The 115,343-nt window shown below is 39.9% G+C and carries 77 protein-coding genes, 4 tRNA genes, 42 pseudogenes and 1 other annotated feature (1 of these 124 running past the window's edge); of the genes and pseudogenes, 50 read left to right on the forward strand and 73 right to left on the reverse strand.

The annotated features are described in order from the left end of the window. Nucleotides 1–572 (reverse strand): annotated as a pseudogene (locus E3U36_RS01180) (phosphoenolpyruvate carboxylase) (its annotated part extends 368 nt beyond the left edge of the window); the annotation flags it as partial. Between the two features lie 406 nt (nucleotides 573–978). Further along, a pseudogene (locus E3U36_RS01185) lies at nucleotides 979–3,420 on the reverse strand (bifunctional aspartate kinase/homoserine dehydrogenase II). Nucleotides 3,421–3,836: 416 nt separating this feature from the next. On the opposite strand from E3U36_RS01185, the gene metJ reads away from it, so the two are divergent. Further along, on the forward strand, nucleotides 3,837–4,154 hold the full coding sequence (metJ, locus tag E3U36_RS01190) for a met regulon transcriptional regulator MetJ (RefSeq protein ID WP_180816830.1): 318 nt from the start codon (nucleotides 3,837–3,839) through the stop codon (nucleotides 4,152–4,154). Nucleotides 4,155–4,336: 182 nt separating this feature from the next. On the opposite strand, the gene rpmE is transcribed toward metJ, so the two are convergent. Beyond that, nucleotides 4,337–4,552: a 50S ribosomal protein L31 gene (gene rpmE, locus E3U36_RS01195; RefSeq protein ID WP_032116035.1), complete on the reverse strand. Its 216-nt coding sequence runs from the start codon at nucleotides 4,550–4,552 to the stop codon at nucleotides 4,337–4,339. Between the two features lie 219 nt (nucleotides 4,553–4,771). On the opposite strand from rpmE, the gene priA reads away from it, so the two are divergent. Then, on the forward strand, nucleotides 4,772–6,961 hold the full coding sequence (gene priA / locus E3U36_RS01200) for a primosomal protein N' (RefSeq protein ID WP_180816831.1): 2,190 nt from the start codon (nucleotides 4,772–4,774) through the stop codon (nucleotides 6,959–6,961). A gap of 17 nt (nucleotides 6,962–6,978) precedes the next feature. On the opposite strand, the gene E3U36_RS01205 is transcribed toward priA, so the two are convergent. Next, nucleotides 6,979–7,116, reverse strand: a complete 138-nt coding sequence (locus tag E3U36_RS01205) for a hypothetical protein (RefSeq protein ID WP_180816832.1) — start codon at nucleotides 7,114–7,116, stop codon at nucleotides 6,979–6,981. On the opposite strand from E3U36_RS01205, the gene E3U36_RS01210 reads away from it, so the two are divergent. The 8 genes and pseudogenes from E3U36_RS01210 to rraA all read left to right on the forward strand — a co-directional run bounded on the left by E3U36_RS01210 (nucleotide 7,110) and on the right by rraA (nucleotide 14,726). Next, nucleotides 7,110–8,033, forward strand: coding sequence for an IS5 family transposase (locus E3U36_RS01210; RefSeq protein WP_180816833.1), 924 nt, complete (start codon nucleotides 7,110–7,112; stop codon nucleotides 8,031–8,033). The two genes, E3U36_RS01205 and E3U36_RS01210, sit on opposite strands and share 7 nt — an antisense overlap. 186 nt (nucleotides 8,034–8,219) lie before the next feature. Continuing rightward, nucleotides 8,220–9,231 (forward strand): annotated as a pseudogene (gene cytR / locus E3U36_RS01215) (DNA-binding transcriptional regulator CytR). 70 nt (nucleotides 9,232–9,301) lie between these two features. Beyond that, a complete protein-coding gene (locus E3U36_RS01220) occupies nucleotides 9,302–10,048 on the forward strand; it encodes an SPOR domain-containing protein (RefSeq protein ID WP_180816834.1) in 747 nt (248 codons plus the stop codon). 119 nt (nucleotides 10,049–10,167) lie between these two features. Continuing rightward, nucleotides 10,168–10,684: pseudogene (gene hslV / locus E3U36_RS01225) on the forward strand (ATP-dependent protease subunit HslV). Nucleotides 10,685–10,694: 10 nt separating this feature from the next. Continuing rightward, nucleotides 10,695–12,026 (forward strand): ATP-dependent protease ATPase subunit HslU, encoded by a 1,332-nt coding sequence (gene hslU / locus E3U36_RS01230; RefSeq protein ID WP_180816835.1) that lies wholly within the window; start codon nucleotides 10,695–10,697, stop codon nucleotides 12,024–12,026. Between the two features lie 90 nt (nucleotides 12,027–12,116). Further along, entirely contained in the window at nucleotides 12,117–13,013 is an 897-nt protein-coding gene (locus E3U36_RS01235) for a 1,4-dihydroxy-2-naphthoate polyprenyltransferase (protein WP_180816836.1), read from the forward strand. A 47-nt stretch (nucleotides 13,014–13,060) separates the two neighbouring features. Further along, nucleotides 13,061–13,984 (forward strand): annotated as a pseudogene (locus E3U36_RS01240) (IS5 family transposase). Between the two features lie 223 nt (nucleotides 13,985–14,207). Next, nucleotides 14,208–14,726, forward strand: a pseudogene (rraA, locus tag E3U36_RS01245) (ribonuclease E activity regulator RraA). A gap of 122 nt (nucleotides 14,727–14,848) precedes the next feature. On the opposite strand, the gene zapB reads toward rraA, so the two are convergent. Beyond that, nucleotides 14,849–15,091 (reverse strand): cell division protein ZapB, encoded by a 243-nt coding sequence (gene zapB, locus E3U36_RS01250; RefSeq protein WP_032116028.1) that lies wholly within the window; start codon nucleotides 15,089–15,091, stop codon nucleotides 14,849–14,851. A 326-nt stretch (nucleotides 15,092–15,417) separates the two neighbouring features. Between zapB and E3U36_RS01255 the strand changes: the two are divergent. Further along, nucleotides 15,418–16,230: pseudogene (locus tag E3U36_RS01255) on the forward strand (MIP/aquaporin family protein). A 121-nt stretch (nucleotides 16,231–16,351) separates the two neighbouring features. Next, nucleotides 16,352–17,805, forward strand: a pseudogene (glpK, locus tag E3U36_RS01260) (glycerol kinase GlpK). Between the two features lie 243 nt (nucleotides 17,806–18,048). Here glpK and E3U36_RS01265 read toward each other — a convergent pair. From E3U36_RS01265 to E3U36_RS01290, 6 genes and pseudogenes are all read right to left on the reverse strand, one after another. Continuing rightward, nucleotides 18,049–19,053: a glycosyltransferase family 8 protein gene (locus E3U36_RS01265; protein WP_180817487.1), complete on the reverse strand. Its 1,005-nt coding sequence runs from the start codon at nucleotides 19,051–19,053 to the stop codon at nucleotides 18,049–18,051. Next, on the reverse strand, nucleotides 19,050–20,093 hold the full coding sequence (locus tag E3U36_RS01270) for a glycosyltransferase (protein WP_180816837.1): 1,044 nt from the start codon (nucleotides 20,091–20,093) through the stop codon (nucleotides 19,050–19,052). Before E3U36_RS01270 ends, E3U36_RS01265 begins: the two co-directional genes overlap by 4 nt. A 48-nt stretch (nucleotides 20,094–20,141) precedes the next feature. Further along, the gene (rfaP, locus tag E3U36_RS01275; RefSeq protein WP_180816838.1) at nucleotides 20,142–20,939 is read right to left on the reverse strand and encodes a lipopolysaccharide core heptose(I) kinase RfaP; all 798 of its coding nucleotides are present in this window, start codon (nucleotides 20,937–20,939) and stop codon (nucleotides 20,142–20,144) included. Continuing rightward, entirely contained in the window at nucleotides 20,932–22,056 is a 1,125-nt protein-coding gene (locus tag E3U36_RS01280) for a glycosyltransferase family 4 protein (RefSeq protein WP_180816839.1), read from the reverse strand. Before E3U36_RS01280 ends, rfaP begins: the two co-directional genes overlap by 8 nt. Nucleotides 22,057–22,060: 4 nt before the next feature. After that, nucleotides 22,061–23,131, reverse strand: a pseudogene (rfaQ, locus tag E3U36_RS01285) (lipopolysaccharide core heptosyltransferase RfaQ). A 129-nt stretch (nucleotides 23,132–23,260) separates the two neighbouring features. Continuing rightward, nucleotides 23,261–24,184, reverse strand: coding sequence for an IS5 family transposase (locus E3U36_RS01290; RefSeq protein WP_180816840.1), 924 nt, complete (start codon nucleotides 24,182–24,184; stop codon nucleotides 23,261–23,263). Here E3U36_RS01290 and E3U36_RS01295 point away from each other — a divergent pair. From E3U36_RS01295 to polA, 5 genes and pseudogenes are all read left to right on the forward strand, one after another. After that, nucleotides 24,178–24,327 (forward strand): hypothetical protein, encoded by a 150-nt coding sequence (locus E3U36_RS01295; RefSeq protein WP_180816841.1) that lies wholly within the window; start codon nucleotides 24,178–24,180, stop codon nucleotides 24,325–24,327. The genes E3U36_RS01290 and E3U36_RS01295 overlap by 7 nt on opposite strands. A 156-nt stretch (nucleotides 24,328–24,483) precedes the next feature. Then, nucleotides 24,484–24,730 (forward strand): annotated as a pseudogene (locus tag E3U36_RS01300) (DUF1040 family protein). Between the two features lie 18 nt (nucleotides 24,731–24,748). Beyond that, nucleotides 24,749–25,738 (forward strand): annotated as a pseudogene (locus E3U36_RS01305) (serine/threonine protein kinase). Between the two features lie 32 nt (nucleotides 25,739–25,770). Then, complete coding sequence (gene dsbA / locus E3U36_RS01310) at nucleotides 25,771–26,391, forward strand: thiol:disulfide interchange protein DsbA (protein WP_180817488.1); 621 nt, start codon at nucleotides 25,771–25,773, stop codon at nucleotides 26,389–26,391. 383 nt (nucleotides 26,392–26,774) lie between these two features. Then, nucleotides 26,775–29,567, forward strand: a complete 2,793-nt coding sequence (gene polA / locus E3U36_RS01315; RefSeq protein ID WP_180816842.1) for a DNA polymerase I — start codon at nucleotides 26,775–26,777, stop codon at nucleotides 29,565–29,567. 77 nt (nucleotides 29,568–29,644) lie between these two features. Here polA and E3U36_RS01320 read toward each other — a convergent pair whose 3' ends face one another. Next, nucleotides 29,645–30,499: an IS5 family transposase gene (locus E3U36_RS01320; RefSeq protein ID WP_180816843.1), complete on the reverse strand. Its 855-nt coding sequence runs from the start codon at nucleotides 30,497–30,499 to the stop codon at nucleotides 29,645–29,647. A gap of 532 nt (nucleotides 30,500–31,031) precedes the next feature. After that, nucleotides 31,032–31,655 (reverse strand): ribosome biogenesis GTP-binding protein YihA/YsxC, encoded by a 624-nt coding sequence (yihA, locus tag E3U36_RS01325; protein WP_180816844.1) that lies wholly within the window; start codon nucleotides 31,653–31,655, stop codon nucleotides 31,032–31,034. Nucleotides 31,656–31,980: 325 nt separating this feature from the next. On the opposite strand from yihA, the gene E3U36_RS01330 reads away from it, so the two are divergent. The 5 genes and pseudogenes from E3U36_RS01330 to E3U36_RS01350 all read left to right on the forward strand — a co-directional run bounded on the left by E3U36_RS01330 (nucleotide 31,981) and on the right by E3U36_RS01350 (nucleotide 35,489). Beyond that, on the forward strand, nucleotides 31,981–32,904 hold the full coding sequence (locus tag E3U36_RS01330; RefSeq protein WP_180816845.1) for an IS5 family transposase: 924 nt from the start codon (nucleotides 31,981–31,983) through the stop codon (nucleotides 32,902–32,904). 57 nt (nucleotides 32,905–32,961) lie between these two features. After that, a pseudogene (gene mutY / locus E3U36_RS01335) lies at nucleotides 32,962–33,798 on the forward strand (A/G-specific adenine glycosylase); the annotation flags it as partial. 25 nt (nucleotides 33,799–33,823) lie between these two features. After that, nucleotides 33,824–34,096 carry an oxidative damage protection protein gene (locus E3U36_RS01340; RefSeq protein ID WP_180816846.1) on the forward strand — a complete coding sequence of 91 codons (273 nt, stop codon included), beginning with the start codon at nucleotides 33,824–33,826 and terminating at the stop codon, nucleotides 34,094–34,096. A 63-nt stretch (nucleotides 34,097–34,159) separates the two neighbouring features. Further along, on the forward strand, nucleotides 34,160–35,230 hold the full coding sequence (mltC, locus tag E3U36_RS01345; RefSeq protein WP_180816847.1) for a membrane-bound lytic murein transglycosylase MltC: 1,071 nt from the start codon (nucleotides 34,160–34,162) through the stop codon (nucleotides 35,228–35,230). Nucleotides 35,231–35,413: 183 nt separating this feature from the next. Next, a tRNA-Phe gene (locus tag E3U36_RS01350) sits at nucleotides 35,414–35,489 on the forward strand. Between the two features lie 602 nt (nucleotides 35,490–36,091). Here E3U36_RS01350 and E3U36_RS01355 read toward each other — a convergent pair. From E3U36_RS01355 to E3U36_RS01375, 6 genes and pseudogenes are all read right to left on the reverse strand, one after another. Beyond that, nucleotides 36,092–37,882, reverse strand: coding sequence for a pentapeptide repeat-containing protein (locus E3U36_RS01355; RefSeq protein ID WP_255479096.1), 1,791 nt, complete (start codon nucleotides 37,880–37,882; stop codon nucleotides 36,092–36,094). 6 nt (nucleotides 37,883–37,888) lie between these two features. Continuing rightward, nucleotides 37,889–38,107, reverse strand: coding sequence for a pentapeptide repeat-containing protein (locus E3U36_RS01360; RefSeq protein WP_238337484.1), 219 nt, complete (start codon nucleotides 38,105–38,107; stop codon nucleotides 37,889–37,891). Beyond that, nucleotides 38,108–38,173 (reverse strand): annotated as a pseudogene (locus tag E3U36_RS13125) (hypothetical protein); the annotation flags it as partial. After that, nucleotides 38,149–38,694: a hypothetical protein gene (locus E3U36_RS01365; RefSeq protein ID WP_180816849.1), complete on the reverse strand. Its 546-nt coding sequence runs from the start codon at nucleotides 38,692–38,694 to the stop codon at nucleotides 38,149–38,151. The pseudogene E3U36_RS13125 and the gene E3U36_RS01365, both read right to left, overlap by 25 nt. A 39-nt stretch (nucleotides 38,695–38,733) precedes the next feature. Beyond that, nucleotides 38,734–39,042 carry a hypothetical protein gene (locus tag E3U36_RS01370; RefSeq protein ID WP_180816850.1) on the reverse strand — a complete coding sequence of 103 codons (309 nt, stop codon included), beginning with the start codon at nucleotides 39,040–39,042 and terminating at the stop codon, nucleotides 38,734–38,736. A 208-nt stretch (nucleotides 39,043–39,250) separates the two neighbouring features. Next, nucleotides 39,251–40,174, reverse strand: coding sequence for an IS5 family transposase (locus E3U36_RS01375; protein ID WP_180815966.1), 924 nt, complete (start codon nucleotides 40,172–40,174; stop codon nucleotides 39,251–39,253). Between E3U36_RS01375 and E3U36_RS01380 the strand changes: the two genes are divergently transcribed. After that, the gene (locus E3U36_RS01380; protein ID WP_180816851.1) at nucleotides 40,168–40,308 is read left to right on the forward strand and encodes a hypothetical protein; all 141 of its coding nucleotides are present in this window, start codon (nucleotides 40,168–40,170) and stop codon (nucleotides 40,306–40,308) included. The genes E3U36_RS01375 and E3U36_RS01380 overlap by 7 nt on opposite strands. A 315-nt stretch (nucleotides 40,309–40,623) precedes the next feature. On the opposite strand, the pseudogene rnd reads toward E3U36_RS01380, so the two are convergent. The 5 genes and pseudogenes from rnd to yoaA all read right to left on the reverse strand — a co-directional run bounded on the left by rnd (nucleotide 40,624) and on the right by yoaA (nucleotide 47,301). Then, nucleotides 40,624–41,749, reverse strand: a pseudogene (gene rnd, locus E3U36_RS01385) (ribonuclease D). A 69-nt stretch (nucleotides 41,750–41,818) separates the two neighbouring features. Further along, nucleotides 41,819–43,543 carry a long-chain-fatty-acid--CoA ligase FadD gene (gene fadD, locus E3U36_RS01390; RefSeq protein ID WP_180816852.1) on the reverse strand — a complete coding sequence of 575 codons (1,725 nt, stop codon included), beginning with the start codon at nucleotides 43,541–43,543 and terminating at the stop codon, nucleotides 41,819–41,821. Between the two features lie 545 nt (nucleotides 43,544–44,088). Further along, a pseudogene (locus E3U36_RS01395) lies at nucleotides 44,089–44,613 on the reverse strand (Slp family lipoprotein). Further along, a complete protein-coding gene (gene tsaB / locus E3U36_RS01400) occupies nucleotides 44,579–45,274 on the reverse strand; it encodes a tRNA (adenosine(37)-N6)-threonylcarbamoyltransferase complex dimerization subunit type 1 TsaB (RefSeq protein WP_180816853.1) in 696 nt (231 codons plus the stop codon). The pseudogene E3U36_RS01395 and the gene tsaB overlap by 35 nt, the downstream one beginning before the upstream one ends. 113 nt (nucleotides 45,275–45,387) lie before the next feature. Beyond that, nucleotides 45,388–47,301, reverse strand: a pseudogene (yoaA, locus tag E3U36_RS01405) (DNA repair helicase YoaA). A 95-nt stretch (nucleotides 47,302–47,396) separates the two neighbouring features. Between yoaA and E3U36_RS01410 the strand changes: the two are divergent. Continuing rightward, nucleotides 47,397–48,320 (forward strand): IS5 family transposase, encoded by a 924-nt coding sequence (locus tag E3U36_RS01410; RefSeq protein WP_180816854.1) that lies wholly within the window; start codon nucleotides 47,397–47,399, stop codon nucleotides 48,318–48,320. Nucleotides 48,321–48,396: 76 nt separating this feature from the next. Here the strand turns inward: E3U36_RS01410 and mdtI are convergent, their stop codons facing one another. From mdtI to zwf, 3 genes are all read right to left on the reverse strand, one after another. Then, entirely contained in the window at nucleotides 48,397–48,729 is a 333-nt protein-coding gene (mdtI, locus tag E3U36_RS01415; protein WP_180816855.1) for a multidrug/spermidine efflux SMR transporter subunit MdtI, read from the reverse strand. A gap of 1 nt (nucleotide 48,730) precedes the next feature. After that, nucleotides 48,731–49,141 carry a multidrug/spermidine efflux SMR transporter subunit MdtJ gene (gene mdtJ / locus E3U36_RS01420; protein WP_180816856.1) on the reverse strand — a complete coding sequence of 137 codons (411 nt, stop codon included), beginning with the start codon at nucleotides 49,139–49,141 and terminating at the stop codon, nucleotides 48,731–48,733. Between the two features lie 425 nt (nucleotides 49,142–49,566). Next, the gene (gene zwf / locus E3U36_RS01425) at nucleotides 49,567–51,042 is read right to left on the reverse strand and encodes a glucose-6-phosphate dehydrogenase (protein ID WP_180816857.1); all 1,476 of its coding nucleotides are present in this window, start codon (nucleotides 51,040–51,042) and stop codon (nucleotides 49,567–49,569) included. A 341-nt stretch (nucleotides 51,043–51,383) separates the two neighbouring features. On the opposite strand from zwf, the gene E3U36_RS01430 reads away from it, so the two are divergent. Continuing rightward, nucleotides 51,384–51,803: a MurR/RpiR family transcriptional regulator gene (locus tag E3U36_RS01430; protein WP_180816858.1), complete on the forward strand. Its 420-nt coding sequence runs from the start codon at nucleotides 51,384–51,386 to the stop codon at nucleotides 51,801–51,803. Here E3U36_RS01430 and E3U36_RS01435 read toward each other — a convergent pair. Continuing rightward, complete coding sequence (locus tag E3U36_RS01435; RefSeq protein WP_180816859.1) at nucleotides 51,790–52,713, reverse strand: IS5 family transposase; 924 nt, start codon at nucleotides 52,711–52,713, stop codon at nucleotides 51,790–51,792. The genes E3U36_RS01430 and E3U36_RS01435 overlap by 14 nt on opposite strands. 103 nt (nucleotides 52,714–52,816) lie before the next feature. On the opposite strand from E3U36_RS01435, the gene E3U36_RS01440 reads away from it, so the two are divergent. The 4 genes and pseudogenes from E3U36_RS01440 to E3U36_RS01455 all read left to right on the forward strand — a co-directional run bounded on the left by E3U36_RS01440 (nucleotide 52,817) and on the right by E3U36_RS01455 (nucleotide 56,658). After that, nucleotides 52,817–53,272, forward strand: coding sequence for an SIS domain-containing protein (locus E3U36_RS01440; RefSeq protein ID WP_304488606.1), 456 nt, complete (start codon nucleotides 52,817–52,819; stop codon nucleotides 53,270–53,272). A 215-nt stretch (nucleotides 53,273–53,487) separates the two neighbouring features. Further along, nucleotides 53,488–54,580, forward strand: a pseudogene (gene pyk, locus E3U36_RS01445) (pyruvate kinase); the annotation flags it as partial. 162 nt (nucleotides 54,581–54,742) lie between these two features. Further along, nucleotides 54,743–55,666, forward strand: a pseudogene (locus tag E3U36_RS01450) (IS5 family transposase). A gap of 173 nt (nucleotides 55,667–55,839) precedes the next feature. After that, nucleotides 55,840–56,658 (forward strand): pyridoxal phosphatase, encoded by an 819-nt coding sequence (locus tag E3U36_RS01455; RefSeq protein ID WP_180816860.1) that lies wholly within the window; start codon nucleotides 55,840–55,842, stop codon nucleotides 56,656–56,658. 67 nt (nucleotides 56,659–56,725) lie between these two features. Here E3U36_RS01455 and modC read toward each other — a convergent pair whose 3' ends face one another. The 4 genes and pseudogenes from modC to E3U36_RS01475 all read right to left on the reverse strand — a co-directional run bounded on the left by modC (nucleotide 56,726) and on the right by E3U36_RS01475 (nucleotide 59,412). Next, nucleotides 56,726–57,790: a molybdenum ABC transporter ATP-binding protein ModC gene (gene modC / locus E3U36_RS01460; protein WP_180816861.1), complete on the reverse strand. Its 1,065-nt coding sequence runs from the start codon at nucleotides 57,788–57,790 to the stop codon at nucleotides 56,726–56,728. Continuing rightward, nucleotides 57,784–58,474 (reverse strand): annotated as a pseudogene (gene modB / locus E3U36_RS01465) (molybdate ABC transporter permease subunit). The gene modC and the pseudogene modB overlap by 7 nt, the downstream one beginning before the upstream one ends. A gap of 17 nt (nucleotides 58,475–58,491) precedes the next feature. Continuing rightward, a pseudogene (gene modA, locus E3U36_RS01470) lies at nucleotides 58,492–59,279 on the reverse strand (molybdate ABC transporter substrate-binding protein). Next, complete coding sequence (locus E3U36_RS01475) at nucleotides 59,197–59,412, reverse strand: hypothetical protein (RefSeq protein WP_180816862.1); 216 nt, start codon at nucleotides 59,410–59,412, stop codon at nucleotides 59,197–59,199. The pseudogene modA and the gene E3U36_RS01475 overlap by 83 nt, the downstream one beginning before the upstream one ends. Here E3U36_RS01475 and E3U36_RS01480 point away from each other — a divergent pair. Continuing rightward, nucleotides 59,406–60,329 (forward strand): annotated as a pseudogene (locus E3U36_RS01480) (IS5 family transposase). The gene E3U36_RS01475 and the pseudogene E3U36_RS01480 sit on opposite strands and share 7 nt — an antisense overlap. Nucleotides 60,330–61,120: 791 nt before the next feature. Here the strand turns inward: E3U36_RS01480 and E3U36_RS01485 are convergent. The 8 genes and pseudogenes from E3U36_RS01485 to E3U36_RS13345 form a co-directional block, all read right to left on the reverse strand. Then, nucleotides 61,121–61,453, reverse strand: a complete 333-nt coding sequence (locus E3U36_RS01485; protein ID WP_180817663.1) for a phage tail fiber protein — start codon at nucleotides 61,451–61,453, stop codon at nucleotides 61,121–61,123. After that, the gene (locus E3U36_RS12425) at nucleotides 61,438–61,866 is read right to left on the reverse strand and encodes a hypothetical protein (protein ID WP_238337485.1); all 429 of its coding nucleotides are present in this window, start codon (nucleotides 61,864–61,866) and stop codon (nucleotides 61,438–61,440) included. The genes E3U36_RS01485 and E3U36_RS12425 overlap by 16 nt, the downstream gene beginning before the upstream one ends. A 266-nt stretch (nucleotides 61,867–62,132) precedes the next feature. Then, nucleotides 62,133–62,219: transfer RNA gene (locus tag E3U36_RS01500), tRNA-Leu, on the reverse strand. Between the two features lie 7 nt (nucleotides 62,220–62,226). Beyond that, nucleotides 62,227–62,300, reverse strand: a tRNA-Cys gene (locus tag E3U36_RS01505). A gap of 46 nt (nucleotides 62,301–62,346) precedes the next feature. Further along, nucleotides 62,347–62,422, reverse strand: a tRNA-Gly gene (locus E3U36_RS01510). 127 nt (nucleotides 62,423–62,549) lie between these two features. Further along, nucleotides 62,550–63,098: a CDP-diacylglycerol--glycerol-3-phosphate 3-phosphatidyltransferase gene (gene pgsA, locus E3U36_RS01515; RefSeq protein WP_180817492.1), complete on the reverse strand. Its 549-nt coding sequence runs from the start codon at nucleotides 63,096–63,098 to the stop codon at nucleotides 62,550–62,552. 53 nt (nucleotides 63,099–63,151) lie between these two features. Next, the gene (gene uvrC, locus E3U36_RS01520; RefSeq protein ID WP_180816863.1) at nucleotides 63,152–64,984 is read right to left on the reverse strand and encodes an excinuclease ABC subunit UvrC; all 1,833 of its coding nucleotides are present in this window, start codon (nucleotides 64,982–64,984) and stop codon (nucleotides 63,152–63,154) included. Next, nucleotides 64,977–65,171 (reverse strand): annotated as a pseudogene (locus E3U36_RS13345) (LuxR C-terminal-related transcriptional regulator); the annotation flags it as partial. The pseudogene E3U36_RS13345 and the gene uvrC, both read right to left, overlap by 8 nt. Before the next feature lie 16 nt (nucleotides 65,172–65,187). On the opposite strand from E3U36_RS13345, the gene E3U36_RS01530 reads away from it, so the two are divergent. Next, on the forward strand, nucleotides 65,188–66,111 hold the full coding sequence (locus E3U36_RS01530) for an IS5 family transposase (RefSeq protein WP_180816864.1): 924 nt from the start codon (nucleotides 65,188–65,190) through the stop codon (nucleotides 66,109–66,111). Between the two features lie 45 nt (nucleotides 66,112–66,156). Here E3U36_RS01530 and E3U36_RS01535 read toward each other — a convergent pair whose 3' ends face one another. From E3U36_RS01535 to E3U36_RS01550, 4 genes and pseudogenes are all read right to left on the reverse strand, one after another. Next, nucleotides 66,157–66,465, reverse strand: a complete 309-nt coding sequence (locus tag E3U36_RS01535; RefSeq protein WP_180816865.1) for a hypothetical protein — start codon at nucleotides 66,463–66,465, stop codon at nucleotides 66,157–66,159. Nucleotides 66,466–66,657: 192 nt separating this feature from the next. Further along, nucleotides 66,658–67,128 (reverse strand): annotated as a pseudogene (locus E3U36_RS01540) (Fe-Mn family superoxide dismutase); the annotation flags it as partial. A 57-nt stretch (nucleotides 67,129–67,185) separates the two neighbouring features. Continuing rightward, nucleotides 67,186–68,109 carry an IS5 family transposase gene (locus E3U36_RS01545; protein WP_180816866.1) on the reverse strand — a complete coding sequence of 308 codons (924 nt, stop codon included), beginning with the start codon at nucleotides 68,107–68,109 and terminating at the stop codon, nucleotides 67,186–67,188. 50 nt (nucleotides 68,110–68,159) lie between these two features. Next, nucleotides 68,160–68,303: pseudogene (locus E3U36_RS01550) on the reverse strand (superoxide dismutase [Fe]); the annotation flags it as partial. A 243-nt stretch (nucleotides 68,304–68,546) separates the two neighbouring features. On the opposite strand from E3U36_RS01550, the gene E3U36_RS01555 reads away from it, so the two are divergent. Next, nucleotides 68,547–68,894, forward strand: coding sequence for a Grx4 family monothiol glutaredoxin (locus E3U36_RS01555; RefSeq protein ID WP_180816868.1), 348 nt, complete (start codon nucleotides 68,547–68,549; stop codon nucleotides 68,892–68,894). Between the two features lie 71 nt (nucleotides 68,895–68,965). Here E3U36_RS01555 and rnt read toward each other — a convergent pair whose 3' ends face one another. Then, complete coding sequence (gene rnt, locus E3U36_RS01560; protein WP_032114934.1) at nucleotides 68,966–69,607, reverse strand: ribonuclease T; 642 nt, start codon at nucleotides 69,605–69,607, stop codon at nucleotides 68,966–68,968. Nucleotides 69,608–69,725: 118 nt separating this feature from the next. Then, nucleotides 69,726–70,133 (reverse strand): lactoylglutathione lyase, encoded by a 408-nt coding sequence (gene gloA / locus E3U36_RS01565; protein ID WP_180816869.1) that lies wholly within the window; start codon nucleotides 70,131–70,133, stop codon nucleotides 69,726–69,728. Nucleotides 70,134–70,347: 214 nt separating this feature from the next. On the opposite strand from gloA, the gene E3U36_RS01570 reads away from it, so the two are divergent. Continuing rightward, nucleotides 70,348–71,271 (forward strand): IS5 family transposase, encoded by a 924-nt coding sequence (locus E3U36_RS01570; RefSeq protein WP_180816870.1) that lies wholly within the window; start codon nucleotides 70,348–70,350, stop codon nucleotides 71,269–71,271. Nucleotides 71,272–72,057: 786 nt separating this feature from the next. Here the strand turns inward: E3U36_RS01570 and E3U36_RS01575 are convergent. After that, complete coding sequence (locus E3U36_RS01575) at nucleotides 72,058–72,981, reverse strand: IS5 family transposase (protein ID WP_180815912.1); 924 nt, start codon at nucleotides 72,979–72,981, stop codon at nucleotides 72,058–72,060. A 243-nt stretch (nucleotides 72,982–73,224) separates the two neighbouring features. Between E3U36_RS01575 and anmK the strand changes: the two are divergent. The 4 genes and pseudogenes from anmK to pdxY all read left to right on the forward strand — a co-directional run bounded on the left by anmK (nucleotide 73,225) and on the right by pdxY (nucleotide 77,443). Then, nucleotides 73,225–74,337: pseudogene (anmK, locus tag E3U36_RS01580) on the forward strand (anhydro-N-acetylmuramic acid kinase). A 35-nt stretch (nucleotides 74,338–74,372) separates the two neighbouring features. Next, nucleotides 74,373–75,025, forward strand: a pseudogene (pdxH, locus tag E3U36_RS01585) (pyridoxamine 5'-phosphate oxidase). 116 nt (nucleotides 75,026–75,141) lie between these two features. Further along, nucleotides 75,142–76,416, forward strand: coding sequence for a tyrosine--tRNA ligase (gene tyrS, locus E3U36_RS01590; protein ID WP_180816871.1), 1,275 nt, complete (start codon nucleotides 75,142–75,144; stop codon nucleotides 76,414–76,416). Nucleotides 76,417–76,579: 163 nt separating this feature from the next. Further along, nucleotides 76,580–77,443, forward strand: coding sequence for a pyridoxal kinase PdxY (gene pdxY / locus E3U36_RS01595; protein WP_180816872.1), 864 nt, complete (start codon nucleotides 76,580–76,582; stop codon nucleotides 77,441–77,443). A gap of 67 nt (nucleotides 77,444–77,510) precedes the next feature. Here pdxY and gstA read toward each other — a convergent pair. The 4 genes and pseudogenes from gstA to dnaK all read right to left on the reverse strand — a co-directional run bounded on the left by gstA (nucleotide 77,511) and on the right by dnaK (nucleotide 82,241). Then, a pseudogene (gene gstA, locus E3U36_RS01600) lies at nucleotides 77,511–78,125 on the reverse strand (glutathione transferase GstA). A gap of 165 nt (nucleotides 78,126–78,290) precedes the next feature. Continuing rightward, complete coding sequence (locus tag E3U36_RS01605; protein WP_032114942.1) at nucleotides 78,291–78,485, reverse strand: YegP family protein; 195 nt, start codon at nucleotides 78,483–78,485, stop codon at nucleotides 78,291–78,293. A 583-nt stretch (nucleotides 78,486–79,068) separates the two neighbouring features. Then, nucleotides 79,069–80,205, reverse strand: coding sequence for a molecular chaperone DnaJ (gene dnaJ, locus E3U36_RS01610; RefSeq protein ID WP_180816873.1), 1,137 nt, complete (start codon nucleotides 80,203–80,205; stop codon nucleotides 79,069–79,071). A 116-nt stretch (nucleotides 80,206–80,321) separates the two neighbouring features. Continuing rightward, nucleotides 80,322–82,241, reverse strand: a complete 1,920-nt coding sequence (gene dnaK, locus E3U36_RS01615) for a molecular chaperone DnaK (protein WP_180816874.1) — start codon at nucleotides 82,239–82,241, stop codon at nucleotides 80,322–80,324. Nucleotides 82,242–82,593: 352 nt separating this feature from the next. On the opposite strand from dnaK, the gene satP reads away from it, so the two are divergent. Beyond that, the gene (gene satP, locus E3U36_RS01620) at nucleotides 82,594–83,160 is read left to right on the forward strand and encodes an acetate uptake transporter (protein WP_180816875.1); all 567 of its coding nucleotides are present in this window, start codon (nucleotides 82,594–82,596) and stop codon (nucleotides 83,158–83,160) included. 191 nt (nucleotides 83,161–83,351) lie between these two features. Here satP and mog read toward each other — a convergent pair whose 3' ends face one another. Both mog and tal read right to left on the reverse strand, forming a co-directional pair. After that, nucleotides 83,352–83,927, reverse strand: a complete 576-nt coding sequence (gene mog / locus E3U36_RS01625; protein WP_180816876.1) for a molybdopterin adenylyltransferase — start codon at nucleotides 83,925–83,927, stop codon at nucleotides 83,352–83,354. A 185-nt stretch (nucleotides 83,928–84,112) separates the two neighbouring features. Next, nucleotides 84,113–85,066, reverse strand: coding sequence for a transaldolase (gene tal, locus E3U36_RS01630; RefSeq protein WP_180816877.1), 954 nt, complete (start codon nucleotides 85,064–85,066; stop codon nucleotides 84,113–84,115). A gap of 259 nt (nucleotides 85,067–85,325) precedes the next feature. Here tal and yaaA point away from each other — a divergent pair, with 259 nt between their 5' ends. Together yaaA and E3U36_RS01640 are read left to right on the forward strand one after the other, a co-directional pair. Continuing rightward, nucleotides 85,326–86,102: a peroxide stress protein YaaA gene (gene yaaA, locus E3U36_RS01635; RefSeq protein WP_180816878.1), complete on the forward strand. Its 777-nt coding sequence runs from the start codon at nucleotides 85,326–85,328 to the stop codon at nucleotides 86,100–86,102. A gap of 84 nt (nucleotides 86,103–86,186) precedes the next feature. Then, nucleotides 86,187–87,110, forward strand: coding sequence for an IS5 family transposase (locus E3U36_RS01640; RefSeq protein WP_180816879.1), 924 nt, complete (start codon nucleotides 86,187–86,189; stop codon nucleotides 87,108–87,110). A 93-nt stretch (nucleotides 87,111–87,203) separates the two neighbouring features. On the opposite strand, the pseudogene thrC reads toward E3U36_RS01640, so the two are convergent. From thrC to thrA, 3 genes and pseudogenes are all read right to left on the reverse strand, one after another. Continuing rightward, a pseudogene (gene thrC / locus E3U36_RS01645) lies at nucleotides 87,204–88,495 on the reverse strand (threonine synthase). 2 nt (nucleotides 88,496–88,497) lie between these two features. Then, on the reverse strand, nucleotides 88,498–89,427 hold the full coding sequence (gene thrB / locus E3U36_RS01650) for a homoserine kinase (RefSeq protein WP_180816880.1): 930 nt from the start codon (nucleotides 89,425–89,427) through the stop codon (nucleotides 88,498–88,500). A 31-nt stretch (nucleotides 89,428–89,458) separates the two neighbouring features. After that, nucleotides 89,459–91,895 (reverse strand): annotated as a pseudogene (thrA, locus tag E3U36_RS01655) (bifunctional aspartate kinase/homoserine dehydrogenase I). A gap of 24 nt (nucleotides 91,896–91,919) precedes the next feature. Beyond that, nucleotides 91,920–92,047, reverse strand: a sequence feature (Thr leader region). Between thrA and E3U36_RS13350 the strand changes: the two are divergent. Further along, a complete protein-coding gene (locus tag E3U36_RS13350) occupies nucleotides 91,959–92,087 on the forward strand; it encodes a hypothetical protein (RefSeq protein WP_255424661.1) in 129 nt (42 codons plus the stop codon). Its footprint overlaps the feature before it by 89 nt. 586 nt (nucleotides 92,088–92,673) lie before the next feature. Here the strand turns inward: E3U36_RS13350 and creA are convergent. Then, nucleotides 92,674–93,147 carry a protein CreA gene (gene creA / locus E3U36_RS01665; RefSeq protein WP_180816881.1) on the reverse strand — a complete coding sequence of 158 codons (474 nt, stop codon included), beginning with the start codon at nucleotides 93,145–93,147 and terminating at the stop codon, nucleotides 92,674–92,676. Nucleotides 93,148–93,314: 167 nt separating this feature from the next. Between creA and robA the strand changes: the two genes are divergently transcribed. Further along, the gene (gene robA / locus E3U36_RS01670) at nucleotides 93,315–94,151 is read left to right on the forward strand and encodes an MDR efflux pump AcrAB transcriptional activator RobA (RefSeq protein ID WP_180816882.1); all 837 of its coding nucleotides are present in this window, start codon (nucleotides 93,315–93,317) and stop codon (nucleotides 94,149–94,151) included. A 45-nt stretch (nucleotides 94,152–94,196) separates the two neighbouring features. Here the strand turns inward: robA and E3U36_RS01675 are convergent. After that, nucleotides 94,197–95,120, reverse strand: a pseudogene (locus E3U36_RS01675) (IS5 family transposase). On the opposite strand from E3U36_RS01675, the gene E3U36_RS01680 reads away from it, so the two are divergent. Further along, nucleotides 95,114–95,284, forward strand: coding sequence for a hypothetical protein (locus E3U36_RS01680; RefSeq protein WP_180816883.1), 171 nt, complete (start codon nucleotides 95,114–95,116; stop codon nucleotides 95,282–95,284). The pseudogene E3U36_RS01675 and the gene E3U36_RS01680 sit on opposite strands and share 7 nt — an antisense overlap. A 93-nt stretch (nucleotides 95,285–95,377) precedes the next feature. Here the strand turns inward: E3U36_RS01680 and gpmB are convergent, their stop codons facing one another. Further along, on the reverse strand, nucleotides 95,378–96,025 hold the full coding sequence (gene gpmB / locus E3U36_RS01685; RefSeq protein ID WP_180816884.1) for a 2,3-diphosphoglycerate-dependent phosphoglycerate mutase GpmB: 648 nt from the start codon (nucleotides 96,023–96,025) through the stop codon (nucleotides 95,378–95,380). Between the two features lie 51 nt (nucleotides 96,026–96,076). Between gpmB and yjjX the strand changes: the two are divergent. Then, nucleotides 96,077–96,598 (forward strand): annotated as a pseudogene (gene yjjX, locus E3U36_RS01690) (inosine/xanthosine triphosphatase). A gap of 71 nt (nucleotides 96,599–96,669) precedes the next feature. Here yjjX and trpR read toward each other — a convergent pair. The 10 genes and pseudogenes from trpR to gpt form a co-directional block, all read right to left on the reverse strand. Next, nucleotides 96,670–96,990 carry a trp operon repressor gene (trpR, locus tag E3U36_RS01695; RefSeq protein WP_409013907.1) on the reverse strand — a complete coding sequence of 107 codons (321 nt, stop codon included), beginning with the start codon at nucleotides 96,988–96,990 and terminating at the stop codon, nucleotides 96,670–96,672. A 73-nt stretch (nucleotides 96,991–97,063) separates the two neighbouring features. Continuing rightward, a pseudogene (gene sltY / locus E3U36_RS13355) lies at nucleotides 97,064–98,919 on the reverse strand (murein transglycosylase); the annotation flags it as partial. A gap of 40 nt (nucleotides 98,920–98,959) precedes the next feature. Next, a pseudogene (locus E3U36_RS01710) lies at nucleotides 98,960–99,887 on the reverse strand (IS5 family transposase). Between the two features lie 75 nt (nucleotides 99,888–99,962). After that, nucleotides 99,963–100,302: pseudogene (locus tag E3U36_RS01715) on the reverse strand (1-acyl-sn-glycerol-3-phosphate acyltransferase); the annotation flags it as partial. Between the two features lie 82 nt (nucleotides 100,303–100,384). Continuing rightward, nucleotides 100,385–100,906, reverse strand: coding sequence for a shikimate kinase AroL (aroL, locus tag E3U36_RS01720; protein ID WP_180816886.1), 522 nt, complete (start codon nucleotides 100,904–100,906; stop codon nucleotides 100,385–100,387). Between the two features lie 159 nt (nucleotides 100,907–101,065). Next, nucleotides 101,066–102,319, reverse strand: a pseudogene (gene proA, locus E3U36_RS01725) (glutamate-5-semialdehyde dehydrogenase). Next, nucleotides 102,319–103,424: pseudogene (proB, locus tag E3U36_RS01730) on the reverse strand (glutamate 5-kinase). Before proB ends, proA begins: the two co-directional pseudogenes overlap by 1 nt. Nucleotides 103,425–103,558: 134 nt before the next feature. Beyond that, nucleotides 103,559–103,948: pseudogene (crl, locus tag E3U36_RS01735) on the reverse strand (sigma factor-binding protein Crl). Nucleotides 103,949–104,066: 118 nt separating this feature from the next. After that, nucleotides 104,067–105,313 (reverse strand): annotated as a pseudogene (gene frsA / locus E3U36_RS01740) (esterase FrsA). A 108-nt stretch (nucleotides 105,314–105,421) separates the two neighbouring features. Beyond that, on the reverse strand, nucleotides 105,422–105,883 hold the full coding sequence (gene gpt, locus E3U36_RS01745) for a xanthine phosphoribosyltransferase (protein WP_180816887.1): 462 nt from the start codon (nucleotides 105,881–105,883) through the stop codon (nucleotides 105,422–105,424). A 240-nt stretch (nucleotides 105,884–106,123) separates the two neighbouring features. On the opposite strand from gpt, the gene E3U36_RS01750 reads away from it, so the two are divergent. Then, complete coding sequence (locus E3U36_RS01750; RefSeq protein ID WP_180816888.1) at nucleotides 106,124–107,584, forward strand: aminoacyl-histidine dipeptidase; 1,461 nt, start codon at nucleotides 106,124–106,126, stop codon at nucleotides 107,582–107,584. A 30-nt stretch (nucleotides 107,585–107,614) separates the two neighbouring features. Here E3U36_RS01750 and E3U36_RS01755 read toward each other — a convergent pair. Then, a pseudogene (locus E3U36_RS01755) lies at nucleotides 107,615–108,044 on the reverse strand (DinB/UmuC family translesion DNA polymerase); the annotation flags it as partial. 75 nt (nucleotides 108,045–108,119) lie between these two features. On the opposite strand from E3U36_RS01755, the gene E3U36_RS01760 reads away from it, so the two are divergent. After that, nucleotides 108,120–109,043, forward strand: a complete 924-nt coding sequence (locus tag E3U36_RS01760; RefSeq protein ID WP_180816890.1) for an IS5 family transposase — start codon at nucleotides 108,120–108,122, stop codon at nucleotides 109,041–109,043. Nucleotides 109,044–109,147: 104 nt separating this feature from the next. Here E3U36_RS01760 and flgB read toward each other — a convergent pair. Next, nucleotides 109,148–109,330, reverse strand: a pseudogene (gene flgB, locus E3U36_RS01765) (flagellar basal body rod protein FlgB); the annotation flags it as partial. 327 nt (nucleotides 109,331–109,657) lie between these two features. Here flgB and flgA point away from each other — a divergent pair. The 3 genes from flgA to E3U36_RS01780 all read left to right on the forward strand — a co-directional run bounded on the left by flgA (nucleotide 109,658) and on the right by E3U36_RS01780 (nucleotide 111,039). Next, nucleotides 109,658–110,197, forward strand: coding sequence for a flagellar basal body P-ring formation chaperone FlgA (flgA, locus tag E3U36_RS01770; RefSeq protein ID WP_255479084.1), 540 nt, complete (start codon nucleotides 109,658–109,660; stop codon nucleotides 110,195–110,197). Between the two features lie 100 nt (nucleotides 110,198–110,297). Then, on the forward strand, nucleotides 110,298–110,591 hold the full coding sequence (gene flgM, locus E3U36_RS01775; RefSeq protein ID WP_180816893.1) for a flagellar biosynthesis anti-sigma factor FlgM: 294 nt from the start codon (nucleotides 110,298–110,300) through the stop codon (nucleotides 110,589–110,591). A 4-nt stretch (nucleotides 110,592–110,595) separates the two neighbouring features. After that, on the forward strand, nucleotides 110,596–111,039 hold the full coding sequence (locus E3U36_RS01780) for a flagella synthesis protein FlgN (protein WP_180816894.1): 444 nt from the start codon (nucleotides 110,596–110,598) through the stop codon (nucleotides 111,037–111,039). A 199-nt stretch (nucleotides 111,040–111,238) separates the two neighbouring features. On the opposite strand, the pseudogene flhA reads toward E3U36_RS01780, so the two are convergent. Together flhA and flhB are read right to left on the reverse strand one after the other, a co-directional pair. After that, nucleotides 111,239–113,320, reverse strand: a pseudogene (gene flhA, locus E3U36_RS01785) (flagellar biosynthesis protein FlhA). Then, nucleotides 113,313–114,464, reverse strand: a pseudogene (gene flhB / locus E3U36_RS01790) (flagellar biosynthesis protein FlhB). Before flhB ends, flhA begins: the two co-directional pseudogenes overlap by 8 nt. Before the next feature lie 434 nt (nucleotides 114,465–114,898). Between flhB and E3U36_RS01795 the strand changes: the two are divergent. Then, on the forward strand, nucleotides 114,899–115,153 hold the full coding sequence (locus tag E3U36_RS01795) for a DUF5339 domain-containing protein (protein ID WP_238337488.1): 255 nt from the start codon (nucleotides 114,899–114,901) through the stop codon (nucleotides 115,151–115,153). Nucleotides 115,154–115,343 lie beyond the last annotated feature (190 nt).

Raw genomic sequence — 115,343 nt, forward strand, 5'->3', positions numbered from 1 at the left:
TACGGATTTCATCGGTATGCCAGCACTGTGCAATTAATTGACGTAAACGTCGCATAATATTATTACGTTCATAATCCACTAAATCATCATGATCTAACTGTGCCAGACAGGTATTCACTTCAATCAATTTGTGAATTAAAGTGCGGCGCGCAATTTCTGTTGGATGGGCAGTTAATACTAATTCAATTGATAATTCATCGATCGCTTTTGTTATCACCTTATTAGTAAATTTTTTCCTTTAAGCGAGTAAAAAGCTTGGCTAATACCTCAGGATTACTAGATGCCTCACCATGAGGAGAAATGCTATAGTATTGCTCTGCGACATTGGCTAGATTAAGAAATTGATTAAATGCCCTGGCAACAGGAAGAAGTTCATCATTAGAGAGATTTTGTAATGTTTTCAATAAAGCTTGACTTTGTGCTTTATTTCCTGCCCTAGAAGATTTTGATAATTTACGGATAGATTCTACTTTATTTAAAATATCCTCACCCAAAGCATTTTTAATTGTATCACCTAATAATTTACCTAACATGCTGACATTACTGCGCATCGCGGAATATTGTTGATCCATTAAGACTCCCTAACTTTCACTGGCTAAAAGCTTACTTATGCATTATTGAAGTTGAGACTATTTTATCAGTCGATAATTACCTTTTCTCATTCTCACGCTAAAAATAGAATCGCCAAATAATAACACTATCTGATCATATAACGGATATCTGCTTTATCATCAAATCTAAATCTAGATCAAAAAGTATGGCATCTTTATAAAATTTTATAATTGACTGATTGCCACTATAAAGATTATTTCAGTGCAAGGTAGGGTGCAATTTCAGGAAATTGTTGAATGAATGACTAGCTAGCCAATATTGTTAACCATCGAAAAGACTTCACCAACAAACAGAGGAATAACTCCTCTGCTTTTGTTGACTATGAATTAATGTAGAAGCAAAGATATTATGCTGTTATTATGGCGATCAAATCAATTGTGATAAGCGATTAAGATCAGACTGAATTGCGCCCGCCGTCACATCACGTCCAGCACCAGGCCCCCTAATTATTAACGGATTATCACGATACCAACGACTTTTTAGGGCAAAAACATTATCACCGGGTAATAAGGCGGCCAATGGATGATCAGGCAGAACAGCTTCAACACCGACTTTGGCGCGTTTCTTAGTGGCATCAAAGCGAGCAACATAACGCAACACCATGCCCATTTCCTGAGCAGCCTGGAAACGTTGTGCCATTTGTTCATTAATGACAATACTATTTTCAAAAAACGCATCCAGATCACCGGCTGCAGCTTCGGCGGGAACTAATGACTGAACTCGTACCTGTTCAGGTTCAATTTCATAGCCCGCTTCACGTGCCAAAATGATCAATTTATGCATCACATCTTGCCCAGAAAGATCAATTCGTGGATCTGGCTCGGTTAAGCCTTGCTGCCAAGCTTGCTCAACCAATTGAGTAAACGGTACCGTGCCATCGAATTGTAAAAATAACCAAGATAAGGTACCAGAAAAAACACCACTAATATAAAAGATATTATCACCACTCTCTTTTAAATCACGGACAGTATAATTTATTGGTAATCCCGCCCCGACTGTCGCGTTATACAGCCAGTATCGACCTGTTTTTGCAAAAGCATCACGGATCTGACGGTAGTCATCGCTCGCTAGAGCGCCGGTTATCTTATTAGCACTGATTAGATGAAAACCGTAACTCGCAAAATCAAGATAACTTTTGGCTAATAAGTCACTGGCTGTTATATCCAATATAACCAGATCATCAAACGGATGATCTCGCATCCAAAGAAAAAGCGCTTCATCTTGATGGATTGTGGCTTCATGATCAAAAAAAGCTAATACTCTACTTGGATCGATGCCCTCATAATTTAACAAGCTACGGCAACTATCGACTACACCTGCCAGAATAAATTCAAAATCACTACGAGCGGAAATCGTTTTTTGCTCGGTAGCAAATAATTCCAGCAAGCGAGAACCAATATTACCTTTACCAAACAGAACCAAGCCAATACGTTTTTCCGCCCGAAATAAGCTATGGTGTAATCCCTGAACCAAATGTGATGTTTGAGTTGCGCGCAAAACAGCAACCAGGCTTATTTCTTCTTCAGAATGCTAAATAAATTCAACCGGTTGATCTTTTAATTGTTGATAGAAACGATGACTATGCAGGGGATTTTTACCAACGCCCGCCCCGACAATTGCCACTAAAGAAAAATGATCACGTAATGATAATTTTTCTACTACCACCATCTCCTTTAATAGCGCTAGAGCACTAGCAGCAACTTCAGAGTTATAACATAACTGGATCAATTTTCGATCTGGATGTAAACCAATCGCTAATGGCCACAATTGATTTCGCTTTAGTAATAAATCGATATCTTTATAGATTTGGCTAAAATTTTGCTGAGTTGCCACGATTAATTCGACCAGACAAACATCATCATGGCTGGTAACAATTTTGACACCCGTACCTGATGCCAAAACACGCTCTATTTTTGTCGAACCCTGCTCAGGCTGATAACTACATCTAAGTTGTAAATCAATATTAGTGACTGAAATTGGCTGTAAAGTGCGAGTATGAAGCACTGGTGCCGCTAAACGCGCTAATTCACTAGCTTCATCAAGGCGTAAGAGTGGCAGTAAACAAGCATCTTTGACTTTGCGTGGATCAGCACTGTATACACCCGCAACATCACTCCAGATAGTTACTTTATTAACCTCCGCTAACGCCCCCACTTGGGTTGCTAAATAATCACTACCATTACGCCCTAGTAATACCGTTTTACCTTGTTTACTTTGGGCAATAAAACCCGTTACTACCAACCGTTTATTGGCATGTTGTTGCAAAAGCTGTTGTAATAATGGGCGTGATAGGGTTTCATCTACTTGAGGTTGAGCTGCAAACTCTGCACGCAAGAAAAGCCGTGCATCTAACCAATGACTAGCCAAACCGAATTCTTCTAATACCGCTGACATCAAACGCGCAGACCAAATTTCTCCATGGCCAACAATTTCTGCATAAACATCAGCATGACTTGGTTTATCTACTAACGTGCTTAAACGATCAAGCTCAGCTAAAAAAGCCGACTTTACTATCTGTGCTTTTTTGTCAGGTAATAGCCCAATTATAAGATCTTGTTGATAACGGCGAATTGCCTGCTGTACCTGATTGGCTAAAACACTATCTGTTTGACTTAATTTCAGCCAATCAATTAACTAATTGGTTGTTGTTCCTGCCGCAGATACCACCATTAACTCACCTGGCTGGCTATAATTTGCCATGATATTAGCGACTCGCTGATAACATTTCACATCAGCCAAACTACTACCACCAAATTTATGTAATTGACGATGGTGATATTTTACTGCTCCCGCTGTCACTGCATTCATGATAAAAAGTTACCTCTTCGCTACTAGCTGAAACGCATTACCTAAATCTTCAATAGCTACTGAAAAACTTAATAAATTTTTATTGGTAGTTGCTAGCTTACATCAAATAATACCCTGCTAATATATCACTTAACCAATGACATATGGTTAACATTATTGGTTCAACTAACATAATATCTATTCACTAAAAAAATTAAAAAGATAATCAAATATAACCAAATGGACATGAAGATGTTAATACATCTGGAAATCCAAAATACTTTACGTTTAAATCAAGTAATGGGATAATTATCAATATTACACCGGACAATAAACGATAGAATATTAGAAACTTATTAAACAAATTTTTACCAATTAAGGCTATATTTATACAGCAACTAAATTCTTCTATTGATTGACTTAACTTAAGGTATCCCATGGCTGAGTGGAATGGTGATTATGTTAGCCCTTATGCTGAACATGGTAAAAAAAGCGAGCAAGTAAAAAAGATCACAGTATCTATCCCATTAAAAGTACTTAAAATTTTGACAGACGAGCGCACTCGTAGACAAATTAATAATTTACGCCATGCAACAAACAGTGAATTGCTATGTGAAGCGTTTTTACACGCCTTCACTGGGCAACCGTTGCCAAATGACGATGATTTACGTAAAGAACGTGATGATGAGATTCCAGAAGCAGCAAAAATCGTTATGCGCCAAAAAGGTATTGATCCAGATACATGGGAATATTGAATATTAATTATTTGTCTTATTCTTTAAAGATCAAATAACTAAAGTTTTTTGTAAAAATATTCTTAGTTTAATTGTTTTTAATTCAACAAATTTGGTTTTATATAACAGTAACACCCCGATATTAAGCGAAGTGTTACTCCTATATTATAAGCATGATTTTGGCTTGTATCATTGAGCCATTATTATTTTTTCATGCCTGGAATATTGAATCGCTGCTTGAAGCGATCAACACGGCCGCCGGCAGCCACATCACGCTGTTTACCTGTATAGAATGGATGACATTTACCACAAACATCCAAATTCAGATCATGATTAACAGTTGATTTAATTTTCATTACATTACCGCAAGAACAAGTCGCAGTAACTTCTTCATATTTAGGGTGAATATCTTTTTTCATAGAAAACCTCTACTTAGGCCGCATCGCTATCTAACCCTAACGCTAGACACCATACGTCAAATCGATTAAGAATAGTGTTTAATCAAAATTACTAACAAAGGTGGCGGATAATACAGAAAATCTGTTTATAGCGCAATGAAATCTATTCAAATAATGTGATACTCTATCTTTATGTGTCTTATAAATAAGCTGTATGACAATGATTAGGAACATTTAATAATGGCTATTGTTCAAGTGGCGCTCCCTGTTCCGCTAATGCGCGTTTTTGATTACCAATCCAATCTTCCTTTACCAGCTAAAGGTTGCCGGGTATTGGTGCCATTTGGCAAGCGTACTACCTTAGGTATTGTATTATCGCATAATCAAAATAGTGAGCTCAGTAGTGAACAATTAAAAACCATTGAACAAGTGTTAGATCAAGAATCGTTATTTTCTGACAGTTTATGGTCATTGCTACTTTGGGCATCTCAGTATTACCATCACCCGATTGGTGAAGTACTATTTCATGCACTACCAGTGTTACTGCGGCAAGGAAAAGCGGCAACATTTTCTCCGCTATGGCAATGGCAAATCACCCAGCAAGGTAAAATTTTTGCCCCAAACCAGCTTAAAAGAGCGCCAAAACAACAACAGGCGCTCGCATTACTACAGCAACAGCCCCTTTATAGTCATCAAATAACAGAATACGAATTGAGTGAAAGTGCACTACAAGCATTAAAAAAGAGCGCCTTGATTCAACTATTACCCATCCAACCAAAAATGGAAAACTGGCATACTGATTTTCATCTTTGTGGTGAAAAACCACAACTTAACCTAGAACAGTCAACAGCAGTAGCGGCAATAAGTTCTCTGTCAACATTTATGCCTTGGTTATTAGTGGGGATCACGGGTTCTGGTAAAACAGAAGTCTATCTCAGTGTGATTGAAAATGTTTTAGCACAAGGTAAACAAGCATTAGTCCTGGTACCTGAAATTAGTCTTACTCCCCAAACTATCCAACGATTTAGTGAGCGATTTAATGCGCCTGTTGATGTGCTGCATTCCGCATTAAATGATAGTGAACGACTGACGGTCTGGTTGCGGGCACAAAAGGGACACAGTGCTATTGTAATTGGCACGCGCTCCGCATTATTCACTGCCTTTGCCAATCTTGGCTTGATCATTATTGATGAAGAACACGACAACTCTTACAAACAACAAGATGGATGGCGTTATCATGCCCGTCATCTGGCTGTTTTTCGTGCCAAAAAAGATAACATTCCAATTATTATGGGTACTGCAACACCTTCGTTAGAAAGTCTTTATAATATTGAACAAGGAAAATATCACCGTCTAGATCTAACCCAACGAGCTGGAAATGCCAAACCGGCAAGTCAACATTTACGTGATTTAAAAGGCCAGCCATTAAAATATGGTATGTCAAGAACATTAATACAGCGTATTGAAGATCATCTGGCAGCAAATAATCAAGTGATGCTATTTTTAAATCGCCGCGGTTACTCACCAACATTAATTTGCCATGATTGTGGTTGGATTGCCGAGTGTTCACGTTGTGATCATTATTACACACTACACCATCATCAACGTCAGCTAAGTTGCCACCACTGTGATAGTCAACTGCCAATCCCAATACAATGCTCACACTGCGGCTCAACGCATCTGCTCCCTGTCGGTTTAGGAACTGAACAGTTAGAAGAAGCTATTAACCAGCTTTTTCCTAATATACCGGTTACCCGCGTTGACAGAGATACCACTCGGCGGAAAGGCGCATTAGAAAAACAGCTAGCAACTGTCTATACAGGTGGTGCTCGAATTTTGATCGGCACCCAAATGCTAGCGAAAGGACACCATTTTCCTGATGTTACTCTGGTCGCCCTACTGAATGTAGATGGCGCACTTTTTTCCAGTGATTATCGGGCAACCGAAAGATTTGCTCAGCTTTATATCCAAGTATCTGGACGGGCTGGGCGGGCCGGTAAACATGGTGAAGTGATCCTACAAACCTACCACCCTGAACATCCATTATTAGCGACATTATTAGAAAAAGGATATAACGCGTTCGCGACAGAAACACTAGCGGAACGACGTGATGTTTTTTTGCCACCACATAGCAGTCATATCATGATCCGTTCAGAAGATCATCATAATCAATCGGCACCTGATTTTTTAAACAAGTTCCGCCAATATATAGAACAACATACCATGCGCGACTCACAACTTTGGTTAATGGGTCCTACACCGGCGATCCAAGCTAAGCGGGCAGGCCGTTTCCGTTGGCAATTACTACTCCAGCATCCTTCGCGCTCCTATTTACAACAATTCCTTTCGCATATTTTACCTGAAATTATGGCATACCCTGAAAGTCGAAAAGTAAAATGGAATATCGATGTTGATCCAACTGAAAATTAGTCGCTGCTATTAATCATCTACTTACACCTATTGAAGCAAATAAAATTAGTTTTGTGCGAAGCTATTATATAAAGGCTTTGTTGAATAAATCGAACTTTTAGGTGATTGGCAGAGCTGATCGCTAAATTCGTTTCAACATCAGGTCCCCATGGCAAAGCAAAAGTTTAAAATTACCAACTGGCCCGCGTACAACAAGGCACTCAGACAACGCGGTTCCCTGACGGTCTGGCTTGATGAGTCGGCCATCGCTGGATGGACTGACAGTTCTTCGCCTGAAGGTCGTGGCCGGCCGCTTTACTACAGCGATATGGCTGTTACCACTGTCCTGATGATGAAGCGTGTGTTTAACCTGTCGCTACGGGCATTACAGGGCTTCGTTGATTCGATTTTTAAACTCATGTCTTTGCCGCTGTGCTGTCCGGACTACTCGCTGGTCAGCAGACGAGCAAAGAGCGTCAACATCAGCATAAAAACGCCAACGCGTGGTGAAATCTCGCATCTGGTCATCGACAGTACCGGTCTGAAGGTCTTTGGCGAAGGTGAATGGAAAGTCAGGCAGCATGGGGCTGACAGACGAAGAGTGTGGCGCAAGCTTCATCTGGCAGCAGACAGTGTGAATCATGAGATTATCTGTGCCGACTTATCGCTCAGCGGAACGACAGATGCGCAGGCACTGCCGGGCCTGATTAACCAAACCCACCGGAAAATCAGGGAAGTGTCAGCAGACGGTGCTTATGACGCCTGTTACTGCCACGACGCGTTGCTAAGAAAGAAAATCAGGCCCCTTATCCCGCCGCGAAGCGGAGCGAAATACTGGCCGGACAAGTACCATGAACGTAACCATGCGGTGGCGAATCAGCGTCTGAGCAGGAGTAATGATATGTGGAAAAAGAAAGTGGGTTATCACCGGCGTTCAGTGGCAGAAACAGCAATGTTCCGCATAAAAACTTTGCTGGGTGGCCATCTGAGGCTGCGTGACTATGAGGCTCAGGTAGGTGAAGCAATGGCGATGGTCAAAGCGCTGAACCATATGACGTTGTTGGGTATGCCACACAGCGTCAGGATCGGATAACAGCTGTAGCAGAGGGAGCCATCCTGTCGGCTAATTCTGATTTATTCAACAAAGCCTTATATAAATAAATCTAATTGAACGATTCAGACAAATTTATTTACAAATTTTGCTGGCAAAGTGATTAAGATAAGTAAATGCATTGATTAAATAGACTTAATTAGTCATTGAAGTATGCAAGGTGGAGATATGGAACAAAAGATAAATCACCACAACGCAACGATGAAGGATGTTGCTAACGCAGCAGGCGTGTCTACTGCAACCGTTTCACGAGCACTCACTAGGCCAGACGCGCCAGAAGGTTGAACAAGCTACGTTGAAAACGGGTTATGATACCTATTGTCTGACAAAAAATACCAAATCAAGCAAAGCTAAAACTATTTTTGTTGCTATACCCGATATTACCAGTCCTATTTGTCCTGATATTATTAGTGGTATTGAACAAGTAGCTGCTGAACAAGGATATATGGTACTGATTGGTGATTGTAAACATTATAAAAAACAACAACACACTCTTATTGATATATTTATTAGCCAACAAATTGATGGCATTGTGTTACTCAATTCTGATATTCCGTTTTCACTCGCCAATAGAAAACTAAAAAATTTACCGCCAATAGTTGTTGCAAATGAATTTGTACTTGAATTCAATTTTGCTACTATAAATATTGATAATCTAACCTACTCTTTTAATGCAATTAACTATTTACAAAAACTGGGTCATAAATATATTGCTTGCATAACAGGCCCAGAAACCATTCTATCTTGCCAATATCGTTTGCAAGGTTACACTCAAGCGATACAGCGGGCTGGTAATAAGGTGCAACAGGAATATATTATTAATAGTGATTTTAGTTACCAAGGTGGAGCTGAAGGCATAAAAAAACTTTTTGCATTAACTAAGCCACCTAGCGCAATTTTTTGCCATAATGATATTATGGTTATTGGTGCTATATGACAGGCCAAACGTATGTGGCTAACATTACCAAGAGATTGATCTATTATTGGATGTGGCAATCTCAATTTTGCACAATATAGTGAACCCGCTCTCACCACAATCGAGCAACCTCGCTTTGAAATTGGTCGCCAGGCAATGTTACTACTTTTAGCGAAAATCGAAGGCCACGGAATAGATAAAAATGCAAAACTGCTAGACTGCCATTTAATTATCCGTGATAGTGTGTGTCCACCTAAAAACTAGTCAAAAGTGATTAGGTTAAGTAACATATAACGAATTAATGTAACTTTTTTATTAATTAGCGAATTGAAAAGTGGCACAAAAAGATTACGTAAGACGAGGGCGCACAACGCCCCGTCAAAATAAGCATGCAGGCAAAAAAAAGTCAAATCAAGGATTGCCGAAAACAACCCTTGCTGTCGCTATTTCCATCGTAATTGTCTTTATTGGTGGCTTATATTACATTACGCAAAATAAACGCGTTCCTGTGCTTAACAAAACAACCTCACCTAACAGCAATCAGCCAGTCAACAGTCTACCTCCTAAACCAGAAGAACGGTGGCGTTACATAAAAGAGCTGGAAAAGCGGGGCTCTGATCTACCAAACTTTAACCACTCAACTAAATCAAATATTAATAACACCACCGAGTTAACCAATGAACAGCATCAATTTCTTGAGCAGATTGATGCGGATAGACGCAATCCCACCACAAATCTATCCGAGGTGCCTAATAATGATAATGTTCCCCGCTCACACGTGATCATTAATGGCCCACCAATAGAATCACCTCTGCGATTAAAACCCGCACCACAGCCCCAACAACCAACAAATAACCAACAAAAAATAGTGGTACAATGCGGCTCATTTAAGAACCTGGAGCAAGCAGAATCAGTTAAAGCTAACCTGGCCTTTTCAGGTTTAGAGAGTAGGATTAGCTCGACTGAAGGTTGGCATCGCGTAGTTCTTGGGCCTTACAATCCAGAAGCAGCAGAAAAAATACGTGACCGAGCTAAATCTGTCGGCGTATCCGGCTGTATTCTTCGTACAAGTAAGGGTTGAAAAATAATTCTTATCCCCCATTTACATTCCTAATAGCGTAAATACTGACTTTTTACGTCATAAAAAACCTAAAAAGTATGTTTACATACTCCCCTAATAAAATAACCAAGGGCTGACTCATGACTAAAATCGTAAGTGTTCGCCGTAATGGCCAAGTTGTAATTGGTGGTGATGGGTAATACCGTCATGAAAGGCAACGTCCGTAAAGTGCGCCGCCTTTATAATGATAAAGTTATTGCGGGCTTCGCAGGCGGTACTGCTGATGTATTTACCCTGTTTGACCTTTTTGAACGAAAACTAGAACTTCACCAAGGACACCTAACGAAAGCCGCTGTTGGATTGTCTAAAGATTGGCTTACTGATCGTATGCTGAGAAAACTCGAAGCGCTTTTAGCTGTTGCAGATGAAAACAGCTCATTGATCATTACAGGTAATGGCGATGTTATTCAACCAGAAAATGATTTGAGCGCTATTGGTTCTGGTGGTGCCTATGCACAAGCCGCTGAGCGTGCATTGTTAGAAAATATAACAATGAGCGCACGTGATATTACAGAAAAAGCGTTAAATATAGCGAGTGATATCTGTATTTATACCAACCATAATTTTAACTTTGAAGAGCTCTCTTCAAAACCTTAAGGATTTAAACATGTCTGAAATGACGCCTCGTGAAATTGTCAGTGAATTGGACAATCATATTATTGGTCAAGACAAAGCAAAACGTTCTGTCGCTATTGCGCTACGTAATCGTTGGCGTCGTATGCAACTTGATGAAGCACTACGTCAGGAAGTAACACCGAAAAATATTTTGATGATTGGCCCAACTGGTGTGGGTAAAACTGAAATTGCCCGTCGTTTGGCAAAACTGGCTAATGCTCCCTTTATCAAGGTAGAAGCAACAAAGTTTACTGAAGTCGGTTATGTGGGTAAAGAGGTCGATTCTATTATTCGTGATTTGACTGACGCTGCTGTAAAAATGGTACGCCTGCAATCTATAGAAAAAAACCGTTACCGAGCAGAAAAACTGGCAGAAGAACGTATTCTTGATGTTTTATTACCTCCGGCTAAAAATAATTGGGGACAACCTTATCCTAATGTAGAACCTTCTACCGCACGTCAATCTTTCCGTAAAAAACTAAGAGAAGGTAAGCTGGACGATAAAGAAATTGAAATTGAGGTTGCTACTATACCGGTAGGCGTTGAAATTATGGCTCCTCCTGGTATGGAAGAAATGACCAGTCAATTGCAATCTATGTTTCAAAATCTGGCAGGGCAAAAACATAAACTCCGTAAGATGCAGATCAAAGAAGCCTTCAAAATATTGATCGAAGAAGAAGCAGCAAAACTGGTCAATCCAGAAGAACTAAAACAGCAAGCCATTGATGCAGTTGAACAACACGGCATTGTTTTTATCGATGAAATCGATAAAATTTGTAAACGTGGTGAAACGTCTGGCCCTGATGTCTCTCGAGAAGGTGTACAACGTGATTTGATACCTTTAGTTGAAGGCTGCACCGTTTCTACTAAACATGGGATGGTAAAAACTGATCATATTCTGTTTATCGCTTCTGGTGCATTCCAGGTTGCCAGCCCATCGGATTTGATCCCGGAGCTACAAGGCCGATTACCCATCAGAGTCGAACTACAAGCGCTAACGGCAGAAGACTTTAACCGTATTTTAACTGAACCAAATGCCTCTTTAACTATACAATATAAAGCATTGATGGCAACCGAAGGTTTAAACATTGAATTTACGCCAGAAGGTATTAATAAAATTGCTCAAGCAGCATCGCAAGTAAATGAAAAAACAGAAAATATTGGTGCTCGTCGATTACATACCGTTCTTGAGCGATTGATGGAAGACATCTCTTTCGATGCTAGTGAACGCAATGGTCAAGACATTATAATTGACGCTGATTACGTAGCTAAGCATCTAGATGAACTAGTTGCTGATGAAGATCTGAGTCGATTTATTTTATAATCTGGCGTCGTTAACTTTGCTGATTATAATCTTGGATGGGGGGCTAAGCCTCCCATTATTTTTATAACAACAAACTTGTGTATTAATTACATGAATTTAATCACATCAAGAAAGCCTATACAAATACAGGCGTGGCTAGAAAGTTTACGCCCCAAAACACTTCCGTTGGGTATTGCGCCAATTATAATGGGTTCTGCATTAGCTTATTGGTCTGGCACTTTTACCCTCTCTATTGCATTATTAGCTTTACTCACTGCTGCTGCACTACAAATTCTATCCAATCTGGCGAATGATTATGGCGATGCGATTAAGGGCAGTGATAACGAGCAACGATTGGGGCCATTACGAGGTATAAAAAAAGGAATTATTAGCCTGGCAGAAATGAAAGTTGCCCTAAAAATCACTATCTTTATTTGTTGTTTATGTGGCTTAACTCTGATCATAGTCGCTTGTCGAATGCCAAAGGATATTATTGGCTTTCTGATACTCGGCGTTATCGCTATAATAACAGCCATCACCTACACCGTGGGGAAAAAACCCTATGGATATCCGGGGCTTGGCGACATCTCAGTGTTGATCTTTTTTGGTTGGTTAAGTGTGATCGGAACTTACTATCTGCATACTAACCACTTTAATTTGATGATATTATTACCAGCAACCGCTTGTGGATTGCTGTCAGTAGCAGTACTAAACGTTAACAATATGCGTGATATAGAAAATGATATTAAAGCCGGTAAAAATACCTTGGCTGTTAGATTAGGCACTAAAGGCGCTCGAAAGTATCATGCGGCACTCATCTTAATTGCCATTTTTTGTTTAATTCTGTTTAGCTTGTTATATCTTCATCACTGGACGGGTTGGTTATTTTTGCTCGCTATACCGATGTTACTAAACCACATAAAGAGAGTTATCCATGATACCACCGCGCTGGGTATGAAACCTTTATTGGAAAATATGGTGGCTTTGTTGAATAAATCGAACTTTTAGGTGATTGGCGGAGCTGATCGCTAAATTCGTTTCAACATCAGGTCCCCATGGCAAAGCAAAAGTTTAAAATTACCAACTGGCCCGCGTACAACAAGGCACTCAGACAACGTGGTTCTCTGACGGTCTGGCTTGATGAGTCGGCCATCGCTGGATGGACTGACAGTTCTTCGCCTGAAGTTCGTGGCCGGCCGCTTTACTACAGCGATATGGCTGTTACCACTGTCCTGATGATGAAGCGTGTGTTTAACCTGTCGCTCCGGGCATTACAGGGCTTCGTTGATTCGATTTTTAAACTCATGTCTTAGCCGCTGTGCTGTCCGGACTACTCGCTGGTCAGCAGACGAGCAAAGAGCGTCAACATCAGCATAAAAACGCCAACGCGTGGTGAAATCTCGCATCTGGTCATCGACAGTACCGGTCTGAAGGTCTTTGGCGAAGGTGAATGGAAAGTCAGGCAGCATGGGGCTGACAGACGAAGAGTGTGGCGCAAGCTTCATCTGGCAGCAGACAGTGTGAATCATGAGATTATCTGTGCCGACTTATCGCTCAGCGGAACGACAGATGCGCAGGCACTGCCGGGCCTGATTAACCAAACCCACCGGAAAATCAGGGAAGTGTTAGCAGACGGTGCTTATGACGCCTGTGACTGCCACGACGCGTTGCTAAGAAAGAAAATCAGGCCCCTTATCCCGCCGCGAAGCGGAGCGAAATACTGGCCGGATAAGTACCATGAACGTAACCATGCGGTGGCGAATCAGCGTCTGAGCAGGAGTAATGATATGTGGAAAAAGAAAGTGGGTTATCACCGGCGTTCAGTGGCAGAAACAGCGATGTTCCGCATAAAAACTTTGCTGGGTGGCCATCTGAGGCTGCATGACTATGAGGCTCAGGTAGGTGAAGCAATGGCGATGGTCAAAGCGCTGAACCGTATGACGTTGTTGGGTATGCCACACAGCGTCAGGATCGGATAACAGCTGTAGCAGAGGGAGCCATCCTGTCGGCTAATTCTGATTTATTCAACAAAGCCAAATATGGTAAAAGCGGCATTGCTGACTAATATTCTATTTTCTGTTGGACTTATTTTAAATTAATTATTGTAATTTTGATTTTTCTCAGTATTTTTATCAGCTATGTTTTTGCAAAAAATAACCAGATAAGGATATACTGAACTTCCCTTAAATAGACCGAAATCCTATGAAATATGATACTGCCGAGCTTTGTGATATCTACCAAGAAGAGGTGAATGTGGTAGAACCTTTATTCTCTAACTTTGACGGGCGTACTTCATTTAGTGGTCAAATCGTAACAGTGAAATGTTTTGAAGACAACGGCATCATCTACGATTTACTGGAAGAACAGGGGGAGTGCCGGATCCTATTAGTTGATGGTGGCGGCTCTGTACGTAAGGCGCTAATTGATGCTGAATTGGCAAAATTTGCCATGAAAAACCAATGGTAAGGCATTGTTATTTACGGTGCAGTACGTCAGGTTGATGAATTGGCAGAATTAGATATCGGTATTCAAGCAATCGCTGCCATTCCGGTAGGTTGTACCAGTGAGGGTATCGGAGAAAGTGATGTGCGAGTCAATTTTGGTGGCGTCACATTCTTTACAGAAGATTATTTGTACGCAGATAATACCGGTATTATCCTTTCCGAGCATCCATTACTTTTAGATGGTGAGTCAAACAACGATCAAGATATTAAAGACTAATACTCTTTCAGCTAAAAACAAACATTGTTGTATTATTCAATATCTATCGATTAAGTAGCAATAAGGGCAACAAATTTTGCCCTTATTGCTATTTTTTTCTAATGTAATGAAATATCGGACAATTACTGAACATCTTCCATTCGACCTAATAGACCGCGTAAACGCTCTTGCCAAGCATGCTGTTCTTGTTTTAAATTCTCATTTTCATGAGCCAGCGTTCCATGTTTCTCTTTAGCACTCGCTACTTCTTGATACAAAATATTATTTTTCTCTTTAAGTTCATTAACTTCCATCTGCAAAAGCTCAATTGTTTCAATAGCTTGTTGAACTTTAGTTTCTAACTTTTCAAAAACTTCAAATGACATTCTTTCGTCCCCTTTTTTAGCAATGCTACGATTGTAAGTAGCCTTCTTACGCCTGTCTAGTTGTGAAAGCTCTCGATAAATGTCGATTTAACTTTAATTATTTCTATTTATCCAACTAATTGCAAAAAAATACATCAACTAGAATGTCAGTTCGATCACTTTATCAGAGCGATTTCGCTCATTTTTTTGAAGTGATCCAACATATTTGATCCCATTATTTCAGTTTACGTTCATTTAACGATAAATTCCTTCAGAGTTTCCTTAGGAAATAACAAATAAAAAACCAATTTTATTGCTTAGTATGCATACTTTTGTAGGATAAACATATGAGTCAAATTACTTCACCAACGCTAACAGGTCAATGTATCTCTGAATTTTTAGGTACTGCCTTACTGGTCTTCTTTGGCCTGGGCTGTGTTGCTGCTACGCGTATTGCAGGCGCACAACTAGGTTTATGGGAAATCAGTATGATTTGGGGATTTTTCGTGGCTCTAGCCGTTTACCTTACGGCAGGTATTTCAGGAGCGCACTTAAATCCGGCGATTACCGTTACTTTTTGGTTATTTGCCCATTTTGATAGAAAAAAAGTACTGCCTTATATTATTGCACAAATGCTGGGAGGCTTCGTCGCTGCCGCTCTCGTTTATGGGTTGTACTTCGAACTATTTCTAGATTATGAAAAATTACACCATATAGTACGTGGTTCACCAGCAAGCTTATTTACTGCCGGCGTTTTTTCTACTTATCCAGCAGGCCAAATTAGCGTCCTACAGGCATTTCTGGTTGAAGTTGTTATTGCTATTATCTTTGTTTGTATGATATTAAGTTTAACAGATGATAACAATGGCATACCCCGTGGCCCACTAGCACCACTACTTATTGTTATTCTGATTGCAGTTATTGGTGGTTCATTTGGCCCACTTACCGGTTTCGCATTAAATCCTGCTAGCGATTTCGGCCCCAAACTAATAACTGATCTGGCTGGTTGAGGTGATATTGCCTTAACCGGTGGACGAGATTTCCCTGATTGCATAATTCCCCTAACTGCAACTTTTGTTGGCGCTATTCTCGGTGCTTTTGCTTATCGCAAACTGATTGGCTACCATTTACCTACTATGGCAAATCAAAACAAAAAATAAACGCAAAAATAATTCAAAAAAATAATATGAAGTAAATTGGACAATTATTATTACAACTGAAACACCAACAACAAAAAAATATATTATCGCACTTGATCAAGGTACCACTAGTTAACTAACCATTATTTTTTATCATGATGCTAATATTATTAATATTTCTCAACGTGAATTTCCTCAAATTGACCCAAAGTCAGGTTGGGTAGAACATGATGCAATAAAAATTTGGGCAACCCAAAGTGCTACTTTAGCTGAAGCATTAGCCATTTCTGATATTCTCAGTGATCAAATTGCTGGAATTGGTATAACCAATCAACGCGAAACTACTATAGTTTGGGAAAAGAAAACCGGTAAACCCATTTATAATGCGATTGTTTGGCAATGTTGTCGTACTGCTGATTTCTGTCCCGAACTAAAGCGTAATAACTCAGAACTGGAGAAATATATCCGTGAAAATACCTGTTTAGTAGTTGACCCTTATTTCTACGGTACAAAACTTAAATGGATCCTGGAAAATGTTGACGAAGCCTATGAACGAGCAAAAAATGGCGAGTTACTCTTTGAGACTATTGATACTTGGCTAGTATGGAAAATGACACAAGGGCGTATCCATGTTACTGACTATACTAACGCATCTCGTACTATGCTGTTTAATATTCATGAGCTGGAGTGGGATCAAACAATCCTCGATGCCTTTAATATTACACGCGCCATATTACTAACAGTACGTCCATCATCAGAAATTTATGGGACAACCAATATTGGTGGTAAAGGTGGAACACGCATACCAATAGCCGGAATGGCCTGCGATCAACAAGCTGCCTTTTTGGTCAGTTATGTGTCCAACCCGGAATGGATAAAAACACCTATGGAACCGGCTGTTTCCTATTAATGAATACAGGCAAAAAAGCCAAAATTTCCGATCATGGCTTACTAACTACTATTGCCTGTGGCCCACAAGGTTAATTGAATTATGCCCTAGAAGGTGCCGTTTTCATGGCAGGTGCTTCTATACAATGGCTGCGTGATGAACTGAAATTAATTGATGATGCTAACGATTCTAAATATTTCGCTAATAAAGTCAAAAATAATAACGGTGTCTATGTCGTTCCAGCTCTAACATGTTTAGGCGCTCCTTATTGGGATCCTTACGCCCGCTGTGCGATTTTTGGCTTAACACGCGGCGCCAATCGTAACCATATTCTTCGTGCAACATTAGAATCTATTGCCTACCAAACGCGTGATGTTCTGGAAGCGATGCAAAAAGATGCAGATATGCGCCTGAGTTCATTGCGTGTTGATGGCGGTGCTGTCGCCAATAATTTCTTGATGCAATTCCAATCTGAAATCCTAGGAGCCTACGTAGAGCGTCCTATTATTCGTGAAAGTACCGCATTAGGTGCAGCTTTACTTGCTGGGCTAGCTATTGGTTTCTGGCAAGATTTGGATGAAATTAAAGAAAAAATGCGTATTGAAAAAAAATTCCCTCCTAGAATTGAAACCACTGAACGTAACTATAAATATAACGGGTGGAAAAAAGCCGTTTCCCGCGCCAGAGATTGGGAAGAACACACTTAATCTCAATTAAAATCGATAAATAATAAAATAGCAGTAAATAATTACTGCTATTTTTATATAAAAAGTATAATTAATTCAATACAAATAATTAATAAAAAATAAAAATATATAACTCCTCACTAAGGTTAGCAAAAACGAATTAGTTTAATTGTCATTTTTATGCCTATAATGGCTTTGTTGAATAGCGATAAAAAATTGATTAATTAGCTAAGAGAAAGCACCTATCTGTAAGGTGCTTTAAAATTATTTTTTTAGTAATTTATATTTAATTAAACATAACAAACCATGCACATATTTATGTTGTAAAAATAGATGCTTATATTTTTCTTGTAGTTCCGTTCTCTTTTCTGCGATTTTTAATGGCTGATCTTTCCACGGTGAGTGAATATATGAGTTGAAAAAAAATTGACTGGCCGGATAATTAATACCCCAAGTATGCCAGGGTTTTGTGACGCCAGTATAGTGGATAAGAATGGTGCTATCAGTTATGGTATTTTTGTATTTGGATAAATCGTGGTAAGCCAATTCATTTTTCAACGTATATATACAGTTATAATCACGAGATAAATAGATGTTTTGCGTCTGAAATAATATATTTAGTGCATCTTGATCAAGGTATTTTAATTTACCAAAATTCGTTGTTCCGCGTACCAGTTCTAATGATTTTTTGGATAAATCATTTTCAATCCATTTCTTTAAATTCACATAGATTACGCCGGCATTAAAATATTTGCCATTTAAATCGGTTAACTTTAGTCGAGTCGCACTTGATTGCTGCATGTTGTTGACATCGAGTACCACGGCGGCAAAAGAATTCGCTAAGTTTAGCTGAAATAGTTCTTTTAGATTGCCTTTGCAAATAACATCAGCATCTAGATATAAAATAGAGTTTATGTTTGTACTTAAATATTCAAAAGCGATTAATCTAAAATAGGTGGCATAAGACCAGAAATCTGAGGTTGATAATTGTTTTAATTCTTCAGCATCTAACAGATAGATAATTATATTAGAATTATACTTTGTTATCATTTTTTGGAAACGTTGTATATATTCGTCATCAATATAATCAGTAAATAGGTGAAAATTGAAATCTGTATCAATATTATTTATTAATACGGAATTTATTGATATCGCTGCACCAAGTAGGAAATTTTTATCAACGCCATAAGCAATGTTAAAATTTTTATTCTTTTCAAGAAGATTTTTTTTCCCCGCAATATTAAAACTTGGTTTTATAAAATGCTTCATGATAAACATAGCCCTTTAACTCTTTTAAAGAGAATTTTAAATTTTGCTAAATAATAGTGAGTATAATTCTTTAAACCTTCGTGGTATTTTCTTTGTTTAAATTTATGTTTAGCGCAATACCTTAAAAGGTGTACGCTTTCTGCTTTTAATAGCGGTTTATTTTGCCAGGGGGAAGCATTTTTTGCTTTTATGAATGGTTGGGAAAAAGGTGATATTGCCCACTCATGCCATGGCTTGGTCGGGCCAATATAGTGAATAAAAATAGTATCAATAGCAAACGCAGCATGTTTAACGCTTTTCAGACCATAATTTATACTATATTGAGTATTATATTTTTTGGTTAGATAGATTATTTTATTTGCTAGCAGAATATTTAAAACATCTTGGTCTAAAAAAGAGAATTTATTTTTTAACGCATTATTTTTAAGTAATCTCATTGCCTGCGTTGAAATATCCTCTTCTGCCCAGCGATTAAGATTAATGAATAAAAATCCAGCATTAAAATATCCTTGCGAGATATTTTCTACTTCTAATTCGAATGCTCTTTTTTGCCACCATTTTTCATTTTTTTCTGTCACAACTGCAGCAATTTCATTATTATTGAAGTGAATGTTTTGTAATCTATCTAAACTATTATTACATATGATATCTGCATCTAAGTATAAAATTTTATCTAATTTATTTGAAAAATAGTCAGCAATGATGAATCTAAAGTAGGTGGCATAGGACCAGTTTTTAGTACTAGGTAATGATTTTAAGCTCTGATCGTCAACCAAATAAATATTTATTTCAATTTTATATTGTTGCGCAAGAGTATCGAACAAGGTTTCTTGCTCATGATCAAAATAATCGGTAAATATATGGAAACAATGATTATTATTAATATTATGCAGTGCAATTGATGTTATCGAAATTCCGCAACCATATAAAAATTTTTTGTCTACCCCATAGGCAATATGGAATTTAGGGTGGCAATCAGCATGCAAATTTGGCGTTAAGCAGAGTTTTTGCGTAATAACTTTATGCTTGTCAAAATACATGTACTATACCTATTTCCTGAAATTTTTTATAAAACAAAACGGTTAGAGTTATAATCCTCTCCTAACTGTTCTTTCTTTTATTATTTCTGCTTTAATATTAGCGCTCGATATCAATTTTTGTTCATTGTTGAGAATATTTTTTAAATTATCAGAAAAATAAATCTGAATAAAACGAAAAATATCTCGTTGGGTTAAACCAATATTCAGTGATGAAAAATATAATCCAATCAAATCCTTATCTTTCCAACGTTTTGGTACATACTGACGTATTTGGGCACGATGCAAGTCAATGATTGAAATCTTTAATTTTTTGTCATCGCCGTCAAAGGGCAAATGTAATAAAAAATGGCAAATATAGCAATCACGATGATTGACACCACATGCATGCATTTTACGTACTATTTCAGCCATTCGACAAATTAATATTTTTTTAGTACTAAATTGGGGAGCTGAATTTTTCCAATTTGCGCAGTACTCTTCTAAGCTAATGGTTGGAATCAGCGCTTTGGTAATAATAAATGACTTACGGCGTAAAGCATTAATTCCTTTTTGACCGAAAGCTTTACCATGCATAGTGTCAATGCCTGCCTCAGTTAGACGATGGATTGCTTTCCATTCTCTATCCGCACCTAATACTGGTAAGCGTAAAGAAAATAGATTTTTTAGTACTTCTTTTAACGTAGTACCATAATGAATTTTGAGAAAATAACTTTTTTCATTGAGCATAAAGCATAATGTTTTGCGTGTCTCTAATTGACGAAAAATTTTACCATCTAATTTTTCTATTTCTATAAAGGGATCTTTGCCTTGCCATAAGTTTTTAAAAGGTTGTTTAAGTTCAAGCATGCTGGCATCCAAAAATAATATCTGCAGCTTTTTCAGGCAAACTGTATAAATCTTGAGTATCAGCAAAGTGGCGTGCAGATTCCGACCAGTGTTTTAATAGAGATTTATTAGTTAAACTTGTTGTTAAAGCATTATTAAGATTTTTTTGCTTATAAGGCTCATCTATTACTATGCCACAATATGCATGTTTGATATAGAACGCATAGCCACATATATCTGTTGTAATTACTGGTAAACCCGCTGCAATGGCTTCGATTAATACTATGCCAGCAGCTTCTTGATAGGCAGGATGGATTAACATATCAGCAGCAGCCATCAATTCTGCTATATCATGACGCCCCTGAAAAAATAAAACTTGTTTATCTATCCCCAAATTTTTTGCTAGCCGTTGATAACTGGTAGGTGAGTCTTGTCCTACTACCATTAACATAGTCTTATTTTTTATTTTGTCAGGCAGGGCAGCTATTGATTTGAGTGTTCTGTCTACGCCTTTACGTTTAAAATCTGAACCGACTTGTAATAAAAGAAATTGGTCTTCAGAGATAGCATTTTTTTTACGATAAATTGGTTTTGCGTCAATAATTTGTTGGTCATATTTTCTACTAAGGTCAATGCCCGGTGGTAACAGATAAAAACGTGCGTCAGGTGTTTTGTAATGTTTTTTAAAATCATTAATTTGATGTTGGGTAAGCATTAATAATTTGGTGTGACTGTCTGCATCAAAAACCGCTTTTTCATAAGCAATATAATGTTTGTATCGTTTGGTCAGTTTATAAAAAAAACCTTTTTCTTTTTCAACTTTTTCTGCATAACAAACATCTGCTGCATAATAAATATCTAATCCTGGCATCTTATTAAAACCGACAATAATATCAGCCGGATGCTGGGTTAAATGTGTTTTGACCTGATGATAAAATGCTTCATTACGCCCATTATTTGTATGTGCTTTAACTGGGATTATGATAACGTTAATATCAGCAGGAATTTCACCATCCCATACCATTGTGTAAACACGTATTTGATGCCCTCGTTTTTTGCAAGCAGAGAGAATCTGAATGAAATCTCTTTGTAATCCACCAAAAGGGAAATATTTGTATAAACAAAATGCAATTTCCATCGGATTATATCTCTATCTCAGATTTTATGGTTTGTATATCCATTGGTAACATTTTTTTTGTAGCGGTAATAACATCTTTAACTGGAATTATTGATAAATACTTTTTATTACGATCACGTTCGTGTCGTTCTGGCATTTTTTCATAATTACCAGCCCAAATTTGAATAACGTTTTTACTCCATGGTTTCCAATATTGATGATCTGTCGCACCGAACAAGCAAATAATAGGGGTTTCTAATGCGGCTGCAATATGCATTGGTGCTGAATCTACACCGATGAAGAAGGCGGCATGGCTAATTAGAGCACCTAATTCTGGAAATGTTGTTTTTCCTGCAAATTCGGTAATGGGTGATTGACGACATTGTTGTGCAATATTAGCCACACAGCTGAGATCATCTGTACTGGGACCTGATGTTAGTATCACCTGGTATCCTCTAGATTGTAGATTATCAATCACCTCAGCAAATTTTTCATCATCCCAGCACTTAAATTTTTGTCTAGCTTTTGGTTGGATAACAACATAACTACTATGTACCCCTAGAGATATTAATCGGTGATTAATTTTTTCCTAATCGTTTGGTTGATAAGTCATTGTTGTACTGGAATACCAAGTATTAAGTTGAAGTGGTTTTAATATAGAGAGATTTTGTTCAACAACATATTTTCCCGTTGGTTTAACCATATGTGTAAAACTTTCAGACCAATAGTTTGTATTTCTATAGTTGAATTGGTGAGAAATTTTTATCTTGGCAGGGATACATCTTACCAAAAAAGGTACAATCCATTGATCAGCTAAATTTATAATTAAATCATAATGATTTTTGCGTCATTTATTGATTAATAAAATAAAGTTAACTAATTTGGCTATTGTGTTATTTTTTTTGTTTTTAATGCCATAAAGTGCATGAATTTCTCTATTTTCAGACAAAATTGGTATTGTATCTTGATAGAGAAGAATATCAATTTTAGCGGCTGGATAATTTTTTTTGAGCGTGCTAATAACAGGTGTTGTCAGCAACATATCTCCATGAAATCGCATTTTAATGATCAGAATTTTTTTAAATTGTTTATCCACTTGCTGCAGTCACTCTTGAATTGTTTGTTTATAAGCTTATCTGATTTTTGACCAATGTTATCATTATAAATTCGGCTTTGTTGAATAAATCAGAATTAGCCGCCAGGATGGCTCCCTCTGCTACAGCTGTTATCCGATCCTGACGCTGTGTGGCATACCCAACAACGTCATACGGTTCAGCGCTTTGACCATCGCCATTGCTTCACCTACCTGAGCCTCATAGTCACGCAGCCTCAGATGGCCACCCAGCAAAGTTTTTATGCGGAACATCGCTGTTTCTGCCACTGAACGCCGGTGATAACCCACTTTCTTTTTCCACATATCATTACTCCTGCTCAGACGCTGATTCGCCACCGCATGGTTACGTTCATGGTACTTGTCCGGCCAGTATTTCGCTCCGCTTCGCGGCGGGATAAGGGGCCTGATTTTCTTTCTTAGCAACGCATCGTGGCAGTAACAGGCGTCATAAGCACCGTCTGCTGACACTTCCGTGATTTTCCGGTGGGTTTGGTTAATCAGGCCCGGCAGTGCCTGCGCATCTGTCGTTCCGCTGAGCGATAAGTCGGCACAGATAATCTCATGATTCACACTGTCTGCTGCCAGATGAAGTTTGCGCCACACTCTTCGTCTGTCAGCCCCATGCTGCCTGACTTTCCATTCACCTTCGCCAAAGACCTTCAGACCGGTACTGTCGATGACCAGATGCGAGATTTCACCACGCGTTGGCGTTTTTATGCTGATGTTGACGCTCTTTGCTCGTCTGCTGACCAGCGAGTAGTCCGGACAGCACAGCGGCAAAGACATGAGTTTAAAAATCGAATCAACGAAGCCCTGTAATGCCCGGAGCGACAGGTTAAACACACGCTTCATCATCAGGACAGTGGTAACAGCCATATCGCTGTAGTAAAGCGGCCGGCCACGACCTTCAGGCGAAGAACTGTCAGTCCATCCAGCGATGGCCGACTCATCAAGCCAGACCGTCAGGGAACCGCGTTGTCTGAGTGCCTTGTTGTACGCGGGCCAGTTGGTAATTTTAAACTTTTGCTTTGACATGGGGACCTGATGTTGAAACGAATTTAGCGATCAGCTCCGCCAATCACCTAAAAGTTCGATTTATTCAACAAAGCCGCGATATGATCAAAATTAAATTTGTTAAGTTGATTTATTATAAATATGTTTATCTATTAGATAGTTGATATTTTAACTCAATACATAATAGTAACTAATAAAAAAATAATTTTTATGTTAACTGACAAAGTAACGCTTTCTCTAGCAGATAATCCTTGGTAATTTGTATAAATAATTTGTTAGTAAGGTATTGAAAAAGGAAATATCATCGGTTAAACGAAGTTATTGAACTGCTGCAACCCTTATGGCAGGAATATCCAGAATTAAATTTGGCGCAATTATTGCGAAAATTAGCTGATGAAGCTGGTTTTAAAGGGGATTTATGCGATTTGACTGACGATACTTTGATTTATCATTTAAAAATGCGTAACTCTCCAACGGAAGCCGCGATACCTGGTTTGCAAAAAGATCGATCACCAAGACGATTTCAAAACAGCGCTTTTACGCGCTCAGGGCATCATTAAAGAGTAACCTGATAGAGATAATAAAGTGACACAGCACAGTGCTTTTCATTTCAAAACGATTACCCTCGATTTAATTCATGATGCGTTAATAGAAGTTGGATTATACCCTGATTCAGGGATAATCGAGTTGAATAGTTATGAAAATCGAGTTTACCAGTTTCTAGATGAACAGCATAAACGTTACGTTGTGAAATTTTATCGACCAACGCGTTGGAATCGGACTCAGATCCAAGAAGAACACGATTTTATGTTGTCTTTGTATGAAGCTGGTTTATCGGTTATTGCTCCTCTATTTTTCGCCGGGCAAACTGTATTGGAGTATCTAGGTTTTTTATACGCAGTTTTTCCGAGTGTTGGGGGACGGCAATATGAGCCTGATAACTTGTTACAGTTGGAAGAGGTAGGTCGATTAATTGGGCGCATTCATCAAATAGGATATCAGCACCATTTTTCTACCAGGCCAACTATTGGAATTGATGAATATTTAATTACTCCTCGTAACATTCTAGCGAATACTCCTTTACTACCCGGTAAATTAAAACAAAATTTTCTCTTTGTCCTTGATGAGCTTATTGTTGAAGTAAAAAAGCGTTGGTCGCAACCGCATAGTTATCTTCGCTTACAGGGTGATTGTCATCCTGGTAATATTTTGTGGCGAGATGGCCCTTTTATTGTCGACTTTGATGATGCTCGTAATGGCCCAGCAGTACAAGATTTATGGATGCTTTTAAACGGCGAACGTCGGGAACAACGAATTCAACTTGAAATATTATTAGAAGCTTATACTGAGTATACGCATTTTGATAATGAACAGTTGACACTGATTGAGCCTTGACGAGCCATGCGAATGATTCATTATTTATCATAGATTGTTCGGCGTTGGGAAGATCCGGCTTTTCCGCGAGTTTTTCCTTGGATGATTGAGTATGATTTTTAGCGTAAACAGCAGTTACTTTTTTCTGAACAGATCAATGCGCTAAATGAGCCGCCTTTGCAACCCGGTTTAATATATTAATAAATGGAAAATATTTTTGGAGAATGAGTAATATGAATAAATTTTGGTTAGCTTTAATAGGGTTAGTACTGTCTTATGGTGTTTCTGCCGCAAATTACGCGGAGGGTACTGAATTTATCAAAATAGAAAAAGCAGTACAAAATGCACCTCGCGTCGTAGAGTTTTTTTCTTTTTACTGTCCACACTGTTATCAATTTGAATCCATCTATCATGTATCCCAAACCGTAGCAAAAAATTTACCTAAAGACATTAAAATGGAACGCTACCATGTTGATTTTTTGGGGCCATTAGGCGCTGAATTAACAAAAGCTTGGACGGTAGCAATGGTGTTGAAGTTTGAAGATAAAGTGTCACCATTGTTGTTTGAAGGGATCCAAAAGACAGAATCGATAAATACCCCTGCTGATATTCAAGCTGTGTTCATTAAAGCTGGCGTCAAAAGTGAGGAATATGATGCAGCGCTAAATAGTTTTGTCGTTAAATCGTTGGTTGTAAAACAACAGCAAGCAGTGGAAGAGTTTCAATTACGTGGTGTGCCGGCTATTTTTGTTAATGGTAAATATATGATACGTAACAATGGCATCACGATTGAAGATGTCAATAATTATGCTAAAGCTTATTCTGATGTTGTTCACTTTTTAATTAGTAAATAAGTAAGCCTTTTTTCCACCTTTTTTAATAGCGCCATGTTGTACCAACGGTTTAACATATTGGTACAACAGCGGATTTTTCCTATTTTTTGGCATATTATTCTGTAATATCCACAAAAAAATGTTAACCGGCAAAAATAGCAGCGCGATATTATTTTTATCCGTAACGTCTTGATTATCATTTAATATTGTTTTCTAAGTTAAATCTGTTTAACTATTGAATATAGTATAATAAGAAGATTTACACACAAGTTTATCCACAGGATGTTCTAGTGCTATAAGCGGTGGAAAAGTGACAAATTGAAAATAAATTCAGGCAAAATTCGTCTCTCTCGCATGAGTGGGGCATTCTATCACTATTAATTATTTTGATGATGAAAAAGACTATGGCTCAAATTGCAGAAAACCCATTTATCCTAGTTGATGGCTCCTCTTACCTTTACCGTGCATATCATGCTTTTCCCCCATTAACCAACAGTGCAGGGGAGCCAACCGGTGCTATGTATGGTGTTCTTAACATGTTGCGTAGTTTAATTATGCAATATCAGCCGAGTCATATTGCGGTAGTATTTGATGCTAAAGGAAAAACTTTTCGGGATGAATTATTTGAGCAATATAAATCTCAACGACCACCAATGCCCGATGATTTGCGTGCACAGATAGCGCCGCTACATGAAATGGTTGCTGCCATGGGGCTTCCTTTATTGGTTGTTGCTGGTGTTGAAGCTGATGATGTAATAGGGACATTAGCTTTACAGGCGAGTAAGAAAGGATTGCCTGTACTAATCAGTACAGGAGATAAAGACATGGCTCAATTAGTGACATCTGATATAACACTCATTAATACCATGACAAACACTATCTTAGGGCCAACAGAGGTTATTGATAAATATGGTGTGCCACCTGAGTTGATGCTTGATTTTCTCGCGTTGATGGGAGATTCATCCGATAATATTCCTGGTGTACCAGGTGTAGGAGAAAAAACGGCATTAGCTTTATTGCAAGGAATTGGCGATCTGGCAACGATTTATAATGATTTGTCTGCAATTGCTCCGTTAGGGTTTCGTGGTTCGAAAACATTAGCAGAAAAAATGGCACAACATAAAGACATTGCTTTGTTATCTTATAAATTAGCCACAATTAAGACTAATGTTGATTTAACTACAGATTATGATGGACTGGTTATGCAGGCGCCTGATATTGAAAAATTACATGCGCTTTTTAGTCATTACGAATTTAAGCGTTGGTTAGCTGATTTACAAAATGGTAGTTGGCTAACGAAAAAAACAGCTAAATCTGCAACCACTATTTCTGATAACAATAGCGATATTTCTTTAGCTAAAGAGCCTTCAGCCGTACTATCAACAGAGCATTATCAAACGATATTGACCAAAGATGATTTGATGCAATGGGTTGAAAAATTGCAATCGGCAAAGCGTTTTGCCTTTGATACTGAAACTGACGGCCTTGATACACTATCGATAAATTTGGTTGGGCTCTGTTTTGCCATTGAAGAAGGTAAAGCTGCTTATCTTCCGCTGGGGCATGATTATCTTGATGCGCCACAACAATTACCTTTAGATGAGGTGTTAGCGGCGATAAAACCGGTATTAATTGACCAAAATATTCAAAAGATTGGTCAGAATTTAAAATTCGATTACAGCGTGATGGCCAATTATGATATTGAATTAAAGAATATGGCCTTTGATACAATGCTGGAATCTTATATATTAAATAGTGTTGCCGGACTTGGTCGTCATGATATGGATAGTTTGGCGCAACGGCATCTCAATCATAAAACTATAACTTTTGAAGAGATTGCCGGCAAAGGAAAAAATCAGTTAACATTCAATCAAATCCCACTTGAGCAAGCGTCAACTTATGCAGCCGAAGATGTCGACGTCACATTATTATTACACCAAACGCTTTCGCCTCAACTTGAGGCAGAACCTAAATTAAAAGAAGTTTTTCAACAGATAGAAATGCCGTTAGTACCGGTATTAGCCCGTATGGAGCGGGTTGGGGTGCTTATCGATGCAAATAAGCTGGCTAAGCAATCTCAGGAGATAGCAAGCCGATTAATGGAAATTGAAAAAGAAGCTTATGCTATCGCTGAACAAGAATTTAATTTGGCATCACCTAAACAATTACAAGCTATTTTGTTTGAAAAACTTCAACTGCCAGTGGTGAAGAAAACCCCTAGTGGTGCACCCTCCACTAATGAGGAAGTTCTAGAAGAGCTGGCCTTTAGTCATGAGCTGCCAAAAATTATTCTGCAACACCGTAGCTTATCAAAATTGAAATCGACTTATACCGATAAACTACCCATGATGATCCATCCAAAAACGAAACGGGTACATACTTCCTATCATCAGGCAGTAGCAGCGACTGGTAGACTCTCTTCCCGTGATCCTAATTTACAAAATATTCCAGTTAGGACTGAGGAAGGGCGAAGGATCCGTCAAGCGTTTATCGCTTGTGAAGGTTATAAAATTGTAGCCGCAGATTATTCACAAATTGAATTGCGTATTATGGCCCATCTTTCGCAGGATAAAGGATTGCTTGATGCTTTTGCCGAAGGACAAGATATTCATAGAGCAACAGCGGCAGAGGTTTGTGGGGTATTGTTGACCTATGTGACTAGTGAGCAGCGCCGTAGCGCAAAAGCAATTAATTTTGGTTTAATTTATGGTATGAGCGCTTTTGGACTGTCCCGTCAGTTAGGAATTACTCGTGGCCAGGCACAGCATTATATGGATCGTTATTTTGAGCGCTATCCTGGTGTTTTAAGTTATATGGAACGTACCCGCAAACAAGCTGCGGAGCAAGGTTATGTCGAAACGCTGGCAGGACGCCGACTCTATTTGCCCGATATTAATTCCCGCAATGCAATTCGACGTAAAGCATCTGAACGTGAAGCCATTAATGCACCAATGCAAGGAACGGCAGCAGATATTATAAAAAAAGCGATGATCACATTAGATACATGGATTGAAACGGTAAAGCCTGATCTCTATATGTTGATGCAAGTACACGATGAATTAGTTTTTGAAGTAAAAGAGTCTGCTGTTGAGCGGTCACAACAAAAAATCCGTCAGTTAATGGAACACAGTATGCAATTAACCGTTCCACTAAAAGTTGATATTGGTATTGGTGATAATTGGGATGAAGCACATTAAAAAGAAAAAGCGGCATTTATGGGCTTTGTTGAATAAATCAGAATTAGCCGACAGGATGGCTCCCTCTGCTACACCTGTTATCCGATCCTGACGCTGTGTGGCATACCCAACAACGTCATACGGTTCAGCGCTTTGACCATCGCCATTGCTTCACCTACCTGAGCCTCATAGTCACGCAGCCTCAGATGGCCACCCAGCAAAGTTTTTATGCGGAACATCGCTGTTTCTACCACTGAACGCCGGTGATAACCCACTTTCTTTTTCCACATATCATTACTCCTGCTCAGACGCTGATTCGCCACCGCATGGTTACGTTCATGGTACTTGTCCGGCCAGTATTTCGCTCCGCTTCGCGGCGGGATAAAGGGCCTGATTTTCCGGTGGGTTTGGTTAATCAGGCCCGGCAGTGCCTGCGCATCTGTCGTTCCGCTGAGCGATAAGTCGGCACAGATAATCTCATGAGTCACACTGTCTGCTGCCAGATGAAGCTTGCGCCACACTCTTCGTCTGTCAGCCCCATGCTGCCTGACTTTCCATTCACCTTCGCCAAAGACCTTCAGACCGGTACTGTCGATGACCAGATGCGAGATTTCACCACGCGTTGGCGTTTTTATGCTGATGTTGACGCTCTTTGCTCGTCTGCTGACCAGCGAGTAGTCCGGACAGCACAGCGGCAAAGACATGAGTTTAAAAATCGAATCAACGAAGCCCTGTAATGCCCGGAGCGACAGGTTAAACACACGCTTCATCATCAGGACAGTGGTAACAGCCATATCGCTGTAGTAAAGCGGCCGGCCACGACCTTCAGGCGAAGAACTGTCAGTCCATCCAGCGATGGCCGACTCATCAAGCCAGACCGTCAGGGAACCGCGTTGTCTGAGTGCCTTGTTGTACGCGGGCCAGTTGGTAATTTTAAACTTTTGCTTTGCCATGGGGACCTGATGTTGAAACGAATTTAGCGATCAGCTCCGCCAATCACCTAAAAGTTCGATTTATTCAACAAAGCCGCATTTATGCTAATTGTCGATAAGAATTTTAAGTAAACTAACTTATTTTATTCGAGACAAAATAACGTAGTAGGTAATAACTTACTTTTGTTAGGATGATCGACCAAAATGTTTTAGTAAACTAGGCAGTTTTTATCACTAAAAATATATAGTTTTTGCTAATTATGTGCCAAAGTTATCAAGTAATTAGTTTTTATTACATAAAGTTATTTTATGACTTAAATTCAATCGAAAAAAATAACAAAAAACTTTTTTTATTCGCGAAATAAAGTAAAGTAATTGACGTAGGGTACAGAGGTAAGATGTTCTATTTTTAAAATCTATTATTTTATGTAATAAGATAAGCTAATTATTAAGCTGCTCTAGTCAAATAATTGACTGGAGCATTTTTTTATTTGTTTTTAAGAAAATGTGACAGTAGTGATAGATAAAGCCCTCTAATTATCCATCATGTAGACTAATTATGCTCAGCATGTTGCTCATTGAACCATTCATCTAATTTAAGTTGTAATTTATCGATACCTATTTTTTTCAATGAAGAAAAGGTTTCAACTTGTATATTACCCGCCACTGTTTTTAATCTATTACGTACTGCTATGATTTGAGCTTTTTGTTTATTGGGTACTAGTTTGTCTGCTTTGGTTAGCAATACTAATATCGTGATATTCATTGCTACAGACCATTCAATCATTTGTATATCCATATATTTTAATGGATGACGAATGTCCATTAATATTATCAATCCTTTTAAACATGTTCTTTTTTGTAAATATTCACTTAATGCTTGTTGCCATTGGCGTTTAATTGATTCAGGGACTTCCGCATAGCCGTAGCCAGGTAAATCAACCAGCCTAATACCCTCTGCAACTTCGAACAAATTGATTAGCTGTGTTCTGCCAGGTTTTTTACTGGTACGGGCTAGATTTTTTTGTTGGGTAAGTGCATTTAATGCACTGGATTTACCGGCGTTAGAACGTCCAGCGAAGGCAATTTCTATACCATGATCGTTTGGTAAATGGCGAATATCAGGTGCGCTTGTGACAAATTTTGTCTGGTGATAATTATAATTTTTGTTTGTCATCATTGTTTCTCGCTGATTTCGGCTTAAATTAGAGAAATTATACCTTTAAGAGGATAAATTAAGATAGTGATAGAAGAGGATAAATTAAGATAGTGATAGCTACATGAAAGATAGATTATTATGTGTTAATGAATTTTATTAAAAATAACATTTTTTACATAAGAAAAAAATATGGAATGTGACAGAATAGATCCTATTATTTAATTAGGTCAATTTAGGCCAGTTATGTATTTTTACTTAGTATAATGACGGCTTTGTTGAATAAATCGAACTTTTAGGTGATTGGCGGAGCTGATCGCTAAATTCGTTTCAACATCAGGTCCCCATGTCAAAGCAAAAGTTTAAAATTACCAACTGGCCCGCGTACAACAAGGCACTCAGACAACGCGGTTCCCTGACGGTCTGGCTTGATGAGTCGGCCATCGCTGGATGGACTGACAGTTCTTCGCCTGAAGGTCGTGGCCGGCCGCTTTACTACAGCGATATGGCTGTTACCACTGTCCTGATGATGAAGCGTGTGTTTAACCTGTCGCTCCGGGCATTACAGGGCTTCGTTGATTCGATTTTTAAACTCATGTCTTTGCCGCTGTGCTGTCCGGACTACTCGCTGGTCAGCAGACTAGCAAAGAGCGTCAACATCAGCATAAAAACGCCACCGCGTGGTGAAATCTCGCATCTGGTCATCGACAGTACCGGTCTGAAGGTCTTTGGCGAAGGTGAAAGGAAAGTCAGGCAGCATGGGGCTGACAGACGAAGAGTGTGGCGCAAGCTTCATCTGGCAGCAGACAGTGTGACTCATGAGATTATCTGTGCCGACTTATCGCTCAGCGGAACGACAGATGCGCGAGCACTGCCGGGCCTGATTAACCAAACCCACCGGAAAATCAGGGAAGTGTCAGCAGACGGTGCTTATGACGCCTGTTACTGCCAAGACGCGTTGCTAAGAAAGAAAATCAGGCCCCTTATCCCGCCGCGAAGCGGAGCGAAATACTGGCCGGACAAGTACCATGAACGTAACCATGCGGTGGCGAATCAGCGTCTGAGCAGGAGTAATGATATGTGGAAAAAGAAAGTGGGTTATCACCGGCGTTCAGTGGCAGAAACAGCGATGTTCCGCATAAAAACTTTGCTGGGTGGCCATCTGAGGCTGCGTGACTATGAGGCTCAGGTAGGTGAAGCAATGGCGATGGTCAAAGCGCTGAACCGTATGACGTTGTTGGGTATGCCACACAGCGTCAGGATCGGATAACAGGTGTAGCAGAGGGAGCCATCCTGGCGGCTAATTCTGATTTATTCAACAAAGCCCCCGCAAGATGAAATCTTACACCTATGGACAGGCCTCGGTTACTATGCCAGAGCCCGCAATTTGCATAAAGCAGCACAACAAATTGTGGCTAAATATGATGGCCATTTCCCCAATAAATTCGAACCAGTTATTTCACTTCCAGGCATCGGACGCTCCACTGCTGGCGCTATTTTATCGTTATCCCAAAACCAACATTTGCCTATCCTGGATGGTAATGTAAAACGCGTGCTTACTCGTTATTATGGAATTGATGGTTGGCCCGGTACAAAAGAAGTTGAAAACCAACTATGGGCTCTCAGTACTCTGTTAACTCCTGCTAATGATGCTCAATATTTTAATCAGGCGATGATGGATATCGGTGCTATGATCTGTAGTCGTAGTAAACCTAAATGCGAACTCTGCCCGTTACAAAAAGGTTGCTATGCTTTTATGAACCACAGCTGGCAAAATTTTCCAGCCAAAAAACCTAAACAGCAAATTCCCACCAAATGTGGCTGGTTTTTGATTCTACAATATGAAAATTCAATTTGGCGGGAAAAGCGTCCTCCTTCTGGTATTTGTGGAGGCTTATATATTTTTCCACAATTTGATACGCTTGATGCACTAAACGAGTGGCTTAATAATTCCGGTATTGTATATAACAAAATTGAGCAATTAATTACATTTCGTCATACCTTTAGCCACTTTCATTTAGATGTTATACCTATTTATGTCACTATTAATCCGTTTTCTGCTTGTATGGATGAAACACAAGGACTTTGGTATAACTTACAGCAAGATATAAAAATTGGCTTAGCAGCACCGGTTGAAAACTTACTTAAACAATTTAGATATTAACTTTACCGTTCTGAGGAGCCACTTAATGAGTAGAACTATTTTTTGTACTTTTTTACAACGTGAAGCTGAAGGTTTGGATTTTCAGCTTTATCCTGGTGAAATAGGTAAGCGGATTTTTAATCAAATATCTAAAGAAGCCTGGGGACAATGGATGAGCAAACAAACCATGCTGATCAATGAAAAAAAACTTAGCACGATGAATCCTGAAGACCGAAAGCTATTAGAGCAAGAGATGGTAAAATTTCTGTTTGAGGGGCAAGAAATTCATAGTGAAGGCTATACCCCGCCTGAAAAATAATTGTTAACCCCATCAGAATTTTTTCCATTCTGATGGTTTTTTATCTGACAAACTGTGAATGATATGAAAAAGCTGCTGCTCCCTCTGATCATTGTCCAACTTTTGCTGGCTTGCTCTAGTAAAAAAGAGTTCTCATTTCATCCTGAATACATCAAAGATACCAATGGATTTGATATTTTAGTTCAGCAATTTGCTCACAATATTGAGAATATTTGGAGAATTCAGGAAGTGCTGATTGCTGGGCCAAAAGATTATGTCAAATATACCGATCAATACCAAACCCGTAGCCATATTAATTTTGACAGCGGCAGCATCACACTTGAAACCATCGCTGGCGTAGAGCCAAAGGAATACTTAAAAAAAGCCATTGTTACTACTCTATTGATGGGCGATGATCCAGGCTCCATTGATCTCTACTCTGATATTAATAATATTGCTATCAGTAAAGAGCCATTTTTATATGGACAAGTACTTGATCATACGAATCAACCGATCCGCTGGGAATGGCGAGCAACAAAATTTGCCGACTATCTATTAGAAAATAAATTACAGCGACGTCAGTCAGGATTGCACGTCATCTGGTCAATTACTATCCAATTAGTGCCAAATCACCTGGATAAACGTGCTCATAAGTATTTACCATATATCCGCCAGGCAGCGGCAAAATATGGTGTTGATCAATCGTTGATCTTGGCAATTATGCAAATAGAGTCTAGTTTTAATCCTTACGCAGTCAGTCGCTCTGATGCTTTAGGTGTAATGCAAATTATGCCAAACACTGCTGGCAAAGACGTTTTTCGTGCCCAAGGAAAATCAGGCATACCAAGTCGCAATTATTTATTTGATCCTGCCAATAATATTGATCTGGGAACCGCCTATTTATCATTGCTACAAAACACTTATTTAGGTGAAATCACTAATGCTACCTCGCGCCGCTATGCGATCATCACTGCCTATAATGGCGGAGCCGGTAGTGTATTAAGAGTATTCCATAACGATAAAAAGCTGGCAGCACAGATTATTAACCAAATGCCACCTGGTGATGTTTACCACGCATTAGTGACTAAACATCCGGCTGCGCAATCACGTAATTATCTTATTAAAGTAAATAATGCGCAGAAAAATTATCGTTAACAGCCTTTTTACTTAGTTAAGTTGGTACCCTTATAATAAAGGGTACCATTTCTAATCGGCAAAAAAGCTTCGAACACTTTTTATATACCAGTTGTTAAGTTGTTGAAAAAACAAGCATAAGAAAGCTTATTGCAATAATTTTAATTGACGAAAATATCATAATCAGGTTTAATACGCCCTGTTGCCCGGATAGCTCAGTCGGTAGAGCAGAGGATTGAAAATCCTCGTGTCGGTGGTTCGATTCCGCCTCCGGGCACCACATTGCTAGCACGGTGATTGAAACTGACAATTTCGATTATTTTTTGAAATCATTCTCGATTGAATATTGATTTAATGATTTTACTGCATCCAGACTTACTCCCACAAACTTATCCAACAAAACATAAGAAGTATTAGTTAAAGAAATAAATTCCATCATAAACTTAGCAAACGCATCAGCATTAGTCGCTTTTTTATCTTTACTAACTTATCAATTTTAGAGAATAAATTTTTATCTAATTCATCCACATTTTTTGAACAAATGGGTAGTAATTATTGTTTATGGTATTCACTGCAGAATTAGCTGAGGCAGCTTGATAATAAAGTTTAACCAAACCATCTAAGTCAGTATGACTAACATATGCTCTCTACTTAATCTTTGCCAAATACATTTTTAAATAACTTTACAGATTTGGCATTTTTTCTTGTAATGACTATTGCCAATGCTTGTACGTTCTGATTAGTCAGCTTTATTGCCGCATTAACCCACTACCACATTTGTAAACATTGAGGATGACAGATTAATAAAAACACAGGATGGCATTTTCTAGCAGCTAAGACCAAATAAGACATACCATCCTGCATAAATTTAATTACTCTTCATTAATAAAATAGTATCTTGTAGAGCCAGGCCAATGGCTGGATCTTTTGCAAAACATAATTACAGTGCTCTGAAGCATATTTAGTCATTATGTTAGATAAAACCGCAGTACAAGTGAAAATGTTCTCTGTTCCTATTCCTAGTAGTCGATTTTTCCAATCATTGAATCTCTCCTGATCAATCAGTGTTTGATCCAGATTGTGAGCTTTTTCCATTAAAGCGCATGCATAATACCTAAGCATTAGCGGTGATTCTGACTCGGTTCCAAAAATAGCAATGGATGAATAATGAGTAAAAACGGCAGATAACGCGAATAGATGCTCGGCTTTTTCTCTATCTGTACTTGCTGTGAAATTGTATAAGTTGAGGATCTGGTCATAATTTTGCTTTTTCAAAGTGTAGCCCTGTTGAAAATCAAGCAGACGAGAAAAAATTTTAGTTAACTCCTGTTGAGCAGAGCTATCTATCAGCTTTGTGTTATAAGCATTGGATTGTATAGCCTCAAGGAAAAATTGTTTATATTGGTCATTTAAATATAAGGCCTCAATTAATTTATTAAACGTTGTCTGATTTTCACTATTAATAAAAGACGCGGCAAAAAGTGGAAAATCTTCTTTGTAACATCGACTCAGATTGTATTCAGTCGGACTCAAACAGTTGCCATCCTGAAAAAGAACAATATGATCCCATATTGTATTCAAATCAGGGTGCAGCATATTAATAAACAAATTTTCAGCAACCAATAATACTCTGCCTGGCTTTTTTGGTGATAATAAGAGATCATTCATTGCATGTTTGTCTGCCCAGTTTGCATTGCCTTCAGAATCACCAAAAGTGTATTTACTTTCTGGGTGTTGCAGTTGTTGCTGAATTTCAGGTAGTTTTAAATATTTTTCATATAGTTCATTAATTGCCAAATTTTCTACCACATTTATTCCAGCCATTCTGGCCGCTATTATGGTTTGAATAAAAGAACTATTAACGTGGACTGAGGCTAGCAAATGCGGATGTTGGGCGAAATAATTGAAAAAGGGCTTAATTAGTTGAGGGTGTGATTTAAAGTTATTCAGTAGTCCCAAGGAAGAGTCGGTTAGACAATTTTCTATCAGTTTATTAACAAAATGGTTAATTTCTTGATTGTTGATAAAAAGAGGTCTGCCCAAAACCTCTATTAATGGTAACCTGACCTGAAGAAAATTAATGCCAGGACGGTCAAGAGAATGAATAAGTTGCAAAGCCAGTTTAGTTTTTAATTCACTATATCTATCATCTATGCTATCGATACTGGTTAATAAACTACCTTCTAGATTATGAAAATGATTAAGTATCAAATCCAAGGTCTCGTCATTCCATTCAATAAATGGATTAATTGTAAGAGTGCTGTTTAAGAGTGCGCCAGAAAAATCAACAGCTATAATATCTACTCCCGCCAAATTAGCATCAGCTAAATTAGCATCCCTAAAATTAATTCTACGCAATAAAGCGCCACTAAAATCAGTTCCAGCTAAGTTAGTACCTGTAAGGTTGACATTTATCAAGTTAGCATCGGTTAAATTAGCTAATTGCAAGTTAGCATTTGTCAAGTTAGCTTCTGTCAGATTAGCTTCATTTAAGTTAACCTTGGTCAGATTGGCATCGGTTAGATTAGCACCTTCTAAGTCTGTATTAGTGAGATCGCTATTGGTTAGATTAGCGCCTCTTAAATCAGCACTTATCAGACTAGCGTCTAAACAGTTAGCTTCTATCAGCTTGGCACCTGCCAGATTTACGACAAATAAGTCAGCATTTGTCAGGTTAACTTATGTTAAATTGGCTTCTAACAAGTTAGCATTTTGTAGTTCAGACCCGGTTAGATTAGCTGCTAATAAGTTAGCATTACTGAGATTGCCATTGATTATATTAGTACCGGTTAAATTCGCTTTTGTCAGGTCAGCCCCTGCCAGATTAGCTCCGTGCATGTTAGCATGAAGGATTTTGGCATCATTAAGCTTAGCGCCACTTAATTCAGCATCAATCATTTCGCTATTACTAAAATTTGCTGCGGATAAGTTAGCATTAGTCAGTTTGCTCTTAATTTGTCCAATTGCTTAAGCGATATTTTTTCTAATTGAGTTGAAACTGTATCGGATTGAGAAGATAAATTTTTGGCGGCTGCATTAGAACCTTTTCCACCCATACCATGGGTTTTTAACCGATAAAGACGTTCTCGTATTAAAACCGGGGCTAACTCCAGGTTACCGGCAGCATCTCGTAGATATTTTCGACCAAAAAGAGCACCGGTTGTAGGATCCACTTGTACCCAAATATCTTTTCCGCGTTCCTGGCCTATGTTAACTACCTGAACGACTTTTGCCAGATCAGGGCGAAAAGCGCGTTCAGTATAGAAAGACTCAACTGGTGCAATAGATAACGCTTTAGCTTGCTTATCTAACGCTTCTACCAACGGAGTTAAACCGCTAATTTTCTGTTTTACATTTATAGCGGCATTTTTTAGGTTATTGAGACCTTTTAATCCTCTAGTTGCTAACAGTTCAAATCCAGGATCAGCTGAACGGATAAACGCTACACCTACATCAACATAAGCTTTTCTTGGTACACTTTGCATTATATGAGGTAGACCAAATTTGATGAGCTGTTTTCCGCCTTATTTTAAAGCCTCAGCAATCATCGCATGTCTTAGCGCAATCCGTAGTGCATCAATAGCGGCTTCACTAGCAGCAATACCCAACCGACGAGCTACTTGAGCACTTTTGCCAGCAAACGGTACAAAACTTAAGATATCGAATAAACCGGCTTCGATCGCCTTATTAGTATTGCCTTTTTGGACCTCAGTAATACAGGTATAGAATGGAATCAGGCTTAAGAAAAACTCCTCCACTTTTTGCCGGGTTGTTTTTTCATAACCATCATCTCGCAGTTTTTGACATAATTTTTCACCATGTCGTTTAGCCAACTTTGCGAATAGTATATTCGGTTTATCATTTGCTGCTTTTAAAGGGAAATGGTCTCTATTTTTAATTTATAATCATTATCATAGCTAGCTTAATCCATCATTCGGAAATAGGGCAAGAATTTTACCTTTATTGAAATCAACTCGATGTAATCGGCTTTGTTGAATAAATCAGAATTAGCCGCCAGGATGGCTCCCTCTGCTACAGCTGTTATCCGATCCTGACGCTGTGTGGCATACCCAACAACGTCATACGGTTCAGCGCTTTGACCATTGCCATTGCTTCACCTACCTGAGCCTCATAGTCACGCAGGCTCAGATGGCCACCCAGCAAAGTTTTTATGCGGAACATCGCTGTTTCTGCCACTGAACGCCGGTGATAACCCACTTTCTTTTTCCACATATCATTACTCCTGCTCAGACGCTGATTCGCCACCGCATGGTTACGTTCATGGTACTTGTCCGGCCAGTATTTCGCTCCGCTTCGCGGCGGGATAAGGGGCCTGATTTTCTTTCTTAGCAACGCGTCGTGGCAGTAACAGGCGTCATAAGCACCGTCTGCTGACACTTCCCTGATTTTCCGGTGGGTTTGGTTAATCAGGCCCGGCAGTGCCTGCGCATCTGTCGTTCCGCTGAGCGATAAGTCGGCACAGATAATCTCATGAGTCACACTGTCTGCTGCCAGATGAAGCTTGCGCCACACTCTTCGTCTGTCAGCCCCATGCTGCCTGACTTTCCATTCACCTTCGCCAAAGACCTTCAGACCGGTACTGTCGATGACCAGATGCGAGATTTCACCACGCGTTGGCGTTTTTATGCTGATGTTGACGCTCTTTGCTCGTCTGCTGACCAGCGAGTAGTCCGGACAGCACAGCGGCAAAGACATGAGTTTAAAAATCGAATCAACGAAGCCCTGTAATGCCCGTAGCGACAGGTTAAACACACGCTTCATCATCAGGACAGTGGTAACAGCCATATCGCTGTAGTAAAGCGGCCGGCCACGACCTTCAGGCGAAGAACTGTCAGTCCATCCAGCGATGGCCGACTCATCAAGCCAGACCGTCAGGGAACCGCGTTGTCTGAGTGCCTTGTTGTACGCGGGCCAGTTGGTAATTTTAAACTTTTGCTTTGCCATGGGGACCTGATGTTGAAACGAATTTAGCGATCAGCTCCGCCAATCACCTAAAAGTTCGATTTATTCAACAAAGCCATCGCCATTATAAATATCAGGGTTGTTTTCATTCCAGCCTCGTAATAACCTGGATATAATATAATATAATATAATATAATATAATATAATATAATATAATATAATATAATATAATATAATATAATATAATATAATATAATATAATATAATATAATATAATATAATTATTTATATTTTTATAAAAAATAACTTATTTAAATTAATAGAAAGAGAAACCAAGAAAGAAAAGATATTTTTAATATCATGTCTCAAGATACAGCTTTAAATTAATTACACTATACCTCAGAAAAACTAATTCAAAGATTTATTACAAATCAATGAATTAGTTCAATTAATAAAAAGATAACAAAAAATACATTTTAAAAATAAATCAGCTAACAATATAATTCCAATAATCGCTTTAAAGTAACACTTAATAATTGACCACGCCAGCCAGCCAACAAGTCGGGCTTATAGTCTGATGTTTTCAACCCCCAATGGAACGCTAGCAGTTGATTAATCTGACGTCTAGAAGCTAATAACTCTGAATTCAACTCTGCTTGTTCACCAATTTGTTTAGTTAAAGTTTTAACCGCCTTAAATGCCTCTCGATATTGAGGATGATTGATAAGATGATAAAGCGTATGTGGACAGGCATTTTCCTCAATATCACAACAGTTTGCGACAATTTGCAACACATCCTGACCATGGCAGCGGATCTCCTGCCCAGTTAAACCAAGAGTATGCAGTTGTGTCAAGGAATTAGGCAAATAACGCGCTATTTTCCATAGATCTTCTTCTCTAACAATAAAATTGACCGCTAAATCACGCCGTCGAGCCTGATTAAGACGCCAGGCTGCTAATTGTTTAAGACAGGCAAGCTTGTTGAGCCCGCAATTGCCAACTATTTTTAATACTTTTATATGCATCTGCGGGTGATAATATCTCTTGTCGACGTAACAAAATCCGCTGGCATTCATCGGTTACCGCCGGTAAATAGCCTAATTGATTAATCAACGACAGTAGTTTTTCGGCTAAAGGTAATAAAAAAAACACATCAGTGGCCGCATCTTGACACTGTTTCTCACTCAACGGCCGAATAAGCCAGTCTGTTCGTGATTCACTCTTATCTAACGTAATCGTTAAATATTCATTCACTAAGCTTGCAAACCCGCTAGAAATGGGATAACCAAGAAATGCTGCCATAATCTGGGTATCTAACATCGGCTGTGGAACACAAGCCAAATGATGTAAAAATACTTCTATATCTTCACTACCAGCATGCAAGATTTTAGTCACTTTGCCATCTGTTAATAAATTTCTAAACGGCTCCATATTAGTAATGGCAATAGGATCAATTAATGACAGTTGCTCACCGTCATATAGCTGAATAAGACCAAACGGTAGATAATAAGTTTTTACTCGTACAAATTCTGTATCTAAAGCTATTTTGTTAGCCTTCGCTGCTGCTTGACAAACTTGCTTAAGTTGAGCATCTGTGGTAATCAACTGATAATTCAAAACGTCTTTCTCTTTGTGATTTATTTTTAACAACATCGCTCTTGGCCGCCATTTTAGCGATGCTGTTTATCAAAATTTACTATCTAATGTTTGTGTTACTTGATGATTTTCTGTCGCTGTCAGATATTTTTTCTGCTCTTCTTCTCTTAATTGTCGTCGTAAAATTTTACCTACATTCGATTTAGGTAACTCAGAGCGAAACTCAAAAAACTTAGGCACTTTATAGGCAGTCAAATATTGACGGCAATAGATTTTTAATTCTTCAGCAGTCAAAGCAGGATACGTCGATACCGCAAAGACTTTGACCGCTTCACCAGTATTTTCATCTGCCACACCAATTGCTGCATTTTCAATGACTTTGGGATGATTAGAGATAACTTCTTCAATTTCACTCGGGTATACATTAAAACCAGAAACTAAAATCATATCTTTTTTGCGATCAACAATTTTAATAAATCCTTTTTCATCGATCTTGGCAATATCACCGGTCGCTAACCAACCATCTTTCATCACTTCGTCGGTCATAGCAGGAGAGCGCCAATAACCATTCATGACTTGAGGACCACGTACCAACATCTCACCGGGCTGGCCAATTGGAACTTCATTACCACTATTATCAATAAACTTGACTTCAGTTGAAGGCATAGGCGACCCAATGCTACCATTATATTTACTTAAATTGTATGGGTTAACCGTCACTAATGGCGAACACTCAGTTAAACCATAGCCCTCCAGTAAACACTTGCCCGTCAGTTGTTGCCACTCTTCCGCTACTGTTTTTTGTACCGGCATACCACCGCCAATAGAAACATTCAAATGGGAAAAATCAAGTTTTCTAAATTCTTCATTATGCAACCAGGCATTAAATAATGTATTAACACCTGTAATGCCAGTAAAAGAATAACGCGCAAGTTCTTTAACCGTTGCGGCAACATCCCGCGGATTAGTGATCAGCAAATTAGTACCGCCAATTTTAACAAATAACAAACAATTTACTGTCAAAGCAAAAATATGATACAGCGGCAACGCCGTCACAATAATTTCTTTACCTAACTGCATGGCAGGCAAATAAGTAGCTCTGCCCTGCTCAACATTTGCCAACATATTATAATGGCTAAGCATTGCGCCTTTTGCTGAGCCAGTGGTTCCGCCGGTATACTGGAGAAAAGCCAAATCTTCGCCAGAAAGATCAGGTTTCACATATTGCATACGATCGCCTAATTGCATAACACTACGAAAAGAGATCGCTTGTGGCAAATAATATTTAGGTACCAGACGTTTTATATATTTAACAACAAAATCAACAATCGTCCCTTTTGGCCGAGACAGTTGATCGCCTAAACTTCTCAGAATAACATGTTTAACTTGGGTATTAAAAACGATTTTTTCTAATGTATGGGCAAAATTTGATACGATAACAATCGCAATAGCCTCACTATCACTAAGTTGATGTTCTAATTCTCTTGGGGTATAAAGCGGATTAACATTAACGACAACCATACCTGCACGTAAAATACCAAACAGTGCAACCGGATACTGTAATAAATTAGGTAGCATCAGCGCAATACGAGCGCCTTTTTGCAGACCTAAGCTATTTTGTAAATAGGCCGCAAACGCTCGACTACGCTCTTCCAGCTTACGATAGGTCATTATTTCATCCATATTAATGAAAGCTGGACGATCAGCATATGCTGTAACCGCATTTTCTAGTAAGTCTGCTAATGATGTTTCAGATACCGGTCCTATTTCTGCCGGTACATCAGATGGATAATTTTTTAGCCAGATTTTTTCCACTGTAACACTCCTGATTTGAAACTAAGTGAAGTAACCGACAAAAATTAATTTGTTAACAAAATACTAACTCAGCATACTAGTTTGAGCACCGTTCTGTGCTAATGCTGAGATATGTATCACTATTTAATTTCAAATCTCGAATAAGTTTAAACTAAGCTAACTTATCAACTGCTAAATTTTGATTCATTTTCAGTTAGCTATAAAAATTAGCGTAATAATTATATATAAGATTAATTATATATCATTCGACTTTTTTTCGAAAAAACAATGCTTTTTATCATATTAGCGCATAACCGCCGCACCTTTTAGCAGCGCAAAATCTGCTCAACCTAAAAACCAATCAGGGTAAATATGGCAAAATATTTACCCTGATTGATTGATAAAACTAATAATTATTCGGTTAAATAAGTTAGTATTTCAGCCTCACCAACAGGATAACCCCAAGGGTCCCAATTCCAATAATAAGGCGAATTAGGATAGTTTGGATACCATAGCGATCCATATCCACAACCTGAAGGTGGTAATACAACTGATTGCATTTGATTTCAACGTTGATAACCTGATACAGCAATCTTGACATACTGGTAGGAAACTAAATCAATTTTGCCTTCTTCAATGCCAGTAATTGTCCCAACGACAGTAATATAGTGACCGCTAAAATCTGATGGCTACAAAAAACGGCCAATATAAGCATAGATACGTCCTACCGATGGTGTATTTAACCTTGGCGCAGCGTCATATTTACTTAATGGCATCACTGCTATTTCAAGCCGAGTTTGGTTATTGTTGTTTAAAACAGAGATCACCTTACCGCCAAAGCGCCCATCTTGACAAATATAAAGCTCAGGGGCCTCACGCACTGCTGATAAACTTTCAACCGGTGTTTGTGTCGTTCCCTTAATTGACGCTGGAATTGAAACACAGCCAGCTAATAAAACAACACCAGCCAACAGAGCAACCTTTATGGCAGCCTGGTAGTTTAACTTTATTTTCATAAACCACCCCTTAAAACGGCATAATAATTTTAAACAAGTATCAACGGCCGGGTAATTTTTTCCAACTAACCTCATTACGTAAATAAACCGGCTGGGCTTCTTCAGCGTCAACTGTTTTACCTTGTTGCCACTCTGGTAGAGCTAACAGCAACATATCTTGCGCATCAGGTAAAGAAATACCACTTTCCAATAAATTTAAATTTGTAGCTCTTAATATAGGATAGGCTGACCAACCTGTCCCGGCAATAGCCCATTGTCCAGTTAAGCCATTTATTTTGGCTAAAAACTGCTCTAGCTTGAGTACTGACTCACTTTCTGCACCTTGCCAAAACCCATCTGGTTTAAGTTCATAACAAGCAGAATAAATTTCGCCCATTCTGGCATCTATCGCTACCAGTACTTTTTTTGCACCTAATTGACGATAAGCTCCTTGTGCCATAGTTAACAGCGAAGAGATACCTATCATCGGTAAATTAGCCCAAAATGCCAATCCCTGAGCAATACTGACAGCAATACGAACGCCAGTAAAACTGCCTGGCCCACGCCCAAAAGCTAAAACATCGATATGTTGTAAATCCAAATGCGCATAAATAAGACACTGCTCTATCATCGGTAATATTTTTTGGGTGTGCTCCCGCGGTGAAACGGCAAATTGAGTAAAAATTTCTCCATCGCGCCATAGTGCGACAGAACACGCTTCAGTGGCGGTATCAATCGCTAATATATGGGTTGCCATATTTTAGATCCTGGCTATTTTTATGACTAAATAATTGCTAATACTAACATATTTTGTTGAATAGGAAGATATAAATAAGAAAAACTTATATGTTATCGCCACTATTTATTTAATTAATTACTTAAGGACGTTTTTGCTAAAAAGTCAATCGCCGCTTGCAAACTGCGTGTTCTAGGCGAAGGCGGTAAACTATTTAAAAAAATTTCACCATAAGGTCGCGATACTAATCGTTTATCACAAATAATAATAACCCCTGAATCATTAACATCACGCACAAGCCGGCCAACCCCTTGCTTTAAATTAAGTACCGCATCAGGTAATTGGACATCATAAAATGCATTGCCGCCTTGGAGCTGACAATCTTGCATACGCGCTCGCAATAATGGTTCATCAGGCGACGTAAAGGGTAATCTATCGATAATGACACAAGAAAGAACATCGCCTTTAACATCAACACCTTCCCAAAAACTGCTGGTGGCTATTAATAATGCATTACCTGCTGCTATAAATTGTGACAACAATCGCGCTTTACTGGTTTCTCCCTGCATCAAAACAGGTAAATTCAAACAATCGCGAAACATTGCTGTTAATTCACGCATCATATGAAGTGAGGTACATAAAAAGAAACAACGCCCCTGATTATGATCGATAACTGGCTTTAGCATGACAACTAATTGCTAAGCAAAGTCAGCTTGATTAATATCTGGCAAATAACGGGGCACACAAAGTAATGTTTGGCGCTGATAGTCAAATGGACTTGGTAAGATTAAATTATTGGCTTTCTCCAATCCTAGACGCTGGCTAAAATAACTTAATTTATCACTGATTGCTAAGGTAGCTGAAGTAAAGATCCAACTGCCTTTTTCAGTGGTTATTATGTCATGAAATTTATCCGCCACCGTTAATGGTGTTAATGCTAATAAAAAATGGCGGCCAAAACTTTCAAACCAATAGCTAAACCCAGGTATTGTTGTTTCTTTTAACCGATTTGAACGATTACGATAAGTCGTTGTTCGATCAAAAATAGCATCTAACGCGGTAGAACGCCACAGCGACAGTTTCATCACCTCATAGCTAAATTCCAATGCATCCTCAAGACGCTGCAACACACTGCTAACCGACTGTTGATTAAGTAATTGCTGCAAATTCCCTCTAAATCCATTTTCACCTAATGCTAATCGAAAATCTAAAGTAGCCTGGCTAATGCTATAGGCACACTTTTGTAATTGTATCTGATCACGAATTTCTGTCCGATAAACGAGGGTAATATCACGTGCAAGTTCAAATAATTGACGGCTACTAAGCTGTTGGCCAAAGTATTGACTGGCAATATCGGGGATCTGATGCGCCTCATCAAAAATAACTACCTCCGCTGACGGAAGTAACTCACCAAATCCAGTATCTTTTACCACCTTATCAGCCATAAATAGATGGTGATTGATAACCACTACATCGGCTTCTAACGCTTTTTTGCGCGCTTTAAGTACAAAACAACGCTGATAATGGGGACAATGACTGCCGATACAATTATCATTAGTACTGGTTACTAATGGCCAAACAGCACTATCGTCGGCTACCTGATGACAATTACTGATATCACCATATTCAGTTCCTATTGCTCCACTACGTAAGCGAACAATATCAGCAATCATTTCAGCGGCTAGTTGCTCTCCAGCTAATGATTGCTGCTCAAGCCGCTCCAAACACAAATAATTAGCCCGCCCTTTTCATAAAGCGACATGACCTGAATAGGCTAAAGCCGCTTTAATAATCGGTAAATCACGATAATAGAGTTGATCCTGCAAAGTTTTTGAGCCGGTTGAGATCACGACTTTTTTGTTAGAACGTAAGGCCGGCACTAAATAAGCATAAGTTTTACCCGTTCCTGTCACTGCTTAAACCACAAGCGTTTGTTGAGATTGAATTGCCGTCGTTATGGCGCGAGCCATTTCAATTTGCGCATCACGTGGCCGAAATCCAGGGATGGCACTAACCAATGGGCCATTAATAGAAAAATCGTCTAACACTTTAGTCTCATTATTTTAATGGCTTTGTTGAATAAATTGAACTTTTAGGTGATTGGCGGAGCTGATCGCTAAATTCGTTTCAACATCAGGTCCCCATGGCAAAGCAAAAGTTTAAAATTACCAACTGGCCCACGTACAACAAGGCACTCAGACAACGAGGTTCCCTGACGGTCTGGCTTGATGAGTCGGCCATCGCTGGATGGACTGACAGTTCTTCGCCTGAAGGTCGTGGCCGGCCGCTTTACTACAGCGATATGGCTGTTACCACTGTCCTGATGATGAAGCGTGTGTTTAACCTGTCGCTCCGGGCATTACAGGGCTTCGTTGATTCGATTTTTAAACTCATGTCTTTGCCGCTGTGCTGTCCGGACTACTCGCTGGTCAGCAGACGAGCAAAGAGCGTCAACATCAGCATAAAAACGCCAACGCGTGGTGAAATCTCGCATCTGGTCATCGACAGTACCGGTCTGAAGGTCTTTGGCGAAGGTGAATGGAAAGTCAGGCAGCATGGGGCTGACAGACGAAGAGTGTGGCGCAAGCTTCATCTGGCAGCAAACAGTGTGAATCATGAGATTATCTGTGCCGACTTATCGCTCAGCGGAACGACAGATGCGCAGGCACTGCCGGGCCTGATTAACCAAACCCACCGGAAAATCAGGGAAGTGTCAGCAGACGGTGCTTATGACGCCTGTTACTGCCACGATGCGTTGCTAAGAAAGAAAATCAGGCCCCTTATCCCGCCGCGAAGCGGAGCGAAATACTGGCCGGACAAGTACCATGAACGTAACCATGCGGTGGCGAATCAGCGTCTGAGCAGGAGTAATGATATGTGGAAAAAGAAAGTGGGTTATCACCGGCGTTCAGTGGCAGAAACAGCGATGTTCCGCATAAAAACTTTGCTGGGTGGCCATCTGAGGCTGCGTGACTATGAGGCTCAGGTAGGTGAAGCAATGGCGATGGTCAAAGCGCTGAACCGTATGACGTTGTTGGGTATGCCACACAGCGTCAGGATCGGATAACAGCTGTAGCAGAGGGAGCCATCCTGGCGGCTAATTCTGATTTATTCAACAAAGCCTCCTAGCAGCTGAAATACAATTATGCCAGTTTGATAACGACCATCCCGGTAATCAATAAAATAATACCGCCCCAACCTTTATAATTTAGCCGTTGATTAAACAAAATCCAACCGGCGGCAACCGTGGCTACAACACCAAAAGCCCCCCAAAGTGCATAAGCTATCGAAAGCTTAATACCTTTCACCGCTACTGCTAATGCACTAAAAGCACCTAAAACGGCAATTAAAGATAATACACCTATCCACAGTCGCTTAAATCCATTTGATAACTTTAAAACAATATTAGCCACTATTTCTAAAATAACGGCCAGAAATAGAAAGGCACCATGCCACCATTGATATTCCGCTAACATATTATGCCTCCTTAACAACTTTAGTCATTTTATTTAATGGCCTTTTTGGCGTAATTTTTTTTCCCTGTTTTATCGAATGTAGTGTGCTAGTTTTTTTAGTACCCGATTTTATTAGCGCTATACCCACAATAAGTAACGCTAATCCAATAAGTTTCATTGGTGGTAATGATTCATTAAATAACAAAACACTAAATGCTGTTATAAAAATTACCCCAATACCTTCCCAGAGAGCATAAGCTACTCCAAGAGCAACTTTTTTTACTGCCATTGCCAATAATATATAAGATGAAACAATCATAAAATACATTACCAATAAGCCAGTCATATCACCGCTGACGCTAGAATACTTCATTGATAAAGTACCAATGACCTCTATGACAATCGCTGATGCTAAAAATATCCAATAAATCATTATATCCTCCTGTTATTGGCAATCATCAAAGCAATAGATAAATACCTAAATTTGTAATAACTAAGTGATGATTTAAATTAAAAGCCCATTTACGGTAAAACCGATTAGCAACAGGAGACGCTACAATGCACCACACCAGTGATGTTCACTAGAAATAATAGATATTTTTGATAAGAAAAGATGATAGCTACTACGTTGATTTTTGACGCTTGTGGCGCTAGACATGATATTTTATTCATGCATCACACGGCCAATCCGTATGATATACTATGAATCCTCACTATTGATAGAATAAATACAAAGCTATTTATATCATAGCCATTGTATTTACTCAAATAATTATAATAAATTCCAGCTAAAATGCAAAAAGCTACCAAAATAAGGGTAATAAACCTAAACACATTACCCTATTACGTAGACAAAAACTATTCGAACTCATTCCATGAACGACCATCTTTGGCGATCATCACATCAGATTCCTCAGGTCCCCATATACCCGCCTGATAAAGTTTAGGTGGCTGATCATCCTTTGCCCAAGCGTCCATAATAGAATCCACCCATTTCCAAGCTTCTTCTACTTCATCCCGACGGACAAACAGAGCTTGAATGCCACGCATAGCTTCTAGTAATAAACTTTCATATGCATCAGCCAAATGGATTTGATTAAATGTTTCAGAAAAACTCAGATCTAATTTTGTCGTCTGTAAATGATGTTTATGCTCAAGGCCAGGCGCTTTGTTTAAAATTTCAATATCAATTCCTTCATCAGGTTGTAATCGAATAGTTAATTTATTTTGTGGTAGATCCTGATAAGAATCAGAAAAAATATTTAACGCCGGTTTTTTAAAATAAACCACCACTTCAGAGTATTTTGCCGCTAATCGTTTGCCAGTTCTTAAATAAAATGGCACGCCAGCCCAATGCCAATCATCAATGTCGACTCGAATTGCTACAAAAGTTTCCGTTTTACTGGATTTATTTGCCCCTTCTTCCGCAAGATAGCCAGCCACTTTTTTGCCTTGAATAGAGCCTGATGTATATTGACCTCGGACAGTTTTTTCACGTATATTACGATAATCAATCCGACGTAATGAGCGCAATACTTTAACTTTCTCATCTCGTATGCGATCTGCAGTTAAATCCGCAGGCGGTGACATGGCAATCATAGTCAAGATCTGTAATAAATGATTTTGGATCATGTCACGCATCTGCCCAGCTTGATCAAAGTAACCCCAGCGTCCTTCGATACCAACCTCTTCAGCAACTGTGATCTGTACATGATCAATCGTTCGATAATCCCAATTATTAATAAATAAAGAGTTGGCGAAACGTAAAGCTAATAAATTGAGTACTGTTTCTTTACCTAAATAGTGATCAATACGATAAATCTGGCTTTCTTTAAAATACTTAGCAACCTCATTATTTATATCTTGAGAAGAGGCAAGATCACTGCCTAATGGTTTTTCCATAACAACCCGGTTGGGCTTTTTATTGAGGCCAGCATGGCCTAAGCCATGGCAAACCGCACCAAAAGTCGTTGGTGGCATAGCAAAATAATATATAGCGGGTTTACTATCACCCTCAAGATATTTTGCTAGTGAATTAAATTTGTTCAGATCCTGAACATCTAAATTGAAAAAATCAAGGCGCTTACTTAATTTTTGCCATAAACTGGGCTCGATTTCCTCATTTAGGAAAGTCTCTAACGCATCTTTAGTCTCTTTTATATAGGCGGCAGCATCCCATTCAGCCCGACCAATCCCTATAATACGGGTATCAGGATGGATATAGCCCGTTTTTTCCAATTGATAAAGGGAAGGCAATAATTTGCGGCGAGCCAAATCTCCTTTTGCGCCGAAAATAATTAAATTACATGCCTGAACAGCTTTATTAATTGCCATAATGTGGGATTCTCCTTAAATACCAATTCTATAGTGCTATGATAGCTTAAATCGAGAAAATAAATGTACCTTTTTGACTCGACCAGGTAAACAAAGCCACGATATTTTATTTTGCTCAAAAAATAATTCGCAACAAATTTGATTAGTTATATATAATTTTTAATTCTTCATATTTATTAAACTAAAATGCAAAGTAAATTAGACGCCCGTCATATTTTTAATAAAAATTCAGTTAATAACTTCCTTTTTTTCATTACTGACCTAACAACGCGTAGTATATTTTGACTTAAGTAACAAGATTCCCCCTTTGGCAATATTAGTAAAACGGGTAGCTTTTCAGTATGAACACATTAGAACAAATAAATAATAACTTTGAGTATTTCAGTAAATCAGAAAAGAAAGTTGCCAATTCAATCCTTGAAAGCCTGCAAAAAGCGATTCACCTTTGTATTGCAAGCCTAGCTAAATTGGCTAAGGTGGGCGAACCCCCTCCCCCTGTAAATCGTTTTTGCCGTAGAATAAATACCAAGGGTTTTCCTGATTTTCAATTACAATTAGCACAAAGCATCGTCAATGGAGCATCCTATGTTAATCGTTTGGTTGATCAAGATGATACTGTCAGTTTCCATACGCAAAAAGTTTTTGATTCTGCCATCGCGCAATTAGGTATTGTAAAAGATAACCTAAATACGGCTTTGTTGAATAAATCAGAATTAGCCGCCAGGATGGCTCCCTCTGCTACAGCTGTTATCCGATCCTGACGCTGTGTGGCATACCCAACAACGTCATACGGTTCAGCGCTTTGACCATCGCCATTGCTTCACCTACCTGAGCCTCATAGTCACGCAGCCTCAGATGGCCACCCAGCAAAGTTTTTATGCGGAACATCGCTGTTTCTGCCACTGAACGCCGGTGATAACTCACTTTCTTTTTCCACATATCATTACTCCTGCTCAGACGCTGATTCGCCACCGCATGGTTACGTTCATGGTACTTGTCCGGCCAGTATTTCGCTCCGCTTCGCGGCGGGATAAGGGGCCTGATTTTCTTTCTTAGCAACGCGTCGTGGCAGTAACAGGCGTCATAAGCACCGTCTGCTGACACTTCCCTGATTTTCCGGTGGGTTTGGTTAATCAGGCCCGGCAGTGCCTGCGCATCTGTCGTTCCGCTGAGCGATAAGTCGGCACAGATAATCTCATGAGTCACACTGTCTGCTGCCAGATGAAGCTTGCGCCACACTCTTCGTCTGTCAGCCCCATGCTGCCTGACTTTCCATTCACCTTCGCCAAAGACCTTCAGACCGGTACTGTCGATGACCAGATGCGAGATTTCACCACGCGTTGGCGTTTTTATGCTGATGTTGACGCTCTTTGCTCGTCTGCTGACCAGCGAGTAGTCCGGACAGCACAGCGGCAAAGACATGAGTTTAAAAATCGAATCAACGAAGCCCTGTAATGCCCGGAGCGACAGGTTAAACACACGCTTCATCATCAGGACAGTGGTAACAGCCATATCGCTGTAGTAAAGCGGCCGGCCACGACCTTTAGGCGAAGAACTGTCAGTCCATCCAGCGATGGCCGACTCATCAAGCCAGACCGTCAGGGAACCGCGTTGTCTGAGTGCCTTGTTGTACGCTGGCCAGTTGGTAATTTTAAACTTTTGCTTTGCCATGGGGACCTGATGTTGAAACGAATTTAGCGATCAGCTCCGCCAATCACCTAAAAGTTCGATTTATTCAACAAAGCCCCTAAATACCACAAACATTAATCGTGCTATCGATCTATTAACCCAAGCAAAGAAGATCCCTTTCTTTGGTTTAGCTTCTTCAGCAGCAGTTACCCATGGAGATATGAGTAAATTTTTTCGTTTTTATATCCCAGTGCTCTATTTCGTTGATGTCATGATGCAACACATATATTGTATTAACTATCGCTATGGTAACGTTGTGATTTGCATTTTGCCTACTGGGCGCATGCAAAACTTGGTTGAACAAGCTAAAGTTGCTAAAGCCAATGATGCTATAATCATTACTATTATTACCGCTAATTCCTCTCTGGCACAAATCGCTTCCTTATCTATCGCAATTACTGTACCTGAATATACCAATATTTACATGCCGATGGTATCACGACTAGCACAGTTGACATTAATAGATGTGCTAGCAACTGGCTTTATTTTACGTCGAGGTCAAAATTTTAGAGATAACTTAAAGCGCTTAAAAGATATATGACATGATGTATATCCTGATAAACTCTAGTGCTATTTACCTTTAGCAAATAGATCAATATCAGCAAACTATAGATCCGTTCGTTTTACTGCAAAAAATATTCTCTCTAGCTAAGGCATTTAAATGATACAACAGCACACTTTACTAAAGGGATTAATTTCATTTCTATGTAATAACCTATCAACCAACACCAATTTTAATAAGTAACGGAGTCATAAATGTCGAGACGACTTAGAAGAACGAAAATTGTTACTACTCTCGGTCCCGCGACTGATCGTGATAATAACCTGGAAAAAGTGATTAAAGCCGACGCAAACGTTGTTCGTCTAAACTTTTCTCATGGCTCAGCAGAAGATCACATACAACGCGCAACAAAAGTACGTGAACTTGCGAAATCATTAGCACAACATGTGGCTATTCTTGGTGATCTACAAGGACCTAAAATTCGCGTTTCAACATTTAAAGAAGGAAAAATTTTTCTTCATATCGGCGATAAATTTATCTTAGATGCCAATTTAGCCAAAGGTGAAGGTAATCAAGAAAAAGTCGGCATTGACTATCAAGGTTTACCCAATGATGTGGCATCAGGTGATATTCTGTTACTCGATGATGGACGCGTTCAATTAAAAGTACTTACGGTAACAGATCAGCAAATTCTTACTGAAGTAACTGTTGGCGGACAACTATCAAACACCAAAGGGATCAATAAGCTTGGTGGTGGTCTATCCGCAGAAGCACTAACAGATAAAGACAAAGCCGATATCTTGCTCGCAGCTCAGATCGGTGTCGATTTTTTAGCAGTTTCTTTCCCCCGCTCAGCAGAAGATCTAAATTATGCCCGACGCCTGACTCGTGAAGCGGGTTGTGATTGTCAATGACAAAGTTATTGACGAAATTATTTTAGCCTCAGATGTGGTCATGATTGCTCGAGGTGATCTAGGTGTTGAGATTGGCGACCCTGAGCTGGTCGGCGTACAAAAAAAACTAATACGCCGGGCACGCCGACTAAACCGTATTGCCATCACTGCCACCCAAATGATGGAATCGATGATCACTAATCCGATGCCTACCCGAGCTGAAGTAATGGACGTTGCTAATGCTGTGCTGGATGGCACTGACGCCGTTATGTTATCAGCCGAGACAGCAGCAGGCCAATATCCTGCTGAAACCGTTGAAGCCATGGCTCAGGTTTGCCTTGGAGCAGAAAAGATGGCTGGCATAAATATTGCCAAACATCACCTCGATGTTATATTTGACAGCGTTGAAGAAGCGATTTCGATGTCAGCTATGTATGCCGCCAATCACCTAAAAGTTCGATTTATTCAACAAAGCCCCCCTAGGGTAATTATTTATTTTTTCTGTTTTAGTTAACGTCTATTATTCGATATGATTAGATTTGGCTTTGTTGAATAAATCGAACTTTTAGGTGATTGGCGGAGCTGATCGCTAAATTCGTTTCAACATCAGGTCCCCATGGCAAAGCAAAAGTTTAAAATTACCAACTGGCCCGCGTACAACAAGGCACTCAGACAACGCGGTTCCCTGACGGTCTGGCTTGATGAGTCGGCCATCGCTGGATGGACTGACAGTTCTTCGCCTGAAGGTCGTGGCCGGCCGCTTTACTACAGCGATATGGCTGTTACCACTGTCCTGATGATGAAGCGTGTGTTTAACCTGTCGCTACGGGCATTACAGGGCTTCGTTGATTCGATTTTTAAACTCATGTCTTAGCCGCTGTGCTGTCCGGACTACTCGCTGGTCAGCAGACGAGCAAAGAGCGTCAACATCAGCATAAAAACGCCAACGCGTGGTGAAATCTCGCATCTGGTCATCGACAGTACCGGTCTGAAGGTCTTTGGCGAAGGTGAATGGAAAGTCAGGCAGCATGGGGCTGACAGACGAAGAGTGTGGCGCAAGCTTCATCTGGCAGCAGACAGTGTGACTCATGAGATTATCTGTGCCGACTTATCGCTCAGCGGAACGACAGATGCGCAGTCACTGCCGGGCCTGATTAACCAAACCCACCGGAAAATCAGGGAAGTGTCAGCAGACGGTGCTTATGACGCCTGTTACTGCCACGACGCGTTGCTAAGAAAGAAAATCAGGCCCCTTATCCCGCCGCGAAGCGGAGCGAAATACTGGCCGGACAAGTACCATGAACGTAACCATGCGGTGGCGAATCAGCGTCTGAGCAGGAGTAATGATATGTGGAAAAAGAAAGTGGGTTATCACCGGCGTTCAGTGGCAGAAACAGCGATGTTCCGCATAAAAACTTTACTGGGTGGCCATCTGAGCCTGCGTGACTATGAGGCTCAGGTAGGTGAAGCAATGGCGATGGTCAAAGCGCTGAACCGTATGACGTTGTTGGGTATGCCACACAGCGTCAGGATCGGATAACAGCTGTAGCAGAGGGAGCCATCCTGTCGGCTAATTCTGATTTATTCAACAAAGCCATTAGATTTGGAAAAATTTATCGGGGTGCACCTGTAAGATAAATAATTTACTAAGTTACATTGTTTAAAATTACTAGCTAGATTAAATCCTATATCACTATTTAATGAGGCTGATTTATGTCATATCGCGTCATCGCTTTAGATCTCGATGGTACCCTATTGGATCCACAAAAACAGATCTTGCCACAATCTTTAGCAACTATAAACCAAGCTCGTCGCCAAGGGATCAAAGTTATTATTGCTACCGGCCGCCATCACGTTGCTATTCACCCATTTTATCAAGCACTGAATTTAGATACGCCGGCTATTTGTTGCAATGGTACTTATCTCTATGACTATCATGCTAAAAAAGTGCTGGAATCGGATCCGTTATCAGCAGCAGAAGCGACTAAGGTAGTTGCCTATTTACAAGGTACCGATATCAACCACTTGATGTATGTTGATGACGCCATGCTATATCAACAACATAATGATGCTATTGAACGAACATTGAAATGGGCAGATTCTTTACCTGAAAATCAACGTCCCAATATCCATAAAATTGACGATTTTAATACAGCAATCCAACAGGTTACGGCTATTTGGAAATTTGCCACTTGTACGCATGATATCGAAAAATTACGTACTTTTAGCCAAACTATTCAACAAGAGCTGGAGCTTGCTTGTGAGTGGTCATGGTTTGATCAAGTTGATATTGCTAAAAAAGGCAATAGCAAAGGTTTGCGTTTACAACGTTGGGTCGAATCACAAGGTTTGACGATGAAAGATGTGATAGCTTTTGGTGATAATTTCAATGATGTCAGCATGCTGACTGCTGCAGGCCTCGGCGTTGCAATGGGTAATAGCTGTGATGAGGTGAAAAAACATGCTGATATAATTACCGATCAAAATAGCGCGCCAGGGATCGCTCAAGTGATCGAAAAATATGTGTTATAAAGGCTGTAAAGCTATTTGCACAACTGACTAACAATCTTTGTTCGCAAATATTGCATCATCATTAGAATTAAAGCCGCCTTGTTAGCGATAGACTCTTGATTTGGGCATAAACCCATTTACCCGGCTTTATTTCTAGCTCATCTCTTGCCCAACGCGTGATCCTGGCCCAGATAAAGTGGCTATCTATTGCTAACTTAACATCTACTTGCTCGATGTCATCAATGCACTCCACTACTTTAACTCTTAATATATTACGAATCGTCGTTTGCGTTGACTTATGTAAGGTTAAAGAAACTTCTGCAGCATCAATACGGATCCGAACCGATTGACCTAATTGAAATTGCAACTGGGGAAGCCACAATCGTTGATCCGATATAGCAACCGATGACATGGTATAAAGGCTATGATGCTCGATCACCTTAACATTTAAGATACTACTTAATGCATCAGCTTGTAGCCAGGGACGGAAAATACTGCTTGACCAAATATCAGCTAATGGCGCGAATGCTTCAATTTTACCTGTTGACATAACAATTACATTATCAGCCAACCGGACTATTTCATCCAGATTATGACTGACATAGAGAATCGGGATTTGGATATCTTGCGATAACTTTTCCAAATAGGGAAGTAACTCTCTTTTGCGTGGTAAATCTAACGAAGCTAATGGCTCATCCATTAATAATAATTCAGGCGCGGTTAATAATGCACGGCCAATAGCCACTCGTTGTTTTTCGCCACCTGACAACATAGCTGGCAAGCGCGGCAATAATGTTTCAATACCGAGCAATTGAACAATATCATCAAAGTGTAATTTCATTGCGCCAGACATGCCATATTGCAAATTACCTTTGACGCTATAATGTGGAAACAGGCGCGCATAGTGAAAAACATAACCCATTTTACGCCTTTCTGGTGGTACAAACAGACCTTTATCCGTATCGACTAAGACCCGATCATTAAAAATAATCTGTCCTTTATCAGGTTTGGTAAGACCACCTATCAGGTTTATCAGGGAGGTTTTGCCAACACCGGAAACGCCAAAAATAGCGGTGATGCCTTGAGTCGAAAGTGTGGTATCAGCATAGAGCGATAAATCCCCTAGCTGCTGTTGCAGACGCAAAGCTAACACATTGACCCCAAGCGTTTTCTGCTACAACGAGTTAACCATTCAGAAAAAAGTAACGACAGCAAGGCTAAGATGATAGCAATAATACACAAACGAGCCGCGGCTATTTCTGCGCCTGGTGTTTCAATTAGAGTATACATGGCTAATGGAATGGTTCTGGTTTCACCTGGAATATTTAGAAACAAAGGTAATCGTGGCACCAAATTCACCTAATGAACGAGCAAAAGCCAAAACCATACCGACAATAATTCCCGGTAAGATAAGCGGTAAGGTGATGGTAAAAAAATCCGTAATTGATTAGCGCCTAAGGTTCTGGCGGCCTGCTCAAGGCGTCTATCAACCCCCTCCAATGCTAATCTTATTGCTCTAACCAACAATGGAAAAGCGATGATGGCAGAAGCTAAAGCGGCACCTCGCCAACTAAAAGTAAAACTAAATCAAAACCAATCGTATAGCCATTCACCTATTGCCCCATGGCGACCAAATGACAGTAAAAGGAGATAACCTACCACTACTGGCGGTAATACTAGCGGTAAATGGATCAGACTATCGAGTAATGTTTTGCCCGGAAAATGACAACGCACCAAGATCCAGGCCATTAATATTCCTAAAGGCAGACTCACCAATACCGCCACTCGATACTTTTAAGCTTAAAATAATAGCTTGCCACTCATATTCACTTAGCATCTGCAAAAATTAATTTCCTATAATGGCCTAAAACCATAATTTTTAAATATTGCCGCTGCGGCCGGCGTTTTTAAATAGGCAAAAAAATCGTTAACCTGATTAGTCTGATGATTTTTGACAATCTCCATCGGGTATTCGATAGCGTTATAACTGTTCTCTAGAAATATGCCAACTACTTTAACCTTTTTACTCACCACCACATCAGAGCCATACACTATGCCTAATGGTGCTTCATTCAACTCAAATCATGCCATACCACTGCGAACATTATTGGTTCTGGCTAACATTGTATCAACGGTTTTCCAGGCGCCTAAAGCAACTAGTGCCTGTTTAGCATAGATACCAACCGGGACATGATCAGGATCACCGACAGCAATTCGTTCACCATTATTAGTTCACCATTGGCAAGTGTGCGCCAATCAGTTTTTTGGCTAATTGTGATTGGTTTTAGTGTTGAATTTATTGGCGCAATAAGAACTAAATTATTACCTAACAAAGTATGGCGACTGGCATTAACCATAAGTTGTTTCTGTTGCACCTAATCCATCCATTGTTGGTCAGCAGAGATAAAAATATCGGCCGGAGCACCCTGTTCAATTTGTCTGGCTAACGTTGAGGAGGAAGCATAAGCGGCAATAATTTTAGTATTATGATCCTTTTCATATTGCGTTACGATATCATTTAAGGCATTGGTTAACGATGCGGCAGCAAAAACGGTCACTTTATTCTCCGATGCCCAATTTTGGCCAATGACCAACAAAAAAAGTGCAACCGCTGCCACTATTTTGGCAATATATTTTTTCATCATTGATACCTTTTTCATTATTTTTATCTTTATATATATCAGGATATAACGGGCTTTGTTGAATAAATCGAACTTTTAGGTGATTGGCGGAGCTGATCGCTAAATTCGTTTCAACATCAGGTCCCCATGGCAAAGCAAAAGTTTAAAATTACCAACTGGCCCGCGTACAACAAGGCACTCAGACAACGCGGTTCCCTGACGGTCTGGCTTGATGAGTCGGCCATCGCTGGATGGACTGACAGTTCTTCGCCTGAAGGTCGTGGCCGGCCGCTTTACTACAGCGATATGGCTGTTACCACTGTCCTGATGATGAAGCGTGTGTTTAACCTGTCGCTACGGGCATTACAGGGCTTCGTTGATTCGATTTTTAAACTCATGTCTTTGCCGCTGTGCTGTCCGGACTACTCGCTGGTCAGCAGACGAGCAAAGAGCGTCAACATCAGCATAAAAACGCCAACGCGTGGTGAAATCTCGCATCTGGTCATCGACAGTACCGGTCTGAAGGTCTTTGGCGAAGGTGAATGGAAAGTCAGGCAGCATGGGGCTGACAGACGAAGAGTGTGGCGCAAGCTTCATCTGGCAGCAGACAGTGTGAATCATGAGATTATCTGTGCCGACTTATCGCTCAGCGGAACGACAGATGCGCAGGCACTGCCGGGCCTGATTAACCAAACCCACCGGAAAATCAGGGAAGTGTCAGCAGACGGTGCTTATGACGCCTGTTACTGCCACGATGGGTTGCTAAGAAAGAAAATCAGGCCCCTTATCCCGCCGCGAAGCGGAGCGAAATACTAGCCGGACAAGTACCATGAACGTAACCATGCGGTGGCGAATCAGCGTCTGAGCAGGAGTAATGATATGTGGAAAAAGAAAGTGGGTTATCACCGGCGTTCAGTGGCAGAAACAGCGATGTTCCGCATAAAAACTTTGCTGGGTGGCCATCTGAGGCTGCGTGACTATGAGGCTCAGGTAGGTGAAGCAATGGCGATGGTCAAAGCGCTGAACCGTATGACGTTGTTGGGTATGCCACACAGCGTCAGGATCGGATAACAGCTGTAGCAGAGGGAGCCATCCTGGCGGCTAATTCTGATTTATTCAACAAAGCCACTCCGAGTATAATCAACTGCCGGAATTGAATTAACATGTGCAAATTTTGGAGAAATAAATGTCGAACCGACTTCACCTCGTGGTCCGTTTTTGGTTGCAGTGCCAGTTGAACTGGTATTAAAATCACCCACGCCAGGAATATGAATCTCGGCACTAATATCAATACCATTATTTCCTGTCGGTACAGAAAGGTAATACTTTAATACTTTTTCACCAGCATAGTTTTCTACTGGTTTATCACTCGATTGAACATCCCAAGAGATAACTTTAACATAATCATCTTTTCTGCTGGTTTGATTCCAAGGATTGATATTTGTATTACCATCAATATAATTGACTAAATAGATATTATTAATTAGCTCCTCATCAGGAATATCAATCGGATTATTATTTTATCTAAAATTTTAACTTTAAAATAAAGTTCAACTTGGTTTTTTCCATTACCATAAATCGTTGCTTTTTTCGCTGAGAAATTACTATAAAATCCGATATCAAGGTAATCTAATCGATAAAAGCTGTCCCATACGCTCATATTATGTTTCCCTGCTATTTATGAAAAATATATTTTGCAACCGATAAACAACAAAAAGCATAGCAAATTTTAGATAAATAGATATTTTAATTTTTATTAAAATAAATGAATATTATATTTAACTACCCCGTGTCTTATGTAAATTAATTTTCACAAAAATAATTCTATTATTTAATTAATATTAAATTTACCGATAAATAATTTAATCTTGTTTAATTGAATGTTGTTTTTGATGCCACACAGAGTTCGGAGGCATCTCTACCCTAACATCCAACCAGGTCGACATCGGAATATCAACTTGCTCACCGTCAGTATAATAATTAGGTTTACCATCAATAATTTCCTTTTGACTCATAACTTTATCAGTAGCTCTACCAATTGCTTGCACAACACTGTTTTTATCAAATTTATCACCCACAGTTTTGCTTGTTTTTTCGATAAGTTCTTGCAGTGCTTTAATCGACTCTAATTTAACTGTATTACCACTTGGCAAGCTGATCTCAACTACGCCAGTTTCTGTCAGCCAAGTGTCCATATTTTGCAAAAAATAAATAATATAGGCATTCGCGGCAACCAAGGCACGTGTGGCGTCACTATTGTTGTTGGGTTCAGTAAGATTAATATATAGGTGATATTTGTTGCACTAAATATCGCTGCTTCGGCTAGAACTAATTCATTGTCACTGTTAACCGCTTTGATTAGGTAAGGGTAATTAATATTGTTATGTTGTATAAGTATTAACATACCAATCGAAACAACAGGATTATTACTATTCCATTTGGTGCCAGTTTCGCTAACAATAGCTGATCCTGACACTAGTGTGACTGTGCCAGTGTTATAAACCTGGGTAATCCCATTTTTAAAGGTATCAACGGTTTCTACCTGCTCATCTTCTAAAAATGGTATTTCCTGTGTTTGCTGCTCACCGCCTTCGGTTGACAATGTCATCACCTGCGGCATTGCCTCCTATCAGAAAATAGCAAATATCGGGTCATAAAAAAATGACACAAACTGCTCGCTATGACAGAACAATAAATATTGTTCCAATAGTCGGTGGTCATAAAAAAGAGCGGTGACAAAAAAATATAGTGAAATGATATAGTGAAAGGTAATAGCGAAATAATAGTGAAACGTGATTTAACTCACAAAAAAAGCAACCGTAAAGGTTGCTCTTTTTTACTGCTAGCTCGTTGATAATCAACAAGTGTTTAATATGGTGCCCAGGGCGGGACTTGAACCCGCACAGCCTTAAGGCCGAGGGATTTTAAATCCCTTGTGTCTACCGATTTCACCACCTGGACTAAATTCTGGAGGCGCGTCCCGGATTCGAACCGGGGTACACGGATTTGCAATCCGCTGCATGGCCACTCTGCCAACGCGCCCTACTCAATCTAGCTTATATGTAGGGCTGATATGTAGGGCTGATATTGGAGCGGGAAACGACACTCGAACTAGCGACCCCGACCTTGGCAAGGTCGTGCTCTACCAACTGAGCTATTCCCGCATTCTCACAATACTTAGTTAGTTAAACCCAGCATCGTTTGATGCGCTGCATTCTACTTGTTTCCTGTATTGAGTCAATACTATTATTAATTAATTCGGTTCGTTCGCTGATTTTTCAATCATTTCGATCAAGCGTCATTCAAATTCTTCCAGGCGCCAGATAAATATTGAAACATAGACCAAAACGTTAAAATAGCCGCAAAATAAAGTAATATGAGAGCAATTACCTCAATTTGAATATTAGGATGCCACAGTAATCCAACTAATGAGAGCATCTGGGCGGCTGTTTTAAATTTTCCAATCCAAGAAACAGCTACACAACTACGTTTTCCTACCTCCGCCATCCATTCCCGTAATGAGGAAATAATGATTTCACGCGCTATCATAGTCACTGTCGGTAATGTAACCCACCAAGTATGATAATATTCGGTCACCAATACTAATGCCGTTACTACCATAATTTTATCAGCGACCGGATCTAAAAATGCACCAAATCTGGTTGTTTGCTGCCACAATCTGGCAAGAAAACCATCAAACCAATCAGTTAACGCAGCAATGACAAAAAGAAACGCACAAACAAAAGGCGCCCAGTGAAAAGGAAGATAAAAAAATAACACAAAAAACGGAATCAATATGATACGAAAAAGTGTTAACCAAGTTGGAATATTTAATTGCATCATGCTCTATAATTGTCTGGCCAAAATAAAATATATATACAATTACACTACGCTTATTGCTTTAACGCATTATAAATTTTTTCTGCTAGTGCATATGAAATCGTTGGCACTTTTGCGATTTCATCAAGACTCGCATTACGTAAAGCTTGTAAGCCCCCCATATATTTAAGTAGCATCTGCCGACGTTTAGGACCTACCCCTTCAATAGACTCTAAGGTGCTGGTATTTCTAACTTTCGCCCTACGCTGACGATGTCCTGTAATCGCGTGATTATGTGATTCATCACGAATATTTTGTATTAAGTGTAGCGCTGGTGAATCAGGCGGTAATGAAAGACCTTCTCCATCAGGTTTAAAAAACAATGTTTCTAAGCCGGCTTTGCGATCATGTCCTTTAGCTATCCCTATCAATTTGGATCGCGTTATGTCCCAATCAACATTTAATGCCTGGAATACACCGATTGCTTGAGCCAGTTGTCCCTTGCCACCATCAATAAAAATAACATCCGGTACTTTATTTTCATCTACATGTTTACCATAACGTCTCGTTAAAACTTGATACATAGCAGCATAGTCATCACCCGGCGTAATATCAATTATATTATAACGACGATATTCAGAACGTAAGGGCCCATTACTATCAAAAACAACACAAGATGCTACAGTTTGCTGCCCCGATGTATGACTAATGTCAAAACATTCCATGCGATAAATTTTTTCTAGTCCTAGCAAGTCAGCTAATGCCTCTATTCTTTGGTGAATAGTTGATTGTTGTGCAACTTTGGTGGTCAATGCTGTCGCTGCATTAGTACGAGCCAGTTTTAAATATTTAGCTTTTATACCTCGCGGTTTCACTTGAATGTTAATTTTACGTCCCGCTATTTTAGTCAATAAATTAGCAAATAGCGCTTTTTCCGGTAATAAAAAATCCAATAATATTTCTGCCGGTAAAGAGCGAATTTCACTACCCTGTAAATAAAATTGACCTAAAAATGTTTGCACAACTTCACTTAATTGCGTATTTGCAGGGATCTTTGGATAATAACTACGGCTACCAAGTACTTTCTCTTGGCGAATAAAGAGCACCTGAACACAAGCAATACCTAAGTGATAAGCAACGCTAATTACATCTAGATCTTGCGTATTACCAGTGACAAATTGTTGCTCTGTAACCGCTCTAACGGCGTGTATTTGATCGCGATAACGCGCTGCACTTTCAAATTTAAGAGCTTGACTGGCCTGCTCCATATTTTGGATTAATTGATTAAGAACTTGCTGATCCTTACCCGATAAGAATAAACGAACATATTCTACTTGTTGATGATATTCTTCATCAGCAACCAGCCCCTTAACACAGGGCCCAAGACAGCGATTAATTTGATATTGGAGGCATGGTCTGGATCGGTTGCGATAGACACGGTCTTCACACTGACGCAATGGAAATAACTTTTGTAATAAAGCCAGCGTTTCTATGACAGCATGAACACTTGGAAATGGGCCAAAATAGTCCCCCTTTGCCTTCATAGCACCACGATGCATAGCCAAACGTGGATGTTTATCCGCACTTAAAAAAATATAAGGATAGGATTTATCATCCCTTAACAGAACATTATAACGAGGCTGATAACCTTTAATATAGTTATGTTCAAGTAATAAAGCCTCGTTTTCTGTATGTGTTACAGTAATGTCAATCTGAGCAATATTTTTAACAAGTTGTTCGGTTTTACGGCTCGTTACTTGCCCTCTAAAATAACTCGCTAACCGTTTTTTTAAATCCTTAGCTTTGCCGACATAAATAACCACCCCAGATGTATCGTACATACGATATACACCTGGTTGATTGGTGACTGTCTGCAAAAATACTTTCGGTTCAAATAGTTCAGGCACTATAATAAAAACTCTCTGTTTGAATCAATCCATTCGTTATAGCTATATGAGTTAATTCTACATCACTACGCACTTTTAGTTTACTAAACATTCTATATCTATAGCTATTTATTGTTTTTGTGTTTAAGGGCTTTGTTGAATAAATCGAACTTTTAGGTGATTGGCGGATCTGATCGCTAAATTCGTTTCAACATCAGGTCCCCATGGCAAAGCAAAAGTTTAAAATTACCAACTGGCCAGCGTACAACAAGGCACTCAGACAACGCGGTTCCCTGACGGTCTGGCTTGATGAGTCGGCCATCGCTGGATGGACTGACAGTTCTTCGCCTGAAGGTCGTGGCCGGCCGCTTTACTACAGCGATATGGCTGTTACCACTGTCCTGATGATGAAGCGTGTGTTTAACCTGTCGCTCCGGGCATTACAGGGCTTCGTTGATTCGATTTTTAAACTCATGTCTTTGCCGCTGTGCTGTCCGGACTACTCGCTGGTCAGCAGACAAGCAAAGAGCGTCAACATCAGCATAAAAACGCCAACGCGTGGTGAAATCTCGCATCTGGTCATCGACAGTACCGGTCTGAAGGTCTTTGGCGAAGGTGAATGGAAAGTCAGGCAGCATGGGGCTGACAGACGAAGAGTGTGGCGCAAGCTTCATCTGGCAGCAGACAGTGTGACTCATGAGATTATCTGTGCCGACTTATCGCTCAGCGGAACGACAGATGCGCAGGCACTGCCGGGCCTGATTAACCAAACCCACCGGAAAATCAGGGAAGTGTTAGCAGACGGTGCTTATGACGCCTGTTACTGCCACGACGCGTTGCTAAGAAAGAAAATCAGGCCCCTTATCCCGCCGCGAAGCGGAGCGAAATACCGGCCTGACAAGTACCATGAACGTAACCATGCGGTGGCGAATCAGCGTCTGAGCAGGAGTAATGATATGTGGAAAAAGAAAGTGGGTTATCACCGGCGTTCAGTGGCAGAAACAGCGATGTTCCGCATAAAAACTTTGCTGGGTGGCCATCTGAGGCTGCGTGACTATGAGGCTCAGGTAGGTGAAGCAATGGCGATGGTCAAAGCGCTGAACCGTATGACGTTGTTGGGTATGCCACACAGCGTCAGGATCGGATAACAGCTGTAGCAGAGGGAGCCATCCTGTCGGCTAATTCTGATTTATTCAACAAAGCCCAGCAAGAAGTGAATTTTCATGGTTAAATAGCGAAGAAAATGGCACAAATTCTACTTTCAATGTTAATGACTTTGATAGGTTGATATGAGAAAGAGAGCAAGAAGATTTTGAAGAAGCCAATCTTCCTGCTATAAGAGCAGCCGAATATCGGGCAACTTTAAGGCAAAATTCAGCTCTTACTGTTAATGATGAAGCTGAAATGCCAAATGAAAGCATTTCTTTAGCTAGAGCGCCAATTGAAGATGTTGATCCATCAATTAACTGAGCAATATACAAATAATTAAGAGAAAAACTCACAGTGATGCAGTGGCTAGATTAATAATAAAATTCGTTTATTTACTAACCCAGTATTATAAATAATGTAATTTACGATGTTATTTAATATTAATTATGTAATTGCTGTTCGTGACAATATTTAATAACAGCCATAGCCAGGAGTCTGTTATGGCTGTTTAATTTTTAACACTTTTTCAAATCATATCCATTAAATTATGGCAACAAATTTTGTTCGACAAATTTCCAGTTAACCAGCGACCAAAAGTTTGTCAAGTATTCCGCTCGTGCATTACGATAATCAATGTAGTAAGCATGCTCCCATATATCAACAGTCAGTAATGGTTTATCATCACCGCTGACTGGTGTTGCGGCATTAGAAGTATTGACGATGGAAAGCTTGCCATTTGCCTGTTTGACTAACCATGTCCAGCCGTAACCAAAATTTTTGATCGCCGCATCGGTAAACTGCTGCTTAAATTTTTCAAAATAGGCAAAATGTTGATTAATGACCTCAGCTATTTTACTTGTTGGTTCGCCACCAGCATTAGGCGCTAAGCAGTGCCAATAAAAGGTATGGTTCCAGACTTGGGCGGCATTATTAAATATGCCTCCTTGGGCGGTTGTTATAATTTCTTCTAATGATTTACCCTCAAAGTTAGTCCCTTTAATTACATTATTTAGATTAGGCTTTGTTGAATAAATCAGAATTAGCCGCCAGGATGGCTCCCTCTGCTACAGCTGTTATCCGATCCTGACGCTGTGTGGCATACCCAACAACGTCATACGGTTCAGCGCTTTGACCATCGCCATTGCTTCACCTACCTGAGCCTCATAGTCACGCAGCCTCAGATGGCCACCCAGCAAAGTTTTTATGCGGAACATCGCTGTTTCTGCCACTGAACGCCGGTGATAACCCACTTTCTTTTTCCACATATCATTACTCCTGCTCAGACGCTGATTCGCCACCGCATGGTTACGTTCATGGTACTTGTCCGGCCAGTATTTCGCTCCGCTTCGCGGCGGGATAAGGGGCCTGATTTTCTTTCTTAGCAACCCATCGTGGCAGTAACAGGCGTCATAAGCACCGTCTGCTGACACTTCCCTGATTTTCCGGTGGTTTTGGTTAATCAGGCCCGGCAGTGCCTGCGCATCTGTCGTTCCGCTGAGCGATAAGTCGGCACAGATAATCTCATGAGTCACACTGTCTGCTGCCAGATGAAGCTTGCGCCACACTCTTCGTCTGTCAGCCCCATGCTGCCTGACTTTCCATTCACCTTCGCCAAAGACCTTCAGACCGGTACTGTCGATGACCAGATGCGAGATTTCACCACGCGTTGGCGTTTTTATGCTGATGTTGACGCTCTTTGCTCGTCTGCTGACCAGCGAGTAGTCCGGACAGCACAGCGGCAAAGACATGAGTTTAAAAATCGAATCAACGAAGCCCTGTAATGCCCGGAGCGACAGGTTAAACACACGCTTCATCATCAGGACAGTGGTAACAGCCATATCGCTGTAGTAAAGCGGCCGGCCACGACCTTCAGGCGAAGAACTGTCAGTCCATCCAGCGATGGCCGACTCATCAAGCCAGACCGTCAGGGAACCGCGTTGTCTGAGTGCCTTGTTGTACGCGGGCCAGTTGGTAATTTTAAACTTTTGCTTTGCCATGGGGACCTGATGTTGAAACGAATTTAGCGATCAGCTCCGCCAATCACCTAAAAGTTCGATTTATTCAACAAAGCCTTTAGATTATTGACATAAGTGCTATGGTGTTTGCCATAATGGTATTCTAACTTTTCTTGAGAAATATGGGGCTCTAAAGCATTTTTAGCATAAGGTAATGGTGGTAATTGGAAAGACATTGCAGACTCCTTTTTTATTCGTATTGCGCAACCAGTTGATAAATACAAAATATAAACATATTGAAATTATCATTTTTATATAGATAACTTAATAATTATGTTAATCAATTTTTATTAAATACGATTGGAACATAATAAAGATAGCCGCAAAGGGTTATCAAGTATTGATAGAAAATGGTATTCTATATCAATGTTATGTTCGCGTAGTGCAAAATAATAGATTTAGTTTTTAAGGAAGTAACAATGACGACCATAGAAAAAATTAAACTCCAGGTAAAAGAAAATCCAATTCTTTTATACATGAAAGGCTCACCTAAATTTCCAAGCTGTGGTTTCTCTGCCCAGGCGGTTCAAGCTCTTTCTGCTTGTGGTGAACGTTTTGCTTATGTAGATATTTTGCAAAACCCTGATATTAGTAGTGAGTTACCTAAGTATGCAAACTGGCCAACATTTCCTCAGTTATGGGTTGATGGTGAGCTAATTGGTGGTTGCGATATCATTATTGAAATGTATCAGCAGGGTAAATTACAGGAATTGATCACCGCCACTGCCGATAAATATCGCACTTCAGAACAGCCCGGCACTGAGTAGCTAAATCACCTTACAAAATAAATAGTTAATTAGAAGGCAGTAAAATTATGCGTTACCACTGCCTTTGATCATTAATCGGTTATTAATGGCCAGCCACCTAATTTTTTCCATTTATTGACGATTTCACAAAACAGTAATGCCGTTCTATCGGTGTCGTAAAGAGCGCCATGTGCCTGTTTACCATCAAAAGGGATCCCTGCGGTATAACAAGCTTTAGCTAAAATTGTTTGACCAAAAACCAGCCCGCTGAGGGTTGCGGTATCGAAAGTCGCAAAAGGGTGGAACGGATTACGTTTTAGATTTGCTCGTTGAGCGGCAGCCATAATAAAACTATGATCAAAATTGGCATTGTGGGCAACAATAATTGCCCGATTGCAATCATTATTTTTAATGCCTTTTCTAACCATCTTAAAAATTGCATGTAAAGCGGTATACTCATCGACAGCGTTACGTAAAGGATTAGTTGGGTCGATGCCAGTGAAAGCCAGTGCAGTTGCTTCTATATTTGCTCCTGCAAAAGGTTCAACATGGAAATGGAGTTTTTCATCAATCTCTAACCAACCCCCTTGATCCATTTTTAGCGTCATAGCCGCAACTTCTAATAGCGCATCTTGTTGTGCATTAAACCCACCAGTTTCTACATCGATAACGACAGGATAATAACCTCGAAAACGCTTTGCCAGCGTGTTAACACCATTTTTTTTATTAGACATTTGCTTAAGACTTTATACTTGAGAATAAAGATATTATGCCAAATTTTGGCTAAAATGCATAAAATTGGCTTAAGTATAGAAAATGTATGGATAGATGCTCGATCAATGACGAAAAGCGTCAGTTACCTAAAGCATTACTGGCATTTTTCTTTTCAATCAATTCAATTTGATAGCCATCAGGATCTTCCACAAATGCAATAATCGTTAAGCCACCTTTTACGGGGCCTGCTTCGCGCGTCACCTTGCCGCCTGCTCGTCTTATGCTACTACAGGTATCTGCAACGTTATCAACACCTAATGCAATGTGACCAAAGGCGGTACCCATCTGGTAATGCTCAACACCCCAATTATAGGTTAATTCGATTACGGCACCTTTACTTTCATCATAAAAGCCGACGAAGGCGAGGGAGTATTTGTATGTAGGATTTTCACTTGTGCGTAATAGACGCATACCTAATATTTCAGTATAAAAATGAATTGAGCGTTGCAGATCGCCAACCCGTAACATGGTATGAAGTAAGCGCATATAAGCCTCTTTTTAAGTTTAAAAACCATTCATTACTGATATTAATATAACGTGAACATGACTATTATTTCAATTTATATAGTTGGTTTATTAATTAAAATTTACAATATAATTGATTGCGTTACTTTAGTGTCAACTGGGCTTTGTTGAATAAATCGAACTTTTAGGTGATTGGCGGAGCTGATCGCTAAATTCGTTTCAACATCAGGTCCCCATGGCAAAGCAAAAGTTTAAAATTACCAACTGGCCCGCGTACAACAAGGCACTCAGACAACGCGGTTCCCTGACGGTCTGGCTTGATGAGTCGGCCATCGCTGGATGGACTGACAGTTCTTCGCCTGAAGGTCGTGGCCGGCCGCTTTACTACAGCGATATGGCTGTTACCACTGTCCTGATGATGAAGCGTGTGTTTAACCTGTCGCTCCGGGCATTACAGGGCTTCGTTGATTCGATTTTTAAACTCATGTCTTTGCCGCTGTGCTGTCCGGACTACTCGCTGGTCAGCAGACGAGCAAAGAGCGTCAACATCAGCATAAAAACGCCAACGCGTGGTGAAATCTCGCATCTGGTCATCGACAGTACCGGTCTGAAGGTCTTTGGCGAAGGTGAATGGAAAGTCAGGCAGCATGGGGCTGACAGACGAAGAGTGTGGCGCAAGCTTCATCTGGCAGCAGACAGTGTGAATCATGAGATTATCTGTGCCGACTTATCGCTCAGCGGAACGACAGATGCGCAGGCACTGCCGGGCCTGATTAACCAAACCCACCGGAAAATCAGGGAAGTGTCAGCAGACGGTGCTTATGACGCCTGTTACTGCCACGATGCGTTGCTAAGAAAGAAAATCAGGCCCCTTATCCCGCCGCGAAGCGAAGCGAAATACTGGCCGGATAAGTACCATGAACGTAACCATGCGGTGGCGAATCAGCGTCTGAGCAGGAGTAATGATATGTGGAAAAAGAAAGTGGGTTATCACCGGCGTTCAGTGGCAGAAACAGCGATGTTCCGCATAAAAACTTTGCTGGGTGGCCATCTGAGGCTGCGTGACTATGAGGCTCAGGTAGGTGAAGCAATGGCGATGGTCAAAGCGCTGAACCGTATGACGTTGTTGGGTATGCCACACAGCGTCAGGATCGGATAACAGCTGTAGCAGAGGGAGCCATCCTGGCGGCTAATTCTGATTTATTCAACAAAGCCGTTTTCACTTACATTATTATTAATCTTTTAATAAATTTTTTTATTATAAATTTCACAATAAAATATTTTTTATTAATAAATCTATTTTACACAAATAATTATTATTCAATAATATTCTATTTCGCCGGTTTAATTCTTTATTACAATCTCTCTAGTTAAATATAAATTTTTCTAAACACTAATTATCAATATTAAATTTAAGCTATCAAGATATTTAATTCCCCAAATTAACCCAATAAATCGTTTAGTTAATACTTTCGGCAAAACAGATAAAAGATGCAAAAAGAAGATTGAATTTTATTTATTTTGTCACAAAAAAAACTTACTATTGTTATTATTACAGTATTTTTTATATTTATTATAAAAAACAAAAATAATTGACTATGGTGTTAGTCAAATTAAAATATAATTTTTCCAACCAAAAAACTGGCAACATATTCCAAACAATTGCTTAAAGGTAACAATATTTTTGTTGCAATTATTTCTATTTAGATTAATGTTCAAAAAATTATCAGCCACCAAAATAGCTGATAATGAAAATAAGACATAAAAACTTATGTTAAAAAAACCAAAATTGATGAGCATAAATTATATGTTTAATTCTTCACCAAATAAAAAAAATAACTTAGTAGCCTTTATCTGGTTGCTTGTCTTTTTTCTCTATTTTTCTACAGGGCTTTGTTGAATAAATCAGAATTAGCCGCCAGGATGGCTCCCTCTGCTACAGCTGTTATCCGATCCTGACGCTGTGTGGCATACCCAACAACGTCATACGGTTCAGCGCTTTGACCATCGCCATTGCTTCACCTACCTGAGCCTCATAGTCACGCAGCCTCAGATGGCCACCCAGCAAAGTTTTTATGCGGAACATCGCTGTTTCTGCCACTGAACGCCGGTGATAACCCACTTTCTTTTTCCACATATCATTACTCCTGCTCAGACGCTGATTCGCCACCGCATGGTTACGTTCATGGTACTTGTCCGGCCAGTATTTCGCTCCGCTTCGCGGCGGGATAAGGGGCCTGATTTTCTTTCTTAGCAACGCATCGTGGCAGTAACAGGCGTCATAAGCACCGTCTGCTGACACTTCCCTGATTTTCCGGTGGGTTTGGTTAATCAGGCCCGGCAGTGCCTGCGCATCTGTCGTTCCGCTGAGCGATAAGTCGGCACAGATAATCTCATGAGTCACACTGTCTGCTGCCAGATGAAGCTTGCGCCACACTCTTCGTCTGTCAGCCCCATGCTGCCTGACTTTCCTTTCACCTTCGCCAAAGACCTTCAGACCGGTACTGTCGATGACCAGATGCGAGATTTCACCACGCGTTGGCGTTTTTATGCTGATGTTGACGCTCTTTGCTCGTCTGCTGACCAGCGAGTAGTCCGGACAGCACAGCGGCAAAGACATGAGTTTAAAAATCGAATCAACGAAGCCCTGTAATGCCCGGAGCGACAGGTTAAACACACGCTTCATCATCAGGACAGTGGTAACAGCCATATCGCTGTAGTAAAGCGGCCGGCCACGACCTTCAGGCGAAGAACTGTCAGTCCATCCAGCGATGGCCGACTCATCAAGCCAGACCGTCAGGGAACCGCGTTGTCTGAGTGCCTTGTTGTACGCGGGCCAGTTGGTAATTTTAAACTTTTGCTTTGCCATGGGGACCTGATGTTGAAACGAATTTAGCGATCAGCTCCGCCAATCACCTAAAAGTTCGATTTATTCAACAAAGCCCTTAAAGTAATAAATTCAGCTTAATTAATTTATTTTTAATTTAAATATTTTTAAACTGTTACTTTTTTATTTTTTTTCAATGAGTTAAATGTTTGAAGTGAAAAACTATGCCAATAAGTATATTGGATAACTAAAACGAAGTATAGATAAAATAATCAGAGGTCAAACATGAAAGCAGGTCGCTATATAGGGGTGATGTCAGGTACCAGTCTCGATGGGGTTGATGTTGTTTTGGCAGATATTGATGACAAAAATGTGATTTAGCTAGGTGCGATTTCCTTTCCTTTTTCCACTGAATTAAAAAATCAAGTCTTGTCTATATGTCAAGGTCAGGCAGTCACCTTAGCAACAATAGGTGCAATTGCTTATCAGCTCGGCTCGTTATATGGTGAAGCGATCAATAACCTATTAAAACAGCAATTATTATCGGCCACAGATATTACCGCGATAGGGTGTCATGGGCAAACAGTTTGGCACCAACCTACTGGCAAACGGCCTTTTACTCTGCAATTAGGCGATAATAATAGAATTGTTGCGTTAACTAACATCACCGAAGTAGGTGATTTTCGTCGTAGAGATATGGCGTATGGTGGGCAAGGTGCACCTTTAGTACCAGCTTTTCATCACAAGGTACTTAGTCATCCTGATCAAAATCGTATTATTTTAAATATAGGTGGTATCGCTAATCTCACTACTTTATTTGGGAATTCAATAATTAAAGGCTATGATACCGGACCTGGAAATATGCTGTTGGATATCTGGGTCAATCAACATTTAAATAAACCTTATGATAATAACGGCGATTGGGCGCGCTCAGGGCGGGTTAATAAGTCGCTGCTGGCTGAAATGCTAGCGGATCCCTATTTTAAGCGGCCAGCGCCCAAAAGTACGGGTAGAGAATATTTCAATTATGCTTGGTTACAAAAATATCTGACATCATACTTAAATTTATCAGCCCAGGATATACAGGCCACTTTGGCAGAATTAACCATCCGTTCAATCGTTGATCAGGTTTTGCTTTATGACAAAGCAGATTGTTTGTTGGTTTGTGGTGGAGGAGCTAAAAATAGCTATCTTATGGCAAGGTTAAGCGAATTGTTAACCAATATTGTAGTGGCATCAACAGATAAATATGGTTTGAGTGGAGATAATGTCGAAGCTTTGGCTTTTGCTTGGCTAGCGGCTCGTACCTTATCGGGTTTGCCAGGCAATTTACCCTCTGTTACTGGCGCTAACCAGGAAACAGTATTAGGCGCAATTTATCCGGCCAATAGTGAATAACATGATATCTATCGTAACAAGACAGAGGCAAAAAAATGGTAGAAAAAATTCAGTTGGATATTGCTAGTTTAAGACGGGAATATACCCAAGGTGGTTTAAGACGTAAGGATTTAACCGACCAGCCATTAGTATTGTTTGAGCGTTGGTTAAAGCAGGCTTATGAAGCAAAATTAGCCGATCCAACAGCGATGTCTGTTGCAACCGTAGACAGCGATGGACAACCATACCAACGCATTGTATTACTTAAACATTATGATAAAAATGGACTGATATTTTATACTAATTTATCTAGTCGTAAGGCACAACATATCGTTCATAACAATAAAGTCAGTTTACTATTTCCCTGGTATCAGTTAGAGCGTCAGGTTTGCTTCTTGGGTGAGGCAGAAAAACTCACTCCACGTGAGGTAATAAAATATTTTCATAGTCGACCAAAAGATAGTCAAATAGCGGCCTGGGCTTCACAACAATCAGCAAAAATTTCGGCTAGAAGTCTATTAGAAAATAAATTTTTTGAATTAAAACAAAAAGTTAAAAATGGTGAAATTCCCTTACCTAGTTTTTGGGGCGGCTATCGCGTCAGATTTAACAGTGTTGAATTTTGGCAAGGTGGCACTAAACGGCTACTGATCGATTTTTGTATCAATGGCAACATGACCATTGGCAAATTGATCGCGTGGCGCCATAAACGTAAAAAATGATTTTTAACTGGCACTTATTTGACTCGCGTTTTATTCTATCGCGCTTATTTATATTATATTTATCCACAAAATCGACGAAATAAAAAAATTGATGGAGTTATTGATGGTTAGCAAAAACCTAATTGAACAATTGCAAGAGCGGGGTTTAATAGCTCAGCTGACGGATGAAAAGGCATTAATAGAGAAACTATCCCAGGGATCAGTAGCGCTATATTGTGGATTTGATCCAACCGCTGATAGCTTGCATTTAGGGCATTTGGTTCCTTTGCTATGTTTAAATCGTTTCCAGCAAATGGGACATCAACCAGTAGCTTTAGTGGGTGGGGCGACAGGTTTAATTGGCGATCCAAGTTTTAAAGCCACTGAGCGTAAAGTAAATACCAATGAAACAGTGCAGCAATGGGTAGAAAAAATTCGTCAACAGGTTTCGCCATTTCTTGATTTTGATTGTGGTAAAAATAGTGCCAAGGTAGTTAATAATTATGATTGGTTTGGTCAAATGGATGTCTTGACCTTCTTGATCGATATCGGTAAACATTTTTCTGTTAATCAAATGATCAATAAAGAATCTGTTAAACAACGACTTGAGAGCGATGATGCAGGCATCTCTTTTACTGAGTTCTCCTATAATTTGCTTCAGTCTTATGATTTTGCCAACCTTTGTCACCAACATAATGTTGAATTACAGATAGGCGGCTCTGATCAATGGGGCAATATTACTTCAGGCATTGATCTCACTCGACGTTTACATCAAAAAAAGGTTTTTGGTTTGACGGTGCCGTTAATTACTAAATCTGATGGAACTAAATTTGGCAAGACCGAAGCGGGGGCGGTTTGGTTAGATCCGCAAAAAACCAGCCCATATAAGTTTTATCAATTTTGGGTTAATACTGCTGATGCGGATGTGTACCGTTTTCTTAAGTTTTTTACCTTTATGCCAATTGAAGAAATTAACGCCTTGCAAAGTGAGGATCAAAACAGTGGTAAAGCCCCACGAGCACAGTATGTATTAGCGGAGCAAGTTACCCAGTTAGTACATGGCGATGAGGGCTTACAGGCTGCCAAACGGATCACTGAAAGCTTATTTTCCGATACGATTGCTGCATTAACTGCAGCTGATTTTGCTCAGTTGGCGCAAGATGGCATGCCTATGATCAAATTAAATTCAGGGGCAGATTTACAGCAGGCATTAGTCGAGGCGAAATTGGTCCCGTCACGTGGTCAGGCAAGAACGATGATAAGCTCAAATGCGGTCACAATTAATGGTAAGAAATGTATTGATACTGAATATGTTTTTACTGCGGAAGATCGTCTATTTGGCCGTTATTCTTTGATCAGGCGTGGTAAAAAACATTACTGCTTAGTTAATTGGCAATAATGGGGCATAGTAGGGTAAATTTAATCACTATAAGTTTTGTCTAACATAGCGATTAACTTATTGGTATTTATTAGATTAATTACTAATGTGTTAATTGCTTGTTTAGAAAGTAACGACTTTGTTTTGTAACAGCGAGTATTATCAAAAATAAAATGAGTGATATATGAAAAGTGTTCTATCAATTCAGTCGCATGTTGTTTTTGGCCATGCGGGTAATAGTGCCACGGTTTTTCCCATGCAACGGATGGGAATTGATGTCTGGCCCTTGAATACGGTGCAATTTTCTAATCATACACAATATCTACAATGGACAGGTAGTGTTATGCCCCCTGAACATTTAACAGATATTGTTAACGGAATTGCTAAGATCCACCAATTAAAACATTGTGATGCGGTTCTGACGGGTTATATTGGTTCTGCCGAACAAGGTAAAGCGATTGTTGATATTGTTAAACAGATAAAAATAAGTAACCCTGCTGCTTGCTATTTCTGTGATCCAGTAATGGGACATGCTGAAAAAGGCTGTATTGTTGCCCCGGGTGTGGCTGAGTTTTTATGTCATGAAGCTTTACCTATCTGCGACATAATGGCGCCTAACCTATTAGAGCTGGAAACATTAGTTGGAAAATCAATTACTAATGTTGAACAAGCGCTATTAGCAGCGAGAGAATTGTGTCCACAAGGCCCGCAAACGGTTTTAGTAAAACATCTCAGTCGTGCCGGTTATCATGCCGACTGTTTTGAAATGCTATTAGTGACCAAAGCGCATTGCTCGCATATCAGTCGGCCACTTATTGATTTTGGTAAACAGCAGCCGGTTGGGGTTGGCGATCTCACCAGCGGCTTAATATTGGTCAATTTATTAAACGGCAAATCGTTATCTAGTGCATTAGAGCATGTAGCGGCAGCGGTTTATGAAGTGGTGTTAAAGACGAAAGCAATGCATAAATATGAATTACAACTGGTTGCTGCGCAAGATAAAATGGTAAATCCAGCTTATCACTTTAAAGCGGTACAGCTTGATTAAGCATTTTATCGCAGGACATTGCTCTTCAAGCTAAATCAAAGCTGAAGAGCAACAAACAAGGCTAAAATCAGATTAAACCTTCAGTAGTTAATGCTTCCTGTACACTTTTACGTTGGTTAATTTTTTCTTCAACATACTGTGTTAGATGTTGATATTGGCTGAGGTCAATATTAACTACCGTAGCCCAACGATAAATAGTAAATAAATAAGCATCAGCAATAGTAAAGTGTTCACCGTTGATAAATTTACGCTTAACCAACAAATTTTCCATATAGCTAAATTTAGTGATCAAGGATTTTATCACAATCTCACGGTAATTATCCGGTGTTAAAGGTGAAAATAGCGGACTAAAACCTTTATGTAATTCTGTTGCAATGTAATTAACCAATTCGAGCTGATGATAACTTTGCAAGCTGCCCATTGGCGCGATTCATTTATCATTTGAGTCAGCGGCTTGATCGGCAATATATTGCAAAATAACTGCATTTTCAGTCAAAATATCATGGTTATCTAACTGTAATACCGGTACCTGGCTTTTAGGATTAATTGTATAGAAATCAATTCCTTTCTCGGTACATTTTTTCTTTAGATCAACCCGTTCAATACTAAAATCTAAGCCGGTTTCTCTTAATACAATATGCGGGGCAAGTGAACAAGCGCCGGCAGAATAGTAGAGTTTTATGGTGACCTTCCTTTGGATTTGATCGGGTTTATTGCGGTTAAAGTAACAGCATAGCAGTTGCTAAAGATTTTATGGATTTATTTTTAGTAAGGCTAAAGATAGCAAGAGAGCAGGTAAAAGGAAAAGCTGCCAATAACTGCAGCTTTTAGAAGAATAATGAATAGCTTAGCTTTCGCTGGTAAGATCCTTCACTTGTTTGGTTGGACCATTTTTTTGCACCGAGGCAATCCCTTTTTGTACTGCGGCTTTGGTTTTATACATCTCACTAGTTGCAATAACTTCATGATTAGCGGCTTTTAACACAAAGTAGTATGGTTGCTCAGTACTTTTACTACTTTTTTTGATTTCATAGTAACCCATGCTGCTCCTATTGAAAAGAATGCTAATAACTTATTGAATATGGATGACATTTTAATAACCTTAACACCCTATAGTATATTAATTTAACCATCTCTAAATATGGAAGTAATTTGAAAATTTGTCAAATTTATAGGCAGTTAGATTAAATTAATGTCATATATTATTTAAATAAAAACTATATTTATTTTTTTATATAACATGGAAATATTTATTATGCCATTTAATGGCTGATCAAATATAACTGGTTCTTATATAAATATGGTTTGGATTATTAGTATTTGAACGTAATTTGATATTTATTCAACAAAGCCGGAATTAATCTTAATTTATTTTTATATAGAAATTTAAGCAGGAAACTTGCATAAAACAGGCAAAATTAATCTTGAAAATTAAAATTTTTAAATATAATTTGCATAAATTGAACGAATTAAATAACTTACATTAATTAAATAACCACAATTAACCTGCAATTTTATAACTACCTCTTCTATTCCGTAAATCAAATTGGGTGTTCTTATTTTTAATCAATAAAAAAAGCACCGATCACTGACTATCGATGCTCTATCTATTTAGCTAAATATCGTTACTTGGTCAGATCATCAAAAAACTTTTTCACACTATCTAAGAAACTCTTTGAACGAGGGCTGTTCCTGCCATCACTTTCGCCATTCAAAGATTCACCAAATTCCTTCAACAATGCTTTTTGTTTTTCATTTAGTTTAACCGGCGTTTCCACCAGGATAAGGCACATTAAATCTCCCGTCATACCACCACGAACAGGCTTCACACCTTTTCCTTTCATGCGGAAAATTTTTCCTGTTTGTGTTTCAGCTGGAATTTTGAGACTTACCCGACCATCAAGTGTCGGTACATCAATTTCACCACCTAGAGCTGCAATCGCAAAATTAATGGGTACTTCGCAATATAAGTTATTGCCATCGCGCTCAAAAATAGCATGTCTTGCGACATTGACCTGAACATATAGATCACCGGCTGGCGCGCCGTTTTCTCCGGCCTCACCTTCACCATTTAAGCGAATACGATCGCCTGTATTAACCCCTGGTGGAATTTTTACTGATAAAGTTTTGTATTTCTCTACTCGGCCATGACCATAACATTTAATACAAGGTTCTTTGATGATTTGACCACGACCATGGCAAGTTGGACAAGTTTGTTGAACTGCAAAAAATCCTTGCCGGATTTGTACCTGACCTGCCCCATGACAAGTTGAGCAAGTTTCTGGTTTAGTGCCTGGTTTAGCGCCACTGCCGTTACAAACATCACATTTTTCTAAAGGCTGGATACGGATCTCTTTGCTGAACCCGCGCACTGCTTCCTCTAAGGTTAAGGTAATTTCGTACTGGAGATCAGCCCCACGAGCCGATCGCTGACGCCTACCACCACCAAAAATATCACCAAATACATCACCAAAAATATCACTAAAATCAGCGCCAGAAGCAAAACCGCCGCTAAATCCACCGCCCATGCCACCTTGTTCAAAAGCTGCATGTCCATATTGATCATAAGCAGCGCGTTTTTGCGCATCAGTTAAAATTTCATAAGCTTCTTTAATTTCTTTAAACTTACTTTCTGCTTCCTTGTCACCCTGATTGCGATCTGGATGATACTTCATTGCCAGACGTTTATACGCTTTTTTGATCTCTTTCTCGTCAGCGGTTTTAGTAACGCCTAAAACTTGATAATAATCTCTTTTTGCCATATTTATTTTACCCTTAACACACGGAAACGGGCGTAGAGTTCCCTCAACGCCCGTACTCGGTTTTCAGTAACAGAGGAAATGATCCTTAACACCATTACTGTGCCCGCTAAGGGCCACTATTTTTTATCTTTATCCTTGTCGTTGACTTCTTCAAATTCAGCATCAACAACATTATCATCCTGTTTAGCTTGGGCGCCAGCATCAGCGGTACCTGCTTGAGCCTGCTGTTGAGCTAACTCGAGTAGCTTGGCCGAAGCTTGAACTAAAGCTTGAATTTTCTCTTCAATGATGGCCTTATCTTCACCTTTCACCGCAGTTTCCAACTCAGAAATGGCTTTCTCTATGTTAGCTTTATCATCAGCAGGTAACTTATCAGCCGCTTCTTCAATTTGTTTACGCGTACCATGAATCAATTGATCAGCCTGATTACGTACCTGAACTAATTCTTCAAACTTACGATCTGATTCCGCATTTGCTTCTGCATCGCTTACCATTCTTTGGATTTCATCTTCCTTCAGACCAGAAGATGCCTTGATGGTAATCTTTTGCTCGCGGCCAGTATTCTTATCTTTAGCTGATACATGTAAGATACCATCAGCGTCAATATCAAAGGTAACTTCAATTTGTGGCATACCACGCGGTGCCGCTTGAATACCATCCAAATTGAACTGCCCTAATGATTTGTTATCACCTGAGCGTTTACGTTCACCTTGCAATACATGAATGGTTACTGCCGACTGGTTATCTTCTGCAGTTGAAAACACCTGACTATGTTTAGTCGGAATAGTGGTATTTTTGGCAATTAACGCTGTCATTACACCACCCATGGTTTCAATACCTAAAGATAGTGGAGTTACATCAAGTAACAAGACATCTTTCACATCACCAGCTAATACACCACCTTGCACCGCCGCACCCATAGCAACCGCTTCATCAGGGTTAACGTCTTTACGGGGTTCTTTACCGAAAAAGTCAGCAACCGCTTTTTGCACCATTGGCATACGCGTCTGACCACCAACCAGAATGACGTCGTTTATGTCATTAACATTTAAGCCGGCATCTTGCAGTGCAACTTTCAGCGGCTCCATTGAGCGCTCAACCAAATCTTCCACCAGTGATTCAAGTTTCGCTCGAGTCACCTTAATATTCATATGCTTAGGACCACTTGCATCTGCAGTAATGTAAGGCAGATTGACATCAGTCTGCTGAGCAGAAGAGAGCTCAATTTTGGCTTTCTCTGCTGCTTCTTTTAAGCGTTGCATTGCTAGTGGATCATTGCGTAGATCAAAACCTTGTTCTTTCTTAAATTCATCGACCAAATAGTTGATCAGACGATTATCAAAGTCTTCACCACCTAAGTGAGTATCACCATTAGTGGCCAGCACTTCATAGGTTTTTTCACCATTAACTTCATCAATTTCAATAATTGAAATATCAAAAGTACCACCACCTAAGTCATATACCGCAATGGTACGGTTACCTACTTCACGATCTAAACCATAAGCAAGCGCCGCTGCTGTTGGTTCATTAATAATACGTTTTACATCTAAACCAGCAATGCGACCTGCATCTTTAGTTGCTTGACGCTGAGCATCATTAAAATAAGCTGGTACAGTAATAACAGCTTCAGTAACGGGTTCACCCAGATAATCTTCAGCCGTTTTTTTCATTTTTTTCAACACCTCAGCGGAAACCTGAGGAGGAGCCATTTTTTGCCCCTTAACATCCAACCAAGCATCACCATTATCTGCAGCAATGATTTTATAAGGCATAATAGAAATGTCACGTTGAACTTCTTCATCTTCAAAGCGACGTCCAATCAGACGCTTAATGGCAAAAAATGTATTTTGTGGGTTTGTCACAGCCTGACGTTTTGCCGGCTGCCCCACAAGAATTTCACCATCTTGAGTATATGCAACAATAGAAGGTGTGGTACGATCACCCTCACTGTTTTCCAATACCCGCGCATTTGTGCCATCCATAATAGCTACACAAGAGTTAGTTGTACCCAGGTCAATCCCGATAATTTTACCCATCTAAACAGCCTCCAAAGGGAATTCTTAACCAATCTAGTTACCAACCTATATGAGGCTCAATGAATTTTTTTCAAGGGATTTTTTCCCTGACCTCAAAAAAAATCTACCTAACGAGACACCTTGTGACAGGTTGATAGATTGACCATTGGTAACTACGCTATTCATTAAAGTGGGGACATAAAAATATTCATCAAGGGGAAAGTAAAAAAATATTTTTTAATATGAAAAATCATTTTAATCTTTGTTTTGAACCAAACACTACCTATTATACTTGCTTGATGTAAGCCCTGATAGCATATAAAAATTTATATCATATTGAATATTATATATTTAATGACATTTAGAGGAATGTATGAGTGCAAATAATATTGCCAATCCAGGCCCATTAGGTTTGATGGGTTTTGGTATGACAACAATTTTATTAAATATTCACAATGCTGGATTTTTTCCATTAACTTCAGTAATACTAAGTATGGGTATCTTCTATGGTGGTATTGCCCAGATTATTGCCGGTATTTTTGAATATAAAAAAGGAAATACCTTTGCCGCAACGGCATTCTCATCTTATGGCTTGTTTTGGCTGAGCTTAGTTGGTTTATTAATGCTGCCTGAAATAGCGTCGGTGCAAGTAACATCCGCAGATTTTCTGGCAGTTTACTTGGCATTGTGGGGTATCTTTACCTTATTTATGTTTGTTGGCACGTTAAAGGCTAATCGCGCACTACAATTCGTTTTTGCTAGTCTGACCGTACTTTTTGCGCTGTTAGCAATCGGTAATATGTATGGAAAGCAAACGATTCTTACTATTGCTGGTTACGAAGGTATCATTTGTGGCGCCAGCGCTTTTTACCTTGCTATGGCAGAAGTTATTAATGAACAATTTGGCCGTACAATATTACCTATTGGTAATAGGCCTTAAACAGCATCCTGCCACATTAATAAAGCAGTTTTATATGCTTTATTAACACCCTGCTCTATTCGCCACTATGACGACACTAGAGAATTTTTGGCTTTAAAATTGACGCTAATTGATGGCAGGGCAATTTAACAGCGGCTTTAATCATTACTAAAGTTATTTCCTAATGCCGAAAATAGCCAGATGAATCCATTTTATCGCATGGCTGATTTAGGTCTAAATGCTTTAATCACGTTGGGATTGGTTTCAACATAGGGACCCTCTAGTAATTGGATACAGTAAGGCACGCTAGCGAAAATTCCGGCAACAATTTCACGTCCATGTTCATCTTTTAAACCGGCTAATGTTTCTGTAATTGATTTTGGTTGTCCAGGTAAATTCAAAATCAATGTTTGCTTGCGGATCACGCCAACTTGGCGTGAGAGGATCGCCGTTGGCACAAAATGCAAACTAATTTGCCGCATTTGTTCACCAAAACCAGGCATTTGCCGATCAGCAATCGCCAGTGTCGCATCCGGTGTTACGTCACGTATCGCTGGGCCAGTGCCACCGGTGGTTAAAATTAAATGACAAGCAAATTCATCAACCAGCTCACAGAATGTAAGTTCAATAATTTTTTGTTCATCAGGGATCAAACGTGGCTCAACCGTAAAAGGGGTTTTTAGTGCCATTGAAAGCCAGTTTTTAAGTGCAGGGATCCCCTGATCTTGATAAATTTCATTGGCTGCCAGATCTGAAACAGAAACCAAACCTATGCGCAATTTATCCATGAGATCCTCAAATTTGATATTGAAAACAAGATGTTTAATACTAAATCTATTAAACTTATGCTGTAGCGATACAAAGGCAAATAATATTGTTGACTGCCCTTGAGCACCATCAGACCAGCAAGTAAAAGCAAAAAGCCCAGTACGATAATCCACTAGGCTTTTAGGTTATAACAGAGAAATGTTAATTACAGCTGCTGGGCAACCATTTTTTCCAATTTTTCCTGATCAATAGCAAATTTACGAATACCATCCGCCAGTTTGTCCGTTGCCATGGCATCTGCATAATGTTGCCAATAGAATTCTGCTTCTGTCATCGGCTTAGGCGGTGACTGAATTTGACCATTAAATGCCAATTTGCGGGGCACTTCACCTTGGGCTTCAGAAAGCTCTTTAAGTAATGCTGGAGAAATTGTTAAACGATCACAGCCTGCCAGTTGCAAAATTTCACCGCTATTGCGGAAACTTGCCCCCATGACAACCGTTTTATAGTCGTGCTGCTTATAATAATTGTAAATTTGTGTAACAGAAATAACGCCAGGATCTTCTTGTGGCGCATACTCTTTTGTATCGGTATTCGCTTTATACCAATCAAGAATACGACCGACAAAAGGTGAAATCAGATAAACACCGGCTTCAGCACAAGCTCGTGCCTGAGCAAAAGAGAATAATAGCGTTAAATTACAGTTAATACCCTCTTTTTCCAACTGCTCTGCCGCGCGGATCCCTTGCCAGGTTGAAGCCAATTTTATCAAAATACGCTCATTTTTAATGCGGGCACGATTATAAAGCTCAATAATATGCCGCGCTTTATTAATACAGGCTTCGGTATCATAGGAAAGGCGCGCATCAACTTCGGTTGAAATTCTTCCGGGAATTAATTGCAGGATTTCTAACCCAATATTAACAACCAATTTATCACACGCATCAATAATTTGTTGCTCACGTGATTGACTTTGTTGCCGTGCCCATGAGATCGCTTCATCAATGAAAGGCAGATATTCTGGGATCTGAGCCGCATTAAGGATCAAAGAAGGGTTAGTTGTTGCATCTTCAGGTTTATAAAGCTTTATTGCGCTTATATCACCTGTATCTGCTACAACCGTCGTTATTTTTCGTAAAGAGGTTAATTTATCGGTCATTTTTTAATCCCGTTGTTATTGAGATGAAGCCGAGGCTCAAAATCCTATCTTGCTGTGATAATATCATTCATTGATATTACAACAAATAAATTCACCACCATTGTTTTGTTGTCGATAACAAATTTTGTTAGCTTATTTTCACACCCTACTATCGTTTAAATAGCAATAATTAACGTTAAATGCTACAAATAAGCCTAATGATAGCCATTTACTATTTTGATTAAAGTTGTTTATTTATGAATTTTACTAGGTATTAATTATGCTTATCACGATTTCACCTGCCAAAACACTTGATTATAAAAGTCCGCTTGCCACCACAGAATATAGTCAGCCAACCCTATTATCACAGGCTGAGCAATTGATTCAGATATGTCGTAAACTGACACCGGCTGAAATTGCCAGTCTAATGCATATTAGTGATAAATTAGCCGGTTTAAATGCAGCGCGTTTTGGACAGTGGCATGCTAATTTTACCCCAGAAAATGCCCGACCTGCTATTTTAGCTTTTAAAGGTGACGTCTATACTGGCCTGCAAGCAGAAAATTTTAAGCCAAAAGATTTCACCTTTGCCCAAAAACATCTTCGTATTCTATCAGGCTTATACGGTGTATTACGGCCACTTGATCTGATGCAACCTTACCGATTGGAAATGGGAACTAAACTCAATAATAAACAAGGAAAAGATCTTTATGCCTTTTGGCGGGATATCATTACTGAAAATCTTAATCCGGCCTTAAGCAAGCAAGGTGATAATATTCTGATTAACCTAGCTTCAGATGAATATTTTAATGCCGTGAATAGCAAAAAACTGGATGCTTATATTGTGAAACCTATTTTTCTAGATGAAAAACAGGGGAAATATACAGTCATCAGTTTCTATGCGAAAAAAGCGCGCGGATTAATGAGTCGCTTTATTATTCAAAATCAACTAAAAAATATTGAACAACTGACTGAATTTAACTTAGCCGGTTATCAATTTAATAACGCTGCTTCCAAAGATAATCAGCTAGTGTTTAAACGATCACAACATGGTTAACAATGGAAGGGCTTTGTTGAATAAATCGAACTTTTAGGTGATTGGCGGAGCTGATCGCTAAATTCGTTTCAACATCAGGTCCCCATGGCAAAGCAAAAGTTTAAAATTACCAACTGGCCCGCGTACAACAAGGCACTCAGACAACGCGGTTCCCTGACGGTCTGGCTTGATGAGTCGGCCATCGCTGGATGGACTGACAGTTCTTCGCCTGAAGGTCGTGGCCGGCCGCTTTACTACAGCGATATGGCTGTTACCACTGTCCTGATGATGAAGCGTGTGTTTAACCTGTCGCTCCGGGCATTACAGGGCTTCGTTGATTCGATTTTTAAACTCATGTCTTTGCCGCTGTGCTGTCCGGACTACTCGCTGGTCAGCAGACGAGCAAAGAGCGTCAACATCAGCATAAAAACGCCAACGCGTGGTGAAATCTCGCATCTGGTCATCGACAGTACCGGTCTGAAGGTCTTTGGCGAAGGTGAAAGGAAAGTCAGGCAGCATGGGGCTGACAGACGAAGAGTGTGGCGCAAGCTTCATCTGGCAGCAGACAGTGTGACTCATGAGATTATCTGTGCCGACTTATCGCTCAGCGGAACGACAGATGCGCAGTCACTGCCGGGCCTGATTAACCAAACCCACCGGAAAATCAGGGAAGTGTCAGCAGACGGTGCTTATGACGCCTGTTACTGCCACGACGCGTTGCTAAGAAAGAAAATCAGGCCCCTTATCCCGCCGCGAAGCGGAGCGAAATACTGGCCGGACAAGTACCATGAACGTAACCATGCGGTGGCGAATCAGCGTCTGAGCAGGAGTAATGATATGTGGAAAAAGAAAGTGGGTTATCACCGGCGTTCAGTGGCAGAAACAGCGATGTTCCGCATAAAAACTTTGCTGGGTGGCCATCTGAGGCTGCGTGACTATGAGGCTCAGGTAGGTGAAGCAATGGCGATGGTCAAAGCGCTGAACCGTATGACGTTGTTGGGTATGCCACACAGCGTCAGGATCGGATAACAGCTGTAGCAGAGGGAGCCATCCTGTCGGCTAATTCTGATTTATTCAACAAAGCCCAATGGAAGCTAACGCTTCCATTTCAGATCATTGTTATTAAGTCGCATGCATAAATAAAAATTTACGCAACAAAGCAAAATCAGCTGGTAATTGATGGGAAAATATCGGTAAATTAGCTCGTTTTGCTAAAGCAGCTGGTAATGGTAATGTTTTAGCAAGAATACGATCAACACTCTGTTTAAATTTTGCTGGATGTGCGGTACTTAAGAACAGCCCATATTCATCATCTTGCAACTGATCACGTAAAATAAGATAAGCAACTGCGCTATGTGGCTCAGATATATAGCCTTTACTAGCCAGTTGTTGAACGGTTTTTTCAGTCATTCTATCATCAACAACACCATGACTAAGCTCATCAAGCTCCCATTTTTGCCGCTGTAAAAGTGTCTCTATCCGTGGCCAATTATTGGGTTGGCTGACATCCATTGCATTTGACAGAGTCGCTATCGTTTGATTAGGCAACCCCTTTGCCCTCAGACAGATAGCGTGGAACAGTATCATTAACATTAGTAGCAGCTATAAAACGCTTCACCGGTAGCCCCATTGCTTTGGCAAATAAGCCGGCGGTTAAATTACCAAAATTACCACTGGGTACGGAAATAACTAACTGTTGGCGGTTTTCAACCGCTAACTGTGCAACAGCCTCAAAATAATAACAAATTTGCGCCAATAACCGGCTAATATTAATAGAATTCGCGGAGGTTAAACATAATAGCCGTTTTAATTCCTCATCATCAAAAGCCTGTTTTACCAGCCTTTGACCATCATCAAAGTCACCCTTGATTGCGATAGTGTGGATATTTTCCCCTAGTGTACAGAATAATTTCTCCTGTAAAGGCGTGATCTTATTTTTCGGATAGAGAATAATAACCTGAACATTTTTAAGACGATAAAAAGCATGGGCTACGGCGGCGCCAGTATCACCTGAAGTAGCGGTTAAAATAGTAATGGGTTGGTTACTGGCAATTTGTGCCAATATTTGTGCCATAAATCGGCCACCAAAATCTTTAAATGCTAAGGTTGGGCCATGATACAACTCCAGGCTGGCAATATTTTCTTCTATTGGTCTAACAACTAACGGAAAATTGAACGCCTGTTTAACACACTCTGTCACTTGTTCTAATGGCATTTCATCGCCAATATAGGCTGATAAAATATAGCTACTACGGGTGATAAAATCGCACTGTAACAATTTAGCTAGCTGTTCATCATTCAGTTTTGGTACATTAAGCGGGGAAAAAAAGGCCCTGCTGCTGACTAAGCCCTTGTTTAACTTCCTGCACAAAACTGACCTGCTCACTTTGATTTTTTAAATTATATAATTTCATTTTTAGCCTATCACTCTTGCACCAACTTGATCTAAACGACACATGTGCACAAAACCTGTTCTATTTTGTAGGTAATATTGTGTCAGCCATTGCATTACTTTTTCTGCTGTCTTTCTTTCATAGCAAATTGCAAATAATGTCGGCCCAGAGCCAGAGATACCACAAGCGACTGCGCCGATATTTTTTACTTTTTTGCGGGCTACGATAAAACCGGGCAATATTTGAGCACGATAAGGCTCAGCGATCACATCCTGTAACATATCGATCGCTAAATCAGTTTGCTGGGTATGGCAGGCATGAATAAAACCGGCTAATAATCGACCATGATTAATCGTATCCTGCCGTTGATAATGGCTCGGCAGAATCGCCCTCGCTGCTGCTGTGGCAACCTTGATTCCTGGGTAAGCCATCACCCAAATCCAATCCGCAAAAATAGGGATTGATTGACTCAGCACATTATTTTGTTCGACTATCAGTTGCATACCGCCCAAATAACAGGGCGCAACGTTATCATAATGAATACTACCAGCGACACGCCCTTCCAATTTTCCCATCATTAATAACAAGCTGTTTTTATCAAAAGGGCGACCGCTATATTCATTTAATGCCATCAGCGCTGCTACCACTGAGCAGGCACTAGAGCCTAATCCAGAACCAATCGGCATATTCTTTTCTAATGTCATTTCAACATTGAGAAATTCACCCAATTCTTGACAAAACAGTTGCCAGGCCTGATAGACGATATTTTGCTGCGGCAGCTGAGGCAATTTGCCAACAAAAGAGCCGCTGTTTTTCAAATTAAACTTATCTGTCTTCACGACCGAGACACAATCACCTAATTGCCTATTATCTACCGGAGAGATAGCCGCACCTAATACATCAAACCCAACACTGACATTACCTATCGATGCGGGTGCATAAACCTTGACCATTTTATGCTCCTATTTTCCTTGTTAACGTCCGTCATATATCGACAAATACCCCTGCGGCAGTAACATCATTACCCGCACCGTAACCTCTTAATACTAATGGAATGGGCTGATAATAGCGGGTATAAAATGTTAAAGCATTTTCACCATTTTTAACTTTATAAAGTGGATTGTGTTCATCGACTGCCACCATTTTTACCTGACAACAACCGTCTTTAATTAACCCGATATAACGAAGAACCTTTCCCTGTGCCGTTGCTTGGCTAACCCTTATTTTAAAATTTTGATCTAATTGTGTTAATTGTTGAAGAAAATGGTTAACGTTACCACTAACATCAAAAGAGGCGGGCAATATAGGTTCAATTTCAATATCATTAAGTTCAAGACAATAACCGGCTTCACGCGCTAGGATCAACAGCTTACGAGCAACATCGATACCAGAAAGATCATCTCGAGGATTTGGTTCAGTAAAACCTTTTTCTTTTGCTAACAGCGTCGCCTGCGATAAAGACACCCCTTCATCGAGTAAACCAAAAATATAGGAAAGTGAGCCAGAAAGAATTCCGCTAAACTCTAGCAATTCATCACCGGCATTGAGTAAATTCTGCAAATTTTCAATAACAGGTAAACCAGCACCAACATTCGTTTCATACAGAAATTTGCGTTTTGATTGCTCAGCAACCAATCGGAGCTGGTGATAATAATCCATACTATCTGTATTGGCTTTTTTATTTGGCGTAACAATATTAAACCCCGCCTTAAGCAAAAAAGCATAGTGCTTCGCTATTTGCTGATCAGCGGTACAATCAACGATGACTGGATTGAGAAAACAGGGTTTATCCTGTAATTGGCACAGATCACTTAAACTAAAAGCTTGTTTAGATTGTGATAATGCTATTTGCCAATTATCCAGCGTTAAGCCTTTAATATCAGTTAACATCACCCGCGAATTAGCAATTGCACAAACTCGTAGATCAATATGTTTCTTTTTCAACCAATTTTGTTGCCGATAAATTTGTTCAATTAAAGCATTGCCAACACCGCCAACACCAACAACAAAAACATTGATAATTTGAGAGGTATCAAACAACATTTGGTGACATAATTGTGCAGCGATTGTAGTCATATTATTATCAATCACAGCAGAAATTGAACGCTCAGAAGAGCCTTGTGCAATAGCGACAATGTTAATATTACCAAGCGTCAAGGCAGAAAAAAAACGGGCTGATATTCCCTTGAAAGTTCGCATTCCATCACCAACGACTGAGATAATAGCAAGCTGCTCAATGATATCCAATGAGCTAAGCAAACCTTCCTTTAATTCCAAATAAAACTCTTCAGTCAGTGCTTTATATGCCTCAGCTAATTGATCCTGATGCAGACAAAAACTAATACTATATTCAGAAGAAGATTGCGTGATTAATACAATTGAAATTCCCTTATACGACATGGTGGAAAAGATGCGAGAAGCCATACCTACCATACCCTTCATACCCGGCCCAGAGACATTAATCATCGCCATATTATTTAGACTGGTGATCCCTTTAATTGGCATACACTCACGGTTTTCAACATTACCAATCAAAGTGCCATTGCCATTAGGCACTGAGGCATTTTTAATTAAACATGGGATCTGAAATTGGGCAATCGGAGCAATTGTTCTCGGATGGAGGACTTTAGCGCCAAAATAGGAGAGCTCCATGGCTTCTTGATAGGATATTTCTGTTAGCAAACGAGCCTCTGGTACAATACGGGGATCACAAGTATAAACACCATCAACATCGGTCCAAATTTCACAATAATCTGCCTGTAAGCAAGCAGCAAGAACAGCGGCAGAGTAATCTGAGCCATTACGTCCTAATATTACCGGTTCATTGTGCAAATTACCGGCGGTAAAACCCGCTAACAAAATAAGATGATCTTTAGGTATATTCAACGCGCTAATGCGCTGGCTCGATTCACGGATATCCACTGTCGCGCTAAGGATAGTGCCATTCAGCGAATAAATTTTCTACTGGATCAATAATCGTTATTAGATAGCCACGGGCACGCAGTATCGATGACATAATAGCAATCGAAATTTTTTCGCCGCGACATATTAATCCGGCATGAATACTTTCTGGGCATTGTCCCAATCCTAATAGCGAAATGCCATGTAAGGTTTGCTCAATTTGAATAAACTCATTTTCAATCATTTGCCTGACTTTTTCATATTCAAAATCAGATTGCTTGTTCTTCAAACCGGACAGCAAGGTAGAAAAAATGTCTTTCACCGCCTTGATATGCACAGTAATATCAGCGCCCGACGTCGCAGCATCGATCATAGCAACAAGATAATCGGTGATCCTCGCTGGTGCCGATAAAACTAAAGCCACCGGCCCTTGTGTAAATTTATCCGCGACAATATTAGCAACGTTGAGCATTTTATTATCATTAGCAACCGACGTTCCACCAAATTTGAGCACACGCACTGGTTTTTTCCTCCTGAAATTGCGTTAAAAAAAACCCGCATCATTTGCTTGGATGCGGGCTTTATGTTCGATTTTGATTTTAGTTATGCGTCAGCCCGCCCCATAACCAATGGTTACGGTAGTGGTAATAATGGTGGTATTGAAGCTGGTCTTACGCATCACTGTCCTAAGTTTCTATTAAAAAATATTTAGCTATATACTGGTTAAAACAATTTTAATGCAAAGTCAAATAATTTGTTCTTTAATTACTAAAACTAATTAAACATATTCATTTCTTTGTTAAGTAACTATTACCAATAGAATACATTTCACTTTAAGCAGATAAAAAAACATAACCGAATAAATGATAATTTTTATCTATTTACAATCAGCAACGCTTGTATGTTAACAGATAAATAATAATATGAAGCTTGGCGTTTATATTTTTCATATAAATTACATTAGTGCCTATTTTAATTTAAATACAATATTTTATGACACAAAAAATCATATAATTTAAGTAATAATCTTTATAATAGCTTTATTTCGATTTTGACGTGTATCAACAAAAGTCATTTTTTTAGGTGGTAAATAGGCTTTTAGCTGTTATATTGCTGTTAACATAAAATGAGAAAAGAATTGTTTAGTAAATTTCTTTTAGGTTCGGCATAATTGTTTTTTTGTTACAAAAAAATTATATGAACTTTAATGATATTCGCTAAGCTTTCATTAGGCTTTGTTGAATAAATATAACATATTAAACCCCTTTTTTTAGGTGTTGGGGGGTTTAATAAATATATTAATGCCATGGCATAATTGGCACAGCACTAATAGCATTTTTAGGCGATCCATCAATTATTTTGTCTGAATAAGTTAAATAAATAAGTGCATTCCGTTGTTTATCGTAGAAACGTACTACTTGTAGTTTTTTGAAAATCAATGAAGTACGTTTTTGAAAAACAACTTGCCCCTTTTTATTATTTAATTTAATTTTGTCATCTATAATTATTGGCCCAACCTGTTGACAAGAAATTGCCGAATCAGCAGTATCTTCTGCCAGGCCGAGACCTCCTTTAATACCGCCTGTTTTTGCTCGACTCAGATAACAAGTTATATTATTAATATCCGGATCGTCAAATGCTTCAATAACAATTTTATTATCAGGACCAAAAAGTTTAAATACCGTATCAACAGCACCGATTTCTTCTGCCAATATTGAATTTGGTAAAAAAAATATTATTAAAATAGATAGTAATTTTGACAAATTTAGCATGATATCAATTTTCCTTAATAACACTCATTAAATAATAAAATTATTTTTACATTATTAATATCCATAAAAATAATAAAATAGCTATATAAAGCAATTTAGTATTAAATGGATGTTTATAATAAAGTCTTTATACTATTTATAGGTGATTATTTAAACCAGGTACTTCTATGGATCAAAGCAATATTATCCGCGATTTACTGTATTGGATAGACACACATCTAGATCAGCCGCTATTTCTCGATAACGTCGCAGCTAAAGCTGGTTATTCAAAATGGCATTTACAGCGGATGTTTAAAAACATTACTCAGCAAGCTATTGGCTCTTATATCCGTGCTCGCCGGCTTTCCCGTGCGGCTGTTGCTCTTAGGCTGACTAGTCGGCCAATTCTTGATATTGCACTGCAATACCGTTTTGATTCACAGCAAACCTTTACTCGTGCGTTTAAAAAACAATTTGGCATTACACCAGCTCTCTATCGTCACAGTGAAGAGTGGTGTGCTACAGGTATGCAACCACCAATCACTCTAGAAGAACAAAAATTACCAAATGTGTCCTTTGTCACACTAGCACCGAAACATTTAATGGAAATAGAACAAACTTGCTCATATATATTAGAAAAATGGTCTACTGCCTGTGCTGAAATGTGCCAACATTTCTGGCAATATTATCAAGATAAAACAAAAATTATACCTAATGAAGTTTATGGATTATATCGTGTCGTGCATAGCTCAGAAAAGTATGATGAACAAACGGTTTCATATATCACTGCAGTCGAACCACAATATGCTGATAATGAAAATAATTTATACCATTCAGTTATCATCGAAGGCGGTGATTATGCCCTCTTTACTTTTGAAGGAAAACCAACAAAAAGTGATCTACAACAGTTTTTATATATGATTTATGGTGTTTATATGCCTAATCTCAAGCTAACCCGTCGCGCGGGACACGATATAGAACATTATCAGCTGAAAGATCCTAATAATCCTGAATGGCTTTGTTGAATAAATCAGAATTAGCCGCCAGGATGGCTCCCTCTGCTACAGCTGTTATCCGATCCTGACGCTGTGTGGCATACCCAACAACGTCATACGGTTCAGCGCTTTGACCATCGCCATTGCTTCACCTACCTGAGCCTCATAGTCACGCAGCCTCAGATGGCCACCCAGCAAAGTTTTTATGCGGAACATCGCTGTTTCTGCCACTGAACGCCGGTGATAACCCACTTTCTTTTTCCACATATCATTACTCCTGCTCAGACGCTGATTCGCCACCGCATAGTTACGTTCATGGTACTTGTCCGGCTAGTATTTCGCTCCGCTTCGCGGCGGGATAAGGGGCCTGATTTTCTTTCTTAGCAACGCATCGTGGCAGTAACAGGCGTCATAAGCACCGTCTGCTGACACTTCCCTGATTTTCCGGTGGGTTTGGTTAATCAGGCCCGTCAGTGCCTGCGCATCTGTCGTTCCGCTGAGCGATAAGTCGGCACAGATAATCTCATGAGTCACACTGTCTGCTGCCAGATGAAGCTTGCGCCACACTCTTCGTCTGTCAGCCCCATGCTGCCTAACTTTCCATTCACCTTCGCCAAAGACCTTCAGATCGGTACTGTCGATGACCAGATGCGAGATTTCACCACGCGTTGGCGTTTTTATGCTGATGTTGACGCTCTTTGCTCGTCGGCTGACCAGCGAGTAGTCCGGACAGCACAGCGGCAAAGACATGAGTTTAAAAATCGAATCAACGAAGCCCTGTAATGCCCGGAGCGACAGGTTAAACACACGCTTCATCATCAGGACAGTGGTAACAGCCATATCGCTGTAGTAAAGCGGCCGGCCACGACCTTCAGGCGAAGAACTGTCAGTCCATCCAGCGATGGCCGACTCATCAAGCCAGACCGTCAGGGAACCGCGTTGTCTGAGTGCCTTGTTGTACGCGGGCCAGTTGGTAATTTTAAACTTTTGCTTTGCCATGGGGACCTGATGTTGAAACGAATTTAGCGATCAGCTCCGCCAATCACCTAAAAGTTCGATTTATTCAACAAAGCCATCCTGAATGTAACTACAATAATCCAGAAAACCATATAGCCTCATTTGATTATTTTGTGCCGATTAAAAGAACGCCTTCCACCAGCTAAAACGAATTGATTATAATAGTTACTCCCTAATCAAATCCAAGGGAATATTTCCCTTGGCAAAATTATTCTTACATTATTTAATTATTACCAGAGTTAAATTTGCTGTTCATCTAATGCTGGCTCAACTAAATGAGAGATATCCCCTGCGGTTTCTACTACCCAACCATTGGCCAACCAAGGCGTTTCCTGAAAAGCTACCTTTGAAATAGAGCAGTTACGTAAACGTAAACGCCTTTCAGCGTAAGTCGGCACAACCAGTATGCGATTAAGTAATGCTCCTAACCATATCCCATGACTAACCAATAAAGGTATACTCCCTGCTGGTAAAGAACGACACTTCTCTAGCGTAGTAAACATGCGTTCTGTTATCTCTCCCATAGATTCACCATCGGGAATACGTGCTCCAGGAGAGCTATTAACTAAATTTCGACGCCAACGCTCTTCTTCGTCACTTAACGAACTAATTGCCCGCCCTTCAAGGATCCCCATGTTCAATTCCCTTAACCGTGGCTCAAGAATAATGTTACAATGGCAAGCTTGCGCGATAATTTCTGCCGTTTTCTGCGTGCGCCCTAAGTCGCTGGATATAATGTGAGTGATGCCAATTGATTTCACTCTTTCAGCAACCAATTTAGCTTGTCTAATGCCAACTTCAGTGAGTGGGCTGTCAGATTGTCCCTGAATACAGTGAGCCACGTTCCATTCAGTTTCTCCGTGGCGAACAAGATAGACCTGTAACATAATAATTTTCCGTTATACTTCACAAAATAATATTTTAAAGCATACTAATTAATGTATAAAGTAATCGCAGCAACCGCAAATCCGGCCAAAATAAACGCTATTCATTTAGCATTTTAAGCTGTTTTTGGTGCTGGCAATTATCAAATAGAAAGTATCAATGTTAGTAGTAATGTAGCCCAACAACCAATTGGTAATACGGAAACCCGCACAGGTGCACGCCAGCTTGTTATGGCTTCACGTCAAGTTCGTCCCGAAGCCGATTTGTGGGTAGGTATTGACGCTGGGGTTGAAGATGAAATGACTTTTGCCTGGATAACCATTGAACATAAACAAATTCGCGGTGAATCGCGTTCTGCCAGTATTATGTTACCGGAGCAAATTTTGTTTAGTATTCAACAAGGCCGCAAGTTAGGCGATGTGATGGCTAATATTAAACACAACGAAGGGGCAATTGGTTTTTTTACCAATGGTTTACTCAGCCGTACCAGTGTCGACCAACAAGCGCTTATTTTAGCATTAGCACATATCCAACATGAAATTTATAAAGAACTTAAGGTGCTACATGACAGCTAGCTCATGTCAGTGTAACCAAATCGTATAAAAAGTGGCTAAAGGTGTACATTTTACAATTTAATAAAAGATGTTTATGGCTTGAGTAACTGCTGTTCCAACCAAACTTTCACCTCTTTAGTCGCACTCTTCAGACTATTAGAACCCCGCGTGATGGTTGCAATTCCGACACCTAACTCACTTTTAAGCTCTCGCTGACTCATTTCACCGTCCATTAATGCCTGAATTATCCGAACTCTAGTCCCCAATGCCACACGTTCATCTGGGGTTAAAAATAATTGTAAAATGGGTTGCTGTAACTCTTGTTGGAAAGCACTACGCAATAATTCGACAAAGCGTTGCCAATCACTATTTTCTTCAGGTTGAAGGGCTGGATCAATAAGATAGTTTTCCATAATATATACCGCTATACTATTTAACTAGTACAATAGCATAACATAAACAGCTCGGTGATGGACATAAAGATCACTAATAGTTCATCATCCATTCGCTTTTTGTTAATATTTTAACTGAGTTACCGAGAAAATATTGATAAAAAAGATTGTAGACAAGTACATTTTTAACATAACGTCGCGTTTCAGAAAATGGGATACTTTCAATAAAAGAGATAACATCTAATTTTCCGTTACTGATTGCTACCCAACGCGCCACTCTGGCAGGTCCAGCATTGTAAGCAGCACAAACTAATACCCGGTTAAATCCAAATTGCTGAAAAACTGTCTCCAAATATGCGGTACCAAGCTCAATATTTTTTTCTGGATCAATTAACTTACTACTATCAGTATAATCTGCAATGCCATTCAATTTTGCCACTTGTTGTGCTGTCTGTGGCATTAATTGCATCAAACCAATCGCACCCGCAGCAGAACGCACTTGTGGATTCCAACCACTTTCTTGTCTGGCAATTGCCATGGCAAAACTTTTATCAATTTTTTTATCTTTTGTGTGCCGTTCAAATTCACGTTCCCAGGCAATAGGAAAACGCTCTGTTAAATGATCCCATAGTTTGGCAATAATTGTCGCCTGTACACTCAAATCAGCCCACCGATGTTCAAATGCATAGCGTGCTAGTTGCTGTTGGCGGATTTTTTTCTGTCTGATAAGCAGATTAATCCATTCAGTGCGGGCTAAATTTTCCTTTTTCCAAAACAACAATTCACCTATTCGCTGTACCTCAGGCAATAAATCGATATCATTTTCAGGTTTAGCGGCAACCGCAATATTTATAGGATACGGAATGTTCAATTTTTGTGCCGCAACCATAGGATAAAATCCGCGCCGTTTCACCAAGTTGAATAATATCTTTTTACCTTGCTTAGGCTTACCTTGAGCGATTAGGGTAATAGCCTGCCAATATTGCCACTCTTCCTTATTTCGGCTTTCTTTAGATAATTGCTTTAACCATTGCGCAAGCGAAACCATATCATTGCTGGCCAGCGCTAAACGCACCCTTCGTTCACGTAAAGAAATTGAAGATGAGTGTTGAATAACAGTATCACGCCACTTAGCTTGTTTTAGCGTCACCTCACCAAATAATTGCCAGGCGATATCATCCTTCAATTGCTGCTGTTGTAAAGGGCTCATTTTCTGTGCTTGGATAATAATCGGTATCGCAGCCTTGGCATTCTCTCCCGACTGCCTGCAAAGCGGTTAAAAAACAACAATATCACTTGTCGATTAAACGCCGATGGCTTGACCAGGCTGGCAAATTTCACCACTAAAGAGGGATCTTGCTGTAATTTGGCCAAGCGCTGGCCGATAATTTGATCTTTAGTTGGCAACCGATTGACTAGGCTGGTAACCAGAGCAGCATCATTGCTTTTAATAGCTAAAAAAATACGTTGCAAAATCAATTCAGTGGTTAATGGTCCAGCCCGTTGCCAACGGGTAAAAAGCTGTTCGCACGCTTGGGGTAGTAGATAGCCGTGTAACAAAATCTGTTTCGCTCCCTGCCACGCCGCTTGCTTATTACCTGTTTGCCATTTGGCATAGTAATAATTACAACGAGCAATAATCGGCCTCGGCGGTGAAGGGCTAAAAGCTAGTAAGCTATGCCATTCTTTACGCTGGGCAAGCTGATTGACAAAAAGGGTAGACAACTTTTGATTGAGGGGAAAATGGGGATATTGTTTGATAAAAGTCTCAACTTGCGCTCCAGAAATGGTATTAAGATCTTGCGTCAATCGCCGATATGCCAGATAAGGATAAAGCGGATATTCGGTTAATGTTGGCATCAAACTTGCGACCCGATGATTATCATTAGCATCCCAGGCTTGCTTAATTGCCTGATAACGCTCACGTTGAGCGGGGCTTTGTTGAATAAATCAGAATTAGCCGCCAGGATGGCTCCCTCTGCTACAGCTGTTATCCGATCCTGACGCTGTGTGGCATACCCAACAACGTCATACGGTTCAGCGCTTTGACCATCGCCATTGCTTCACCTACCTGAGCCTCATAGTCACGCAGCCTCAGATGGCCACCCAGCAAAGTTTTTATGCGGAACATCGCTGTTTCTGCCACTGAACGCCGGTGATAACCCACTTTCTTTTTCCACATATCATTACTCCTGCTCAGACGCTGATTCGCCACCGCATGGTTACGTTCATGGTACTTGTCCGGCCAGTATTTCGCTCCGCTTCGCGGCGGGATAAGGGGCCTGATTTTCTTTCTTAGCAACGCGTCGTGGCAGTAACAGGCGTCATACATAAGCACCGTCTGCTAACACTTCCCTGATTTTCCGGTGGGTTTGGTTAATCAGGCCCGGCAGTGCCTGCGCATCTGTCGTTCCGCTGAGCGATAAGTCGGCACAGATAATCTCATGAGTCACACTGTCTGCTGCCAGATGAAGCTTGCGCCACACTCTTCGTCTGTCAGCCCCATGCTGCCTGACTTTCCATTCACCTTCGCCAAAGACCTTCAGACCGGTACTGTCGATGACCAGATGCGAGATTTCACCACGCGTTGGCGTTTTTATGCTGATGTTGACGCTCTTTGCTCGTCTGCTGACCAGCGAGTAGTCCGGACAGCACAGCGGCAAAGACATGAGTTTAAAAATCGAATCAACGAAGCCCTGTAATGCCCGGAGCGACAGGTTAAACACACGCTTCATCATCAGGACAGTGGTAACAGCCATATCGCTGTAGTAAAGCGGCCGGCCACGACCTTCAGGCGAAGAATTGTCAGTCCATCCAGCGATGGCCGACTCATCAAGCCAGACCGTCAGGGAACCGCGTTGTCTGAGTGCCTTGTTGTACGCGGGCCAGTTGGTAATTTTAAACTTTTGCTTTGCCATGGGGACCTGATGTTGAAACGAATTTAGCGATCAGCTCCGCCAATCACCTAAAAGTTCGATTTATTCAACAAAGCCCAGTGAACCATGAACGCTAATTCTTCCTTCAGGAAAAATGACGATAGGACGCCCTTTTTCTATTTCTCTAACTAAAGTTCGAATAGCCATTGGGTTGGCAGGATCAAGCGGAACAACATCGGCATAGGGTTTTAATAATTTAATAAAGCGTGGTGTGCCGATAGATGAATAAACAGCAAAAAGGGGGCGAATAGGTAAAAAAAGAGCGAGTAGGATCCCGTCTAAAAAATAGACATGATTAGATGTTATTAAACATCGCTCATATTCTTTAAGTTTTATTTCACCAACCACAGTCACGCGAAAAAAACTGGAATATTACGCGCAATAATTTTATCAGCATATCTCTTTCCTTACTCCTTAATGTTATTGATCATTTTAGAGTACATCTTTCACCGAAGATGACTAACATGGCAAAATTGAGATCATACAAAGTATTTTTTATCTTTTTGCAAAAAATGATCTATTTGGTAAACAATTTTTGTCGTCGGTAAGTCGGCATCAATAATGTAATCAGCGGTATCTAACATAGAACCTTCTCTTTCATTCATTACTTCAGCTATCTCTTCTGCTAAGGGCTTACCTGTTAATGTTGGTCGTTGTGAAATTTCAGGATCAGCAGACAGACGCCTAATCAATACATAAGATGGAGCTTGTAAATAAATAATACAGCCATTTTTTTTCATAAAATCACGATTTTCTTTCAGTAAAATAATCCCTCCTCCCGTTGAGATCACTGAGTTTGGCTGTTGTATTGATCGCAACACGCTGGACTCCAAATCACGAAAGCAATCCCAACCATCTCGTTTAACTAACTCGGCAATACTTATTTTAGCATTTTGTTTACCTAACAAATCGGTATCAAAAAAATGACACATCCTAGATTCAGCTAACGTTCTTCCTACTATTGTCTTCCCTGTACCTCTTGGTCCAATAAGATAAAGCATATCAAGTCGTCCTAATCGATAATTTATTTAATTAGTTAGAATATATATGTAAGCTTACAAGCGAGATTTAAAATTTACAAAAGTAAAAATTCTAAATTTCCACGATTAAAAGAAAGCCACACAACAACAGTGTGGCTCAAAAAATCTTGAAGTAATGACTCAAGAACGTGTTAAATTATCTCCATAACCAATCCATTGATAGGTTGTTAATGCATCTAATCCCATCTGACCTCTTGCATGCAGTTTTTGTGTGCTTACAGCAACCTCTGCACCTAACCCAAATTGTCCGCCATCTGTAAATCGCGTACTGGCATTAACATAAACCGCCGCAGAATCAACGCGCTGAATAAAATAATCAGCGTGTTGAATTGATTGGGTCAAAATAGCGTCAGAATGGGCCGTTCCATAATCCCGAATGTGATTAATCGCAGCATCGATATCGTTGACGACTGTAACGTTAACATCAAGCGATAACCATTCATCACGGTAATTCTGCTCCAACAATTCAACAACGCTTGCCAGGCTTGACTTTAAATAGGACATTGCATGCCGACTGGCATGTAGAGTCACATTTTGCTCAGCCATTTTCTCAGCCAAAAGCGGTAGAAATGTAGCTGCAATACTTTTATGAACTAATAACGTTTCCAATGAATTACATGCACTTGGGCGCTGCACTTTAGCATTCACGATCAGTGGTAGTGCTTTGTTAAAATCAATATGCTGATCGACATAAATATGACAGACACCAATACCACCAGTGATCACTGGGATGGTTGATTGTTCACGGCATAGCTTATGTAAACCTCCACCACCACTCGGGATCAACATATCTATATAGCGATCCATTTTCAGCAATTGGGTTACTAATTTTCTGTCTGGATCATCAATAGATTGAACCGCTGCCTGTGGAATATCATTTTGTTGCAACGCTTGCTGAATAACTTTAACGATTGCTTGATTAGTCTGTGAGGTCTCTTTACCACCACGTAAAATTACCGCATTACCGGTTTTCAAACATAACGAGGCAACATCGATCGTTACATTCGGACGCGCTTCATAAATAACACCAATCACGCCCAGTGGAACACATCGACGTTGTATATTTAAGCCATTATCTAATAAGCCGCCATCGAGTATACGTCCAACCGGATCAACTAATTGACATAACTTTCTTACATCATTCGCAATAGCATCTCATCGCTCAACAGTTAGCAATAGTCTGTCTTGCATAGCTGAATTCATATGGCCAGCTTTTGTGGCTTCAATATCCTTAGCAGTAGCAGCTAAAATTGCATCACTCTGTTGTTGCAGGCAATCAGCTATATCCATTAAGACATTATTTTTCTGTTTTGTATTTAACCCTGCCAGGTACCATGAAGCTTGTTTAGCCGCTTTGCCTATTTTTTCCAACATCATTTACTCACTATCATATCGTCACGGTGAACAGCAACAGCACCATACTCATAACCCAAAATTCGATTAATTTCTTGCGAATGATATCCTGCGATTAGGCGTAAAGCATCGCTATTATAATGAGTCACCCCATGCGCTAAATCTTTGCCTAATAAATTAAGAATACGCACAACGTCGCCGCGCGAAAAATTACCACTAATTTTCTTTATTCCTTTTGGTAATAGTGAGCTGCCTTTTTGGTGGATAGCCAAAGCAGCACCCTCATCGACAACAATTTCAACCGCCAGAGGCGCGCCAAAAATCCACCGTTTTCGGTTTTCCATCGGCGTTTTTAAGCGATGAAATTTTGTTCCTACTTGCAGACCTTCGAGCACATTTGCGATCACATTAGGCTTATCACCGGCGGCAATAATCACTTCAATTCCCGCTAGGCCAGCAATGCCCGCTGCTTGCAACTTTGTTGCCATTCCACCAGTGCCTAAACCGGTCACACTATCACCTGCCATGCATCTTAGTTCATCATTAATATCATGAACTTCAGTGATCAATTGTGCATTTGGATTGTTGCGTGGATCTGCGGTATACAGTCCCTCGATATCCGTTAATAATAGTAACTTATCTGCATCAGCTAAAATTGCAACCAATGCCGATCAATTATCATTATCACCAACTTTAATTTCGGCTGTCGCAACGGCATCATTTTCATTGATAACAGGAATAATACGGTTATCCAGTAACGCTTGTAATGTGTTGCTTGCATTCAAAAAACGTTCGCGATCTTTAATATCAGCTCTGGTCAATAACATCTGACCAATATGAATACCATAAATGGAAAACAACCGTTCCCAAAGTTGGATAAGATGGATTTGCCCAACCGCCGTGAGTGATTGTTTCGAAGCAATTGTTTCAGGTAATGTTGGATAACCTAAATGCGCTCGACCAGCAGTAATTGCACCCGAGTGACAATGATAATGTGGTGACCTTTTTCATGCTGCTGTGCGCATTGTCGCACTAATTCAACAATACTAGCCTGATCCAAACAACGCGATCCACCCGTTAATACACTTGTTCCTAATTTTATCACCAAAGTTTGGCTATTGTTCATCATGCTTCTGCCATTAACTCTCTATAACAATAAATATTTAGCCATCAGTTTTACTAAGTAAGAAGCGTTATGCCAACTGACATAATGCAATTTTAATGAAAAGTTAATTTTACAATAGTTGCCAACAATATAAGCTATATATTAATTGCAACCAGTTTAGGGCAAGGGGTTAATGTTAATTCCAATGTATGCAGTGAATCACCTAAACGTTTGTGGAATTCTTGCAATGTCTCTTCAAGCGACTTGATAATATTTGATTTATTAATTTCGATATGCTGCCAATTACCCGCTTTATCAAACATACCTAATTTATAATGATATACAAATCCGTCAAGTTCTCGTCTTAATTCCAACCACCATCCCCAAAATTCACGCTTTTCTGGAGCAGTCTTTGCATTAACACAAATAGCAAGGCAGTCGAAAAAAAAGAGATCATCCTGACATTGAGATTAGCGGAGATAAGGTCCTAACCTGGTAACATGCTTCAATAATTTACTTTTAGAATAATTTGAAGTTAAAGCCATAATAAGGATCTACTTGTTGTTAAGCTACTTTTTTAGCAAATAAGAAAAAATAATCAAGTAATCAAGTAATCAAGTAATCAAGTAATCAAGTAATCAAGTAATCAAGTAATCACAAAGATTATTCAATTTTGCTTTTCAGCCAACTCACTACTGTAGAAAGTGACTGATGAAAATTTTGATACAACGGCTTGGTTGGTAAAGTCAATAACTTACAGTCAATGGACGAACGTACGACAAGTAGTGCGTCTTCTGTAGGACTAAAAATATCATTTTGCCAGTTGACAGCCATAAACGGTACAGAACAGCGACGCCCTAATAATCCCTGTTTTTTTAGCGAATAACAACTTAGTTCTGAACGTAAAACAGCTTCATCTACCTGATAGAAACCTAATCGACTGGCAAAGAGGTCAATATTCATTACCGGTATTTGATCCTGATATTTTTGTTCAGTAAGCAAGCTGTGGACGATGGGACCTAAAACTGCAACGCCTTTTAAGCGTTTGGGTTCTAAATAAGCTAAGCGAAGTGCAATATTGGCACCAAAACGCAAACCAATTACACCTATTCGAGTATGATCGATCCATGGAATATTAGCCAATTGATTAAGTACCTGTTGATGCAGCGCGCTAGTATCCTGAGAAAGTTTATATTTAATAGAATAGCCAATTGATGGCATATCCAGGGTTAACATAGCAAAACCTTGCGGGGCCAGATAGTTGTTGAAAAGGCGGTAATAATCTAGTTGTAAACTATCTAATGTGCCACAAACTAAAATCGTGGGACACGGGCCTTGGCTGGTATCCGGTAAATGTAAAAAACCAATTACCTCTTTTTTACCATCCGCTATTTTGCAAGAAATTTTTTTCAGTCGAAAATCGGTCAATTGTGCTGCATTTTCATAAGCTTTATTAGCTAATAACACCGCTTGTTCGGCAAGATTATCACCTTTAAGATGAGGATATGCGGCAATACTATATAAATTAGCTGCCCGTAACCAAGCTTGGCTTGCTGCTATTTTTGTTGGCAATTCAAGTGCTTTTTCCTGCCAGACCATGGCTTGTTTTGAACACTCATAAGCCCAATTTCCTGGCTGGTAACCAATTATGGTATCGAGTAAGTTATCAAAACTTCGAATACGATTATTTGCCGCTACTGCTTCAATCTCCAGCCCATCGTTGCCACGCCAAATCCATATTAGCCGGTTAGCATACGATACCAACTAACATAACTCGTCCCTTCGAATGTTGAGCTATGCTTCAATAAATGCGTTTTAGGCACGCTATAAGTCACCAGAGCAGAGTTCTCAGTTTGTTTCAGTTTTGATTTAGGCTTAAACAGCTTTTCTGACAGATTTTTTTCACTCATATTGACTTTATTCAGTTAAAAACTTTAGCAATGAAAAAGGGATGCGATTAGAATCACTATATAATATACTTTATTTCACTAATCAAAGCGAAATAAATAAAATAATTATTATTGTTCACAAAGCGGCTTAATAAAAACCTCTGTTTCCATATCCCAAGGTTGTTCTATCCAGGTATTTTGCGGTATATCAATAACATAATTATCAACTAATGGACGCCCAGCTGGTTTAGCAAAAATAGTCACAAAATAGCCTTTGGGATACATATCCCTGATAGCTTGCGCTGTCACGCCAGTATCGACCAAATCGTCGACCACAATATAACCTTCACCATCGCCGTCCACTCGCTTAATAACCTTAAGTTCTTTCTGGTTATTATGGTCGTAACTTGAAATACAGACCGTATCAATATGGCGTAGACCCAATTCACGAGCAACAATAGCACTTGGAACAAGTCCACCGCGGCTAACCGCAATAATGCCTTTCCATTGCTTGGCTGGTAGTAAGCGTTGTGCCAAAGTACGGGCATGCATTTGCAACATATCCCATGTTACGATGTATTTTTCACTCATAAAATTCTGATCCCAACGACTAGAGACAATTTTAGAAAAGCATATTAGTGGAGAAAATATTGCGCGAGATTATAGTGATTTGTAATAACAAAACCCAGAAATTAATGAATATTATCACAATTCACTAAAGGAATAGATGTTAGAAGGTGATATTCTGAATTAATAAAATAAATAATATTTACCAAAACTGCGGAATTAATTAGCAATCTTAATAATAAGGGTAGTAATAGGAGATAAAACGTGTCTGAACTTTCACAGCTTTCACCACAGCCGCTTTGGGATATTTTTGCACAAATTTGTGCAATTCCTCATCCATCTGGACATGAAGAAGCACTTGCTTCCTATATTATTCAATGGGCGGAGAGCAAAAAATTTAGCGTTGAACGCGATAAAGTCGGTAATATTCTTATTCGCAAACCGGCAACCGCCGGCTTGGGGAATCTTCGACCTGTCGTGCTTCAAGCCCATTTGGATATGGTGCCACAAAAAAACAGTGATACTCAACACTATTTTACTCAGGATCCTATCCGTCCTTACGTAGATAATGAATGGGTGAAAGCGCAAGGTACCACATTAGGAGCAGATAATGGCATCGGTATGGCCTCTGCTTTAGCTGTACTGGATGATGAGCATGTTAAACATGGACCAATAGAGGTTTTACTCACCATGACAGAAGAAACCGGCATGGTTGGTGCTTTTGGCATACAGCCAAATTGGCTACAAGCAGATATTCTGATCAATACCGATTCCGAAGAAGAAGGCGAAATCTACATGGGTTGTGCCGGCGGCGTTGATTTTACCACCACCTTTAAATTGGCAAGAGAAGCCATTCCAGCTGATCATATAATCTTCAAAATAACACTTAAAGGGTTAACCGGTGGTCACTCGGGTGGTGATATTCATTTAGGCTTAGCTAATGCGAATAAACTATTGGCGCGTTTTCTAGCAGGTCATGCCAGTGAATTACAATTAAAGCTCATTCATATTCAAGGGGGTAGCTTACGTAATGCGATCCCTCGTGAGAGTGAAGCAATTTTTTCAGTGCCCATATCAGTAGCAGCGAATTTAGAAACCAGTAAAAATTACTATCTAGCGATGCTAAGATCTGAATTTGCAGCGCTTGAAAAAAACTTAGTCATTACGCTTGATGAGACAACAACAGAATTATTTGCGCTAACCGCAGATTGTCAATCTCGCTTATTACATTTTCTCAATGCTGCGCCTAACGGTGTTATTCGGATGAGTGACGACATCAAAGAGGTTGTTGAAACTTCACTCAATACCGGCGTTGTTAATATGGATGAAAAAAAGGCCGAAATTACTTTTTTAATTCGCTCATTAATTGAAACGGGCAAAGATTATGTTGTTAACATGTTGACATCATTATCGATGCTTGCCAGTGCGGAATGTGAACATAAAGGCAGTTATCCTGGCTGGCAACCAGATCCGAAATCGCCAGTCATGGCACTTGCTAGCGATATCTATCAGCAACTATTTGGCAAAACACCTAAGATCATGGTGATCCATGCTGGTTTAGAATGTGGGCTATTTAAAAAAACTTATCCTCAAATGGATATGGTTTCCATTGGGCCAACGATATATGGCGCCCACTCACCCGACGAGCGAGCTAACATTAAAAGTGTCGAGAAATACTGGCAACTGTTAACATCAGTACTTAAATCAATACCTGAAAAAGGTTAATAATTGTAGCAGGCTAAACTAGCCTGCTTTTCACCAGTTCAGTATTAACTGCTTTTCTATCTGTGGATTTTGTAAAGTTATATGTAGACCTACTAATCTAACACCGCGATCTGCCGCCTCTGTTGCCAAATTTGCTGTGATCACCTTTACTTAAAATCGGATAACTATGCTCTTGAGTCGTTAACTGAAAATCGGTAAATTTCATCTTAACGCCTTGACTTGCAATGCTAAGCTCCGGTTTAATTTTTGCTAATCGAGTCTCAAGTTCTGGATAAAGTCGTTCAATAATTTTCATACAGTCATCCCATTGATAAATATCCTTAGCAACAGTACGCTCTACCCCAACTGATTTAGGTAAACGCTCACTATTAATGCTACGTGGATCTACGCCATGACTAAGATCACATAAAATTTGACCAAACTTACCTAATTCTTTCACTAATGTAATCAAATCAAATTGGGCTTTGTTGAATAAATCGAACTTTTAGGTGATTGGCGGAGCTGATCGCTAAATTCGTTTCAACATTAGGTCCCCATGGCAAAGCAAAAGTTTAAAATTACCAACTGGCCCGCGTACAACAAGGCACTCAGACAACGCGGTTCCCTGACGGTCTGGCTTGATGAGTCGGCCATCGCTGGATGGACTGACAGTTCTTCGCCTGAAGGTCGTGGCCGGCCGCTTTACTACAGCGATATGGCTGTTACCACTGTCCTGATGATGAAGCGTGTGTTTAACCTGTCGCTCCGGGCATTACAGGGCTTCGTTGATTCGATTTTTAAACTCATGTCTTTGCCGCTGTGCTGTCCGGACTACTCGCTGGTCAGCAGACGAGCAAAGAGCGTAAACATCAGCATAAAAACGCCAACGCGTGGTGAAATCTCGCATCTGGTCATCGACAGTACCGGTCTGAAGGTCTTTGGCGAAGGTGAATGGAAAGTCAGGCAGCATGGGGCTGACAGACGAAGAGTGTGGCGCAAGCTTCATCTGGCAGCAGACAGTGTGACTCATGAGATTATCTGTGCCGACTTATCGCTCAGCGGAACGACAGATGCGCAGGCACTGCCGGGCCTGATTAACCAAACCCACCGGAAAATCAGGGAAGTGTCAGCAGACGGTGCTTATCACGCCTGTTACTGCCACGATGCGTTGCTAAGAAAGAAAATCAGGCCCCTTATCCCGCCGCGAAGCGGAGCGAAATACTGGCCGGACAAGTACCATGAACGTAACCATGCGGTGGCGAATCAGCGTCTGAGCAGGAGTAATGATATGTGGAAAAAGAAAGTGGGTTATCACCGGCGTTCAGTGGCAGAAACAGCTATGTTCCGCATAAAAACTTTGCTGGGTGGCCATCTGAGGCTGCGTGACTATGAGGCTCAGGTAGGTGAAGCAATGGCGATGGTCAAAGCGCTGAACCGTATGACGTTGTTGGGTATGCCACACAGCGTCAGGATCGGATAACAGCTGTAGCAGAGGGAGCCATCCTGGCGGCTAATTCTGATTTATTCAACAAAGCCTGGCTGTACCGCAATATGTTTGGCGGAGGTTACCGCCAGCGATAACTATTTACCGCTGACTGAATTTGCCATCAGTTTTTTTTCTAATTGAGCACTAAAATCGATATCACGTGCCTGGTAGCCCGGTGTATCAGCATGCGCAATATTGGCTGATAAAATAGACTGGCGCTGGTGCCTTAGTGACAGTGCCTGTTGCTGAAACCTCAGCGTTGCATCGAGTTTATCGAGCATAACTTTCCTCTGTTAACGATAGAGATCCAATTTTGACAATATTTTAGGGCAGTAGCTTATAGGCAGAATAAAAAGTCAAAGGCGGGAAAAAACGATTATTAATAGTTTATTTATCACATTATCAGCGAAATAATGCTTTACACTGCTGGCTATACAGATAATGGTTGGTTAAATAGTGGCTATTAAATAAAAATGAAGAGGAAATTTGTGGTTAATCGAATATTTGTTTTACTACTACTCTTGCTACCTGTTAGCGTCAGAACAGCTGTTAGTCTGCCAAAGACGTTACAGAACTATTTTAACCAGCAGTATCTCAAGAAAGATAAGGTGACAATTATCATTCTTACCCCTGCAGAACAGTTTCCTAGCTGTCACACATTACAAATTAAACCGGCGCCTTCCCAACAATACTGGGGGAAATTAATCCTACCTGTTAGTTGTGATGAAAAAAAATATTATCTTCGCTTAGCCGTTAGTGTTGAAGGCACTTATTGGGTAGCTAATAAACCGATAAAACGTAATTCGGTTATTAATCAGCATAATGTGATGGCTAAACTCGGTATGTTAGAAAAATTACCACACGGCATTATCCGTGATACGCGTAGCTTAATGGATAACTTTAGTTTACGTGATATTGCTGCCGGACAGCCCATTACGCAGAATATGTTACGCCCTGTCTGGGTTATTCAGGCCGGTAAAAATGTGATTGTTTATGCTCAAGGTCGCCATTTTCAAGTGAAATATGCAGGCAAGGCGATTAATAATGCCGCTGAAAATGAGCCTGTGCGGATCAGGATGCCAGCAGGCCAAATTATCACTGCGATTGCACAAAAAGAGGGTAATGCCAAAATTACGCTAAAAAATTAAAGTTTTTGGTCGCTAAGCCGTTATAAGATCTATAAAACATGATAGTAAACCTTAATGATAACTATCACAACTAAACCGATTAAATAACAGGATGTAACTCATGAGCATTGAAAAAACCACTCCACTCAGTGGTATAGCAGCGCTTTCGCACCATGAAGAGCCACAACCACAACCCAAAAAAGTGAAACCATCAGTCACTAGCGACGAAAAAGACCCTATCTTTACCTTAAGTTTGAGTGGATCAGCAGAAAAACTATTGCAAGCCAGCAACAAAGATATTCGTCAGCCCTTAGTTGAACAGGTACGACAGAAAATTGAACGTGGCGCATTAACCGTCAATGCAGAAAAAATTGCTGATGCCCTGATCCAATTAAATACCAGCATACGTGATTAAATCGATGACCCAACAGACGCAACAGGAGATCCTCATTGAGCAACTTTCCCAATTGGAAACGCTCAAGGAGCTACTCAATATTGAATATCAACTACTGATTGCTGGTAAAGTTGATTTATTGCGTTTAAATGAAGTGACCGAAAAAAAACAGTATTGGTTAACCGCACTACGCCATAGTGATGAAAAACGCATTACTTGCAGTCAACAAGGCAATTGTTTGCCGCCCTATCAGCAAGATAAAACTCTGGCCTCTATCTGGCAAAAAATTGAACTGCAAATTAAACATCTTTATCAACATAATAGCCAAAATGGGCTGCTGCTTAAGCAGCATATGCAGATCAATCAAGAGCAATTAACCTTCCTTAAAAAACGTCATAGTCCAACACTGTATGGTGAACATGGCCAGACAGAAAATGTCGTCGCCAGCGGTTACCGAATCAAAATTTAATCCTCAGGCATTGACTAGCAATGCCTTATTTGCGATTGAGCAATACGATATAACGCTGCTATAAACCGATTACCAATCACCAACATATTGCTAACCATAGTAAAATCCGATCACGAGGGAAAGATATTGCAGAGAAAATTTTGTTGATGGTGATGAACGCTTTTACCACCTAAAAGTGATCAAAGTGTTCATCATTATATTAATTAACCGTTTGGCCAATAAAGGAGGTTAAACGAATTTTCCGTTCGTCACTGATCTCAAGACTGGAAACTACCGCAAGCTGGGGTAAACTTCGACGTAAAAAACGTGACATTAAAGGACGTAAGCTATGATTGACAATTAACACCTGTGGTGCACCAATTAAACTTTGATTATTGATAGCTTCAATCGCTTGTTGCTCAATATTACCCGCCAGCCCCGGCTCTAATCCACCGCCCGATTGTAGTGCTAGGATCAAAACTCGCTCAAGGCTAACATCCAGACCAATGGCTTTGATCTCTAGTTTATCACCAAACCAATGCTGCGTGATCGCCCTGGCTAACGCAATACGAACCAAACTGGTCAGTTCCGTTACCTCTTTTTGATCTGCCGCATGCTCTGCTAAGGTTTCAATGATGGTGCGCATATCACGTATCGGCACCTGCTCACTTAATAAATTCTGTAATACTTTATGAAACAGCGTTAAATTGATCACATCAGGCATCATGATCCTGCGTCAGTTTCGGTAACTCTTTACTGATCCGTTCATAAAGCTGCTGCGCTTCCTGACGACCAAATCATTCACTAGCAAAGCGACTTAACAGATGATTAAAATGCGTCGCAATTACCGTACTAGCTGCAACCACCGTATAACCTTGCACTTGCGCCTGTTCACGTAATGCTTCATCGATCCAGATAGCCGGTAAACCAAAAGCAGGCTCTTGGGTCGCATCACCGATCAATTCCCCGATAGCACCACCTGGGTTAATTGCCAACCACCGCCCTGGATAGGATTCCCCCCGACCAATTTCTACCCCTTTCATTAAAATACGATAGACTTCGGGCTTCAACGCCATATTATCGCGAATATGTAACACCGGCGCTAAATAACCTATCTCTTTGGCAAATTTTTTGCGGATGCCGCCAATTCGATTAAGCAGCTCGCCATTTTGTCCCTGATCAACCAATGGGATCAAACGGTAACCAACCTCCATACCCAATGGATCTTCAGGCTGAACATCATCCCAACTAACCTCTACCTCCTGGTAACTCTGTTCAATCTTTTGTTGTTGCTCAACATCAATTACCGGTTTGGCCGAGCGTTTCATCAATTTCCAACCAATAAAACCTAATACCAAAGTAAAGAGCAAAAAAACAATATTTGGCATACCGGGGACAAGCCCAAGCAAACCTAATACTCCCGCCGTTAACATCAATACCCTTGGGTTATCAAATAGTTGGCCCAACATCTGCTCGCCGACATCTTCATCAGTCTCAACCCGGGTAACAATCACACCAGCAGCGGTAGAAATAATTAATGCCGGGATCTGTGCCACCAGGCCGTCACCAATGGTGAACAAGGTATAGATACTCGCTGATTCACCCAACGTTAAACCATGTTGAGCGACACCAACCACTAACCCACCAATGATATTGATCGCCATAATCATCAGTCCGGCGATGGCATCACCACGCACAAATTTACTAGCACCATCCATTGAACCATAAAAATCAGACTCTTGGTTAACTTCTTTCCGTCGCGCTTACGCTTCATCAACCAAGCCGGCATTCAGATTAGCATCAATCGCCATCTGCTTACCTGGCATACCATCTAACACTAAGCGGGCACCCACCTCTGCTATTCGACCAGCACCTTTGGTGATCACCATAAAGTTAATCAGAATCAGAATAATAAAAACCACAATGCCAATCGCAAAATTACCACCCACCAGAACATGGCCAAAGGATTCAACAACCTTACCTGCTGCCGCCGATCCGGTATGTCCCTCTAATAAAATAACGCGGGTTGAAGCCACATTGAGTGATAGCCGTAATAAAGTGGAAAACAGCAAAATAGTTGGAAATGCCTCAAATTCAAGAGGGCGCTTGGTAAACATGGCCACTAATAACACCATAATCGAAAGGGCGATATTAAAAGTGAACAACATATCTAATAAAAAAGCGGCAATGGCAATACCATCATCGACAAAATTAATAAGATTAATATTGGTCCGGCTAAAATTTGCCATTGAGTATCTTTTAAGTCTTTAGGTAAACGCAATCGTGAGGCTAAGTTAGCTATGAGTATTATTATCTCCTGCAAAATCCAGTCCCTGAGGTACTGATACATTAGTGGTTTTCTTTGGTTTCAATCCGCCTTCTCGCTGCCAACGTCTGAGCTGATATACCCAGGCCAACACCTATGCTACCGCGGCATAAAGTGTTGCCGGAATATGACCACCGACTTTGCTATGGCTATAAAGCGCTCTTGCCAGAGGTGGTGACTCCAGCACTGGAATACGATTTTCTTCACACAGTTGCTTAATATTTAATGCAATTAATCCAGCCCCTTTGGCCAATACTTTAGGGGCTTGCATGTTTTGATTGTCGTACTGTAAAGCAACTGCATAGTGAGTCGGGTTAGCAATAATAACATCTGCCTTTGGCACATCAGCCATCATTCTACGGCGGGAAATATCTCGCTGTTGCTGACGAATACGTGCTTTAATGTGTGGATCGCCCTCTTGCTGTTTGAATTCATCCTTGATTTCTTGGCGAGTCATTCTGAGTTTTTTCAAATGGCTAAGCAGCTGATAAAGAAGATCAAAGCCGATTAGTGGAATAAGCATAAATATGGCAATATAAGCAGCAAATATCATTAATTGTGTCGCCTGAGTTAATGCCAGATAACGCGGTTCGGTGACTAAATGATAAAAGTGAGGCAGATTGACCCACACAAAAAGGCTGATACCAATAGAAACTAATATAACTTTCAATAATGCTTTAAACAGTGCTGCCAATGCATGGATTGAAAATATGCGTTTCAATCCAGAGATTAGATTTAATTTTTTCCAGTCAAATTTAATCGACTTAAAATTAATATGTATACCACCAAAAAAACTAGGAGCAGCAAAAGCGATTAATACCAATCCGGCTATAATCGGCAATAATGCGTTGAGGCCAACTTTAATCGACTCAAACACTCATTTAGGCAATAGGTGACTATTGTATAAAATATATTTATTAAAATAGAAAGTCTGTGAAAAAAGTATATGGAGCTTTTGATAACAATAATGGCCACAAACCCAGAATAGCGAAACACCGGCAATTAACATGCAAAAAGAACTTAATTCACGGGAACGAACAACCTGGCCATCTTCCTTTGCTTTTTCCTTTTTTCGGGCAGTAGGTTCTTCGGTTTTTTCTAAATCACTCTCTTGTGCCACTCCCTTTTACTCCGTTAATTTTCTTTTGACAAAGGAAAGACGCTAAGCTTGCCATAATAAAATCAACTTAAAAGGAAGATAACAGAGAAGGAATAGTTATTATTTCCGCTATTAGCTCAGATGGAAAAATTATAATAAGATAAAAATAGTTAATATTTCTTCACTATATAGAATCATTAAGTTATGGCTAATATCCATTGATATTAATTTGCTGATATAACAATGAGTGATCGTTTTATCTATTTTGTTTTTTTCATTCTATAAAATACGATCATGAGGAAAATGTACAACCTGATTAAAACTATTAATATTTCACATCTTTATAAAATGAATCTATACTGTATAAACTAGGTAAATATTATTTGGTTAGGGATTATTATGAGAAAATTACTATTAACTTGTAGCATGGGTTTATTCGCATTTATCATCACTGCTTGTTCAGAAGAAGAGAAAAAATCGACTATATCGGTGCAACCGATACCTGTAAAGCTTATCTCTCTGAAGTTGATTCCTTAGTTACTAAGGCTTCTGAAAACCCACAAACCAAAGCACAACTTGATTCTATAAAAAATCAACTTGAAGATGGTAAAAAACAGATCATTGCCCTGCCTAAAGATCAGCAAGATAAAGCTTGCCGACAAGGCATCGATGCGATGAAGCAGATAAAACAGTCGTTAAATATGAAGTAAATAATATTCTATCATTATTTTAGAAGAGATACATTGCTTATTTTATTTTGAATAATCTTGTATCTCTTTTATTTTTGTTGGCTATTGTAAATCATCAATAACCATAAATGACCGCGAACTATCCACCGTAAGTCCACCAGCCAGTTTCTAAACTTAACGCTATAAGATTCAGCTTCTTTGTGTTACCTAC

Origin of the sequence: Arsenophonus endosymbiont of Aphis craccivora (assembly GCF_013460135.1) — a bacterium.
Lineage (GTDB): Bacteria > Pseudomonadota > Gammaproteobacteria > Enterobacterales > Enterobacteriaceae > Arsenophonus > Arsenophonus nilaparvatae.

What these genes read in the sequence shown, in the direction of transcription:
- E3U36_RS01340 (WP_180816846.1), top strand. Translation starts at nt 33,824, where the DNA reads ATGAGTAGAACTATTTTTTGTACTTTTTTACAACGTGAAGCTGAAGGT.
- dnaJ (WP_180816873.1), bottom strand. Translation starts at nt 80,205, where the DNA reads ATGGCAAAAAGAGATTATTATCAAGTTTTAGGCGTTACTAAAACCGCT.
- robA (WP_180816882.1), top strand. Translation starts at nt 93,315, where the DNA reads ATGGATCAAAGCAATATTATCCGCGATTTACTGTATTGGATAGACACA.
- E3U36_RS01640 (WP_180816879.1), top strand. Translation starts at nt 86,187, where the DNA reads ATGGCAAAGCAAAAGTTTAAAATTACCAACTGGCCCGCGTACAACAAG.
- trpR (WP_409013907.1), bottom strand. Translation starts at nt 96,990, where the DNA reads ATGGAAAACTATCTTATTGATCCAGCCCTTCAACCTGAAGAAAATAGT.
- E3U36_RS13350 (WP_255424661.1), top strand. Translation starts at nt 91,959, where the DNA reads ATGTTCGATTTTGATTTTAGTTATGCGTCAGCCCGCCCCATAACCAAT.
- E3U36_RS01265 (WP_180817487.1), bottom strand. Translation starts at nt 19,053, where the DNA reads ATGAAGCATTTTATAAAACCAAGTTTTAATATTGCGGGGAAAAAAAAT.
- dsbA (WP_180817488.1), top strand. Translation starts at nt 25,771, where the DNA reads ATGAATAAATTTTGGTTAGCTTTAATAGGGTTAGTACTGTCTTATGGT.
- E3U36_RS01410 (WP_180816854.1), top strand. Translation starts at nt 47,397, where the DNA reads ATGGCAAAGCAAAAGTTTAAAATTACCAACTGGCCCACGTACAACAAG.
- priA (WP_180816831.1), top strand. Translation starts at nt 4,772, where the DNA reads ATGGCTATTGTTCAAGTGGCGCTCCCTGTTCCGCTAATGCGCGTTTTT.
- zwf (WP_180816857.1), bottom strand. Translation starts at nt 51,042, where the DNA reads ATGGCAATTAATAAAGCTGTTCAGGCATGTAATTTAATTATTTTCGGC.
- satP (WP_180816875.1), top strand. Translation starts at nt 82,594, where the DNA reads ATGAGTGCAAATAATATTGCCAATCCAGGCCCATTAGGTTTGATGGGT.
- E3U36_RS01455 (WP_180816860.1), top strand. Translation starts at nt 55,840, where the DNA reads ATGTCATATCGCGTCATCGCTTTAGATCTCGATGGTACCCTATTGGAT.
- mog (WP_180816876.1), bottom strand. Translation starts at nt 83,927, where the DNA reads ATGGATAAATTGCGCATAGGTTTGGTTTCTGTTTCAGATCTGGCAGCC.
- polA (WP_180816842.1), top strand. Translation starts at nt 26,775, where the DNA reads ATGGCTCAAATTGCAGAAAACCCATTTATCCTAGTTGATGGCTCCTCT.
- tsaB (WP_180816853.1), bottom strand. Translation starts at nt 45,274, where the DNA reads ATGGCAACCCATATATTAGCGATTGATACCGCCACTGAAGCGTGTTCT.
- E3U36_RS01375 (WP_180815966.1), bottom strand. Translation starts at nt 40,174, where the DNA reads ATGGCAAAGCAAAAGTTTAAAATTACCAACTGGCCCGCGTACAACAAG.
- pdxY (WP_180816872.1), top strand. Translation starts at nt 76,580, where the DNA reads ATGAAAAGTGTTCTATCAATTCAGTCGCATGTTGTTTTTGGCCATGCG.
- E3U36_RS12425 (WP_238337485.1), bottom strand. Translation starts at nt 61,866, where the DNA reads ATGACATTGTCAACCGAAGGCGGTGAGCAGCAAACACAGGAAATACCA.
- thrB (WP_180816880.1), bottom strand. Translation starts at nt 89,427, where the DNA reads ATGGTCAAGGTTTATGCACCCGCATCGATAGGTAATGTCAGTGTTGGG.
- E3U36_RS01235 (WP_180816836.1), top strand. Translation starts at nt 12,117, where the DNA reads ATGAATTTAATCACATCAAGAAAGCCTATACAAATACAGGCGTGGCTA.
- yihA (WP_180816844.1), bottom strand. Translation starts at nt 31,655, where the DNA reads ATGACAAACAAAAATTATAATTATCACCAGACAAAATTTGTCACAAGC.
- aroL (WP_180816886.1), bottom strand. Translation starts at nt 100,906, where the DNA reads ATGCTTTATCTTATTGGACCAAGAGGTACAGGGAAGACAATAGTAGGA.
- gpmB (WP_180816884.1), bottom strand. Translation starts at nt 96,025, where the DNA reads ATGTTACAGGTCTATCTTGTTCGCCACGGAGAAACTGAATGGAACGTG.
- mltC (WP_180816847.1), top strand. Translation starts at nt 34,160, where the DNA reads ATGAAAAAGCTGCTGCTCCCTCTGATCATTGTCCAACTTTTGCTGGCT.
- pgsA (WP_180817492.1), bottom strand. Translation starts at nt 63,098, where the DNA reads ATGCAATTAAATATTCCAACTTGGTTAACACTTTTTCGTATCATATTG.
- flgM (WP_180816893.1), top strand. Translation starts at nt 110,298, where the DNA reads ATGAGCATTGAAAAAACCACTCCACTCAGTGGTATAGCAGCGCTTTCG.
- mdtJ (WP_180816856.1), bottom strand. Translation starts at nt 49,141, where the DNA reads ATGATTTATTGGATATTTTTAGCATCAGCGATTGTCATAGAGGTCATT.
- E3U36_RS01280 (WP_180816839.1), bottom strand. Translation starts at nt 22,056, where the DNA reads ATGGAAATTGCATTTTGTTTATACAAATATTTCCCTTTTGGTGGATTA.
- E3U36_RS01430 (WP_180816858.1), top strand. Translation starts at nt 51,384, where the DNA reads ATGAACACATTAGAACAAATAAATAATAACTTTGAGTATTTCAGTAAA.
- E3U36_RS01270 (WP_180816837.1), bottom strand. Translation starts at nt 20,093, where the DNA reads ATGTATTTTGACAAGCATAAAGTTATTACGCAAAAACTCTGCTTAACG.
- E3U36_RS01365 (WP_180816849.1), bottom strand. Translation starts at nt 38,694, where the DNA reads ATGCAAAGTGTACCAAGAAAAGCTTATGTTGATGTAGGTGTAGCGTTT.
- metJ (WP_180816830.1), top strand. Translation starts at nt 3,837, where the DNA reads ATGGCTGAGTGGAATGGTGATTATGTTAGCCCTTATGCTGAACATGGT.
- rpmE (WP_032116035.1), bottom strand. Translation starts at nt 4,552, where the DNA reads ATGAAAAAAGATATTCACCCTAAATATGAAGAAGTTACTGCGACTTGT.
- yaaA (WP_180816878.1), top strand. Translation starts at nt 85,326, where the DNA reads ATGCTTATCACGATTTCACCTGCCAAAACACTTGATTATAAAAGTCCG.
- E3U36_RS01530 (WP_180816864.1), top strand. Translation starts at nt 65,188, where the DNA reads ATGGCAAAGCAAAAGTTTAAAATTACCAACTGGCCAGCGTACAACAAG.
- E3U36_RS01575 (WP_180815912.1), bottom strand. Translation starts at nt 72,981, where the DNA reads ATGGCAAAGCAAAAGTTTAAAATTACCAACTGGCCCGCGTACAACAAG.
- E3U36_RS01780 (WP_180816894.1), top strand. Translation starts at nt 110,596, where the DNA reads ATGACCCAACAGACGCAACAGGAGATCCTCATTGAGCAACTTTCCCAA.
- E3U36_RS01360 (WP_238337484.1), bottom strand. Translation starts at nt 38,107, where the DNA reads ATGATTGATGCTGAATTAAGTGGCGCTAAGCTTAATGATGCCAAAATC.
- mdtI (WP_180816855.1), bottom strand. Translation starts at nt 48,729, where the DNA reads ATGTTAGCGGAATATCAATGGTGGCATGGTGCCTTTCTATTTCTGGCC.
- tal (WP_180816877.1), bottom strand. Translation starts at nt 85,066, where the DNA reads ATGACCGATAAATTAACCTCTTTACGAAAAATAACGACGGTTGTAGCA.
- rnt (WP_032114934.1), bottom strand. Translation starts at nt 69,607, where the DNA reads ATGTCTAATAAAAAAAATGGTGTTAACACGCTGGCAAAGCGTTTTCGA.
- E3U36_RS01210 (WP_180816833.1), top strand. Translation starts at nt 7,110, where the DNA reads ATGGCAAAGCAAAAGTTTAAAATTACCAACTGGCCCGCGTACAACAAG.
- E3U36_RS01320 (WP_180816843.1), bottom strand. Translation starts at nt 30,499, where the DNA reads ATGGCAAAGCAAAAGTTTAAAATTACCAACTGGCCCGCGTACAACAAG.
- E3U36_RS01545 (WP_180816866.1), bottom strand. Translation starts at nt 68,109, where the DNA reads ATGGCAAAGCAAAAGTTTAAAATTACCAACTGGCCCGCGTACAACAAG.
- tyrS (WP_180816871.1), top strand. Translation starts at nt 75,142, where the DNA reads ATGGTTAGCAAAAACCTAATTGAACAATTGCAAGAGCGGGGTTTAATA.
- dnaK (WP_180816874.1), bottom strand. Translation starts at nt 82,241, where the DNA reads ATGGGTAAAATTATCGGGATTGACCTGGGTACAACTAACTCTTGTGTA.
- creA (WP_180816881.1), bottom strand. Translation starts at nt 93,147, where the DNA reads ATGCTAAATTTGTCAAAATTACTATCTATTTTAATAATATTTTTTTTA.
- E3U36_RS01760 (WP_180816890.1), top strand. Translation starts at nt 108,120, where the DNA reads ATGGCAAAGCAAAAGTTTAAAATTACCAACTGGCCCGCGTACAACAAG.
- gloA (WP_180816869.1), bottom strand. Translation starts at nt 70,133, where the DNA reads ATGCGCTTACTTCATACCATGTTACGGGTTGGCGATCTGCAACGCTCA.
- hslU (WP_180816835.1), top strand. Translation starts at nt 10,695, where the DNA reads ATGTCTGAAATGACGCCTCGTGAAATTGTCAGTGAATTGGACAATCAT.
- E3U36_RS01485 (WP_180817663.1), bottom strand. Translation starts at nt 61,453, where the DNA reads ATGGACACTTGGCTGACAGAAACTGGCGTAGTTGAGATCAGCTTGCCA.
- E3U36_RS01290 (WP_180816840.1), bottom strand. Translation starts at nt 24,184, where the DNA reads ATGTCAAAGCAAAAGTTTAAAATTACCAACTGGCCCGCGTACAACAAG.
- rfaP (WP_180816838.1), bottom strand. Translation starts at nt 20,939, where the DNA reads ATGCTTGAACTTAAACAACCTTTTAAAAACTTATGGCAAGGCAAAGAT.
- E3U36_RS01435 (WP_180816859.1), bottom strand. Translation starts at nt 52,713, where the DNA reads ATGGCAAAGCAAAAGTTTAAAATTACCAACTGGCCAGCGTACAACAAG.
- zapB (WP_032116028.1), bottom strand. Translation starts at nt 15,091, where the DNA reads ATGTCATTTGAAGTTTTTGAAAAGTTAGAAACTAAAGTTCAACAAGCT.
- E3U36_RS01330 (WP_180816845.1), top strand. Translation starts at nt 31,981, where the DNA reads ATGTCAAAGCAAAAGTTTAAAATTACCAACTGGCCCGCGTACAACAAG.
- gpt (WP_180816887.1), bottom strand. Translation starts at nt 105,883, where the DNA reads ATGAGTGAAAAATACATCGTAACATGGGATATGTTGCAAATGCATGCC.
- E3U36_RS01555 (WP_180816868.1), top strand. Translation starts at nt 68,547, where the DNA reads ATGACGACCATAGAAAAAATTAAACTCCAGGTAAAAGAAAATCCAATT.
- E3U36_RS01605 (WP_032114942.1), bottom strand. Translation starts at nt 78,485, where the DNA reads ATGGGTTACTATGAAATCAAAAAAAGTAGTAAAAGTACTGAGCAACCA.
- E3U36_RS01570 (WP_180816870.1), top strand. Translation starts at nt 70,348, where the DNA reads ATGGCAAAGCAAAAGTTTAAAATTACCAACTGGCCCGCGTACAACAAG.